A 109,095-nucleotide genomic window follows, 5' to 3' on the forward strand; every position below is an offset into this window, starting at 1 on the left:
CAAGACCCCGTCGCCACAGCGTCACAATACCAACCGCCCCATACGGCAGCGCAACGCCCCGCGCCCGCAACCCCTCCCATAGAGACCAAGACCATGAAAGCAACCTGGAACGGCGTCACCATCGCCGAGAGCGACGACACCGTGCTCGTCGAAGGCAACCACTATTTCCCGATGAGCGCGCTCAATCGCGACTACGTGACCTTCAGCAACCACAAGACCACCTGCCCCTGGAAGGGCTCGGCGAGTTATTTCTCGCTGCTGGTCAATGGCGAACTGCATGCCGACGCCGCCTGGTACTACGCCGACCCCAAGCCCGAAGCCGAAGAGATCAAGGACCGTGTCGCCTTCTGGAAGGGCGTGAAGGTCGAAGCGTGAGCGCGACCAGCTTCCAACCCCTCGCCACCCCACCCGCCGAACTCGCCACCGCCCTGCGCACGCAAGGCTACGGGGTGCTGAGCCCCGAAGGCGTGGCCGAATGGCTGGGCCTGCCGTTGTCGGCGCTCGATGCACTGCAGGCTGACTGGAATGCGCTGCCGCCCGACGAGTACCTCAAGGACGGCGGCCGCTACCGGCAGCGGCGCCATGCCTGTTTCGAGGTGGAGGGCCCGTCGCTGGCCTCGGTGCCGCACCGTGCCCACTGGCAGCCGGTCGAGTACAACGCGCTGCATGGCGGCATGCAGCGCTGGTTCGCGCCCATGGTGGCCGAGACCGTCGAGAGCCCGACCTGGCAGCGGCTGATGCTGCGCATCGCCGATGCCGCGAGCGACCTGCGCGGCGCGCAGCGCTGGTTCGTCGAGGCGCACCAGTTCCGCATCGACACCGCCGACGGCATCGGCCGGCCCACGCCCGAGGGTGCGCACCGCGACGGCGTCGACCTGGTGGCCGTGATGCTGGTCGGGCGCGAGGGCATCAAAGGCGGCGAGACCCGCGTGTTCGAGGCCGATGGCCGGCGCGGCGAGCGCTTCACCATGACCGAGCCCTGGACCCTGCTGCTGCTCGACGACGCGCGCGTGATCCACGAATCGACGCCGATCCAGCCGCTGGCCGAAGGCGAGGGCGGGCACCGCGACACGCTGGTCGTGACCTGCCGGGCGGGCGCCTTCCAGGGCGACTGAGCGCGACGCGGGCAGAACGCGCGGGGGGCGCGGCCGGTCGCCGCGCCCGTCCTACAAGCCCGAGTGCCGCACTCGGGTTAAATTGCAACCCCGGCTCCGCGCGAGCCAAGAACGCAGCGAGGGCATGCCATGTTCAATCACATCCTGGTTCCGATCGACGGTTCCGAAACATCGATGTACGCGGTCAGCAAGGCCAGCGGACTGGCACTTGCCTTCGGCAGCCGTATCACGCTGATCCATGTGATCGACAACTACCCCTTCATCGGCGTCGGCGCCGACTACGCGCTGGGCCAGAACGAGTACCTGGCCGCGGCCACCTCCAGCGCCAACGCGGCGCTGGCCCGCGGCGTGGCGGCGCTGGCGGCCGAAGGCCTGCACAGCGACCAGCGGGTGATCGACGGCCATGTGGTGCATGAAGGCATCGTCGACACCGCCAACGCCCTGGGCGTCGACCTGATCGTGATGGGCTCGCACGGCCGCACCGGCATCGAGAAGCTGCTGCTGGGCAGCGTGACGCAGCGCGTGCTGCAGGATTCGCGCGTGCCGGTGCTGGTGGTCAAGGGCACCTGAGCCAGGGCCGTCAGAACGGCGCCGGGCTTTCGAAGCGCAGCGCCTGCCCATCGACCGGATGCCGGAACTGCAGCACGCTCGCATGCAGCATCAGCCGTGAGGCGCGGGCCTGCACCGCCGCGTCGGCATACAGCGCATCGCCCAGGATCGGATGGCCGATCGATGCCAGGTGCACGCGCAGCTGGTGCGTGCGGCCGGTGCGGGGTTCGAGCAGCAGCCGGCTCGCGCCCAGCGCGGGCAGGGGCGCCAGCACCCGCCAGCGCGTGAGGCTGGGCTTGCCTTCGGGGTCGATCTTCTGCAGCGGGCGCCGCGGCCAGTCGGCCATCAGCGGGGCATCGATCACCGACCAGTGCGGGTCCTCGGCCAGCACGCCGTCGACGACGGCCTCGTAGCGCTTCCAGACCGCCTGTTCGGCAAAGGCATCGCCCAGCGCGCGCTGCACCGCCGGGCTGCGCGCCATCAGCACCAGGCCGCTGGTCGCCATGTCGAGCCGGTGCACCACCAGCGCCTCGGGCCAGCGGGCCTGGGCGCGCGCGCTCAGGCAGTCCTGCTTGTCCTCGCCCCGGCCGGGCACGCACAGCAGGCCCGAGGGCTTGTCGAGCACCAGCAGGTGCGGGTCCTCGTGGACGAGCGTCGGCTCGGGCGGCAGGTTGAGCGGCAGCGAAGGTTTCATGGGCTGGGCTATTCTCGAACGAATGTCCGCCGCCGCTCCCGCTTCCGATCCCCCGTTCGCCCCGACCTTTTCCGACCTCACGCGCGAGCGCCCCTTCATGCGGCTGTGGGTGGCACGGCTGTTCGGCACAGCCGCGAGCCAGATGCTGCTGGTGGCCATCGGCTGGCACATGTACGACCTGACCGGCAGCGCCTGGGACCTGGGCCTGGTCGGCCTCTACCAGTTCGTGCCCGCGCTGGTGCTCGCGCTCTATGCGGGCCATGTGGTCGACCGCCACCACCGGGGCCGCATCGTGGCGGCCTGCCTGGCGTTGCAGGGGGCGGTCGGCGCCACGCTGCTGGGCGCGCATCTGCTGCAGCACGATTCGCGCGCGCTGCTGCTGGGGCTGTCGGTGGTGCTGGGCGCGGTGCGCGCCTTCCAGATGCCGGCCCAGCAGGCGCTCACGCCGATGCTGGTGCCGCCGCTGATGCTGCCGCGCGCCATGGCCTTCAGCTCGGCCGGCATGCAGGGCGCGGTCATCGGCGGGCCGGCGCTGGGCGGGCTGCTGTTCGCGGCCGGCACCGGCGTGGTCTACGGCGTCAGCGTGCTGCTGTTCGCGATCGGCTGCGTGCTGGTGGCGCGGCTGGGCTATGTGCAGCCGGTGCGGGTGCGCGAGCCGGTCACGCTGGCCACGGTGTTCGCGGGCGTGGACTTCATCTGGCGCCGCAAGCCCGTGCTGGGCGCGATCTCGCTCGACCTGTTCGCGGTGCTGCTGGGCGGCGCGGTGGCGCTGCTGCCGATCTATGCGAAGGACATCCTGCACACCGGGCCCTGGGGCATGGGCCTGCTGCGCAGCGCGCCGGCGGTCGGCGCGCTGCTGACCTCGATCGTGCTCACGCGCCGGCCCATCGAGCGCCACATCGGCCGCACGTTGCTGTTCGCGGTCGGCGCCTTCGGGCTCTGCATGGTGGTGTTCGGCATTTCGCGCAGCTTCACCGTCTCGCTGATCGCGCTGGCGATCTCGGGCGGCGCCGACATGGTCAACGTGGTGATCCGCCAGACGCTGGTGCAGCTCGAGACCCCCGACGACATGCGCGGGCGGGTCGGCGCGGTGAGCTCGATCTTCATCGGCGCGAGCAACCAGCTGGGCGAATTCGAATCGGGCGCCACGGCCGCGCTGCTCGGGCCGGTGGGCTCGGTGGTGCTGGGCGGGGCGGGCACGATGGTGGTGGCGCTGGCCTGGTTCCGGCTGTTCCCCTCGCTGGCGAAGCGGGACCGGATGGTGTCCGCGCCGCCGCGTTGACCTGGAGCGGTGGCCCGAGGGGGCAAATTGATCTGATTGACCTGAAGGCGTAAAATCTCATCAATCAGATCAAAGGAGCCCACACCATGGCCAAAGCCGCATCCGCCACGCTGCAGGGCGATCTGCTCTCCGTGGAACCCTACCGCGACGCCTCGGGCCGGCGCACGCCGGGCCGGACCTTCCTGCTCGAGGTCAAGGACGCGGCCAGCTCCAGCATGTTGCTGGCCTCCCTGTCGATGCTCGACCGGCTGCTGGTCGAGAAGATGACGACCGTGCGCGAGCGGCAGATGGCGGAGGTGGTCGACTTCATGGCCGAGCGCATGCTGGTACCCAGCGCGGTCGAGCTGGACATGGCCCGGCGGCTCGCCACCCGCCACGCGCGGGTGCTCAACGAGTTCGGCCACTTCACGGCCGAGCAGCTGGCGGACGCCAACGGCTCCCAGGCCGGCAACCGCTCGGCGCTGGCCGACAACTGGCGCAAGCGCCGGCAGGTGTTCACGGTGCCGCATCCGGACAAGACGGCGCGCGAGCGCGATGTCTATCCGGCCTTCCAGTTCGAGGCCCACAAGCCCATCAAGGCGGTGCACGAGGTGCTCGAGGCCTTCGGCGCGCACAAGGCGGGCTGGAAGCTGGCGCTGTGGTTCACCTCGAACAACGGCGGCCTGCCCGGCAGCGCGCGGCCGGTCGACCTGCTGGGCACCAACCCGCAGGCCGTGGTCGCCGCCGCGCGGCGCGACGCCGAGGGGAGCGCGGCTTGAGCTGCCGCGCCCCGGCCGCTTCGCTGGACCCCCTGTTCGAAGACTGGCCCGCGGGCGACACGATCCACGTCATCCACGACACCGCCTTCGCGCCCGAGAGCTTCAACCCGGGCGCCGATGCCGCCGGCGTGCCGCGCAAGCCGACGCGCTTCGCGCCGATCCGCGACGCCAGGGGCAAGCTGGTGCCCTACCTGTACGGCGGCGCGACCCTGGATTGCGCCATCTTCGAGACGGTGTTCCACGACGTGCCCTTCGATGCGCCCGACAAGTACGTCGACCTCGACGCCTTCGCCCAGCGCGGCCACGGCCAGCTGCTGCCCCAGCGTGCGCTGCGGCTGGTCGACCTCACGAGCGAGGGGCTGCACCGCATCAAGGTGCCGAAGGAGGAACTGATCGCCAGCCCCTCGCGCGACTACCCGGCGACGGCGGCCTGGGCCCAGGCGCTGCACCATCGGTTCGCGGATGTCGACGGGCTGGTGTGGATGTCGCGCCAGCGCGACCGCGACCGCTCGGTCGTGCTCTTCGGCGACCGCGTCAAGGGCGTGCTGGCGGGCACGCGCATCGGCGGGCCGCTCGCGCGCAACGACGGCCTGCGTCAGGCGATCCTGGCGGCGGCCCTGCGCGCGGGCATCGACGCCTCCTGAACCGCGCAGGCGGTCAGGCGTCGCCGAACACCGAGAAGGCCTGCGGCACCTCGAGCGTCACGTCCGACAGCGGCTGCGCCACGCAGGGCAGGATCCAGCCTTCGGTCTTTTCCTCGGCGCTCAGGCCGGGCCAGTCGATGGTGTGGCGCACCTGGCCTTCGCGCAGCAGGCAGATGCAGGTGCGGCAGGTGCCGTTGCGGCAGGAGCTGGGCAGTTCGATGCCGGCGGCATCGGCGGCGCGCAGCAGGGTCTGCTCGGGCGCGGTCTCGAATTCGAAGCCGCCCGGCGCGATGCGCACTTTCATGGAATTCAGCGCGGCGCCGCGCCTTGCTGCTGCTGCTGCCGGCGCTGGTCGCGCAGCATGAACAGGTACAGGCTCTCGACCTTCTCGCGCGCCCAGGGCGTCTTGCGCAGGAACTTGAGGCTGGACGAGACGCTCGGGTCGCTCTCGAAGCAGCGCAGCGGGATGCGCTCGTTGAGCCCGGGCCAGCCGTACTCCGCCTGCAGCGCCCGCACGATGGCCTCGAGCGTGAGGCCGTGCAGCGGGTTGCGCGGCTGGGCCGGCGCGGGCAGCGGTGCGGCGTCGGAAGACGTCACTTGTTCTTGAGCTTGCCGCGCGGGATCACCGCGGTCGTGATGGTCCGGATCGGCTCGCCGGCGGCCGAGATGGGCTTGGGCGGCGAGGTGTCTTTCTTGGGCTTCTTGGCCTCTTTGTTGGCGCGTTGCTGACCTTTGGCCATGGTGGACTCTCCGCAGAAGAATGGTTGATATGGCGGGGAGTTTAGCGGCGCGGCGACAATAGGCGGTTCCATCGAAGAACTCTGCATTTCATGTCCCACTACGAAGTCCGCCCCGCCACGATGCGCGATGCCAAAGCCATCGCCGAAGTCCATGCCGCCGCCGCCAGGGCCGCCTACAAGGACATCCTGCCCGAAGAGGAACTGCATGCGCTCGCCCCGGCCACCCGCGAAGCCAAGTGGCGCGAAGCCATCGAGTTCGCCGAGCCCCAGGTGCAGGTCGCGGTGCTGGGCGACGAGGTCGTCGGTTTCGTCGGCTACGACCGCTCGCGCGACCCCAAGACCCCCTCGACCACCGGCGAGATCTGGGCCGTCTACGTGCTGCCCGCCCATTGGGACAAGGGCGTCGGCGTCGCGCTGTGGGACGCCGCCCGCGAAGGCCTGGAGGAAGAAGGCTGCACGGTCGTCACCATCTGGGTGCCGCTGCGCAACGAGCGCGCGATGCGCTTCCACGAACTGGCCGGCTTCAAGCGCGAGATGAAGACCGCCAAGACCACCGCGATCGGCACGGTGAAGATCGAAGAGATCCGCCTCAAGCGCGCGGTCTGACGATCCGGTCGCCGGGCCGGCGCGAGCGCGCGTAGGCCGGCGGCCTTTTCTCGCGGCCCTGTCCTGGCGGCAGGCTAAGCTCCGGCGCTTCATCCGCTCCGACCTTCCTCCATGGCCGCCAGTCTCTTTCTCCTGCTCGACGACATCGCCACGGTGCTCGACGACGTGTCCATCCTGACCAAGGTGGCGGCCAAGAAGACGGCCGGCGTGCTGGGCGACGACCTGGCGCTCAACGCGCAGCAGGTGGCCGGCGTCAAGGCCGACCGCGAACTGCCCGTGGTGTGGGCGGTGTGCAAGGGCTCCTTCGTCAACAAGGCGATCCTGGTGCCGGCCGCGCTGCTCATCGGCAGCTTCCTGCCCTGGGCCATCACGCCGCTGCTGATGGTCGGCGGCGCCTTCCTGTGTTTCGAGGGCGTCGAGAAGCTGGCCCACAAGTTCCTGCACAAGGACGACCATGCCGACGAGGCCGCAAGCCCCGCGCAGGGCACGGCCGATCCCGCGGTCGACGTGGCGGCGGCCGAGAAGGCCAAGGTCAAGGGGGCGATCCGCACCGACTTCATCCTGTCGGCCGAGATCATCGTGATCACGCTGGGCACGGTGGCGGGCCAGCCCTTCGGCACCCAGCTCAGCGTGCTGGTCGGCATCGCGCTGCTGATGACCGTCGGCGTCTACGGCCTGGTGGCGGGCATCGTCAAGCTCGACGACGCCGGCCTCTACCTGAGCCGGCGCGCGGGCGCGGCCTCGCAGGCGCTGGGCCGCGGCATCCTGGCCTTCGCGCCCTGGCTCATGCGCGCGCTGTCGGTGGCCGGCACGGCCGCCATGTTCCTGGTCGGCGGCGGCATCCTGGTGCACGGCGTGCCGGCGCTGGGCCATGCGGTCGAGGCCTGGGCCGCCGCCAACGGCACGCTGGGCACGGTCGGCAGCATGCTCGCCAACGCGGGCGTCGGCATCGTCGTTGGTGCGCTGGTGCTGGCGGTGGTCGAGGGGGCGAAGAAGGTCTTGAAGCGCGGCTAGCCGCCGCGGCCCTTGGCGCGCTGCACCAGGGCCACCACGGTGAGCGCCGCGCCCAGCACGACGGCGAACCAGCCGACCACGACGGCCCCGGCGATCATGTCGCGCGTGCCGGAGGGCGGAAGAAAATAGGGAGCGACGATCACGGCCACGCCGATCAGCAGGCAGAGGATGCCGCGCTCGACCATGCGCGGTTGACGGGAGGGTTTGGAAGCCATGGGGCGAGTGTAGGCGGCCGCGCCGCCGCGCCCATCACCGGGCCTGCTTCGGCAGTTCGAGCAGGTCCTCGAGCACCAGGCCCTTTTCCTTCAGGATGGCCTCGAGCAGCGGCTGCAGCTTGCCCAGGCTTTCCTGCACCGCTTCGCGCACCGTGTCGACCACCACCTGCGTGCCGCGCTCGATCTCGATGTTGAGGCGGTCGCCGGCCTGCTTCTGCTCGAACACTGTCATGCGGCGCGTCTCGGGGATCAGCCAGACCTCGAACCAGCCCTCGGCGCGGTTCACCTCGGCCACCGTCAGGCTGGCGCCGTTGATCGCGATGTAGCCCTTGGCGAAGACGTACTTGCGGAAGTCGCTCGGGATCGCGACACGCATCACGCGGTTGGTGTCGGAGCTCCGCACCGCTTCGATGGCCGCGGAAAAGTCGATGTGGCCCGACAGCGGATGGCCGCCGATCTCGGCGCCGTCCTTGGCGGCCCGCTCGACGTTGACGACGGCACCGACCGCGTAGGCGCTCAGCGTGGTCACGTTGAGGCTCTGGAGGATCACGTCGAAGGAGGCGCTGTCGGCCGACAGCAGCTCGGTCACCGTGAGGCAGACCCCGTCGACCGAGACGCTGGCGCCGATCGCCAGGTCGGTGCAGAAGCCCGGCGGGAACGCGAGCGTGAAGGTGCGCATGCCCTCGTGGTCGAGGATGCGCGTGAGGGTGGCGGTGCCTTGGATGATGCCGGTGAACATGGGTCTGGGAATGCGGGGGTCAAAGACCACAGCGTAGCCGTGCGCGCGGCATGGGCCTGGACGGCGCCGATTTCCCCTTGCGCGGCAGGCGAGAATCACCGGCATGACACGTGCCGACCCGACCCCGATCCCACGCCTGCGGCGGCTGCTGCCGGTCCTCGCGCTGACGCTGGCCTGGGCCGGCGCCGCGGCCCAGTCGGATCCCGCGCAGTACCCGGTGGCCGCGACGGCTTTCCTCGACGAGGAACTGCCCAAGATGGCGACCGCAGTGGCCGAACGCGACCGCGATTACTTCGAGGCCGCCATGGGCCGCATCGTCGCGTTCTCCGAGGACTGGGGCTTCAAGTCGCACGCCAATCCGGCGCTGGCCGGCTACCGGATGTGCACCGATGCGGTGTCCGACTTCGTGATCGTCGGGCTTTGCAAGCTGATGCCCAACGGCAGCGAATGCGAGCCCGGGCTGGCGCCGCGCTTCGAGGCCAACCGGCAGCAGTGCCGGCAGGCCGCGCGCCGCTGAGTCTCAGGCCTTCTGCAGGCCCTGCAGGCTCTGCAGCATGACCGCGCGGGCCTGGCCCAGCACCATGCCCTTCCACTCGTCGTTGTCGCAGTAGAAGGCGTCGCGCACCTCGCGCCGGATCGCGCGCTGCTGCGCTTCGGGCGCCTCGGGATGGCGGCGCAGCCAGGTGTCGGCGCGCAGCCGGTCCAGCACCTCCAGGTCGGGCAGGGTGCCGAATTCCAGGCCCATCAGCGCGGTGTCGGCCTGCGGGCATTCGTCGTAGACGATCGAGACCACCGGGCCGGTCACGTCGGCCGAGGCCGAGGTGCCGTCGAAGGGCGCGAACACGTCGGCGCCCCACCAGGCCAGCGCCCGCGGCAGGCCGGCCGGACGGCCCGGGTAGATCTTCTCGCCGTGGCCGTAGGGGCCCAGGCCGGTGTGCACGTCGATCCAGGCGATGTGCTTGGCCGCGGCGCCGTGCTTGCGCAGGATCGCGCGCATGGTGCGGTTGCTCCACGAGGGGCCGGTGCCGCCGTAGAACACGCCGTCGGGCGAGGTGTACTGGCCGGTGGTCACCGCGGCGCGGTAGGCGCGCATGCCGTGCTTCTCGATGTAGGCGGCGACGGCGGCCTCGTCGGCCGCGGTCGGCGGCCATTGGGCCGGCAGGATCAGCGGCTCGACCTCGGCATAGGCCGCGTTCACCGGCAGCGGCTGCGTGAAGTCGATGTGGTTGCGGTTGAGGTCGATGTTGTCCTCGTTGGTGCGGTGCAGGTGCGAGAAGCCGTGCGGGTTGACCGCATGCACCAGCAGCAGCGCCACGCCGGCGCGTTCGAGCCGGCCCAGCAGGTCGGTGTCGTGCAGCATCGCGACCTGGCAGCCCGAGCCGCAGAAGCCCTCGGGGCCGTGCGTGCCGGAGCTCACCAGCAGCAGCTTCTCGGCGTTGGGCGCGCCGATGTAGGCGGTGTCGGTGGACAGCGTCTCGCCCAGGGCGCCGGTGTGGCCCTCGAGCGGGAAGGATTCGACCGCCGCCTGGCGTTCGGCCGCGGCCTCGAGAAACTTGCGGCGCGCCTCGACATAGGTGCCGGAGAAATGACGGGTGGCTTGGGTGCTGTGCATGGGGTGTGTCCTTGTTCTGAAGAGGCGATCAGGCGGCCGCGGGGCGCGTCGCCTTGTCGATGTCCTGGCCGGTGTGGTCCTTGAGGCTGTACAGGCCGATCAGCGAGACCAGCGTCATGGCGAGCAGGTACCAGGCCGGCGCCAGCTTGTTGCCGGTGGCGTTGAGCAGCCAGGTGCTGATGAAGGGGGAGAAGCCGCCGAACAGCGCCACGCCCACGCTGTAGACCAGCGACATGCCGCTGGCGCGCACATGCTTGGGGAACATCTCGGGCAGCATCGTGATGCCGGGCACGCTCTGGATCACCAGCGTGATGCTCAGCAGCCCGACCACGGTGAACAGCACGGCCGGCGTGGGCGAGGCGTTGAGCCAGTAGAAGCCGGGGTAGATCATCACGGCCAGCGCGATGCGGCTCCAGAGGATCAGCGGCTTGCGCCCGACCTTGTCGGCCCACAGGCCCACGAAGGGCGCGCAGGCGAAGGACAGCAGCCCGGTGATCGCCGCGCCGAACAGCGCGACCGGCGGCGCCATGCCGAGCTCGCGGATCGCATAGGTCGGCATGTAGAAGCTCACGACGTAGGCCGCCGCGGTGCCGCCGACCATGGTCAGCACGGCGTTGAGCACGGTGCGGCCGTGCAGGCGGCAGACTTCGCTGAGGCTGCTCTCGCGCTTCGTGCCGGCGGGCGGCGGCGGCGCGACCTCCAGCGATTCCTCGAGGTGGCGGCGGATGTACATGCCGACCGGCGCGATCGCCAGGCCGATCACGAAGGGCACGCGCCAGCCCCAGCTCTCCATCGCCTGCGGCGTGAGCGTGAAGGACAGCAGGCCCACCACCACCGCGCCCAGCAGGATGCCCAGGCCCTGGCTCGCGAACTGCCAGCTCGCCATGTAGCCGCGGTTCTGCGGCGTGGCGTGCTCGACCAGCAGCGTGGTGGAGGCGCCGACTTCACCGCCGGCCGAGAAGCCCTGGATCAGCCGGGCCAGCACGATCAGCAGCGGCGCGGCCACGCCGATCTGGGCGTAGGTGGGCGCGGCCGCGATCAGCAGGCAACCCAGCGCCATCAGGAAGATGGTCAGCGTCATGGCCTTCTTTCGCCCGGCGCGGTCCGCATAGGCGCCGATCACGATGCCGCCCAGCGGCCGCATGATGAAGCCGACGCCGAAGCTGGCCACCGTCAGCAGCAGCTGGCCATAGGCGTTGAAGGTCGGGAAGAAGAGCTTGCCGATGGTCAGGGCCAGGAAGCCGTAGACCGTGAAGTCGAAGAATTCGAGCGCGTTGCCGATGGTGGTCGCAACGATCGTCTTGCGACGGCCGGGCCGTGTGTGTGCGGGCGAGGAAGGCATTGGACTCCGAGTGTTGTTTGGCGCGGATGCTAGAGAGCACGGGCGCTCATGAAAAGACAATAATCGGGGCAAGACGATAACTTTTCGTTGTCATTGCCGGACATCCTCCCCTTGAAACCCAACCAGCTTCATGCCTTCGTGGCCGTGGTCGAGCAGATGAGCATCCGCGGCGCGGCCCGCGTGCTGGGCCTGTCGCAGCCGGCCGTGACCAAGATCGTGCGCGAGCTCGAGCGCGAGGTCGGCGCGCCGCTGGTCGAGCGCAGCGTGAAGGGCGTGCGGCTCACGCAGTTCGGCGAGGCCTTCGCCCCGCGCGCGCGGCTGCTGCTGGCCGACATGCGCCGCGCGCGCGACGAGATCGCGCAGATCCGCGACGGCGCGACCGGCACGGTGGCGGTGGCGGTCAGCACCTCCTTCGCGCTGACCGTGCTGCCGGCGGCCTTCAAGACCTTCCACGAACAGCTGCCGGCGGTCGAGGTGCGCTTCAGCGAGGCGGTGCTGCCCTCGATGCTCGACGGCCTGCGCGACGGCCGCCTCGACTTCGCGGTGGCCCACGTGGTGCCGGGCACGCTCGATCCGCAGTTCGAGAGCTTCGAGCTGTTCGCGGTGCGGCTGTTCGTGGGCGCGCGCAAGCGCCATCCGCTGCGCCATGCGCGCACGCTCAAGGAACTGCACGACGCCGAATGGGTGCTGCCGGGCGATGGCGATGTGGGCCGCAATTCGGTGCTGCCCCTGTTCACCCCGCATGGGCTGGAGGCGCCGAGGCGGGTGATCCAGGGCCAGTCGGTGACCGTCGCGCTGGCGCTGGTCGGCCACATGGACCTGGTGGGCCTGTTCGTCGAGCCGCTGGCGCAACTGGCCTTCTCGCAGCACGGCATCCGCCGGATCGAGGTCGAGGACACCTTGCCCACGCTGCGCGTGTGCGTGCTGCAGCGCCGGGGGCGGGCGCAGACCCCCGCGGCCCAGTGCTTCGTGGAATGCATCGCGCAGGCGGCGGCGGCGCTCGACCTCCGGCCTACCGAAGCGCCTTGAACCGGGCGGTGCGGCCTCAGGGCGCCGCGAGCTGGTAGCTGAGCTGCACGCTCAGGCGCAGCTTGCGTTCGGGGTTGTCCACGGCCGGGTCGCCGGTGGGCTTGGCGACCGCGAGGTCGAGGTTGTAGTGCTTCGCATCGGTGAGCCGCACGCCGAGCGCCACCGAGCGCAGGCTCCGGGGCACGGGCTGGCCGAGCTTCGTCGACACGTGCGCGGCCTCGAGCAGCAGGTAGGGCTCGACCTGCCGCAGCCAGACCATGTCGAGCGGGAAGGCGCGGTTGAGTTCGGCCGACAGGCCCCAGCCCGAATCGCCCGCGCCGTCGCCCGCCGCATAGCCGCGGCCGAAGCGCGCGCCGCCGAAGGCGATGCGTTCCGAGGCGGCCAGCGAATCCGGGCTGTACTGGGCGCCCAGGCCGAAGGCCGTGCCCCAGCGGTTGGCGAAGCGGTCGCGCTGGCTGGCGTCGAGCGTGAGCCGGGTGAAGTCGAGCTTGCTGCTGCCCGGGCCCGACAGGCCCGGCGTGTTGCTGCGCAGTTCGCTCGAGGCGCCCAGGCCGTCGATGCCGCGGGCCAGCAGCAGGCTGGCGCTGCGGCTGCGCTCGGGTTGCGCGTCGGCGTAGGCCAGCTGGGCGAACAGGGCGCGCACGCGGCTCTGGTCGATGAGCCGCAGGCCGGTGGCGGGCACGCGGTAGTCGTCGGTGTTGTCGACGCCGTAGAAGCCGCCGTTGAGGGTGAGGCTGCTGCGCGCGCTGAGCAGCAGCGGGTAGCTGGCCGACAGCTCGACGCGGCGGTTGGTGTTGTAGCGCTCGAGCGGCGCGCCCTCCTGGGCCCGCTTGTCGGGGTAGCCGTTGTAGGCGGTGACCTGGGCCTTGAGCGCCAGGCCGTCGGTGCCCACCAGCTGGGTGTAGCCCAGCGAGAGCAGCTTCTCGCGCCGCAGGTCGCCCAGCAGGGTCGAGGCGCTGATCTGGCTGCCGGGCAGCAGCGGGTCGTTCCACACGCCGCTCAACACGGCGCGCGAGGTCGGCTGGCGCAGGTCGGCGCCCACCGAGACGTTGTAGGGTTCGCGCCGGACCTTGAGCACCAGCGCGGTGGCGCCATCGGTGCTGCCGGGCATCGAGGCCTCGGCGCTCACCTGCAGCCCCGGCAGCCTGGCCAGCAGCTGCGTGACGCGCTCGAAGGTCGCGATGCGCAGCGGCCGTTCGCGGGTCAGGTGCTCGGCCATGGCGCGCAGCTTGGGCGTGGCCGGGCCGGCATCGCCCTCGATGCGCACGCTGGCGATGTAGCCCTCGACCGCCACGATGCGGACCACGCCGCCCTCGAAACGCTGGTCGGGCACGTAGACGAAGGACAGCGGCAGGCCGCTGTCCTTGTAGAGGGTGCTGAGTTCGCCCGCGATGGCGACCAGCTGGCCCACCGTCGTCGGGCGACCCACCAGCGGCGTGAAGCGGCGCGCCACGTCGGCGAAGGCCAGCGCGTCGACACCCTCGATGTCGAAGCGCGTGGGCGTCAGCGCCCGGTCGAGCGCGCTGCCGCTGGGCCCGGCCGGCGCGCGCAACTCCACCTGCGGCGCGATGGCGGCCGGCTGCGGGATGGGCGCCGGCGCGGGCAGCTGGCTCAGCGGGTTGCCGGCCGAGGGCGTCTGCGCATGGAGCAAAGGCGCCGCACCGGCCAGCGCGAGGGCCAGGCCGGCCAGGCCGGTCCTGGCGACGGGGGGAGGGCGCATCCGCATCCGCATCCGCCTCAGTTCTTCTTCAGGCCCAGGCCGCCGACGACGCCGGCCACGCCGCCCGTCACGTTCTGCACCACGCCGCCCACGCCGCCGCCGGCGGAAGCCGTCGTGCTGCCGCCGGTCAGCGGTGCCGTGACCGCGCCGGTCAGGGGCGCGACCGCCGCCAGCACGGGCGCGGTGAGCGGTGCCGTGGTCTGCAGCACCGGCGCCGTCAGCGGGGCGGCCGCCTGCAGCACCGGGGTGGTGAGCGGAGCGACGGCATTGAGGGGGGCGCTCACGCCCAGCCCGGCGCCCGCGCCCACACCCGCGGAAACCCCGCCGCCGTTGCTGGCCAGCGCCACACCGCCGCCCAGGCCCACGCCTGCGGTCAGGCCGCCCAGGCCGCCCAGGCCGGTGCCCGCGCCGTTGCCCGCGGTCACCAGGCCGCCGGCCGAGCCCACCGTGCCGCCCAGCGGCTGCGTGACCGCCGCCAGCGGGGTGCCCGCGCCGGCCTGCTGCACGCCGGTGCCCACCTGGTTCGCCAGGCCGGCCACGGGCTGGCCCAGGCCGGTGCCGTCGCCGACCTTCTGGGTCAGCGTGACCAGCTTGTCGTCGATGCGGTCCACCGCCTGCGTGGCGCCGCCGGTGACCTTGCGCACCGCGCCATTGTTGGTCACGCCGGCCAGCGGGGTCGCCAGGCCGCTGACGCCGTCGCCGACCTTGTCGACCAGGCCGCCGGCCGCGTTGGTGACGGGCTGCAGCGGGGTGGTCTTGCCGATGCTGCTGACCAGCTCGCCGGCGCTCGACACCGTCTTGCCGGTGTTGTCGACCACCAGCGGCAGGCCGCCCAGCGTGTTGCCCAGCGCATCCTTGCCGGTGCCCAGCTGGCCCAGGCCGCCGCTGACCGCGGTGCCGGCGCTGCCGACCGTGTTGCCGGCATTGGCCAGCACGCCGGCCGCCGGCGTGGTCTGGCCCAGGCCCGAGACCACGGTGCCCGCGCCGGTCACGGTCTGGCCGACGCCGCCGATCACCTGGCCGGTGGGCGAGGACGCGACGCCGCCGCCGCCATTGCCGCCGCCCCCGCCGCCGTTGTTGTTGCCGCCGCCGCCGTTGCCGCCGCCCGCACCGCCGCCGCCGGCGTTGGCGCTGTCACCGCCGCCGCTGCCGGCACCACCGGCACCGCCGGGCTGAGCGGAGCCGGACGTGCCGCCGGCATCGAAACCCGCGCGGCCGCTGGAAGAGCAGCCACCGAGCAGGGCCAGCGCCGCGGCCACCGCCGCAACGCCCACGAGCGATTGGAATCGCGGTTGGAAAGAAACAGTCATGTGTGACTCCTGAAGTGGACGTGAAACCGGCCTGCCGCGGACTGCGCGGCGAAGGCGCCTGGACGTGTGCCAGGGCCCCTCCGGGAGCAGCTCGGCACACAGGCTTCACTGTGCGCCGGTGCGTCTGCCGTGTGACATTCAAGAGCAACTTGTGACTGTTTGTAGACAGTTTTTTCCGTGAAGGAAAGCACAGAGCGCGGGACAGTTGCCGAGGGTTAGAACCAAGGATTTACAGGCCTGTCCGGGCCGCCGCATCGGGGGCTCAGCGCGTGCCGGTGCCGTCGCGCAACCGCTGCGCCACGGCCTCCACATCGCGTCGCTTGCGCACCGCGGCCAGCAGCGGCGGCGCGCCGTCGGCGCAGGCCGCCACGGCGGTCGCCTTCTTCGGGCACAGGCCCAGGCAGCCGCACTCGACCACGCGCCAGCGCAGCGGCGCATGGCCCACGGCCTTGCGCAGTTCACCCCGCAGTTCCTTGGCCGTGTAGCGGGTCGGGCCGCTGCTGCGCCGCTGGCAATCGCCGCAGACCGTCAGCAGGCCGCCGAACTTGGGCTTGACGAAGGGCTCGGCGTCGGCGACGGGAGGCTGGATGGAGGGTGCATCGGACATGGCGGCTTTCGGGGTTCATCGGGTGTGCGAACAGGGTAGGCCGCCGGCGTGCGCTATCGTGTCGGCCTGTCACTCATTCCGTCACCGTCATGTCGCTCGCGCCCATCGAAATCGAAACCGCCCCCGAACCCACCGCCACCGTCATCGTGATGCACGGGCTGGGCGCCGACGGCAACGACTTCGTGCCGATCGCGCGCGAGCTCGACCTGTCGGCCCTGGGCCCGGTGCGCTTCGTGTTCCCCAATGCGCCGGTGATGCCGGTGACCATCAACGGCGGCTATCCGATGCCCGCCTGGTACGACATCTTCCAGCCCGACCTGGTGCGCCGCGAGGACGAGCCCGGCCTGCGCCGCTCGCGCGACAGCATCGAGGCGCTGATCGCCCAGGAGAAGGCGCGCGGCATCCCCGCCAGCCGGATCGTGCTGGCTGGCTTCTCCCAGGGCTGCGCGATGGCGCTCATGACCGGCCTGCGCCACGGCGAGCGCCTGGCCGGCATCGTCGGCCTCTCGGGCTACCTGCCGCTGGCCTCGACGCTGGCCGCCGAACGCGCGCCGGCCAACCAGCACACGCCGGTGTTCCTGGCGCACGGCACGCAGGACGGCGTGGTGGTGCTGCCGCGGGCGGCCGAGACGCGCGAGGCGCTCAAGGACCTGGGTTACACGGTGGAATGGCATGACTATCCGATGGCGCACTCGGTCTGCATGGAAGAGATCGCCGATCTCAACGCTTTCCTGCTGCGCGTGCTGGCCTAGCAAAAAAAGCGGGATCGCGGGTTGCCACGGCCGAATGCCCGGCGGATTCCCCGCGCGAGCAGCCTGTACCGAGAAGTGCTACCTTCCAGCCCCACCAAAGACGGACGAGTGATAAGAACATGAGCAAATTGCAGGAGCGACTGGACGCGCTCTCGCCCGCGCGGCTCAAGGGCATGCGGCGCGGCATCGAGAAGGAGAGCCTGCGTGCGCGGGCGGATGGCCAGCTGGCGCTCACGCCGCATCCGTCGGCGCTGGGCTCGGCGCTCACGCATCCGCACATCACCACCGACTTCAGCGAATCGCAGCTGGAGCTGATCACCGGCGTGCACGCCGGCGTCGAGGCGGCGCTGGAGGAACTCACGCAGGTGCACCAGTTCACCTACCGCGTGCTCAACGAGCTGGGCGACGAGCGCATGTGGGTGTCGAGCATGCCCTGCGGCCTGCCGACCGACGAGACCATCCCGATCGGCCGCTACGGCAGCTCGAACGTGGGCCGCGCCAAGAGCGTCTACCGCATGGGCCTGGGCCACCGCTACGGCCGGCGCATGCAGACCATCTCCGGCATCCACTACAACTGGTCGCTGCCCGAGGTGTCGAGCGAGCAGTACTTCGGCCTGATCCGCAACTTCCGCCGCCACGCCTTCCTGCTGCTGTACCTGTTCGGCGCCTCGCCGGCGCTGTGTTCGACCTTCGTCGCCAACCGGCCGCACGAGCTCAAGCCGCTGGGCGAGGGCAGCATGCACATGCCCTTCGGCACCTCGCTGCGCATGGGCCGGCTGGGCTACCAGAGCGAGGCGCAGGCCTCGCTGAAGGTCAGCTACAACAGCCTCGAGGGCTACGGCGCCTCGCTGCAGGACGCGCTCACGCGGCCCTGGCCGGCCTACGAGGCCATCGGCATCCAGAACCCCGGCGGCGACTACAACCAGCTGGGCACCACGCTGCTGCAGATCGAGAACGAGTTCTACGGCACGATCCGGCCCAAGCGCGTGATCTACCCGGGCGAGCGCCCGCTGCATGCGCTGCGCGAGCGCGGCGTCGAGTACGTCGAGGTGCGGCTGATGGACCTCGACCCCTTCGTGCCGGTCGGCATCACGGCCCAGACCATCCGCTTCCTCGATGTGTTCCTGCTGCACTGCCTGCTGTCGGACAGCCCCGACGACACGCCGCAGGAAATCACCGAGCTCGCCCACAACCAGCACCTGACGGCGGCCCGCGGCCGCGAGCCCGGCCTGCAGCTGCTGCGTGGCGGCCAGGAGGTGGCGCTGACCGAATGGGGCGCGGAGCTGGTGGCGCAGTGCGCGCCCATCGCCGCGGCGCTCGACGCGGCGCACGGCGGTTCGGCCTATGCCGAGGCGGTGCACGCGGCCCTCAACGGCCTGCGCGATCCGCACAGCCTGCCCTCGGCGCGGGTGCTCGCGGCCATGGCGGCCGAGCACGGCAACTCCTTCACCTCCTTCGTGCGGGCGCAGTCCGAAGCCACGCGCCAGACGCTGCTCACGCAGCCCTTCTCGCCGGAGGACCAGGCACGCTTCGCGCAGGAGAGCGCCGACTCGATCGGCGCGCAGAAGGACATCGAGGCGGCCGACACCATGCCCTTCGAGGTCTACCGGCAGCAGTATGTGTCGCCGGCGCGACTGGGCCTGGGCGAACGCGCGCGCAGCACGGCCACGGCCTGAAAGCCGACCCGGCCCGGGCCGGGGGCGCACGGCCTCCGTAGGCATCGGACTACCCGCATTGGCCGGCATGGCTCACCGCCCGGAGCCGATGCGGCGCGATCATGGGTCTCAGAGATTCTTCTGAGCCGCAGCCTTCCAGTGACCTACCCCCTCATGCCCTTCAAGACCTACCTGGTCGAAGACAACCCAGTGATCCGCGAGAATCTCGTGGGTTTTCTGGAGGACATCGCCGATACCACGGTGGTGGCGCACGCCAGCACCGAGCGGGAAGCGGTGAGCTGGCTGCGCAGCCACCGCGACGGGTGGGATGTCGCGATCGTCGACCTGTTCCTGGAAGAGGGCAACGGCTTCGGCGTGGTCGATGCCTGCCGCGGCCGTGCGTCGCACCAGAAGGTGGTGGTGCTGAGCAACTATGCCACCGCCGACATGCGCGAGCGATCGCGCCGGCTCGGCGCCGACGCCTTCTTCGACAAGTCCGCCGAGATCGACCAGCTGGTGGCCTACTGCGCCGCCGTGCGCTGAGCCCCTGCCTGTCCCGTCCGTGCTGCCCATGGCTTCGGGCTTGAGGTACAACCTCGGCTCCGAAGAATTCATGAAGCAGGCAAAGAGATGAACAGTTCGATCGACTTCAAGGGCCGCGTCGCCATCGTCACCGGCGCGGGTGGCGGCCTGGGGCGCCAGCACGCACTGGCCCTGGCGGCGCGCGGCGCCAAGGTGCTGGTCAATGACCTGGGCGGTGCGCGCGACGGCTCGGGCGGCTCGGTGAGCGCGGCGCAGGCCGTGGTCGACGAGATCGTGGCCGCGGGCGGCGAGGCCCTCGCCAACGGCGCCTCCGTCACCGACTACGAAGCGGTGCAGGCCATGGTGCAACAGGCCATCGACGCCTGGGGCCGGGTCGACGTGCTGGTCAACAACGCCGGCATCCTGCGCGACAAGAGCTTCGCCAAGATGGAACTGGCCGACTTCAAGCTGGTGGTCGACGTGCACCTGATGGGCGCGGTCCACTGCACCAAGGCGGTCTGGCCGCACATGACGGCGCAGAAGTACGGCCGCATCGTGATGACGACCTCGTCGTCCGGCCTCTACGGCAACTTCGGCCAGAGCAACTACGGCGCGGCCAAGATGGCGCTGGTCGGCCTGATGCAGACCCTGAGCATCGAAGGCGCGAAGAGCGACATCCGCGTCAACTGCCTGGCCCCCACCGCGGCCACCCGCATGACCGAGGACCTGATGCCGCAGGCCGTGCTCGACGCGCTGCAGCCCGAGGCGGTGGTGCCCGCGATGCTGGTGCTGGCCGCGCAGGACGCGCCCAACCGCACGGTGCTGTGCGCGGGCGCCGGCGGCTTCGAGGCGGCCCACATCACGCTCACGCAGGGCGTGTTCGTCGCGCCGGGCGCCGATGCGCCCGAGCAGCTCGCGGCGCGGCTGGCCGAAGTGACGGCACGCGAAGGCGAGCAGGTGCCGCAGAGCGGTGCCGCCCAGGGCACGCTGGAGATCGAGAAGGCGACGCGGGCCGCGGCCCGCTGATCGCGCTGCGTCAGGCGCCCGGCGCCGCGGGCGCCGACACCGCGCTCGGATTGCGCTGCAGGGCCGGCGGCAGTTCGCCGTCGAGCCAGTCCATGCGCCAGGCCAGCACCAGCAGCGCGCAGACCGCGACCACCGTCGCCACCGCACCGGTCATCCGGTGCCGTTCGGCATAGGGGTCGCGCAGCACGCGGTTGGCATGGGGCGGCAGGTGCGCGGTCTGCGACAGCGAGCCGCCCAGCCGCACATTCACATGCATGCGGCCGTTGATGGCCCAGCCGCTGGCGTCCAGGATCGGGCCCAGGCTGCGCTGGCGCAGCTTGAGCCAGGCGATCAGCATGCTCGGTCCCGAGATCGCGAGCACCAGGCCCAGCACCGCGATCGGGATCCACTGGCCCAGGTCGACGAACTTGCTGAACACCGCGACCAGCACCGCGCTGATGCTGCCCAAGGCCACGCCGATGGCGGCCACCGTGCCCACGTCGACGCGGCCCGGCAGTTTGATCGGATCGGCCGGCTTGGCGCCCGCGGCCAGGCTCTTGTCGGCGGTGGTGAGCGTCGAGGCCAGCGAGCCGAGCGAGCCCTGCGCCACCGTGTCGCTGGCCGCCGCGCGCTTGGCCACCTGCTCCTCGATCATGCGCAGGAACTTCTTGTAGGGCGAGAAGAAGGCCTGCGCCACGCTGGTCGGGTTCTCGATCACCTTGGTGATGGTGGCGTCCCAGTCGCGGCCCTGGCGGTCGTAGAACACGCCGTTGCGGCCGACGAACAGGAAGTCGGTGTCGCCGGCCGTGAAGGCCGAGACCACGGTCATCTTCTCGCCCTTGCGCGTGCACACGCAGTAGGCCAGGCAGGCCTTGGCCAGGCCGGCCAGCGGCGCATGCTTGGCCGCGTCGGCCACGGCCACGCTGAGGTCGCAGCTGCGGCCGTCGAGGTAGAGCCGCCCGGCCTGGAAGATCGCGCCTTCGCGGCGGTAGAAGTCCTTGAAGGCGACGAAGTTGTTGACCAACGTGAGCAGGTCGCGCTGGAAGCGCAGCAGCTTCTCGAGCTCGGCGATGCGCGCGTTGTGCGGCTCGACACGCTCGTCGTCCTCGATCAGCTGCATCAGCGGGGCCTGCAGCGCCAGGCTGTCGGCCAGTTCGACGGCACTCAAGGCACCGAGCTGCGTGGCGGGACGCGCCGCGAGCCAGCGCTGGCAGGATGCGAGCCTTTGCTGCAGCGCGCGCCAGTCCGCTTCGGCGAGTTCCTGCGGATCGGCGGCCTCCGCGCCCGGCAGCAGGGGCAGCGCGTCGCGCCGCAGCGTGCGCAGGGCTTCGGCCCAGGCCGGGTTCACGCCGCGCAGCAGCGGCAGCGTGCGGCCCGGCGCGATGGGCGCGAGCGGCAGGCGCGCGATGCTGTCCGACTGCATGTGCAGGTCGGCCTGCGCGGCCAGCGCCTCGTAGTCCTCGACCGAGGGGTTGAGGGCCTTCAACGCGCGCGGATCGAAGGCCGCGACGCGGCAGCGCGCGAAGAAGTCGTCGACCTTCTCGCGCACCGCGCCCACGGCCTGCGCCGCGGCCAGCATCGCGGCCCCGTCGGCGCCGCCCTCGCTGCCCTGGCCGGCCTGCCAGTCGTGCAGCGCCTTGGCTTCGGCGAAGAAGGTCTCGGCCTTCTTGCGGTCCACGCCGTCCAGGCCCTTGCGGTCGCGCGCGGCGCCGTGGGTCTTCATGATGCGGCGCAGAAGGGTCTGCAGCGCCTCGTCGTCGGTGCTCTCGGGCGGCACCACGCCATCGCCGTTGAAGCGCATCGCGGCCAGCAGCTCGCTGCGGTCGGTCACGTCGGCCAGCGAGAGCCGGTCGGCGCCTTCCTTGCCGCGCAGCTGCAGGATGCGCCGGGCTTCCTCGGCCAGCGGCACCGCATCGCCCTCGGCATCGGCGATGGCGTCGAGCGCGAGCGTGTCGCCGCCCTGCATCAGCACGTCCGGGTCCTTCAGATGCCTGCAGGCCCATTCGCAGGCGGCGATCAGTTCGGGCGGGCGGATGCGGCCGTCGCCGTCGGTGTCGATCAGCGCCAGCGTGCGCGGATCGATCTCGATGCCGCTGGCGGGGCAGGCCAGCGCGACCCAGAGCTTCTGGTCGAGCTGGCCGATGCGCGCGATGTCGGTGCCGTTGCGTATCAGGACCTGGTCCACGCCGCCGGCGCGGAAGAACTGCCAAGTGTGTGCTTCGTCAGGAACCATCGATCGGGACGCTTTCTTTCTTCGGTGCAGGGGAGGCTGCAAGTGTCGCTGCGTGCCGCGAGGGTTCGCGTAGGCGAGAGGGCCGCCTCGGGGTGCGCGCTGCTCTGGCAGGCCGCCGGCACTGCGGCGACAATGGCCGCGACCCCTTCACTCTCCGCCTTCCGTCTCGCATGTCCGCTCTTCCCGACACCCTGTGCTATCTCAACGGCGCGTACGCGCCCGTCGCCGAGGCGAAGGTTTCCGTGCTCGACCGCGGCTTCATCTTCGGCGACGGCATCTACGAGGTGGTGCCGGTCTACGGCCGCAAGCTGTTCCGTTTCGCGCAGCACATGGCGCGCCTCGAACGCAGCCTGGCGAGCGTGCGCATTCCGCAGCCGCTCACCGCCGACGAATGGCTGGCGCGCTGCCGCCACCTGATCGCGGCCCATGCGGCCGACGACCAGATGGTCTACATCCAGGTCACGCGCGGCGTGGCGCCGCGCGACCACGCGATGCCGGCCGGGATCGTGCCCACGGTCTTCATGATGTCCAACGCGATGAAGGCGCCGAGCGCCGCGACGCTCAAGGCCGGCGTGGCCTGCGTCACGGCGCGCGACTTCCGCTGGGAGCGGGCCGACATCAAGAGCACCTCGCTGCTGGGCAACGTGCTGGCGCGGCAGATCTCGGTCGATGCGGACGCGGCCGAGACCGTGCTGCTGCGCGACGGCCTGCTGACCGAAGCCTCGTCGTCCAACGTCTGGGTGGTGAAGGGCGGCGTGGTGCACGGCGCGCCCAAGAGCGTGCATGTGCTCGAGGGCATCCGCTACGAGCTGATCCGCGAACTCTGCGAGGCCGAGGGCATCGTGTTCGACCTGCGGCCGATCTCCGAGGCCGAGGTGCGCGAGGCCGACGAGCTGCTGCTGAGTTCGGCCAGCAAGGAGGTGCTGCCGGTCACGTCCCTGGACGGTCGACCGATCGGCCACGGTGCACCGGGCCCGGTGTTCGCGCGGCTGCATGCGGCTTACCAGCAGGCGAAAGCGGCGCAATCGATCTAGGACCCGCCTGGACCTGGCACGGGCGCGGCTCCTCTTGCGCTATCGCGCGGCACCGCCTTCGTCGCGCCGCCAGAAGCGCCACTGCAGTTGGCGCTTCTGCCGGCTTTCGAGCGAGCGCATGTCGAGGGTGTCGAAGACGGGAAAGCGCGCGCCTTTGCGCCGGCGCAATTCGCTCTCGAGTTCGTGCGCGATGCCGCGCGCGCCGAGATCGCCATGCAGCGCTCGGCTGCGCCACTCCGTCGCGAGTCGGTTGAGTTCCGGGTCGGGCAGGTGGGCGGGCTCGATCATGGGAGGATTCTGCAATTGCGCCGGCAGCTCGCGGCGCACAGTCGCTGCCGTCCTACGAGCGAATGGGGAAAAACTGCCGGGCCTCGCCATGTTCCGCGGGCCCGCCAGACGCGGAACACCGCGGCGGGCCACAAGCGCATTCGCGCCCGACCGTTGCCGCCCTTCAGTCGCGCAGGCGGCTGGCCTGAACCGCCTCTTCCAGGAAGTCGAGCCGGTCCTGGCCCCAGAAGAGCTCGCCCTGCCACACGTACGTGGGCGAGCCGAACACGCCGGCGCGCACCGCGTCGTCGGTGTGGCGCTGGTAGGTCGCCGCCATCTCCGCGCTCTCGGCCCGGTGCAGCAGGTCGTCCGCGGGCAGGCCCTGCGCGAGCAGGATGCGCCGCAATGTCGCGGGATCGGAGATGTCTTCGTCGTCGCACCACTCGGCCTGCAGGATCGCCTTGCAGAGCCGGGCCACCGGCGTTCCGCCCTGGTCGGCCGCGATCACGAGGCGCGAGGCCAGCCCCGCATCGGGGCACATGAAGCGGGGCGTGGGGTTCACGTGGATGCCGAGCCGCCGGCACCAGCGCCGCAGCTCCGCCACCCGGTAGGCCTGGCGCTCGGGCGCGCGCTGGCCCAGCAGCACGCCGCCGGTGCGCGCATAGACCGCCGGCAGGTCGACCGGCAGGTAGCGCACCGCGACGCCCTGGCGCGCGGCCAGCGCTTCGAGCCGGTCGGCGCCGAGGTAGGCCCAGTCCGAGTTCAGCCAGAGGTAGCAGTCGATGGCCGGGCTCATGGATGGCTCGCTTTCGGGTTGTGCGGCCGCAGGGGCAGGGTGTCGAACCTGGTGTCGCCATGCATCTTCCAGGCGCTGAAGCAGGCGATCGCGCCCAGCAGGCTCAGGTACCAGACCACGTACTGCGGGTCGCCGTTGCCCTTGCCCAGCAGCCAGATCGCGACGATGGGCGCCAGGCCGCCGCCGATCGCGCCCGAGACCTGCACCGCCAGCGAGATGCCGGTGTAGCGCACCTCGGCCGGGAACTGGCCCGAGAACAGGCTGCCTTCGGGCCCGTAGAGCAGGGCGTAGACCAGGCCGATGGACACCACCAATGCGGCGTTGACCCAGAAGGTCTCGCGCGTATGCAGGAAGTGGAAGAACAGCGGCGCGCAGGCCACGATGCCGAGGGTGCCGAGCATGAAGACCCACTTGTGGCCGATCTTGTCGCCCAGCCAGCCCGCGAGCGGCATCGACACCAGGGCCGCGGTGGCGCCCCAGATGGTGGCGTCGAGCATCACGCTGCGCGCGATGCCCAGCGTGCCGGTCGCATAGGCCAGCGCGAAGGTGACGGTGGTGTAGAACCAGGTCACTTCGGCCAGGCGCGCGCCGACCACGGTCAGGGTCTCGCGCGGGTAGTTCTTCAGCACCTCGACCACCGGCAGCTTGACCTTGCGGCCCTTGTCCTCCATGCCCTTGAAGTCGGGCGACTCGGCCACCTTCACGCGGATGAACCAGCCGACGGCCAGCAGCAGCACGCTGGCCAGGAAGGGAATGCGCCAGCCCCAGGACAGCATGTCGGCCTCGGGCAGCTTGGCGACCGCGCCCATCGCGAGCGAGGACAGGATCAGGCCCGGCGCCACGCCGACCTGCGGCAGGCTGCCGAAGAAGCCCTTCTTGCCGGCGGGCGCGTGCTCGACGGCCATCAGCACCGCGCCGCCCCATTCGCCGCCCACCGCGATGCCCTGCAGGAAGCGCATCGCCACCAGCAGCACGGCGGCCCAGTAGCCGATCTGCTCGTAGGAGGGGATCAGCCCGATCAGGATGGTGGGCACGCCCATCAGCAGCAGCGTGATGAGCAGCATCGACTTGCGGCCCACCTTGTCGCCGAAGTGGCCGAAGACGATGCCGCCCAGCGGCCGCGCGAAGAAGCCCACCGAGTAGGTGGCGAATGCGGCCATGGTGCCGACGACGGGGTCGAAGGCGGGGAAGAAGATCTTGTTGAAGATCAGCGCGGCGGCGGTGCCGTAGAGGAAGAAGTCGTACCACTCGATGGTGGTGCCCATCATGCTGGCCAGGCCGGCGGTGACGTGGCTGCGGCCGGTGGCCGGGGGTTGCGTGTTCATGGCGTCGGCCTCTGTATCAGCGTGGCTGCTGCGCATCGAGCCGGTGCGCCTGGCGGCACCAGTAGTCGAAGGTGCCGTTCACGATCGAGGGCTTGAGCAGGTAGTCGTGCGCCTCGCGCGCCAGGGCGTCGTCGACCGGCGTCAGCGGGCCGAACGCGGCCTGCGCGCGCAGCTGCATGCGCGCGGCGCGCTCGAGGTAGACCGACAGGTAGGTGGCTTCCTCGATCGAGCATCCCGCGGTCAGGTAGCCGTGGTGGGCGAGCACGATGGCGCGCTTGCGGCCCAGCGCCTCGGAGATGATCACGCCCTCCTGGTCGGCGATCGGCACGCCGGGCCAGTCGGCGAGGAAGGCGCAGTCGTCGTGCAGCGGCGTCATGTCCATCTGCGCGATCACCAGCGGCTGGCGCGCGGCGGCCAGCGCCGAGGCCCAGGGCGAGTGGGTGTGGACGATGGCGTTCACGTCCTGCCGGGCGCGGTAGACCCAGAGGTGGAAGCGGGTCGCGGGGTTGGGCATGCCCTGGCCCGTGAGGGTGTTCAGGTCCTGGTCGACCTCGATGAAATCGTCGGGCGTGGCCTCGTCGAAGCCCAGGCCGAAGCGCAGGGTCCAGTAGGCGCCGGGTCGCTCGGAGCGCGCGCTGATCTGGCCCGCGAGGCCGGCCTCCTGGCCTGTCATGGCCAGGATGCGGCAGGCCGCGGCCAGCGTCTCCTTCATGTCGCGCGGCGCCTGCGGCATGTGCAGCGCCATCTCGCGCGTGGCGCGCTCGTCGAAATATTCCTTGCTTCGCAGCGTGTCTCTCATGGGGTTCACCAGGTTCTTCTGCTGGCGACCGCAGGGGCCGATCACCCCTGCCGTCCAGCGTCGGAAAGTATCTGGATCGGCCCCGATTCGAGCCATGAAGCAGCCTGCATAGCTCCTATGCGGGCGCGCCGGCTCAGAGCGTGGCGGCGATGTCCATGGCGGTGTCGATCAGGCGCTCGACGATGGGCGGCAGGGCCTTGTCGGCCTTGACGATCACCACCACCCGCCGGCGCAGCACCGGCCGCGCGATCGCCACCTTGCGCAGCCGGTAGTCGACCAGCAGCTTGTCCGGGATCCGGCCGGGCAGGATGCAGGCGCCCACGCCCGAGGAGACCAGCTTGAGGATCGCGTCGACCGTCTCCGCCTCGGCCGTGAAGTGGGGCGTGATGCCCGCGCTGTGGACCATGCGCCGCAGCATGTAGTGCGAGGGGAAGCCGACCAGCTTCGGGCTCTGCGCCGTGAGGTCGACCGGCCCCTCGATCGGGCTGCCTTCCTGCACGATCAGGCACATGTCGTCGTCGAACAGCGGCCGGCAGACCAGGCTGGCGGAGGCGACGGCCGCGTCGTAGACGAAGCCCGCATCGGCCTTGCCGCTCTCGACCAGGTCCACCACGTCGGGCGAGCTGCGGCCCATCAGCGAGAGGTTGACGCTCTCGTGCTGGCTCACGAAGCGCGACACCACGTCGCTCATGAAGTAGTAGCTCAGCGTGTGCACCACCGCGAGCCGCACCGTGCCCTGCGTGATGCCCTCGCGCACGCGCAGGGTGTCGAGCGAGCGGTCGATGGTGTCGAAGGCGCCCGCGGTCTGCTCCTGCAGCTGGCGCCCCGCGGCCGTGAGCTCCACGCCCCGGCCGGTGCGGGTGAACAGCGGCTTGCCCACATGGGCCTCGAGCGCGGCCAGCTGCCGGCTCAGGCCGGACTGGGTCTGGTCGAGCTCGTCCGCGGCGCGCGACAGCGAGCCCAGCTGCGCGATGCGCAGGAAGTAGCGAAGTTGGCGATCGAAGGTGTCCATGGGCGCGGGTGGCGGCACGGCGGCCGAGCGCGCACTCTAGCGCCTGCGCGCGGTGCCGCGCCAGCAGGACCGCCGGGCGATCGCCCGAGCCGGCCCGTGCCTCAGCTCTGGATGTAGCTCGTGAGCTGTTCGATGGTCTGCTCGTGGTCCGCGATGATGTCGTCCATCAGGTCGCGGATCGACAGCATGCCGATCACCTTGTCGCCGTCGACCACCGGCAAATGGCGGATGCGCTTCTGGCTCATCAGCGCCATGCAGTCGTGGGTGGGCGTCTGCGGCGTCACGGTGAACACGTTGGCCGTCATGATCTCGGCCACGCGCACTTCCTTCGAACTCTTGCCCAGCAGCGCGACCTTGCGCGTGTAGTCGCGCTCGGAGAACACGCCGACCAGCCGGTCGCCCTGCATCACGACCAGCGCGCCGACCTCGTGCCGGGCCAGCACATGGAGGGCGTCGAAGACCGTGGCATCGGGTTCGGTGTGGTAGAGGCCGTCGGCGCGGCGCTGGAGCAAGGAAGAAACAGGTTTCATGGTCACTCCGAAAGACAAGGTGGGACGAAAAACGTCGTGGGCTCGTGCTGCATTCCATCATAGGGGCCCGCCGAGGCAGTTGACCAGCCGGTCGCGCCTTGTCGTGGCCGCTGTCGCGCACGCAACTGTGCGCCGTGTCCGCGTCACCGGTGCGACGCGCGCCGGGCGCCCCTCTTCGTACAGTGCCCGGACACCCCCGAAAGACACCATGCGCGACACCCTCCAGGCCCTGAGTTCCACCGCCAGCTTCAACCGCTGGGCCGGCTTCGAGGTGGTCCGTGCCGAGGCCGGCGAGGCCGAGCTGCGGATGGACTGGCGCGCCGACGACATGGGGCAGTACGCGGGCTTCCTGCACGCGGGGCTGATCGGCGCGCTGCTCGACACCGCCTGCGGCTTCGCCGCCGCCACGGTCGCGGGGCAGGTCACGGCCTCGCATTTCTCGGTCAACTGCATCGCGCCCGGCGTGGGGCGCCGCTTCGTGGCCCGGGCCCGGGTGGTCAAGGCCGGGCGGCGCCAGGTCTTCACCACGGCCGAACTCTTCGGGGAGGCGGAGGGCGGCGAACAGAAGCTGGTCGCCACCGGCAACGCGATCCTGGTGCCGCTGGAAGCCCCCGCGCGCTGAGGCCCGAAAAGGCGGCCGGGGAGGGCGGTCGCGTCTTCGCGGACAATGCGGGCCCTCCCGCACATCAGCAGACACAAGGAAAAGCGCGCCATGGCCATTCAGTGGTTTCCCGGCCACATGCACCTGACCCGCAAGGCCATCGGCGAACGCATCAAGGACATCGACGTGGTGATCGAGCTGCTCGACGCCCGCCTGCCGGCCTCGAGTGCCAACCCCATGCTGGCCGAGCTCACCGGCCACAAGCCCGGGCTCAAGGTGCTCAACAAGCAGGATCTGGCCGACCCGGAGCGCACCGCGCTCTGGCTGGCGCACTACAACGCGCTGCCCGAGACCCGCGCCATCGGCCTGGACGCGAGCCAGGCCACGCCGGCGCGCGCGCTGGTCGAGGCCTGCCATGCGCTGTCGCCCAACCGCGGCGGCATGGCCAAGCCGATGCGGGTGCTGATCTGCGGCATCCCGAACGTGGGCAAGTCCACGCTGATCAACACGCTGGCCGGCGGCCGCAAGGCCAAGACCGGCGATGAGGCCGGCATCACCAAGCTCGAGCAGCGCATCACGCTGGCCGACGACTTCTACCTCTGGGACACGCCCGGCATGCTGTGGCCGCGCATCATCGTGGCCAAGAGCGGCTACAACCTCGCGGCCAGCGGCGCGGTGGGCCGCAATGCCTTCGACGAGGAGGAGGTGGCGCTGGAGCTGCTCGACTACGTCAAGCGCCGCTATGCGGGCGCTGTGGCGGCGCGCTTCAAGCTCGATCTCGATGCCGCCGCGGTGGCGGCCCTGTCCGACGAGGACCTGCTCGAGGCCATCGGCCGCAAGCGCGGCGCGCTGCTGGGCAAGGGCCGGGTCAACCTGCAGAAGGCGGCCGAGATCGTGATGCACGCCTTCCGCGACGGCAGCCTGGGCCGGATCACGCTGGAAACGCCCGAGGAATTCGCGGTCTGGCTGGCCGAGGGCCAGCAGCTCGACGCCGACCGCCAGGCCAAGAAGGCCGCGCGCGGGGCCGGCAAGGGCGGGCGCCCGCCCGCACCCCCGAGCGCCGACTGAGCCGCCGGGGAGGGCGGGTCGCACCAGCGCGGTGCGGCTCGTCGCTAGGGTTGTCACTCTCTGCAACAGGTGACGTTCTGGCTATGTTTGTCGAAGTCCTGTCCGATCCTCCGGGCATGGCGCGAGACCTGAGTCCCGAGTACTTCGACAACATTGGAGACACACATGCAGTTCCGCTTCAAGCACCTGGCCCTGGCCGGTGCCATTGCCCTCTCGACCGGCGCCTTTGCCGCCGACCCGATCAAGATCGGTGTCGACGGGCCCTTCACCGGCGGCTCGTCGTCGATGGGCGTCAGCATGCGCGACGGGGTGCGCCTGGCGACCGAGGAGATCAACAAGGCCGGCGGCGTGCTGGGCCGGCAGCTGCAACTGGTCGAGCGCGACGACGAGGCCAAGAACGAACGCGGCGTGCAGATCGCCCAGGAGTTCATCAACAAGGAGAAGGTGGTGGCCGCGGTCGGCTACATCAACACCGGCGTGGCGCTGGCCTCGCAGCGCTTCTTCCAGGAAGCCAAGATCCCGGTGCTCAACAACGTGGCGACCGGCTCGATCATCACCAAGCAGTTCGAGAAGGAGCCCGAGAACTACGTGTTCCGCAACGCGGCGCACGACAGCATCCAGGCGCCGATGATCGTGGAGGAGGCCATCACGCGCCGCGGCTACAAGAAGGTCGCGATCCTGGCCGACTCCACCAACTACGGCCAGCTGGGCCGCGAGGACCTGGAGAAGGCGCTCAAGAACAAGGGCATCACGGCCGTGGCGGTCGAGAAGTTCAACATCAAGGACGTCGACATGACGGCCCAACTGCTCAAGGCCAAGGAAGCCGGCGCCGAGGCCGTGCTGACCTACGGCATCGGCCCCGAGCTGGCGCAGATCGCCAACGGCATGACCAAGCTGGGCTGGAAGGTGCCGATCGTGGGCAGCTGGACGCTGGCGATGGCCAACTTCATCGACAACGCCGGCCCGGGCGGCGATGGCGCGCGCATGCCGCAGACCTTCATCCAGGAGCCGACCACGCCCAAGCGCAAGGCCTTCATCGACAACTTCATCAAGACCTTCAAGCCCAAGAACAACCGCATGGATTCGCCGGTGTCGGCGGCGCAGGGCTACGACTCGATCTACCTGCTGGCCGCGGCCATCAAGCAGGCGGGCAGCACCGAGGGCCCGAAGATCAAGGCCGCGCTCGAGGACCTGAAGACGCCGGTCGAGGGCGTGGTCACGACCTACGACAAGCCCTTCTCCAAGACCGACCATGACGCGATCACCGCGAACATCCCGGTGTTCGGCGAGGTCAAGGGCGGCCGCGTGGTCTACGCCAATGCCGAAGACCAGAAGAACGCCGCCAAGGTGCAGCTCAAGGACCCGGCCGCCAACGCCGCGCTGATCAAGTAAGTCCCCTGGCGCTCCGGCGCCGTCCGGCGCCGCCCCGGGGTCTTCCCGTGGCGGCGTCTTTCTTGATTGACCGTCGGCGTCCTGCCGCGTCTCGCGAGAGCTTCTTCATGCAAATCCTGACCCAACTGATCTTCAGCGGCATCGCGCTGGGCATGATCTATGCCGTCATCGCCTTCGGCTACCAGCTGACCTTCGCCACCTCCGACACGCTGAACTTCGGCCAGGGCGACGCCCTGATGCTGGGCGCGCTGGTCGGCCTCACGTTGGTGGGGCTGGGCGTGAACTACTGGCTGATGATCCCGATCGTCTGCCTGTTCGGCGCCTTCCAGGGCATCGTGGTCGAGCGCATCGGCGTGCGGCCGGCGATCAAGATCAAGTCGGAGTTCGGCTGGATCATGTCGACCATCGCGCTGGGGATCATCTTCAAGAACGTGGCCGAGAACGTCTGGGGCCGCGACGACCTCAAGTTCCCCTCGCCGCTGCCCGAATCGCCGCTCAAGTTCCTCAACGCCAACGTGCTGCCGATGGAGATCCTGGTGGTGGTGGGCGCGCTGCTGATGATGCTGGCGGTGGAGTTCTTCAACCGCAAGACCATCTACGGCAAGGCCGTGGTCGCGACCTTCAACGACCGCGACGCCGCCAAGCTGATGGGCATCAACACCGGCCTGGTCATCACCTTCTCCTACGCGCTGTCGTCGATGACGGCCGCCTTCGCCGGCGTGCTGATCGCGCCGCTCACGCTCACCGGCGCCACCATGGGCGCGGTGCTGGGGCTCAAGGCCTTCGCGGTCGCGATCATCGGCGGGCTGACCAGCGGCATGGGCATCGTGGTGGGCGGCATCATCCTCGGCGTGGCCGAGACCACCACCGGCTTCTACCTGAGCACCGGCTACAAGGACGTGCCGGGCCTGGTGCTGCTGCTGATCGTGCTGGCCGTGCGCCCGCAGGGCCTGTTCGGCAAGACCGCCATCAAGAAGGTCTGAACGAGATGGCCGTCCACACCGAGAAACTCCAGCCCCGCCACCTGCTGCTGGCCGTCGCGGGCGTCGTCGCGCTGCTGCTGTTCCCCATCGCCTTCGACAACCCGTACTACATCCACCTGCTCGAGACCATCATGATCTACGCGATCGTGCTGTTCGGGCTCGACATCGTGGTCGGCTACACCGGTCAGGTGTCGCTGGGCCACGCCGGCCTGTTCGGGCTGGGGGCCTACACCGCCGGCGTGCTGGTGTTCAAGCTGGCCGCGCCCTTCTGGGTCACGGTGCCGGCCGCGATCCTGCTCACGGCCGGCTTCGGCGCGCTGCTGGCCCTGCCGGCACTGCGCGTGTCGGGGCCCTACCTGGCGATGGTCACGCTGGCCTTCGGCACCATCATCCAGATCCTGATCAACGAGATGAGCTTCCTGACCGAGGGGCCGATGGGCATCAAGCTCGAGAAGCCTTCGCTGTTCGGCCACAAGCTCGACGAGCGCGAGTTCTACTGGGTGGTGGTGGTGCTGATGGTGCTGGCGCTGATCGTGGTGCACCGCATCCTGCGCTCGCACCTGGGCCGGGCCTTCGAGGCGCTGCGCGGCAGCCCGGTGGCCTCGGACTGCATGGGCGTGTCGGTCTACCGCTACAAGGTCTACGCCTTCGTGATCAGCGCCGGTTTCGCCGGGCTGGCAGGCTGCCTCTATGCGTATTCCGAGCAGTACATCTCGCCCAACTCGTACAACTTCGAGCTCACGGTGCTGTTCCTGCTGGCCGTGATCATGGGCGGGCGCAAGAGCCGCATCGGCTCGATGCTGGGCGCGGCCATCATCGTGCTGCTGCCCAAGCTGCTCGACGACGTGGTGCTGTTCCGCTACGTGTCGGTGGCGCTGGCGGTGCTGGTGTTGGTCACGGCGGTGGTCGCTGTGCAGCGCCAGCGCGCCACGCCGGCGCAGATGGCGATTCCGGTGGTGGGCAGCATCGCGCTGGCCGGCCTGGCCTTCTGGCTGCAGACCATGACCGACTGGCGGCTCTCGATCTTCGGCGTGATCATGCTGTTCGTCGTGTATTACCTGCAGGACGGCATCGTCGGCTTCGTGCGCAAGGCCTTCAACATGCGCCGGCCCGCGCCGGTGGTGGAGGTCACGGGCGAGGGCGCCGGCACCGCCGATGCGGTGTCGGTCTCGGCCGCGGGCCAGACCGGCGACGAGGTGCTCAACGCCGCCGGCGTGCTGATGCAGTTCGGCGGCCTCAAGGCGCTGAACAACGTCGACCTGAGCATCCGGCGCGGCAGCATCCACGGCCTGATCGGGCCCAACGGATCGGGCAAGAGCACGATGATGAACGTGCTCACCGGCATCTACGTGCCGACCGCGGGCGCGCTGACCTTCGCCGGCCGCTCGCTGGTCGGGCGCACCTCGGCCGACATCGCGCTGTCGGGCATCGCGCGCACCTTCCAGAACGTGCAGCTGTTCGGCGAGATGACCGCGCTGCAGAACGTGCAGGTGGGCCTGCACCACACCTTCGACAGCAACCTGGCCGACGTGGCGCTGCACACGCCGCGCTACCGGCGCGAGCGCGATGCCGCGGCCGGCCGCGCGCTGTCGCTGCTGAACTTCGTCGGCCTGGCCGAGTTCGCGGTGGAGGAGGCGCGCAACCTGCCCTACGGCAAGCAGCGCCTGCTCGAGATCGCGCGCGCGCTGGCGCTCGACCCGCAGCTGCTGCTGCTCGACGAGCCCGCGGCCGGCCTGACCGCGCCCGACATCAAGGAGCTGATCGCGATCATCCGCAAGATCCGCGACCACGGCATCACCGTGATCCTGATCGAGCACCACATGGACGTGGTGATGAGCATGTGCGACACGGTCTCGGTGCTCGACTTCGGCCAGAAGATCGCCGAGGGCGTGCCGGCCGAGGTGCAGGCCGACGAGAAGGTCATCGAGGCCTATCTCGGCGGCCAGGCCGATGCCGCACCGAACCCCGCCTGAGGAGCCGCCCATGCTGACCATCCACAATCTTTCTGCCGGCTACGGCAAGGTGCAGGTGCTGCACGGCATCTCGATCGAGGTGCCCAAGGGCAAGGTCGTGACCCTGATCGGCTCCAACGGCGCCGGCAAGACCACCACCATGCGCGCGGTGTCGGGAATGATCGCGCCCACCGCGGGCGAGATCACGCTCAACGGCAAGCGCATCGACGGGCTCGAGAGCTACCACATCGCCAAGCTGGGCCTGGCCCATTCGCCCGAGGGCCGGCGCGTGTTCGCGACCATGACCGTGACCGACAACCTCACGCTGGGCGCCTTCCCGCGGCTCACCGGCAGCCGGCCGCGCGGCGACGTGGCGGGCGACCTGGAGCGCGCGCTGGAGCTGTTCCCGCGGCTCAAGGAGCGCCGCATGCAGCTGGCCGGCACGCTCTCGGGCGGCGAGCAGCAGATGCTGGCGATGGCACGCGCCGTGATGCTGAACCCCGAGGTGGTGCTGCTCGACGAGCCCTCGATGGGCCTGGCGCCCATCCTCGTGGCGGAGGTGTTCCGCATCATCGAGCGGCTCAAGAGCGAAGGCGTGACCATGCTGCTGGTCGAGCAGTTCGCGGCCGCCGCGCTGGGCGTGGCCGACTACGGCTATGTGCTGGAGAACGGCCGCATCTCGCTGCACGGGCCGGCCGACAAGCTGCGCAGCGATCCGGCGGTGAAGGCTGCTTATCTGGGTGGTGGACACTGAGAGAACACGGACTTCCGGACGCAGAGGACGCAAAGATCACGCAGAAGGCGCAGAAAAGAGAATCCAAATTCTGGTTTCATTTTTGCGTCCTCTGCGAAACCTCTGCGCCTTCTGCGTCCGGTATTCGTGAGAGAAAGCGGACTTCCGGACGCAGAGGACGCGAAGATCACGCAGAAGACGCAGAAAAGAGAATCCAAAAATTGGTTTTACTTTTGCGTCCTCTGCGAAACCTCTGCGCCTTCTGCGTCCGGTATTCGTGAGGGAAAGCGGACAGCCGAACGCAGAAGACGCAGAGATCACGCAGAAGACGCAAAAAAGAGAATCCAAAAATTGGTTTTACTTCTGCGTCCTCTGCGAAACCTCTGCGCCTTCTGCGTCCGGTATCCGATCCCGATTCAAGCGTCCTTCAACACGATCTTCCCCGCCTCGACGTACTCCTCGTACTGCATCAGCGGAATGGCCGTGAGGCCGAGCACGCCTTTCTCGGCTTCCCAGCTCAGCGTGGCGCTGTCGGGCGCAAGCACCACCTCGACCACCGTGCCTTCGGGGATCACGAGCGGCACGCCGTCGCCGGGCGAGTAGGTGACGTGGCCGCGGATGGTTGCGAATTGGCTCATGGTTCCTCCGAAAAAAGACGAGCCCGCGGGACGCAGGCCACACCCGATTGGAATCGGGGCCGGCCGCGGCGCGTGTCGGAGAAGGGGCCGTGTTGCGCTGCGGCACGCAGGGCGCGGCCGACGCGTTGTTGCGATGTGTAGCAAACTGGCGGTCCCCCGCACGAACCACTTTCTTTCATCTTCATGACCTCCCCTGAACCCGCGCTCGAAGTCCTGCCCCGCGACCTGTCGGCCTACCGCGAAGGCAACACCGGCGTCGACTACGTCCACCGCTTCGAATCGGGCAAGCCCGGCCCGCACGTGCTGATCAACGCGCTCACGCACGGCAACGAGATCTGCGGCATGGTGGCCGCGACCCACCTGCTCGACACCGGCGTGCGGCCCAAGATCGGCACGCTCACGGTGAGCTTCTCGCACGTCGAGGCCTACAACGCCTTCGACGAAGCCAAGCCCTACGACAACCGCCAGATCGTCCACAACCTCAACCGCATCTGGTCGGCCGAGCTGCTCGACGGCAGCGAGGACAGCCCCGAGCTGCGCCGCGCGCGCGAACTGCGCCCGGTGATCGACGCGGCCGACTACATCCTCGACATCCATTCCACCAGCCAGGACGTGGTGCCGTTCTGGGTCTACCCGGCCTACGCGCGCAATGCCGCCGTGGCCCTGTCCGTCGGCCTGCCGCCGGTGCACCTGGTGATGCCCAACGGCCTGGGCTCGGGCACGCCGCTGATCCAGTACGGCCCCCATGGCGAGGCCGAAGGGAAGGGTGCCGCGATGGTGGTCGAGTGCGGCCAGCACTTCAAGCAGTCGGCGGCCGACCTGGCCACGGCCGTGACGCTGGGCTTCCTCGCGCACTTCGGCCTGATCGACAAGGACCCGGCCGCGCCGGCGCCCGGCCCGCAGCGCCGCTTCGAGCTGCTGCAGACCCACATGGTCAAGGACGCCAACTTCGCGTTCACGCGGCCGCTGATCGGCTTCGAGACCTTCGCCGAGGGCGAGCTGATCGCCATCAACGGCAGCGAGGAGATCCGCTCGCCCTGCGACGACTGCACGATCTTCATGCCCACGCGGCTGCCGATCGTGGGCCGCGAAGCGGTCTACCTGACCCGGCCCATCTGAGGCGGCCGTCCCGGGGCGGCGAGCGGGTTATCACGGGGACGCGGCGGCGGCCGCGAACCCTATTCTGGAAGACACGTCCGATGCGACGTGGTGCAGTTCTTGCAAGACCTGCTCCACACGTCATCGACATCCTTTTTCCGAACCCGCTGGAGAACCCCGCCCATGCCTGGAAACCCGTACCGCCGTCCGATCGCCTTCAAGCTGCTTGCCACCGTCGTGGTGGCCGGCGCGGCCTTCTCGGGCACCGTCTTCGCGCGCGACCTGGTGGTCGCGCTCAAGACCGAGCCCACGTCGATGGACCCGCAGTACCACGCGCTCACGCCGAACATCCAGCTCTCGCAGACGCTGTTCGACCCGCTGGTGTGCGTCGACGCCGACCTCGCGCCCGAACCCTGCCTGGCCCAGTCCTGGACCGCCGAGGGCAAGGTCTGGACCTTCAAGCTGCGGCCCAACGTCAAGTTCTCCGACGGCTCGCCCATGACCTCGGCCGACGTGCTGTTCACCATGGACCGCGTGCCCAAGGTGCCCAACAGCCCGTCCTCCTTCAAGGTCTACCTGCAGAAGGTCGAGAAGATCGAGGCGCCCGATCCGCTGACGGTGCGCATCACCACCACCGAGCCGTACCCGCTGCTGGCCATCAACATGGTGGGCCTGCCGATCATGTCGGCCAAGGCCGCGGCCGGCGCCGCGCCCGAGGGCAAGACCACCACCGAGCTCAACGCCGGCAACGGCCTGGTCGGCACCGGCCCCTACAAGTTCGTCTCGTGGAAGCGCGGCTCGGAGATCATCTTCGAGCGCAACCCCAACTACTGGGGCAAGGCGCCGGCCTGGGACAAGGTGATCTACCGCCCGATCAGCAACCCGGCCGCGCGCACCGCGGCGCTGCTCGCGGGTGACGTGGACCTGGTGGAAGACCCGCCGACCGACGACCTCGAGCGCCTCAAGAAGGACGCCAAGCTGCGCGTCGAGACCAAGGCCTCGAACCGCATCATCTACGTGGCGCTCGACCAGAACGGCGAGACCACGCCCGGCATCACCGGCACCAACGGCAAGAACCCGCTGCTCGACAAGCGCGTGCGCGAAGCGCTCTCGCTGGCCATCGACCGCTCGGCGCTGGTGTCGCGCACCATGGGCGGCGTGGCCTCGCCCGCGGCGCAGCTGCTGCCCTACCCGATGTTCGGCGCCAGCAAGAACCTCACGACGGCCGCCAAGCCCAACCCCGAGAAGGCCAAGGCGCTGCTCAAGGAGGCCGGCTACCCCGACGGCTTCACGCTGGTGCTGGGCACGCCCAACGGCCGCTACATCAACGACAGCAAGGTCGCGCAGACGCTGGCCGCGATGTGGACGCGGATCGGCGTCAAGACCTCGATCGACGCCAACGCGCCGGCCGTGTTCTTCAAGAACCGCGACAGCTACGCCTACAGCGCCTACCTGGCCGGCTGGGGCACCGCGACCGGCGAGATGTCGAACACGCTGAACTCGCTGCTGGTCACGCCCGACAAGGACAAGGGCCTGGGCACCACCAACCGCAGCCGCTACTCGAAACCCGAGATGGACAAGCTGGTGGCCGAGTCGGCCAACCAGATGGACGACAAGGCCCGCGCGGCCACGCTGGCCAAGGCCAGCGAGATCGCGATGGCCGATTTCGCGATGCTGCCGATCCACTTCGAGCACTCGGTGTGGGCGATGAAGAAGGACGTGAGCTTCAAGGGCCGCGCCGACCAGCAGACCATGATCCAGTACGCGGTGCCTTCGAAGTAGGCCCGTAGGCATTCGACGCTGCAGCAGGGGCGACGGGCCGCAGAGCCCGCGCCCGATCGATCTTTTTCCACGATGACGGTCGGCCTCTTCTTTTGAAGGAGCCGGCCCCCACGATCCTTTCCTGACCCGATGTCCGCCTTCATCATCCGCCGCCTGCTGCAGGCCGTGCTCGTCATGGCCGTGATGTCGGGCCTGGTCTTCGTCGGCCTCTACGTGGTCGGCGACCCGGTCTCGATGATGGCCAGCGCCGAGGCCACCGAGCTCGAGCGCGACGAGATCCGCACCGCCTTCGGCCTCGACAAGCCGCTGTGGCAGCAGTACGCGCTGTTCATGCAGCATGCGGTGCAGCTCGACTTCGGCAAGAGCTTCCTCACCGGCCAGTCGGCCATGGGCCTGATCCTCGAGCGCATGCCCGCCACGCTGGAGCTGGCGGTGGTGTCGATGGGGCTCGCGATGCTGGTGGGCGTGCCGCTGGGCATCTGGGCCGGGCTGCGGCCGCATGCGCTGAGTACGCGCGGCATCATGACCGGCTCGGTGCTGGGCTTCTCGCTGCCCAACTTCTGGGTCGGCCTGATGCTGATCATGGTGTTCGCGGTCTACCTGGGCTGGCTGCCGGCCAGCGGGCGCGGCGCCACGGTGCACCTGGGGCCGCTGGACCTCAGCGTGCTCACGCTCGACGGCTGGTCGCGGCTGCTGCTGCCGGCCGTGACCATCGCGCTGGCCAAGGGTGCGCTGATCATCCGGGTGACGCGGGCCGCCACGCGCGAGGCGCTGCCCATGGACTACATCAAGTTCGCGCGCGCCAAGGGCCTGGGCTGGAGCCGCATCCTGCGCGTGCACCTGCTCAAGAACATCATGATCCCGATCGTCACCGTGGGCGGCCTCGAGTTCGGCCAGGTGGTGGCCTTCGCGGTGGTCACCGAAACCATCTTCGCCTGGCCCGGCATGGGCAAGCTGCTGCTCGACTCGATCATCACGCTCGACCGCCCGGTGGTCGTGGCCTACCTGATCCTCATCGTGTTCTTCCTCGTGATGCTCAATCTCGCGGTGGACATCCTCTATTCGGTGCTCGACCCGCGCGTGCGGCTGCAGGGAGCCAAGGCATGAACGACACCACCCTCCAGGCCGCGGTGGCCGCCCCCGAGGCACTGCCCGCATTGATTGCCGAAGGCCCGGTGCTGCTGCCGCCGCCCGAGACGCCCTGGCAGCGCTTCCGGCGCGAATTCCTGGCCAACAAGCTGGCGGTGTTCGGCCTGGTGCTGCTGACGCTGGCGGTCGGCGTGGCGCTGCTCGCGCCCTGGATCTCGCCGCAGAACCCCTACGACATCGGCAAGCTCGACATCTTCGATTCCAAGCTGCCGCCCGGCAGCAAGGACGCGGCCGGCACCATGACCTACTGGCTGGGCACCGACGGCCAGGCGCGCGACCTGCTCTCGGCCATCTTCTACGGCCTGCGCACCAGCCTGATGGTGGGCGGCATCTCGGTGGCGGCGGCGCTGGCCATCGGCAGCGTGGTCGGCCTGGCCGCGGCCTACTTCGGCGGCTGGATCGACGCGCTGCTGATGCGCATCGTCGACATCCAGCTGTCCTTCCCCGCGATCCTGGTGGCGCTGATCCTGCTGGCCATCCTGGGCAAGGGCGTGGACAAGGTGATCATCGCGCTGGTCATCGTGCAGTGGGCCTATTTCGCGCGGGCCGCGCGCGGCGCGGCGCTGGTCGAGCGCGCCAAGGAATACATCGAGGCCGCGCAGTGCATGTCGCTGGGCTGGCCGCGGGTGCTGCTGCGCCACATGCTGCCCAACTGCATGCCGCCGCTGATCGTGATCGCGACCATCGACCTGGCGCATGCCATCGCGCTCGAATCGACGCTGTCCTTCCTGGGCGTGGGCGTGCCGGTGACCGAACCCTCGCTGGGCATGCTGATCGCCAACGGCTTCGAGTTCCTGCTCTCGGGCAACTACTGGATCTCCTTCTTCCCCGGCATCGCGCTGGCCTTGTCGATCGTGGGCATCAATTTGGTGGGCGACCACCTGCGCGACATCCTGAACCCGCACAACGCCAAATGAAGCTCACCCCCAGTCTTCGCGCACTGCGTGTCGCTTCGCCCACCCCCTTCGAGGGGGCGGCACCCGCGGCCCGGCAAAGCCGGTTCCGCGGTGCCCCACGACCTCGCTGCGCAGATCGCGTCCTCGGCTCCTCGTTCAACCGCTGCGAGGGTGCTCGCCGATGACCGCACCATCTTCTTCGCAGCCCGTGCTCGAGGTGCAGGGCCTGCAGACCCATTTCTTCACCCACGGCGGCGTGGTCAAGGCGGTCGACGGGGTCGACCTGCGCGTCGACGCCGGCGAGATCCTCGGGCTGGTGGGCGAGTCGGGCTCGGGCAAGAGCATCACCGGCTTCTCGGTGATCGGCCTGATCGATGCGCCCGGGCGCATCGCGGGCGGCCACATCCGCTACCTGGGCGAGGAACTGGTGGGCGCCTCGGAAGCGCGGCTGCAGAAGCTGCGCGGCAAGGAGATCGCGATGATCTTCCAGGACCCGATGATGACGCTCAACCCGGTGCTGCGCGTCGACACGCAGATGGTCGAGGCGATCCATGCGCACGAGAAAGTGAGTGCCAAGGCCGCGCTGGCCCGCGCGCGCGATGCGCTCGCGATGGTCGGCATCCCCTCGCCCGAGGAGCGGCTGCAGACCTATCCGCACCAGCTCTCGGGCGGCATGCGCCAGCGCGTGGCCATCGCCATCGCGCTGCTCAACCGGCCCAAGCTGATCATCGCCGACGAGCCGACCACCGCGCTCGACGTGACCATCCAGGCGCAGATCCTCTACGAAGTGCAGAAGCTGTGCCGCGAGACCGGCACCGCGATGATCTGGATCACCCACGACCTGGCGGTGGTCTCGAGCCTGGCCGACCGCATCGCCGTGATGTATGCGGGGCGCATCGTCGAGAGCGGCGCCACGGCCGACGTGATCCGCGCGCCGTCGCACCCCTACACGCGCGGCCTGATCGATTCGATTCCCACGCGCGCCACGCACGGCACCCTGCTGCGGCAGATCCCGGGCATGACGCCCTCGCTGCTGCACCTGCCGCAGGGCTGCGCCTTCCGGCCGCGCTGCGGCCATGCGAGCGATGCCTGCCTGGCGGTGCCGCAACCCGAGCCCGCGCCCGCGGGCAAGACGGTGCGCTGCTGGCACATGCTGACCCCCGAGATGGCCTGAAGAACCCGCATGGACACCGTTCTCGAACAACCCACCCCCGTGACCACCGGCACGCCGCTGCTGCAGCTGAAGGGCATCTCCAAGCGCTTCACGCAGGACATCGACCTGGCCGCGCGCATCGCCAACCTCATGGGCGCCCAGAACCGCGCCTCGGTGGTGCACGCGGTGGCGGACGTCGACCTGGAGATCCGGCCCGGCGAGGTGATCGGCGTGGTCGGCGAATCCGGCTGCGGCAAGTCGACCCTGGGCCGCGTGATCGCGGGCATCAACCCGCCGACCGAAGGCACGGTCAGCTACCAGGGCAAGCCGATCGCCGACATGAACGCCGCCGAGCGCCGCGCCTGGGGCCTGGGCGTGCAGATGATCTTCCAGAACCCGATGGCCTCGCTCAACCCGCGCATGCGGGTGCTCGACATCGTGGGCGAGGCGCCGGTGGTGCACGGCCTGGTCAAGGCCTCGCAGAAGGCCGAGTACGTGGGCGCGCTGATGCGCCAGGTCGGGCTCGACCCCGACTACGCGCAGCGCTACCCGCACCAGTTCTCGGGCGGGCAGCGCCAGCGCATCGGCATCGCGCGCGCGCTGGCGCTCAAGCCGCGGCTGATCGTCTGCGACGAGGCGGTGGCCGCGCTCGACGTGTCGATCCAGGCCCAGGTGCTCAACCTGTTCCTCGCGCTGCGCCGCGAGTTCGACCTGACCTACCTGTTCATCAGCCACAACCTGGGCGTGGTGGGCCATGTGTCGGACCGCGTGGTCATCATGTACCTGGGGCGCATCGTCGAGGTCGCGCCCACCGAGACCATCTTCAGCGCGCCCAACCACCCCTACACGCAGGCGCTGCTGTCGGAGCTGCCCACGCTCGAGACCACGCGCCGCGCCTACCAGCCCATCAAGGGCGAACTGCCATCCCCCCTGGCGCCGCCGCCCGGCTGCGCCTTCCACCCGCGCTGCCCGCACGCGATGCCGCGCTGCAAGACCGAGGCGCCACTGCTGCGCACGCTGCAGACCGGCCACACCAGCGCCTGCCACCTCAACGACATGCCCTCATGACCATGCCCGTCCTTCCCAGCGTTCCGACGCCGTTCCCTCCCTTCACGCTGCGCCTGCCCGAAGGCGAGCCCGTGCCGCTGGTCTGTGACTCGCCGCACAGCGGCACGCAGTACCCCGACGACTTCGGCTACGCCGTGCCCTTCGACGTCCTGCGCGGCGGCGAGGACACCGACGTGCACGTGCTGTGGCAGGCGCTGCCCTCGGTCGGCGCCACCTTGCTCGCGGCCGAGTTCCCGCGCGCCTACATCGACCCCAACCGCGACATCGAGGACATCGATGCCGAACTGCTGTCCGGCCCCTGGCCCACGCCGCTGCAGCCCAGCGAGAAGACGCGCCTGGGCATCGGCCTGATCTGGCGCGACGCCGAGAAGAACGGCAAGTCGCCGATCTACGCGCGCAAGCTGCCGGTGGCCGAGGTGCAGCAGCGCATCGCGACCTATCACGCGCCCTACCATGCGGCGATGCAGGAACAGATCGAGGCCGCCTATGCGCGCTTCGGCGCGGTGTGGCACCTGAACCTGCACTCGATGCCCGCCGATTCGTACGAGGGCCTGCAGATCCAGAGCGACCATCCGCTGGCCGACTTCGTGCTGGGCGACCGCGACGGCACCACGGCCGCGCCCGAGTTCACCGCGCTGGTGGCGCAGGCGCTGAAGAAGCGCGGCTTCAGCGTGGCCATCAACGATCCGTTCAAGGGCGTGGCGCTGATCGCCCGCCTGGGCCGGCCGGCCGAGCGCCGCCACAGCCTGCAGGTGGAGATCCACCGCGGCCTGTACCTGGACGAAAAGACCCGCGAGCGCAGTGCGGACTTCGATGCGCTGCAAGATGCGCTCACCGCTGTTTCCCGAGAAATTGCCGACTACGTGAAGGACCAAGTCAAATGACCGTGATTGCCGACATCGAAGAACGCCACGCGGAATTCACCGCGCTGCGCCGCGACATCCATGCGCACCCCGAGCTCGCCTTCAAGGAGACGCGCACCTCCGACCTGGTGGCCGAGCGCCTCGCGGCCTGGGGCATCGAGGTGCACCGCGGCCTGGGCCAGACCGGCGTGGTCGGCGTGCTGCACGGCAGCCGCGGCCCGGGCGAGCGCGCCATCGGCCTGCGCGCCGACATGGACGCGTTGCCCATGCCCGAGCACAACCTGTTCAAGCACGCCTCGAAGAATCCGGGCCGCATGCACGGCTGCGGCCACGACGGCCACACCGCGATGCTGCTGGGCGCGGCCCATTACCTGTCGACGCACCGCGATTTCGAGGGCACGGTCAACTTCATCTTCCAGCCGGCGGAGGAGGGCGGCAACGCCGGCGCCAAGGCCATGATGGACGACGGCCTGTTCGACAAATTCCCCTGCGAGGAGATCTACGGCATCCACAACATGCCCGGCTTCGCCACCGGCCATTTCGCCTTCCGCAAGGGCGCGGCCATGGCCTCGAGCAACCGCTTCGACATCATCGTGCGCGGCACCGGCGGCCATGCGGCCCAGCCGCACAAGGCGGTCGACACCATCGTGATCGCGGCCGAGATGGTGGGCGCGCTGCAGACCCTGATCTCGCGCCACAAGAATCCGATCGACGTGGCGGTGGTCAGCGTGACGCAGATCCACGCCGGCGACGCCTACAACGTGCTGCCCGGCGAGGCCGTGATCCGCGGCACGGTGCGCACCTTCAGCACCACGGTGCTCGACGAGATCGAGAGCAACATGCGCCGCATCGCCGAACTGCTGCCGCAGGCGCACGGCGGCACGGGCGAGCTCAAGTTCCACCGCGCCTACCCGCCGCTGGTCAACTGGGACGCGCAGACCGACTTCGCGATGCAGGTGGCCCAGGACACCTTCGGCGCCGACAAGGTCGACCCGAACACGCCCCAGCACGGCGGCGCCGAGGACTTTTCCTTCTACCTGGAGAAGGTGCCGGGCTGCTACCTGTTCGTGGGCAACGGCGGCGGCGGCCACCGCGAGAACACCTACCACGGCATGGGCCCCTGCGAGCTGCACAACCCGAACTACGACTTCAACGACGAACTGCTGCCGGTGGGGTCGACCTACTGGGTGCGGCTGGTCGAAGCCTTCTTCGCGCGGGAGTGATCCCGGGCCCGCGGCGGGCGCCCGGTCAGCCGAGGGTGCCGAAGCCCGAAGGCGCGCCGCGGAGCCTGTCGATCCCCGCCAGCAGCACATGGGGCTGGACCGGCTTGCCCAGGTGCAGGTCGAAGCCGGCCTCGAGCGCGCGTTCGCGGTCCTGCGGCCGGGAGAAGGCGGTCAGGGCCACGGCCAGGATGCGGGGCCGGTCGAATGCATTGGTCAGCTCGCGCAGCGTGCGCATCAGCTCGTAGCCGTCCCGGCCCGGCAGCCCGATGTCGCTCACCAGCACGAAGGGCCAGCGCTGCCTCGCGGCCTCGAGGGCCGAATCGAAATCCACGGCCACGCGCACCTGGGCGCCGGCGTCGGTCAGCATCATTTCCAGCATCTCGCTGGCTTCGGTGTTGTCCTCGACGATCAGCACGTCGACGCCTGCCAGCGGATGATCGCCCGGCAGCGCGGCGGCGGTCGTGGCCACCGGGTGCGCGGGCAGCGCGGGATGCGCGTCGGTGGCACGCAGCGTGACCGTCAAGGTCGCGCCCTGGTCCACGCCCGGGCTCTGCGCCATCGCGTCGCCACCGTGCAGCTGTGCCAGGTGCTTGACGATCGACAGCCCCAGCCCGAGCCCGCCATGGATGCGGTTGTCCGGCGAGTCGCTCTGGCTGAAGCGATCGAACAGGTGGCCGAGGAAATCGGGGCGGATGCCGCGTCCGAAGTCCTGCACCGACAGCGTGAGCACATCGCGCTCGCGCCGCAGCGTCACCCGGATGATGCCACCCTCCTTGGAGAACTTGATGGCGTTGGTCATCAGGTTCCAGACGATCTGCTGCAGGCGGGTCGGGTCCAGCCAGTGGGCCTGGCCGGTGGGCAGCAGGTCGAGTTCGAGGCGAAGCTGCTTGCGCACCAGCGAATCGCGCAGCCCCTCGATGGACTCGCTCACGACCGCCGCGGCGTCGCACCACTGCGGGTCGAGCCGCAGCTTGCCGGAGCTGATCCGCGAGACGTCGAGGATGTCCGAGATGATGCGTGCCTGCGCATGCACGCTGCGATCGATGGCCTGCAGCGCGCGCATCATCTCCGGCGCCGCGCCGCGCTTCTTCAGGATGTGCACCCAGCCCGAGATCGCGTTGAGCGGCGTGCGCAGTTCGTGCGACAGCACGGCGACGAAATCGTCCTTCGTGCGGCTGTGGCGTTCGGCCGTCGTCCGCGCGGCCTGCTCCCGCTCCAGCACTTCCTGCCGGCGGCGGTCGAGCTCCTGCCGTTCCGAGACGTCGACCGCGATGCCGATGCGCAAGCCGGTCTCGACATGCGCCGAGATGCTCCATTGCAGGTAGACCCAGCTGCCGTCGGGCCGGACCAGCGGGAATTCGCCTTGCCATGGCGCGCCGGCCGCCAGGGCGTCGAGGGTGCGTTCCCTGACGAAGTCCACCCATTCGGGCGGCGCCAGGCTGCTGATCGGCCGCTCGAGCAACTCGTCCGATGGCCGGCACAGCATGGCCACCATCGCCGGGTTGACGTCGGCGAAGTGGCCGTTGGCGTGGATCAGCGCGATGCCGCTCATGGCCTGGCTGAAGACCGCGCGGAAGCGCGTGTCGCTGCGGCGCAGGCTGTCCTCCGCCATGCGCGCGCGGATCAGGGCCTGCAGCGTCGCCGTGAGCACCGCCGGCTCGACCGGGTGGACCAGGTAGGCGTCGGCGCCCGCGTTCAGGCCCGCCACCTTGTCGGCGTTCTGGACATAGGTCGCGGACAGGTGGATGACCGGGACCAGGGCGGTCGCGGCGTCGGCGCGCAGCAGGCGGCAGACCTCGAAGCCGTCGATGTCCGGCAGGTGCACGTCGAGGATCACGGCCGAGGCGCCGTGCGGCGCCATCGCCACCGCCTCGGCGCCGGTGGCGGCTTCCTCGGTGCGGAAACCCGCGGCGCGGATGATGCGCGCGGTCGAATAGCGGGTGGCCGGGTTGTCGTCGACCACCAGCACCGTGTGCAGCGACCGGTCGATGGTGGTGTTGATGACCGCGTCGTCCGTCATGGGGCCTCCTGCGCGGGGGCGCCCGCCACGTGCAGCGGCAGGATCACCGAGAAGGACGAGCCCTTGCCCAGTTCGCTCTCGAGCTCGACGTGCCCGCCCAGGATGCCCGCGAGCTGCTTGCACAGCGACAGGCCGAGGCCGGTGCCGCGCAGACGTTTCTGGACCGGGGAGTCGACCTGCGAGTAGTCGTCGAAGACGGCCGCGTGGTATTTCGGCTCGATGCCGATCCCCGTGTCGAGCACCGAGAAGCGGACCGTGTGGTCGTCCTGCCGGCGCGCCGACACGCGGATCTCGCCGCGGCTCGTGAACTTGAGGGCGTTGGCGATGAAGTTGCGCAGGATCTGCGAGAGCTTGCGGTCGTCGGTGTAGAGCTTGGGCAGGCCGACCGGCTCCTCGAACACCAGGTTCACCTCCGGGTTGGTCAGCACCGACTTGAACATGCCACGCAGCGCGGAAAAGATGTCGACCATCTCGAACCAGGCCGGCGAGATCTCCACGCGTCCGGCCTCGATCTTGGCGAGGTCGAGCAGGTCGTCGACCATCTCGGCGAATTCGGTCGCGGTCGACTGGATGAAGTCGACCTGCCTCGACTGCTCGTCGGTGAGGGGCCCGTCCACGCGATCGCTCAGCAGGCGCGCGATGCTGCGGATCGCGTTCACCGGCGTGCGAAACTCATGGCTCATGTAGGCCAGGAAGCGGCTCTTGAGTTCGTTCGCGCGCTTGAGCTCCTCGGCCTGGGCATCGAGTTCCGCATAGAGGGCGACCACGCCGCGGTTGGTTTCTTCCAGCTCGGACCGCAGCGCGTCGATCTCCTCGCGGGCGGCGGCCAGCAGCGCGGCGGCCTCGCCGTGCGCCGACGGCGTGTCCACGGCCGGCGGTGTCTGGTGGACGGTCATGCGGTGGCCGCCTCTCGCAGCACCACCACGGTGGCGTCGTCGCGGCCGCGCGAGAAATCGCGAAACAGGATGGCCGCGGCGAGGGTCGGGTCCCGCTCCAGCACGGGGAGGATCGGCGCGGTGTCCCAGCGGCTCGCGAGGCCGTCGCTGTGCACGATCGTCACCCCATGCAGGGGCAGGGCCAGCGTGCTCTGGTCCGGTTTGCGGATCTGCACGCCGGCGGTGCCGTGCTGCGTGGCCATCGAGCGGTCGAACACGCCCGATACGACCCGCACGGCCACGTTGCCGGCGCCTGCGCACTGGACCGTCTGCGCTTCTGCATCGACCCGCAGCGCGCAGACCGCGGCACCGCGCGTCGACTGCAGGCGGACGTGCGTGCGCTCGACGATGCCGCGCAGGTCGCCCGTGGCATCGTCGGCGAAGGCATCGAGGGCGGCCTGCGACGCCTGCGCCGCCTGCGGACCGTGGCCCAGGCCATCGGCCAGCATCACGGTCGCCCGGCTGCCGTCGAGCGCCACCGACCAGGCATCGCCGCACACCGTCTCGCCGTGGATGGGGATGCAGACCGACCCGAAGGCGAAGGACGGCGCATCGCCCGTCCCACCCGACGCCCGCGCGCCCTCGTGGCGACCGACACGTGCGACACAGACGGTGCCGCGAGGCACCGACGAGTGCATCTCGAACTGCGTGGCCAGGCGCCGCACCGCGCCCAGGCCGGTGCCCGGCGAGCCGCTGCCCGTGGAGACGCCGTCTTCCATGGCACGGGCCAGGTCCGCGATGCCCGGGCCCTCGTCGAGGCACACTACCTCGACATCGTCGAAGGCCGGCCGGGCCGCGATCAGCATCCGGCCCCGCACCGCGTGGCGCAGCAGGTTGGTCCCCAGTTCGGTGACCACCAGCGCCAGGCGGCCGGCCTCCAACGCGCCCCAGTCCAGTTCCGCGCAGAGGCGGGCCGCATGCCGGCGGGCCTCGCCGATGCGGCTCGGGTCGTCGATGGGGAACGCGGTGTGCGTCCAGCCGCGCATCACTTCCATCGGGCGATGCTCACGCGCGTTCCCTGGCCGGGCTCCGACTGGATCTCGAAGTCGTTCACCAGCCGCTTGCTGCCGGGCAGGCCCAGGCCCATGCCGCCGCCGCTGGTCCAGCCGTCGGTCAAGGCCAGCTGCAGGTCGCCGATGCCGGGGCCCTGGTCCTCGAAGTGCAGCTGGAGTCCGCGTTTGCCGTTGCGCTCCAGCAGCTCCCACCGCATCTGGCCGCCACCGCCGTGCACGAGCGTGTTGCGTGACAGCTCGCTGGCGGCCGTGACCATCTTGGTCTGGTCGACCAGCGAGAACTTCAATTGCTGGCACAGCGTGCGCACGAGCTGCCGGCTCGCCACGATGTTGTGCTCCGAGCTCAGGGGCAGGCAGCCGGAAGATTCATCGGCCAAGAGAGGCCTCCCGGCGCGAGCGCTCGAGAAGCTGGACGCCGCGCTCCACGTTCAGCGCGGTGCGCACGCCCTCGAGCGACAGGCCGAGTTCGACCAGGGTGATGGCCACCGCCGGCTGCATGCCGACGACCACCGTGGTCGCCGAGAGGATGCGCGCGATGCCCGAGATGCTGGCCAGCATGCGGCCGACGAAGGAGTCGACGATCTCCAGCGCCGAGATGTCGATCAGCACGCCGCTCGCGCCGGTCTTGGCGATCTTCTCGGCCAGGTCTTCCTGCAGCATCATGGCCGTCTGGTCCTGCATGTCGACCTGGATGGTCACCAGCAGCACGTTGCCCATGCGCAGAATTGGAATGCGTTCCATCCGGGGTCAACCTTCGCGCGTGATGCGCCAGCCGTTCTTCTGCAGCGCCATCGACAGGGCATCCGCCAGCGTCGCCTTGGTCGTGATGCCCTGCAGGTCGATGCCGAGGTGGACGATGGTCTGCGCGATCTGGGGACGGATGCCGCTGATGATGCAGTCGGCGCCCATCAGGCGGATGGCGCTGACGGTCTTCAGCAGATGCTGCGCGACCAGCGTGTCGACGGTCGGCACGCCAGTGATATCGATGATGGCCAGTCCCGATTCGGTCTCGGCGATCTTCTGCAGCAGCGTCTCCATCACGATCTGGGTGCGGTTGCTGTCGAGCACACCGATCATCGGGACCGCGAGCACGCCTTCCCACAGCTTGATCACGGGCGTCGAGAGTTCGAGCAGTTCCTCCTGCTGGCGCTTGATGATGTCTTCGCGCGCCTGCTGGAAGGTGGACACCGTGTACTGCGCGATCTGGTCGACCAGCGTGGTCGTGGCCCAGATCGCCTCGATCAGGCTGGCGGGGTCGGCGCCCAGGTCCTGCTGCAGCGCCGTGAACAGGGGCTTCTTCAGCGCGAGGATGAACAGGCTGGTGTCGGCGGCCGATTGGCCCCGGGCCGCGCGCGAGCCCGAGAGCGACTCCAGCACATGCCGCAGGTCGCTCCATTCGGGGCCGCGGAAGGAGGCCGGGTCGGCCCGCGCGGCCAGCGCCTGGCGCAGGGCCTGCACGATCCCGTTCGCCTCCGCATCCATCGCCCGCCGGGCGCCGGCCTCCTTGACCCCGGTTTCATCGATCCAGCGTTCGATGATCTTTCCCCCGGCCGCGTCGAGTGCCGAAAGGATGGCTGCGTGTTCCCTCTTCATATGTACCTGCGCGTTCTGCTTCTGTGATAGCCAAATTGGCATGGATAGAAAAAGTGTCAACAGATTCTAGGCAGATTGCGGGGGCCGCATCAGCGGCCGGCGAAGAACATTTGAGGCGCCGCCCCGGACGCGGCCCCGGCGCGGGGTAAAGCCTACCTACGTGCGCGGACCGCTTTGACCGACGGCCCGGGTCGCGCGCCTTCACTAGCCTCGCGGCCATGGACCTCCTCGACCTCATCCAATGGCCGGCCTTCGCCGCCTCGCTGGCGGCCGCCTACCTCGTCGGCTCCAGCGTCGAGCGGCGGCGCAATGCCGGCTTCTGGGTCTTTCTAGGCAGCAACCTGCTCTGGGTGGCATGGGGCCTGCACACGCAAGCCTGGGCGCTCATCGCCCTGCAGGTGGGGCTGGCGGCGTTGAATGTGCGTGGGGTGTCCAAGACCGAGGGGCCGCGCTGATGAGCGCGGATTGCCTTCAGGGCCGGACGCCGGCGGGACGCGGCAGCGGGTGTCTTCATTGGACATGGTGCTCGAACACGCGCGCCGCCACCTGGCGGAAATGCCTGGCCGCAGCGCTCTCCATCGCGGGTTGGTAGACCAGCGCAAGGCCGGTCTGTGCCGAGGCCGGCAGGTCGGCGATGCGCCGGTAGGCGATGTTCTTGCTCTGGAAGCGCTGCATGATCGACGGCACCAGTGCCACGCCCAGCCCACTCTCGACCAGCGACAGAACCGTCTGGATCTGCACGGCTTCCTGCGCGATGCGGGGCACGAAGCCGGCGCCCTGGCACACCAGCATCGCGGCCGCACGCAGGCCCAGCGCCTGCCCGCTGGCATACATGACGAAGGGTTCCCGGGCCAGCGACGCCAGGCCCAGTTCGGCCTGCGCGGCCAGGGCGTTGGCGCGCGGCAGCGCGACGATGAACTCGTCGCGTTCCAAGGGCAGCAGGCTCGCGCCGGTCCCCAGCAGCAGCGGCGTGCGGATCAGGCCCACGTCGAGTTCGCCGCCGTCGATGCCCTCGAGGATGCGAGTGGAGGTGAGTTCGCGCAGGCCCAGTTCGACGCCCGGGTACTCAGCGCGAAAGAGGGGCAGCAGGCGCTGCAGCATGCCGTAGCTCGCGGAGCCGACGAAGCCCACCTGCAGGCTGCCGCCCGTGCCCTCGGAGGCGCTCCTGGCCGCGTCCGACAGCTGCGTGCCGTGGAAGAGCATGCGCCTGGCCTCGGGCAGCGCGGCCAGGCCGCTGGGCGTGAGCGTGACGCCGCTGGGCGAGCGCACGAACAGGCGTGCACCCAGTTCGGCTTCGAGTTTCTGGATCGACACCGAGAGCGGGGGTTGCGCCATGTGCAGCTTCTCCGCCGCGCGGCGGAAATTGAGCGTCTCGGCCAGGACGACGAAGTGACGGATGCGGCGAAGGTCCATGGGGTGCGGAAGAGGTCGGCGCAAGGATGCGTGGACGCGCAGTGTTCTCTGACCGGCCAGCGCCCCGAAAGGCGAGACGAAGCCTGACGTCGGCGTCCGCTGCTGCGCGTCGGTTGTACCCGGCGCCAGGCCGGTGAAAGAGATCTCCGTCGCGTGTGGGTCGTGTAGTTGCGATATCGAATCAGATGATATTGATACCTGTATCGGATGTCTTCTTCGGGAAAGTACTTGGTCATCCTCATCGATAGACGCACCCGCGGTCCTCATCGATTTTCGGTATCGGGAAAACGCAAACTTATATTGGACGTGGCGAGGCATCCGCTCCTATTCTCCGCGGCTCCTTCCTACCGCTTGTGCCATCCGATGCCGTCCGTCCACACCGCTCCCTGCCCGATGCAGTCCATCCCATGACGGGGCTGCTCGACAACCTGGCGCCCGCGCTGCTGCCGGCGCATGCCGAGCGCTTCCGCGACGAGGTGCGCGCCTTCCTCGCCAGCGAACTCCCGCCGGCCTCCGCGGACCTTCGTGCACGCTCGTGGATGGGCTACGACGCGGCATTCAGCCGCCGGCTGGCCGCGCGCGGCTGGGTCGGCGTGACCCTGCCGGCCGAGTACGGCGGCGCGGCCATGGATGCCTTCTCGCGCTTCGTGCTGGTGGAGGAACTGCTGGCCTGCGGTGCGCCGGTCTCGGCCCACTGGATCGCCGACCGGCAGAGCGGTCCGCTGATCCTGCGCTACGGTACCGAGGCCCAGCGCCGTTTCTACCTGCCGAAGATCTGCGCGGCGGAGGCCTTCTTCTGCATCGGCATGAGCGAGCCGAATGCCGGCTCGGACCTGGCCAGCGTCGGCACCCGTGCGACGCGCATCGAAGCGGGTGCTGGCAACGGGGGCGGTGGCTGGCGGCTACAGGGCCGCAAGATCTGGACGACCAACGCCGACCAGTGCGACTACATGATCGCGCTGGTGCGCAGCGCGGGTAGCGCCGAGGACCGCCAGCGCGGCCTGTCCCAGTTCATCATCGACCTGAAGCTGCCGGGCGTAACCGTGCGGCCCATCCGCGACCTGTCGGGCGACGCGCATTTCTCCGAGGTGTTCTTCGACGACGTCCGGCTCGCCGACGACGCACTCATAGGCCGCGAAGGCGCGGGTTGGGAGCAGGTCACGGCCGAGCTCGCGTTCGAACGCAGTGGGCCGGAGCGCCTGTATTCCAGCATCGTGCTGCTCGACCGCTGGATCCGTTGGCTCTCGGTGCAGGCGGCCGGGCAGGCGACGAACGCCGCGCAGCTCGCGATCGTCGGCCGGTTCGCGGCGCATCTGGCCACCTTGCGCCAACTTTCGATCGCCGTCACCGCCAAGCTCGCCGCGGGCGAGAGCCCGATCGTCGAGGCGGCACTGGTCAAGGACATCGGGACCGAGTTCGAGCAGCAGATACCCGCGGCCATCGAAGCGGCGCTGGGTGCGGACCCGGCGGCCGACATCGATGCCGACCTGTTGCAGGCGGCCGCCTATCTCAGCCAGATCGCGCCGACCTTCTCGCTGCGTGGCGGCACGCGCGAGATCCTGCGCGGAATGATTGCGCGCGGCCTCGGTCTGCGCTGAAACGACGAAGGACGATCCCACGATGTTTGCCGAAGCCCTGGAAGCCATCCTGCGTGACCACGCGACGCCCGCGGCGGTGCGTGCCATCGAAGCCGGCGGCCCGCACGATGCGCCATGGCGCCTGATCGCCGATGCCGGCTTCCTGCGCCTGCTGGCGCGCGAGGAGGACGGCGGTGCCGCGCTGCCGATGGCCGAACTCTTTCCCGTGCTGGCGCTGCTCGGGCGTCATGCCGTGGCCTTGCCCGTGGGCCAGGCCATGCTGGCGCACGCGCTGCTGCCCGCGGAAGCCGTGCCCGCGGGCCTCCTGACCCTGGCACCCGCGGTGCGGACCACGCCCGACGGCGGGCTGGCCTGCCCGGCGGTGCCGTACGGCCTGATCGCCGACCATGTGCTGGCCGACGATGGCGAGCGCCTGCTGCTGCTGGCATGCGAAGGCGCGGCCAGGACGGCCACGGCCGGCACCTACAGCCAGACGGCCAGCCTGCGGTGGCCGGCGTCCGCCGCACCGCGGCACTTCGCGCGCCGGGGCGATGCGCTGGCCTCGTTCGGCGCAGCGCTGCACGCCGCCTTGCTGGCCGGCGCGATGGGCCGGGTGTTCGACATGACGCTGGCCTTCGGCAACGACCGTGTGCAATTCGGCAAGTCGATCGGCAAGTTCCAGGCCATCCAGCATCAGCTGGGCGTGATGGCCGAGCAGTGCGCGGCCGCCCGCATGGCCGCCGAATGCGCCTGGCGAGGGCCATCGAGACCGACGCTGCTGCAGGCGGCCATCGCCAAGGCCCGCACCAGCGAGGCCGTGGGGCCGGTGGCATCGATCGCACACGCGGTGCATGGCGCCATCGGCGTGACCGCGGAATACGACCTGCAGCTCTACACGCGGCGGCTCCATGAGTGGCGTGTTGCGCACGGCTCCGAAGACCACTGGCATCCGCTGATCGGGCGGGCCGTGCTCGATGCTGGCCGGCCCGTGTCCGAATTCGTGCGCGCCGTCGCGGCCGGGGGCGCCTGAGCCATGGCCGGACCGTTGCAGGGCGTGCGCGTGGTGGACCTCACCAACGTGCTGATGGGCCCCTTCGCCACCCAGATCCTGGGCGACATGGGCGCTGACGTGATCAAGATCGAATCGCCCGAGGGCGACACCGTGCGGCATCTGGGGCCGATGAAGAACCCGGGAATGAGCGCGGGCTTCCTGCATACCAACCGCAACAAGCGCAGCGTGGTGCTGGACCTCAAGCAGGCCGAAGGGCGCGGCGCGCTGCTCGACCTGATCAAGACCGCGGACGTCTTCGTGAGCAACGTGCGGCCGGCGGCGCTGGCGCGGCTGCAGCTCGATGCCGACCTGCTGCGCGCCGCCAAGCCAGACCTGGTCCACCTGTCGCTCGTCGGCTACGGCAGCGACGGCCCCTATGCCGATCGCGCGGCCTACGACGACATGATCCAGGCCGTGTGCGCCATCCCCAGCCTGATCGCGCAGGTGGGCGACGGCGTGCCGCGCTATGTGCCACTGGCCATCGTCGACAGGGTGGTGGGCCAGGCGGCCGCCACCGCGATCCTGGGGGCGCTGGTCCATCGCCTGCGCACGGGTCAGGGGCAGTCGGTGGAGGTCCCGATGTTCGAGACCATGGTGCCCTACGTGCTGAGCGAGCACATGTCCGGCCTGACCTACCAGCCACCGATCGCGCCGCCCGGCTATCCGCGGCTGCTCGCACCATCGCGCCAGGCCTACCCGACGAGCGACGGCTTCGTGTGCGCGCTGCTCTACACCGACCGCCACTGGCGCGCCTTCTTCACGCTGATCGGCGAGCCCGGTCGATTCGACGCCGATGCGCGACTGACCTCGATCGCCGCGCGCACGCGCCACATCGGCGAGCTCTACGCCGAGGTCAGCGCCGCGCTGCGCCTGCGCGGCACGGCCTACTGGCTCGAGGCGCTCGCGAAGGCGGACATTCCGGTGATGCCGCTGCATACGCTGGCGTCGCTGATGGACGACCCGCACCTGCGCGCCGTCGGCTTCTTCCGCACGCTCGAGCACCCGAGCGAGGGACCGATCCACGACATGGCCCCGCTGGGGCGATGGTCGGCGACGCCCGCCGATCCCGTGCGCCCCGCGCCGACGCTGGGCCAGCACACCCAGGAGGTCCTGGCGGAACTCGCGACCCCACCCCATCATCAGGAGACAAAACCATGCGCATGATCCGATCCTTGACCGGCGCCGCGGCGCTCTGCATGGCGAGCGCCATGCTGCCGCTGCTGCCCGCGGCCCACGCGGCCGACGCCTATCCGTCCCGACCCATCCGCATGGTGATCGGCTTCCCGGCGGGCGGTCCCACCGACGTGAATGCACGCATGTTCGCGCAGGGCATGGCCGAGCAGCTCGGCCAGCCCATCGTGGTGGACAACAAGCCGGGTGCCGGCAGCAACCTGGCCTCCACCACGGTGCTGTCGGCCCCGGCGGACGGCTACACCATCCTCTACAACACCTCGTCGCTGGTGCTCGGCGCGATGCTCTACAGCTCGGCGAAGTTCGACCCGCTCAAGGACTTCGTCCCGGTGGTGCGCACCGCGGGCGTGCCGCTGGTCGTGGCCGTTAGCACCACGGTGCCAGCCAAGACCTTCGCCGAGTTCGTGGTGCTGGCGAAGGCCAGCCCGGGCAAGTTGAACTATGCGTCGTCGGGCGCCGGTACCATCGACCACCTGGCGGCCGCGCTGCTGGCCACGCAACTCGACATCAGGATGGAACACGTGCCCTACAAGGGCACGGCGCCGGCGCTGGTCGACCTGGTGTCGGGCAACACGCAGATGTTCACCACCACGCAGAACACGCTGCTGCCCTTCATCCACGACAAGCGCCTCGTGCCGCTGGCCATCGCGTCCCTGCAGCGCTCGCCGCTGATGCCCGAGGTGCCGACGGTGAGCGAGGCGGCCGGATTGCCCGGCTTCGAGATCACGGCCTGGAACGGCATCGTGGTGGCGGCCGGGACGCCGCCCGCGGTGGTGAGCCGGCTCAACGCGGCGGTCAATGCGGTGCTGAAGCAGAAGGACTTCGTCGCCCGGCTTCGCGCCACCGGCGCCGAACCCTACGGCGGCAGCGCGGAGGCCTATGGCGCCTACCTGAAGTCGGAGACGGCGCGCTGGAAGACGGTGGTGCAGCAGGCCGGCGTGACGCCGCAGTGAGGCCGCGGCCGCCGCGTGGTGGCTGACGGTGGTCGCCGCCGTCGAAGAACACCACGCGGCGTCCACCGTGCTGCGCTGCACCGCGACGCCCATGCGCACCCCGAGCGCGCCCCCAGGCCAACGCATGCCCCCGACCTGGTGGCGGGCTCACGCCGCCTGTCTGTGCACCGGTGCCGGCAGCGGCAACGCGGTCTTGTAGCGCACCTGCTTGAGCGCAAAGCTCGAGCGGATCTTCTCGATGCCGGGAATCGGCGTGAGCTGTTCCATGATGAACTTCTCCAGCGCCGCCATGTCGGCCACCGCGACCCGGATCAGGTAGTCGCGGTCGCCGGTCATGAGGTAGCACTCCATCACCTCGTCGTGCTCGGCGATGCGCCGCTCGAAGTCGGCCAGCGACTCCTTGCCTTGGGTGCGCAGGCTGATCGAGATGAACACATTGAGCCCCAGGCCCAGCGCCTGGGCGCTCGCCAGCGCCACGTAGCGGTCGATCACGCCGGCCGCCTCCAGCGCCTTCACGCGCGCCAGGCAGGGCGAGGGCGAGAGGTGCACGCGCCGCGCCAGCTCCACGTTGGACAACGCGCCGTCGCGCTGCAGCGCATCGAGGATGCGCAGATCCATCGAGTCCAGTTTCATGGACTGCTTCAGGCGGACGGGCACCGGACGAGCCTGCTCAGTCGGCCATGTCGATCACGCCATCGGTCACCATCTTTTTCCAGAATGCGGCTTCCGCCACGGTCTCGTCCAGGTAGGACCGCGGTGTGGACCCGGTGATCACCATGGCACCGAGCGGGCGCAACTGTTCCGCGAACGCCGGGTCCGCCGCGATCTGCCGTGCGGCCTGCGTCAGTCTCTCGACGACCGCCGCGGGGGTGCCCTTCGGCGCCACGATGCCGGCCCAGGCCGAGGCATCCATCGGCGCCGCACCGGCCTCCTTGAGCGTCGGCAGATCCGGAAAGAGCGCTGACCTGTCTTCCGCGATCGCGGCCAGCGCCCTGACCTTTCCGGCCTTGACGAAGGATGCGACCGTCGATTCGGCATAGAAGCCGACCTGCACCACGCCCGCCAGAAGATCGGAGACCAGCTGGCCGCCGCCCTTGTAGCTCACAGGCACGAGCGAGACGCCGTTCAGCTTGCAGAAAAGAGCACCGGCTATGTGCGAAGACGAGCCGTAGGTGGTGCCGTAGTTCAACGCGCCGGGATGCGCGCTGGCGTAGGCAAGGAGCTCCTTCACGCTGCCGATGGGAAGCGCCTTGTTCACCACCAGCACGCTGCGCTGCTTGGCGAGCTTCGCGATGCGCGAGAACTCGGTGAGCGGGTTGTAGGGCAGTTTCCGGTAGACGGCGGGTGCGCGCGAACTGACCGATTCCGTGTCGATCATCAGCGTGTAGCCGTCGGGCTTCTGCGCCACGAGGTTGGCGGCCGCGATGGCGCCGGCGGCGCCGGCCCTGTTCTCGACCACCACTGACTGGTGGAGCTGCTTCGACAGATGCTCGGCGATGATGCGGCCGAGGTTGTCGGAGGGGCCGCCCGGCGGGTAGCCGATCAGCATGCGTATCGGCCTCGCGGCGGGAAAATCGGCGGCCGAGGCCCTGGCTGTCATGCCCGCACAGAGGGTCGCTGCGAAGGCGGCTTGGAAGTGTCGACGGTTCACGGGGAAGTCCTTCTGGAAGAGGGGGAGGGCGCCTGTTGCACGGGTGGCTGCTGCGATGCGAACCAGTGCCGTGTCAGCCGGTCCCAGAACCGGGCGCCGAGACCGAGGATGTCGTCGTTGAAGTCGTAGCCCGGGTGGTGCAGGCCGACCGCCGGTGCGCTACCTCTCGCATTGCCGATGAAACCGTAGGCGCCGGGCACCTGTTCGAGCATGAAGCCGAAGTCCTCTGCCGTCAGGGCCGGCGCGACGTCGTCCGTCACGTTCGCATCTCCCGCGACCTGCTTCATCACCTCGGCCATGAAGCGCGCCTCGTGCGCATGGTTCACCGTGGCCGGGTAGCCGCTCGACATCAGGACCTCGGCGCTGGCGCCATGGGCTTCGCAGAGCAGCGTGGCGATGCGCTCGATGCCTGCGACCAATCGTTCCTGGGTCGCGGGCCGCAGGGCGCGGCAGGTGCCATGGATCGACGCCGTGTCCGGAATGATGTTGGCGACCGTTCCGGCATCGATTCGGCCGACGGTGATCACCGCGCTGTCGAGCGGGTCCACCGTCCGGGATACGAGCCGCTGCAGCTCGCCCACGATCGCGCAGGCGATCGGCACCGGATCGACCGTGCTGTGCGGCTGCGCCGCATGGCCGCCGATGCCGAAGACTTTGATCTCGAAGCGGTTCGCCGACGCCATGATAGGACCGACCCGGACGCCCATCCGGCCGGCGGCCATGGCGGGCCAGTTGTGAAGCGCGAAGGCGGCCTGGACCGGGAAACGCCGGAACAGGCCGTCTTCGATCATCTTGCGTGCGCCCGCCCCGCCTTCTTCCGCGGGCTGAAAGACGAAGTGGACCGTGCCGTCGAAGTCGGGCTGCCGGCTCAGCAGCGTGGCGCCGCCCAGCAGCATCGCGATGTGGCCATCGTGTCCACAGGCGTGCATGCGGTTCGCGGCGGTGCTCGCATGGTCGAAGTCGTTCAGCTCCTGCATGGGCAGCGCATCCATGTCGGCACGCAGTGCAATCGCGCGGCCGGGATCCGAGGCCCGCCGGCCCGTCCCGTGCAGGGTGGCGACGACACCGGTTCGGCCCAGGCCGCGATCGACCGACAGGCCCAGCGCCTCAAGCCACGCCGCAATCCTGTCGGCGGTGCGCCGCTCCTCGTACATGAGTTCCGGATGGGCGTGGATGTCGCGCCGGAATCCGGTCAGCGCACCCAGGTAGGAAGCGTCGTCGGGAGGCGATGACAGGAGGGTTGGGTGCATGGTCGATGAAACGAGGTCTCTGGGTGCCCTCTGTCGGGAAGGCGCCGCGGCGGGAGGATGTCCGGTTGAAAGTATCGAGCGGAAGCAGACCGGCATGCCTGCCCTTCAGGGCATAGCAGCTATGTGGCGCGTCCAGCGATAGGCCGACCGTCCGGCCTCAGGGCCGCGCCTGTTGCATCGCGCCGGAGAGTTCGACCGCACCGCGTTCGCCGAGCGAGCGGATGGCTCCGTCCAGGTCCCTCGCGTCCCGGTTCTGGCTGAGTTTCCGCTTGCACGCCAGGTGGGTGATCTCGATCTCGATCCCCACGATGGCGGCGAGCAGCTGGTCGATGAAATCCGCGGGAGCATCGCCCATCTTCCACGGCCTGGCCTCGCCGGCTTCGTGGTGCCGGGTCAGGCGCGCGACGATGCCGCGCACGAAGCGCTGGTCGTCGATCACGCGCAGCCGGCCGTGCGCATGCACGACCTCGTAGTTCCAGGTCGGCACGAGCCGATGCGTTTCATGCTTGCTCGGATACCAGCTTGGCGAGATGTAGCCCTGGGCCGCGCGGAACACCACCATGACCTCCTGCCCGGCAGCGGCCTGCCACAAGGGGTTGGCGCGTGCCACATGCCCCAGCAAGGTCCCGTGCGGGCCCCGGGCACCGTCCAGTTCGAAGGGCAGGTGGTCGGCATCCAGCCCCTGCGCGCCGTGGGTCACCAGCATGCCGAGCGGGTGCTCGACCATGATCCGGCGTTGTGCCTCGGTGTCGTGTTCGATGAAATGCTGCGGTTGGTACATGGTCCCGGTGTCTCATTCGTTGGCGGAGGGCTTCCCCGAGTATGGCGATGGGTGGCATGATTGTTCGGGCCACTTTCCACCTATTCAGCAAGACCAGTGAGGCGTCCGATCATGCTTGTTCGCCAGGGCGGCCGCGGCCGCTCCCTCTACGACGAGATCAAGTCCAGCGTGCTGGACGGGACCTACCTCGCCGGCACCGCGCTCCCGTCCTCGCGGGCATGCGCCGCGGAACGCGGACTGTCGCGCTCCACGGTGTCGAGCGTCTACGAGCAACTGGCCGCCGAGGGCTTCGTCGAGATGCGGCAGGGGGCCGGCACCCGCGTGGCCGCCGGCGCCGCGGTAGCCGGCGCTGCGCGCCCGAAGGGCGCGAAGGGCGCCCGGCGCCCGCGCGTCGATCCGGCGCTGTCGTCCATCGGCCGCCGTCTGGAATCACTGGCCTTACCGGTGCGGTCCGCGTCGGCGCCCGAGGTCGTGGACTTCGTCTATGGCCCCCTGGCCGGGCGCGACTTCCCGACACTGGCCTGGACCAAGGCCGCACGGCAGGTCGAGCGGCAGCGGGCACCGGTGCTGGCGTATGAGGATCCGCAAGGCAACGAGGAGCTGCGGGCCGCATTGCGGGTCCATCTGGCCCATGCCCGTGGGGTGTTCTGCGACACCAGCCAGCTGCTGGTGGTCAACGGGTCGCAACAGGCGCTGGACCTTTGCGCGCGCCTGCTGGTCGAGCCGGGTGACACCGTGGCTGTCGAGAACCCGGGCTACCGCATGGCGCACCATGTGTTCGAGTGCGCCGGGGCGACCCTGCGCGGTGTCGCGGTCGACCCGCAGGGCCTGGTGCCGGCCGACCTGGCGCATGTCCCGGACGCGCGCCTGATCTATGTCACGCCCACCCATCAGTTCCCGATGGGCGGGCTCATGACCATCCGCAGGCGCAACGCCTTGCTCGAATGGGCCGCCGAGAAAGGGGCCTGGATCGTCGAGGACGACTACGACAGCGAGTACCGGCACGCGGCACGGCCCGAGGCCGCGTTGCAGGCCCTCGACGACCGAGGCCTGGTGATCTACGTCGGGACCTTCTCCAAGACCCTGTCGCCCCAGCTTCGCCTGGGCTACATGGTGCTGCCCCATCGGCTGGTCGCGGCCTTCGCGACGGCCAAGCGCGTGGCCGACCGTCATGCCCCGAGCGCGCCGCAGCGCACGCTGGCCAGGCTGCTGAAAAGCGGGGCCTACGACCGCCACGTCAGGCGATTGCGTCGCTCCCAGAAGGCCAGAAGGGAGGCGCTGCTGGCGGCCCTCGGCCACTACTTGCAGGGACAGGTGAGCGTGCACGGCGCGTCGAGCGGCCTGCATCTGGTGGTGGCATTCGATGACCTGCCGTCCGCGCTCGAGGAGGAGCTCGCCAGGCTGGCGCTGCTGGAGGGTGTCCAGGCCTACCCCCTGGGGCGCTTCTACCTGCCGGCGCCCAGCGCGAGCGCGGCCGGCCGGCCGGCCGCGCTCGTGCTGGGCTACGCCTCGCTGGAGCCGGAACGGATGGACCCCGGCGTGCAGCGCATCGCGCGGGCCTTGCACCGACTGCGCGATCGCCGAACGAAGGGCGCATGAGCGCGCCGGGCGGCCGGCCCCGCTAGCTGGAACCGTCCGAGGTGGTCTTCGCGGTCTCCAGCGCCGTTTCCAGGAATCTCCTCACCAGCGCGGAATGGCTCCGGTCTTCTCTCGCGATCATCACGACCACCCGCGACATCGCCGGCTTCCCGATGCGGACCTTGCGCAGTCCGTGCTGGCTGAGCTGTCGTTGCGGTATGCGCTGCGGCAGGATGCAGGCCCCGATGCCTGCCGCCACCAGCTCGATCATGGCGTCGACCGTCTCCGCTTCGGCCACGAAGTCGGGCTTGAGGCCGCTGCTGTGGATCATGCGCGTGAGCGCGTAGTGGGCCGGAAAGCCCACCAGCCGCGGCATATCCTGCGTCAGGTCTACGCCGTCGGCGGCCGTGCAGCCGGGCCCGCAGATCAAGCACATCAGGTTGTCGAACAGGCGGGTGGACGCGAGCTTCTGCGACGCCACGGCGGTGTCGTAGACGATGCCGAGGTCCGCCTTTCCGCTTTCCACCAGCTCCACGACGTCCGGCGAACTGCGCCCCATCATGGACAGGCTGACCCCCGGATGGCGATCGGTGAAGGCGCGCACCACCTCGCCGACGAAGTAGTAGTTGAGGGTGTGGACGGTCGCCACCCTGAGCATCCCCTTGAGCTCCTGATGTCGGGTCGCGCTGACGGCAGTGTCGATGCTGGCTAGGGCCGGAGCGACCTGCTCCAGCAGGGCCTTGCCGCGCTCCGTCAGCTGCATGCCGCGGCCGTTGCGGCTGAACAGCGCGCACTGCACGAAGGCCTCGAGCACCGCGAGCTGCCGGCTCAGCACCGGCTGGGTCACCTGCAGCTCGGCCGCCGCGCGCGACAGCGAGCCGTGCTTCGCGATCGTGACGAAGTACCTCAGTTGACGGTCGACAGTCTCCATGGACGCTGCACTCCGGATCCATCCTTTATGAAGCGTCAAATGTAATCCTGTGGAAACGGGCGAATCTGCCGTACGGGGCGGCGGTGTGTCCCCTGGCCGCACGATATGCCGCCCGGGGTGCGACGCATGGCGTTTCCTGCGGCGAGGGCGCCCGGTGACCCCGACGGCAACCGTTCAGCCGGTGCATTCCGCGTGCTGCGGATTCCTCAGGCTGCGGCGGGCGTAGTACTCGAAGGCGACGCTGTTGCGCCGCGGCCGAAGCAGCCAGTCGTGCGCTTCCTTTCCCAGCACCGGGTCGATGGGCTGGATCTCGCCGGCGTTCATGGCCAGCAGCTGCATCCTTGCGGTCCGCTCGAAGGCCAGGGAGAGCACGCAGGCCTCCTCGATCGTGCTCGCCGCCACCAGCAGCCCGTGATGCGAAAGCAGCAGGGCCCGCTTGCTTCCCAGCGCGGCGGTGATGAACTCGCCTTCCTCGTTGCCGACCGGAACGCCGGGCCAGCTGCCGACGAAGGCCACGTCGTCGTAGAGCAGGCAGTTGTCCATGTGGGAGACGACCAGCGGCTTCTCCAGCATCCCCAGCGCGGCGACATGCATTGCATGGGAATGGATGATGCAGTTCACGTCGGGGCGCGCGCGGTAGACCCAGGAATGGAACCTGTTCGCGGGGTTGGCCATGCCATCGCCCTCGAGCACGTGGAGGTGCTCGTCGACCCGCAGCAGGTTGGAGGCGGTGATCTCGTCGAAGCCCAGGCCGAGGCGCTGGGTGTAGAACTCGCCCGGCCGTCCGGTCCGGGCGGTGATCTGGCCGGCGAGGCCCGAGTCGTGGCCGTTGTCGAACAGGATGCGGCAGGTCAGCGCCAGCTTCTGGCGTGGATGGCGTTCACTCTCTCCGAAGGTCGCGTCCATCTGCGAGGTGGACTTCTCGATCAACTGCTGCTTGCTCAGCGTGAAGGTGTCGGTGGCGTTCATGGGCGGTGTCCTCCCGTTTCGGTGGTCATGAGGTTGCTGTGCGGAATGTCAGGAAAGAGGTACTGGTAGCCGCGAAGTCCCTCGAGCCGGCCGAGCCAGTGCTCGACATGTTCGAAGGCCGACAGGTCGATGCGGCCCATGGTCGCCATCCGGGTGTAGGGGTAGAGCGCGACGTCGGCGATGCTCGGGACCTCGGGGGTGGCGATCCACCGCGACGGCCCGGACGACAGATGGATGTCCATGACGGCCAGGGCCTCCTGGGCCTCGCGGGTCCATCGCTGCACATCCTGCGCGGCGGCGTCCGGCAGGCGCTTCAGGCCATGGTGCAGGCGGAGGTTCGCCAGCGGCCGCATGTGGCGGTCCTGCTCGAACGAGAGCCAGCTCAGCACCCGGGCCTGGGCGGATGGGTCCGCCGGCCACCAGGGCGAGTTCTGGGCCAGATGGAACAGGATGGCCATGGACTCGCCCAGGTGCGCACCGTCGTCAGTCTGCAGCAGCGGAACCTGGGCCAGGGGCGCGATGCGCAGGAAATCGGGCCGGCGCAGGTCGCCCTTGTCGATCGACAGAGTCACGCGTGTCAGCGGCAGGCCGAGAAAACCTGCGAGCAGCCGGACCTTCCATGCATTGCCGGAGCGCTGGGTGTCGTAGAGCTTCATCGCGGCCGTTCGACCAGCGGATCGAGTGCCTGGTGCAGGTCGGCGATCAGGTCTTCCGGATCCTCCAGTCCCACCGAGAGACGGATCAGGTCCATGTTGACGCTCGCGCGTTGCGTTTCCTCGGGATGCAGCTTCCGGCGGGCCTGGAGCAGGGAGCCCGGGTGCGTGATGAGAGACTCCGTGTCGCCGAGGCTGATGGCGCAGGAGATCAATCGCAGCCGGTTGATGGCTGCGACGGCACCCTCCGCGCCCGCATGCAGCTCGAAGGACAGCATGCCGCTGCCGTGCGCCATCTGTCGCTTCGCTAGCGCGGCATCGGGGCTGCTCTCCAGGAAGGGATAGCGGACCACCCTGACCGCCGGGTGGGCCTCCAGCATGCGGGCGATCCGCAGCGCGGACTCGCCGTGCTGGCGCATGCGCAGCGTCAAGGTCTTCAGGCCGCGCAGCACCAGGAAGCAGAGCATCGGCGACAGCGTGGATCCGGTCATGTACTTCAGCCCGATCGAGCGGATGCGCTGGAGCGTGGCCTGGTCACCCAGCACCGCGCCGCCGAGCAGGTCGCCGTGGCCGTTGATGTATTTGGTGAGCGAGTGCACCACCAGGTCGGCGCCGTGCTCGAGCGGCCGCTGCAGCGCCGGAGAGGCGAAGGTGGAGTCCACGAGCACCCGTACGCCCTCGCGCTGGTGGGCGATGTCGGAGATCGCGCGGATGTCCAGCAGCTCGGAGGTCGGGTTCACGGGCGACTCGAAGTAGACGATCCGGGTCCGGTCCGACAGCGCCTGCGCGAGCGCCTCCGGTTGGCTCAGGTCGACCTCGGTCACCTGGATGCCCAGGCGCGGCAGGCCCTCGCTGACCAGCGCGCGCGCGGTGGAGTACATGGTGTGATGGACGATGAGCTCGTCGCCCGCGGCCAGCAGAGTGAGCAGCGTGCTGCTGATGGCCCCCATGCCCGAGCCGGTGACCAGCCCCGCTTCGGCGTTCTCGAGGTCCGCCAGCCGTTTCTCCAGCAGTTCCTGGGTGGGGTTGTGCTGGCGTCCGTAGACGAAGCGCCCGCTCTCGCCCGAGAACACCGCCGCCGCCTCGCCGACCTCATCGAAGGCGAAAGTGGAGGTCATGAAGATCGGCGGCGAGACGGCCCCGAGGTGCTGTGTTGCGTCGTAGCCCTGGTGCAGGCTGCGGGTCTGGAAACCTGGTCTCTTGTCGTTGGGTGTGTGCTGCATGGCAATGGAGGAATGAAGGGATCGAGGGGCAGTCAGTGGACGATCTGGTCGAGAAAGTGGCGGGCGCGTTCGGTGCGCGGAGAACCGAAGAAGTCGTCGGGCCGTCCCTGCTCGACGATCTCGCCCTGGTCCATGAAGATGACCCGGTCGGCCACCTTGCGGGCGAAGCCCATCTCGTGCGTGACGCAGAGCATGGTCATGCCGCTCTCCTGGGCCAGGGTGATCATGACGTCCAGCACCTCCTTGACCATCTCTGGGTCGAGCGCCGACGTGGGCTCGTCGAACAGCATGATCTTCGGGCTCATGCACAGGGAGCGCGCGATGGCCACGCGCTGCTGCTGCCCGCCCGAGAGCTGGCCCGGATACTTGTGGGCCTGGTCGGCGATGCGCACGCGGTCGAGATACCGGGTGGCGATCGCCTTGGCCTCGGCCTCTGGCATCTTGAGCACCCAGCACGGGCCCAGCGTAAGGTTCTCCAGCACGGTGAGATGGGGGAACAGGTTGAAGTGCTGGAAGACCATGCCGACGTCGCGCCGCACGATCTCGATGCGTTTGAGGTCGTCGATCAGTTCGACGCCGTCGACCCGGATGCTGCCTTCCTGGTGGCTCTCGAGGCGGTTGATGCAGCGGATCATGGTGGATTTGCCCGAGCCGGACGGCCCGCACACCACGATGCGCTCGCCGCGCCCGACCTCGAGGTCGATGTTGCGCAGGACCTGGAAGTCGCCAAACCATTTGTTGACGCCCCGCAGGCTGACGATGGATTCGTTCATGAAGATGCTCCTGGAATCGTTGGGATGGGTGGCTGCTAGCGGCCTGCGCCCGGCGCCCGTTCGCGCGCCAGGTCTGCTTCCAGCGAGCGGCTGTAGCGCGAGATGCAGTAGCAGAAGACGAAGTAGATGGCGCCCACGAAGAGATAGGCTTCGACCGCGAAGCCGCCCCAGAGCGGGTCGGCTAGCGCGGCCTTCGCCGACTGGGTCAGGTCGAAGATGCCGATGATCACGACCAGCGAGGTGTCCTTGAACAGCGCGATGAAGGTGCTCACCAGGGGCGGGATCACGATCTTGAGCGCCTGGGGCAGGATGATCTTGCGCATCTGCTGCCAGTAGCTCAGGCCCAGTGATTCGGCCCCCTCGTACTGGCCCTTGGGCAGCGCCTGCAGCCCGCCTCGGACGATCTCCGCGATGTAGGCGGCCGCGAAGAGGATGATGGCGATCTGCGCCCGCAGCAGCTTGTCAATCGACACACCCTCCGGCAGGAACAGCGGCAGCATCACGGAGGACATAAACAGCAGGCTGATCAGCGGCACGCCGCGAATCAGCTCGATGTAGCCGATGCACAGCGCCTTGATGGCCGGCAGCTGCGAGCGGCGCCCGAGCGCCAGCAGCACGCCCAGCGGAAAGGCGAACACGATGCCGAAGGTCGAGAGCATGAGCGTGAGCGGCAGGCCACCCCAGCGGACGTTCTCGACATGGCTCAGGCCGAACACGCCGCCCCACATCAGCAGCGCGGCGCCGGCCAGCGTCACGCCCCACAGCAGTGCCAGGCCGCGCGGCCTCAGCCGGCGCGCGCAGGTCAGCACGATGGTGGCGATCAGCCCGACCGTGGCCACGAGGGGGCGCCACTGTTCCTCGAAGGGATAGGTGCCGAACAGGATGAGCCGGTGCTTGTCGGCGATGAAGGCCCAGCATGCGCCCACCGCCGCGGTCCGGCATTCCTGGCCGCTCGAGGCGCTGAACATCGCCTTGAACAGCAGCCAGTCGAGCAGGCCGGGCAGCGCGCTCAGCACCAACCAGGCGATCAGCACCGTGCCGATCGCGCTCAGCGGCGAGGCGAAGAGATTGCGCCGCGCCCATCGCCAGGGACCAGGTGACGGGGTCGTGGGAACAGGGGTGGTCATGGTTTTCAACGCTTGGGAAGGTTGCGTCATGCTCATCGCTCCACCAGCACGATGCGGGCGTTGTACCAATTCATGAAGACCGAGATCGCGAGGCTCACCGTCATGTAGGCCGCCATCACGATGAGGAAACCCTCGATGGCCTGGCCGGTCTGGTTGAGGGTGGTGTTGACGACGGAAACCAGGTCCGGGTAGCCGATCGCCACGGCCAGGGAACTGTTCTTCACGACATTGAGGTACTGGCTCGTGAGCGGCGGGACGATGACCCGCAGGGCCTGGGGCAGCACAACCAGCCGCAGCACGCGGGCCTTGCTCAGCCCCATCGATTGCGCCGCCTCCCATTGGCCGCGACCGACCGACTGGATCCCGGACCTGACGATCTCCGCGATGAAGGCCGCGGTGTAGCTCACCAGGCCCGCGAGCAGCGCGAAGAGTTCGGGCGAGAGCGTCAATCCGCCGTCGAAACCGAAGGCCGTCGCGCTGGGCGCGCTGATGTGGATGTCCCGGCCCGTGAGCAGCCAGCCGGCGGTCGGCAGCAGCGCCAGCACCGCGACAGACAGGACGCCCAGGCGGCGTGGCTCACCGGTGAGCCGGAAGATCCGGCGCTGCCGCCTGGCGATGCCCGCGACGACCACGATCGCGGCCAGCGCGGCCATGAGGATGCCGGTCAGCGAGTCGCCCTCCAGCGCCGGGATCATCAGCCCGCGATTCGACAGGAAGACGCCAGGCAATGGATGCAACGCGTTCCGCGGTCCCGGCAGGACCTCGGAGATCAGGGCATACCAGATCAGCAACTGCAACAGCAGCGGAATGTTCCGGACGAACTCCACATAGGCATTGGCACAGCGCGCCAGCAGCCAGTTGGTAGACAGGCGGGCGATCCCGATCACGGTGCCGAGCAGGGTGGCGAGGATCAGGCCGATGGACGCGACGCGCAGCGTGTTCGCCAGGCCGACGAGGATGGCGCGCCCATAGGTGTCCTGTGGCGAATAGTCGATCACCGATTCGCCGATTGCGAAACCCGCTTCGCGGTCGAGGAAGGCGAAGCCGGTTGCGATGTTGCGCGCCGCCAGGTTGTGCAGGGTGTTGGCAACCAAATACCAGGCCACGAGCGCGACCGCGCCCACGACGAGGACCTGGTACGCGATGGCGCGCAGCGCGGGATCGTGCCAGGACAGCCTGATCCCCCTGGACGCAGGCCGGTGGGTTGATGCTTTCTTCATGGGGCGGCCTTCGCGCTTCGCTTCTTATGGAAGACGGCCATCAGCGGATGGGCCAGCCGTACATCAGGCCGCCCTTGGTGTAGAGCGCATTGAGGCCGCGCTCCAGTTTCAGCGGGCTGCCCGCACCCAGGCTGCGATCGTAGACCTCGCCGTAGTTGCCCACCTGCTTGATGATGTTGTAGGCCCATTTGTCGTCCACGCCGAGTCCCTTGCCCATGCCGGGCGTCACGCCCAGGATGCGCTGGACATGGGGTGCCGGGCTCTTGAGCGCCTCGTCGACGTTCTTCGAGCTCAGGTTGTATTCCTCGGCCTCGACCAGGGCGTTCAGCGTCCAGCGCACCACGTTGAACCAGGCCTCGTCGCCCTGGCGCACCATCGGGCCGAGCGGCTCCTTCGACAGCGCTTCCGGCAGGATCAGGTACTTGTCCGGCTCCGCGAACTGCAGCCGGGTCGCGGCCAGCGCCGTCTTGTCCATGCTCAGGCCATCGCAGCGGCCGGCGCTGAAGGCGCGCTTGACCTCGTCGGCCGTGTCCAGCAGTACCGGCTTGAAGGGCATCTTCAGGCCGCGGAACCAGTCGGTGAGGTTCAACTCGTGCGTGGTGCCGGGCAGCACGCAGATTGTCGCGCCCGAGAGGTTCCTGGCGCTGGTCACGTTGAGGTCCTTGCGGACCATGATGCCCTGGCTGTCGTAGAGGTTGACACCCGCACCGATCAGGCCCAGCGTCGTGTCGCGGCTCAGGGTCTGCGTGGTGTTGCGCGTGAGCACGTCGACCTCGCCTGACTGCAATGCCGTGAAGCGGGCCTGCGTCGTCAGCGGAATCACCTTCATCTTGGTGGCGTTGCCGAACATGGCCGCCGCGATGCTGCGGCAGGTGTCGACGTCGATGCCCTGCCATTCGCCCTTGCTGTCGGTGAAGGCAAAGATGGGGATGTTGGTGGAAACGCCGCACTGGACGAATCCACGCTTCTTGACCGCGTCGTAGGTGGGGCCGGCATGGGCGCCCTGCGCGATGCCGATCGCCGCGCATGCGGCCGTCAGCCATTTGAGTGCTTTCATTTTGTCTCCAAGGTTGATGCGGGAGGCCCGCGGAATCGTCGATCGATGTCGATGTGTGGTGGCCGGTGAAAGGAGGGCCGCCGGAAGCCGAAGCCCTCGTCGGCGAGGGCCGGCGCGACTCAGCGCCGTTCGCGGTGGGGCTGCCGCGGTGCCGGGGGCGTGGGGCCGATGGCGTGGCGCTGTCTGGACGCCGTGTGCTTTGCTTTTTTCAAGGTGGAGTGATCCGTCGACCGTGTTCTTTTCAGCGGGTTGATGCACGCGTCATGGCGTGCCTCCGATAGCGAAAAGTATCGTCATGCCCCTTGGGCATGGCGATGGCCCTGAGGGCATACGAGCTATGTCCTGGGCGGGCCCGGGGTACCCGGGCCGGGGCCGGTGGCGCGTGCCATCGTGTCCGGAAGGCCCGGTGGATGTGGAATGCCACGTCCCGCGTCGCGGTCTCAGCCCGTGCTTACATCTCGCCGCACAGATCCTGCCGCAGCCAGTGCGCGCAGTCGGCGCCGGTCAGGCCCGCCGCGAGTAGCGCATGCAGCTTCCCGAGCGCCGCCTCGACGCCCATGCCGCCACCATCGATCACACCAGCATCGCGCAGGCGCCGGCTCGCTTCGTAGCTGTCCATACGCACCCGGCCGTCGGCGCACTGGCTCACGGCCAGCAGCAGCACGCCGGCGCGGTGCGCGCGTGCCAGTGCGGCCATGAAGGCGGCATCGCCGGTGGGCGCGGTGCCGCTGCCATAGCAGGCCAGCACGCAGCCGGCGATGCCTGCCTGCGGCAGCGCGTCAAGCAGTTCGGGCGCGAAGCCGGGGTGCAGCGTGAGCAGAGCGACGCGACGCGGCTGCCAGCGCTGGCGCAGCGGCCAGGGCGCCGGCACGCGATCCGCCACCGGACCGGGGGCGCGCTCCGCGAAGGCATCGAAGCCCTCGCTGCGCCGCTTGCTGCAGCGCACCGCGCTCAGGGTGCGGCCCGCGAAATGCAGCCGCACGCCCGCGGCGCCGGGCTCGCGCAGGGCGGCGATGGCACCGCGCAGGTTGGGCCAGGCATCGCTGTCGGGGTCGATGGCCGGAAGCATGCTGCCGGTGAACACGACCCGGATCGGCAGCCCCTGCAGCAGGAAGGCCATCGCCGCGGCGCTGTGGGCCAGGGTGTCGGTGCCGTGCAGCACCAGCACGCCGTCGCAACCGGCGTCGGCCAGCGCCAGGATCGCGTCGGCCATCGCGTGCCAGGTGGCGGGGGTGGCGTCGGCACTGTCGATGGGCGGGGCGAGCGTGGCGATCTGCCACCGCAGCGCCTCGCCGTGCTGGGCCTCCAGGGTCGCATGCAGGCTGTCGGCCAGATCGGCCGACGGTGCCAGCGTGCCCGCGCGCGGCTGCATGCCGATGGTGCCGCCGGTGTAGAGCACGCCGAGGCGTGGCGCGGTGCTCATGGCGACGATCCGGCCGTCACGCCCGTGCGGTCGAGCAGGGCCTCGGCCACGAGTTGGGTCACGTCGACCAGGCGCCCGTCGCCTGGCAGCTCGGCCACCAGCGGCAGTTCGGTGCAGGCCAGCAGCACCACGGGCGCGTCGATGCCCGCGAGTAGCGCGGCGAAGCGTTCACGCAGGCCCGGGTGCGCGGCCCCGCGCCACTTGATGTCGTAGATGAGTTGGTGCAGCGCTTCGGTGGCCTCGGTGCCCAGCGGCTCGAAGTCGAAGCGCGCGCTCAGCGCGCGGTAGGGCGACCACTCGCCCAGTTCGGCCACCGGCCGCGCGCCCAGCAGGCACACGCGTCGCGCACCGATGCGCGCCAGGTGCGCGCCCACCACCTCGGAGAAGGACAGCAGTTGCGCGCGCAACGCCAGCGCATGCAGCCGGTCGGCGAAAAGGTTGAGCGTGTTGCAGGCGATCGCGTAGACGGCGGCCCGGCCGTCCAGCGCCTGCGCGTCGGCCTTCAGCGCGGCCCAGACCTGCGCCTCGGTGCGCTCCAGTTCCATCGACAGGCCCAGCGCGGGGTCGGAGACGACGTGGACAGTGGGCGCATCGATGTCGCCTCGGAAGGCCGGCCCCAGGCGACGCCGGTTCTCCTGCAGCAGCTTGGTCCAGAGGTCGATGCCGGCCTCGGGGCCCGAGCCCGTGAGGATGCCGATGGCGGGGCGGTGTAGCGGCTCGGCAAGCGAGAGGTCGGTGGGGCTCGCCGCAGCGGTGCCCGGGGTGCGGGAAGAGGTCATGCGCAAATTCTCGAAGCCGGCCCCGGCGCCGGCAATTCCGCAACCCTGGCGCTTTCGCCGCGACCTGCCGCCGTCGCCGTCGCGAACTGATGCGCGCGCCGGTCAGCGCAGCTGGAACAGGCCCTGCTCGAGCTTCACGGCCTGCAGCTGTTCGCGGATGTCGGCGCCGATGGCCGGATCGTCCGGCGCGAACAGGCCCAGCTGCCGGTAGCAGCTCACGCGCCGGATCTCGGTGCCCAGGTAGTCCCACACCACGCGGCTGCAGCAGGGCGCGCGCTGGTCGTTCGAGGCCACGCCCAGCTTGAGCCCGTTGAGCCGCGTCACGCGGTTCTTGAAGCTGGGCGTGAGCACGGTCTGCGAGATCTCGTTGGAGGTCAGCGATTCGTAGTCGACCAGGAACAGCTTGCCCTGCAGGTCGAAGGTGGTGCCGATGTAGCGGCAGCGTACATGGTCGGCGGGCGCGTCGGCCCGCTGCAGGCGCTCGGTGCGTTCGTAGCCGAAATGGCCGGCGTCCGCGCGCAGGTGGACCAGCGAACGCAGGATGTGGCCGGGCGAGGACATCGAGTGGTAGTACTCGAAGTAGTAGCCCACATGGCGCGCCAGCCGCGACTCGGAGGACTGCGCGCGCAGGTGCTCGAGGTGCGCGAGCGGCGGCGACTTCGGTTGGGCCGCGGCGCCTCCGTCGCGGCGCACGCCGATCAGCTGCGCAAAGGCGGGCGCGGGCTGCGCGATCTCGAGCTCGTCGACGCCGAAGAAGTCGCAGATGCGCTTGAGGTTGTGGGCCGTCGGCACCGACTGGCCGCTCAGGTACTTGTTGAACTGCGCGCGGTTGATCTCGAGCCGCCGGCAGACGTCGGCGATCGAGCGGTAGTGGCTGCACAGCAGCTTGAGGTTGCCGGGGAAATACGCGTTCATGCACGGGAGCGTAGCAGGGCCTGGATGGCGCAAGATGGCGCGTGCATCGCGCCGATTCGCGCCATCTTTCGGTGGTCGCGAAATTGCGGCGCCGGGGGCCGGCACCGACAATTTCGCCACCCTCCCGCCGCTTCACCGCACCTCGCATGAACACCACCCACCCGCTCCAGACCCTGTCCCCGCCGCTGCCCGACGCGGCCGACCCCGACGCATCGCGGCGCCTGTTCCGGCGCCTCGACTGGCGCATGCTGCCCTTGCTGATGGTCTGCTACATGGTGGCCTACATCGACCGCGTGAACCTGGGCTATGCGCAGCTGCAGATGAAGCAGACGCTGCCCTTCGGCGACGAGGTCTACGGCCTGGGTGCCGGCATCTTCTTTATCGGCTACTTCCTGTTCGAGGTGCCCAGCAGCATGCTGCTCAAGCGCATCGGCGCGCGCGCCACGCTGCTGCGCATCATGTTCTGCTGGGGGCTGGTCGCGGCCGGCATGATGTTCGTGCAGACGCCCACGCAGTTCTACACCCTGCGTTTCCTGCTGGGCGTGTTCGAGGCCGGCTTCCTGCCCGGCGTCGTCTACTACCTCACGCAGTGGTATCCCTCGGCGCGGCGCGGCCAGGTGGTGGCGATCTTCATGGCGGCCGCCGTGGCCGCTGGCGTGCTCGCCGGCCCGATGTCGGGCTTCATCATGAAGCACTTCGACGGCGTCCACGGCTGGACGGGCTGGCAGTGGCTGTTCCTGCTGCAGGGCCTGCCGGCCTCGGTGCTGGGTGTGGTGGTCTGGCTCTGCCTGCACGACAGCCCCGAGCGGGCGCCCTGGCTGTCGGCCGAAGAGAAGGCGTTGCTGCGCCGGCAGTTCGCGGCCGACCCCGCCGTCGCGTCGGCGGGCCACGGCAGCATGCGCGCGCTGCTGAAAGACCCTCGCGTCTATGCGTTGGCGCTGGTCGATTTCCTGCTCATCGGCGCCAACTACGCGCTGGTGTTCTGGATGCCCACGCTGATCAAGGGCTGGGGCGTGACCGACCTGGTGCAGATCGGCCTCTATGCGGCCGTGCCGCAGGTGCTGGGCGTGGTCGGCATGGTCCTCATCGGCCGCAGCTCCGACCGCCGCGGCGAGCGGCGCTGGCACTATGCGGCCTCGAGCTTCCTCGCGGCCTTCGGGCTCTGGATCACCATCCAGTCGCAGAACCATCTGGCGCTGTCGATGCTGGGCCTGTGCATCGCGGTGATCGGCCTGGCCGCGGCCACGCCGCTGTTTATCACGGTCGTCACCGAGTACCTGGCCCAACCCGTGGCCGCCACCGGCATCGCCTTCATCAACAGCCTCGCGATCCTGGGCGGGGCGGTGAGCCCGCCGGTCATCGGCATGATCAACGCGCGCGCCGGCAACCCGGTGCCGGCCATCTACTTCGTGCTGACGCTCTATGTGCTGTCGGGCCTGCTGATGCTGGCCGTGGTGCGCCGCCGGCGCTGAACACCGGAACCGAGATGAACCCCACCGAGAACGATTCCTTCGACCTGCTGCTGCGCGGCGGCACCGTGATCGACGGCACGCGCGCACCGCGTTTCCTTGCCGACGTCGGCGTGCGCGGCGGCCGCATCGCGGCCATCGGCGCGTTGCCACGGGCTCGGGCCGCGCAGGTGATCGACGCCACCGGCCGCATCGTCGCACCGGGCTTCATCGATGCCCACACGCACGACGACCAGGCGCTGCTGCTGCAGCCGGAGATGCGTTTCAAGGTCTCGCAGGGCGTGACCACGGTGATCACCGGCAACTGCGGCATGAGCGCCGCGCCGCTGCGCACGGGCGATGTGCTGCCGATGCCCATGGGCCTGATGGACGATGCCGACGGCGCGCGTTTCGCACGCTTCGGCGACTACCTGCAGGCGCTGCGCGACCGCCCGGCCGCGCTCAACGTCGCGGCCTTCGTGGGCCACACCAACCTGCGCGTCTGGGCCATGCGCGACCTGCAGCGCGGCGCCGATGTGGGCGAGATCGAGGCCATGCGCGAGCTGCTGCGCGAAGCCCTCGAGGCCGGCGCGCTGGGCCTCTCGGCCGGCACCTTCTATCCGCCCGCGGCCCATGCCTCGGCCGAGGAAATCATCGCGGTCGGCCGCGACCTGGCCGTGCATGGCGCGCGCTTCGCGACCCACATGCGCGACGAATCGGGCCAGGTGATGGACGCGCTCGAGGAAACCTTCGCCATCGGCCAGGCGCTGGGCGTGCCGGTGGTGATCTCGCACCACAAGGTGCAGGGGCGCGCCAACTTCGGGCGCACCGCACAGACGCTGCCGCGCATCCGCGAGGCGATGACACACCAGTGCGTGGCGCTCGACTGCTACCCCTACGATGCCGGCTCCACCATGATCCGCACCGACCGCGGCATGCTCGACGGCCGCGTGCTGATCGCCTCCAGCACGCCGCACCCCGAGTGCGCGGGCCGCGACCTCGACGACATCGCGCGCGACTGGGGCGTGCCGCGTGAAGAGGCCGCGCGCCGCCTGCAGCCCGGCAGCGCGATCACCTTCCTGATGGACGAGCACGACGTGCAGCGCGTGCTGGCCTTCGACGACACCATGATCGGCTCCGACGGCCTGCCCACCGGCCCGAGCCCGCACCCGCGGCTGTGGGGCACCTTCCCGCGGGTGCTGGGCCGCTACAGCCGCGACATCGGCCTGTTCCCGCTCGAGACCGCGGTCTGGAAGATGACCGGGCTCACGGCGCGCAACTTCGGCCTGCAGGGGCGCGGCACGTTGGCCGTGGGGCAGCATGCCGACATCGTGGTCTTCGACGCGGCCACCGTGCGCGACGCCGCCACCTACGCCGAGCCCGAGCAGGCGGCCGAAGGCATCGAGGCGGTGCTCGTCAACGGCGTGCCGACCTGGCGCGCGGGCGCCTCGACGGGTGCCCGGGCCGGGCAGGTGCTGACCCGCGCACCGGCCGCCTGAGGCGCGTTGTGTAGAGTGGGGCGCACCGGATCGATCGATCCGCTCGCGAGAGGAAACCCATGCACCTCGAAGGCTCCTGCCACTGCCGCGCTGTCCGCTTCTCGCTCGAAGCCGAGAGTCCGGTGCCGTTCATGCACTGCCATTGCTCGATCTGCCGCAAGACGGCCGGGGGCGGTGGCTATGCGATCAACCTGGGCGGCGACGCCCGCACGCTGAAGCTCAAGGGCGCGAAGCACCTGGGCACCTACCACGCCGTGATGCGGGAAGAGGGCAAACGCGCCACCCGCTCCAAGGCCGAGCGCCGCTTCTGCCTCAAATGCGGCAGCGCGCTGTGGCTGTGGGACCCGCGCTGGCCCGAGCTGATCCACCCGCAGGCCTCGGCCATCGACACGCCCTTGCCCAAGCCGCCCGAGGTGGTGGAGGCGGCGCTGGACTTTGCCGCCAACTGGGAGGACGTGCCCAAGGGCCGCGGCCACAGGCACTTCGCGCGCTTTCCGTCCGAATCGCTGGCGGAGTGGCACCAGCGGCACGGGCTGGAGGGTTAGCCAGCCAGGTTCAGTGCTGCAGGATCTTCGAGAGGAACTGCTGGGCGCGGTCGGAGCGCGCCTCGACGTTGCCGAAGAACTCCTCCTTGGCACAGTCCTCGACGATGCTGCCGCGGTCCATGAAGATCACGCGGTGTGCGACCTTGCGCGCGAAGCCCATCTCGTGCGTGACGCACATCATCGTCATGCCTTCGCGCGCCAGTTGCACCATCACGTCGAGCACCTCGTTGACCATCTCGGGGTCGAGCGCCGAGGTGGGTTCGTCGAACAGCATCGCGATCGGGTCCATCGCCAGCGCGCGCGCGATGGCCACGCGCTGCTGCTGGCCGCCCGAGAGCTGCGAGGGAAACTTGTGCGAATGGGCCCGCATGCCCACGCGCTCGAGCAGCGCCATGGAGCGCGTGCGCGCCTCGCTCGACGAGCGCTTGAGCACCTTGACCTGCGCGATCGAGAGGTTCTGCTCGATCGAGAGGTGAGGGAAGAGCTCGAAGTGCTGGAACACCATGCCCACGCGCGAGCGCAGCCGGTTGATGTCGATCTTGGGGTCGCCCACCGCCACGCCGTCGACCGTGATTTGGCCCTGCTGGAAGGGTTCGAGCGCGTTCACGCACTTGATCAGCGTGGACTTGCCCGAACCCGAGGGGCCGCAGACTACCACCACCTCGCCCTTGCGGACCTGGGTCGTGCAATCGGTCAGCACCTGGAAGGCGCCGTACCACTTGCTCACTTGCTGGATGTCGATCATGGTTTTTCCTTTGCGGGCGAGGTCAGGAGTTGCAGGAGCGTGTTGGCGACCACCACGGTCGCCTTGCGCAGTTCGTCGAGCGGTACGCGTTCGTCGGCGCGGTGGCCGTTGGCTTCGAGCAGCGATTCGGGGCCGGCGCCGTACATCACGGTCGGGATGCCGGCTTCGCTGTAGAGCCGCGCGTCGGTGTAGAGCGGCACGCCGATGGGCGTCACGGGCTTGCCCATGACCGCGCTGGCTTCGCGGCACATCAATTCGGCGAATTCGGCCGCGCCGGACGCAGGCGCGAAGGGACGGGCCAGCAGGATCTGGCGGATCTCGACCGTGATGCCCGGCAGGGCGGCGCAGGCGTCCTCGATGACCTGGCGCAGCTCGGCCTCGACCGCCTCGGGCACTTCCTCCGGCACGATGCGGCGGTCGATGCGCAGGCTCAGCATGTCGGCCACCACGTTGGTGTTGATGCCGCCTTCGATCAGGCCGACGACCATCGTCGGATGCGTGATGCCCGGCGTCCGGGAAGGCCGGTGCACGAGCTGGTCGCGGTAGCGGTAGAGCGCGGGCAGCAGGGTGGCGGCCGCCTCGATCGCGTCGGCGCCGGTGTCGGGCCGCGCCGCGTGCGCGGAGGTGCCGCGCAGCGTCACTTCGAGGTGCAGGCAGCCGTTGTGCGCCACCACCACATGGTGCGAGAAGGCGGCCGAGATCACGTAGTCGGGCCGGCTCAGGCCCTGCGAAAGAATCCAGCCGGGGCCGGTCATGCCGCCGGTCTCCTCGTCGTAGGTGAAGTGCAGCTCGACCGTGCCGGCCAGCGGCGTGCCGCTGGCGCGCAGTTCCTTCAGGGCGCGCAGCGCGAAGGCATAGGTGGTGAAGTCCGACTTCGAGACCGCGGCGCCGCGACCGTAGAGCCAGCCCTCGCGCACCTCGCCGCTGTAGGGTGAGCGGCTCCAGCCCGAGCCCGGCGGCACCACGTCGCCGTGCGCGTTGAGCGCGATCACCGGGCCCTCGCCGAAGCGCTCGCGCACGATCAGGTTGGTCACGCTGCGCATGCCGTGCTGCTGCGCGAAGCCGGGCGGCACCGCATGGCGCTCGACCACCAGGTCCATGTCCTCGAGCAGGCGGGCCGAGACTTCGGCGTGCGGCGCGCAGTCGCCGGGCGGGTTGTCGGAGGGGCATTGCACCAGCCGCGCCAGGGTTCGGACCTGGTCTTCAAAGTGCGTGTCGATGAACTGGCGCAGCACGGCGCGCGCGGGGGAGGGTTCGGTCATGGGGCTCCGTCAGAGAAAGCGGTCGATGCGGAAAGGCGTGATGTCGATGGCGGTGCGGCCATGCACGATCAGGTCGGTGACCAGGCGCGCGGCAATCGGCGCCAGCGTGTAGCCGTTGGAGGTGACGGCGTTGTAGAAGCCGGGCACGCCGGGCACGTCGCCCAGGATCGGCGCGCCGTCGATGTTGACGTTCATGCCGGCCCAGCAGCGCACCATGTGCAGGCCGCTCACCGCCGGCAGCACCTGGCGCGCGACCCACAGGCCGCCCTCGATGCTGCTGCGTTCGGCGCGGTTGAGCCGCATGCCTTCGTGGAAGGCCGCGGTCCAGCCGCCGCCGATGATCAGGCCGCCGGTGGCCGCCTGCTTGAGGCTCAGGTGCCGGTCGGCGTGGGCGACGAGGTGGTTGACCAGCGGCGGCGCGGGCTCGGTCACGATCATCTGCAGCGGCGCGCCCTTGACCGGGATCGGCACGCCGAGCATGTCGCCCACCTTGCTCGACCAGGCGCCGCTGGCGTTGACCACCCGGCCTGCGTGGATCACGCCACGCGAGGTGTGGACCACGAAGCCGGCGCCGTCGCCGGGTCGGCGCTCGATGTCCTGCACGTCGCAGCCGCGCAGGAAGCGCGCGCCCTGCTGCCGCGCGAGCGCGGCCACGGCGTAGGTCGCGCGCAGCGGATTGATCTTGCCTTCCATCGGGCACAGCTCGGCGCCCAGCAGCTGCGGCGACAGGGCCGGCGACAGCCGGCGCAGCGTGGCGGCGTCGATCACCTGCGCGTCGATGCCGTGGCTGCGTTCCAGCGCGGCCTTGGCCTCGATGAAGCGCATGCCGGCTTCGGAATCGGCCACCATCAGGCCGCCGGTGATCTTGATCTCCAGGTCCTCGCCGCTCTCGGCCTCGATCTCCTGCCACAGCCGCACCGACATCGGGCCCAGCGGCAGCGTGGCCGCGGCCGGACCGCCGCCTTCCTGCGCCTTGGCGCCGAAATCGAAGGACAGCAGCTGCACATGCAGGCTGCCCGCGTTGGCGCCCGAGGCCTGGAGGTTGAGGTCGTCGCGGTCGACCACTGTCACGTCCTGGCCCGCCTTCGACAGGTAGTGGCCCAGGCAGGAGCCCAGCACGCCGGCGCCGATCACCAGCACGTCGGTGCGCAGGATGTCGAAGGGCGCGTGCTCCACCGGGCGCGCGAGGTTGGGCGTGATCGCCGGCTTGTGGCCGCCCCATTCGGGCTTCTCGAAGCCCAGCGCGCCGGCCGGCACCGGCTTGGCGGGCGGGCGCGGCGCGAAGTACTGCTCCACCTCGAGCGGCCGGCCCGTCATCTCGCTGACCAGCCGCGCCGCCGTGACCGCGCAGTAGCGGCCCTGGCAGCGGCCCATGCCCAGCCGCGTGTTGCGCTTGAGCGCGGCCAGCGTGTCGCGGCCCGCGCGGATCTGCGCGCGCACCGAGCCGAAAGTGATCTCCTCGCAACGGCACAGCAGCGTGTCGTCGCTGACCGCGGCCAGCGCCACGGGAGGCGCTTCGTAGAGCGACCAGAGCGCCTGCTGGAAGCATTCGGCCTGGCGCAGCCGCGCGCGGGTCTTCGCGGGCGCGACCGCGGGCGGCGCCGACAGGCCGAGCTTGCGCGCCGCGGCCCGGCCGGCCAGCGTGCCGCGGGCCAGCGCCACGCGCGAGCCGCCCATGTCGGCACCGTCGCCGACCACGAACACGTCGGGCAGGCTGGTGGCGCCGTTCTCGGCGGTCACGGTCGCGAGGTAGCCCAGGTGGCGATCGACCACGCGGTGCGCGCAGCCCAGCATGCGCGCCAGTTCGGTCGAGGGGATGAAGCCGTAGCCCAGGCACAGCGTGTCGGCCTCGAAGCGGATCGGCGGCGCGTCGGTGGCCTTGCCCTGCGCGTCCAGCGCCACGGCCTGCACAGCCTGCAGTTCGCCGTCGCCTTCGGCCGCCACCACCGCATGGCGCCACAGCACCGGCACCTTGTGCGCGCGCAGCTGCCGCAGGTAGGCCCAGCCCTGGCGCACCAGGTCGGGCGCCGTGCGCGCGGTGGTCAGCAGCTGCCGCCAGTCGCGCGAAAGCGAGGGGCGGGCCGCCGATTCGAGCACCGCGAGCACCTGCGCGCCGCCGGCCAGCAGCTCGGCCGCGAGCTGCAGGTTGAGCGGGCCATTGCCCGCGATCACCACGCGCCGGCCCGGCGCCACGCGGTAGGCGCGCGCCAGCGTCTGGGCCGCGCCGGTGGTCATCACGCCGGGCAGGGTCCAGCCGGGGAAGGGCACCGGCCGCTCGTAGGCGCCGGGCGCGATCACCAGCTGGCGGCAGCGGATGTTGGTGGCCCGGCCGTCGATCAGGGCGCTCACTTCATGCGCGGAGAACGCGGCCCAGACCTGCGCGCCCTGCGCCACCGTCACGCCGGCGGCCCGCACTTCACGTTCGAGCGCCAAGCCGTCGGCGAACTGGCGGTCGGCGGGGCGGGGCGCCTGCTGCGAGGGCGCGAGCGGCTTGTAGAACTGGCCGCCCGACTGCAGCCGTTCGTCGAGCACCAGCACCTCGGCGCCGGCCTGGCGCGCGGCCAGCGCGGCCGACAGGCCGGCCGGCCCGGCGCCCACCACCAGCACGTCGACCTCGCGTTCGGCCGGCCGCTCGGCGGCGGCCGGGGTCAGCGGCTGCAGTGGGTCGGCCGGCGTGCCGGCGGGCATGGCCGAGCGGATCTGCTGGCCGTCCGCCACCTTGGTCAGGCAGGCGCGCTGGCTGGCCACGCCGTCGACCGTCACCAGGCAGTCGAAGCAGGCGCCCATGCCGCAGTAGAGGCCGCGGCGCTGGCCGTCGCGCGTGTGCCGCAACTGGCGCAGGTGGCTGGCGGCGAGTGCGGCCGCCACGGTCTCGCCCTCGAGGCCATCGACGGGCTGGCCGTCGTACCAGAAGCGGATCGGCCGGCCGGCGGCGGCGATGGAGGAATGGGTGAGGCGTGCGCTCATGAACAGGTTCGAAGCAAAAAACCGCTTGATGCGATTGAACGTATACGTATACTAGACGTATACAAGCACTTCGTCACCCGATTTTTTACCGAGGACCGACCCATGACAGCCTTCCGTGGCACCTATACGGTGCTGATCACCCCGATGACCGCCGACGGAAAGCACGTGGACGTGCCGGCGCTCAAGAAGCTGGTGAACTGGCAGATCGAGGAGGGCATCCACGGGCTGATCCCCCTGGGCAGCACCGGTGAGTTCCTCTCGCTGACGCCGGAAGAGCGGCAGCTGGTGATCGAGACCTGTGTGCAGACCGCAGCAAAACGCGTGCCCGTCCTGATCGGCACCGGCGCGGAGTGGACCGACGAGTGCGTGCGGCTGAGCCGCGAGGCCGAAAGCATGGGCGCCGACGGCGTGATGATCATTCCGCCCTTCTACAGCTCGCCCACCGACGACGAGCTGTTCGCCCACTACCGCAAGGTGGGCGAGGCGATCAACGTGCCGATCATGGTCTACAACAACCCGGCCACGGCCAACGTCGACCTCAGGCCCGAGCTGGTCGCGCGCCTCTCGCACATCGACAACTGCCTCTACATCAAGGAGTCGACGCTCGAGGTCACGCGGGTGCGCGACATCATCGAGCTCTGCGGCGACCGCATGACGGTGTTCGCCGGCATCCTGGGCTACGAGTCCTTCTGGCTCGGCGCGCAGGGATGGGTCGCGGTCTGCTCCAACCTGATCCCGAAGATGTCGGCCCGCCTGTTCGAACTGGTGGCCGACGAGCAGGACATGCCCGCCGCGCTGGCGCTCTACAAGAAGATGCTGCCGATCGTGCGCTGGGTCGGCGGCCACCGCTATGTCGCGGCCTCGAAGGACGGCCTGTCGATGATGGGCCTGCCCGTGGGCCAGCCGCGCGCGCCGCGGCTGCCGCTGCCCGCCGCCGATGCCGCCGACCTGCGCCTGGCGCTCGACCGGCTCGGCCTGCTCGATTCCATCGCGCGCTGAGCGCCGCCTTTCCCCACCCCTCGCCTCGTTCCACCTTCACCAGGACATCACCATGAAACTGCTCTCCGCTTTCGCCACGGCCGCTGCTCTTTCCATTCTCGGGACGGGGATCGCCAATGCCCAGGCCTGCACCTCGCCGGTGTCCGACGCCGCGCTGGTGAAGAAGGGCACGCTGATCATGTCGGTCAACCCGACGCTGCCGCCGATGCAGTTCGTCGACCAGACCGGCGCGCTCAAGGGCATGCGGGTCGAGCTGGGCGAGGCGATCGCCAAGCGCCTGTGCCTCACGCCCGAGTACGTGCGCATCGAGTTCTCGGCCATGATCCCGGGCCTGCAGGCCGGCCGCTGGGACGTGATCAACACCGGCATCTTCTACACCGACGAGCGCGCCAAGCTGATGCAGATGCTGCCCTACGAAGACCAGGCCATCAGCATCAGCACCGCCAAGGGCAACCCGCTGAAGATCAGCAAGCCCGAGGACCTCTCGGGCAAGAGCATCGGCGTGGAGATCGGCGGCTTCGAGGAGCGCAAGGCGCGCGAGCTCGACAAGCAGCTGACCGACAAGGGCATGAAGGGCATGACCATCCGCACCTTCGAGAACTTCGCGATGGCCTTCCAGTCGCTGCGCGCGGGCCAGGTCGAGGTCGCGCTGTCGATCGACTCCACCGGCGCCGAATACCAGAAGCGCGGCGACTTCGAGCGCGTGCTGCACGGCCTGTTCCCCACGCCGGTCGCGCTGGCGGCGAAGAACAAGGAGCTGTCGCTGGCGGTGGCCAAGGTGCTCAACGACATGAAGGCCGACGGCTCTTTCGGCAAGCTGTTCGACCAGTACGGCGTCAAGGCGATCGACGGTGCCGTGGTCGTCAAGGGCCCGGCAAGCTGAGCGCGCGCCGCGCTCGTCACTGACTTCGCAATCAAGGAAATTCCATGGGACAAGGCTGGAACTGGTCGGGCTTCATCGACTATCTGTTCAACCCGTACATCCTCCAGGGTGCGCTCACGACGCTGTGGCTGACGCTGGCGTCCATCGCGGGTGGACTGGTCGTGGGCTGCGCGCTGGCCCTGGCCCGGCTGTCCCGCCACCGCTGGCTCGCGGCGCCGGCGCACTTCTACATCTGGGTCTTCCGCGGCACGCCGCTGCTGGTCCAGCTGATCATCATCTACACCGGGCTGCCGCAGCTGGGCGTGAAGCTGTCGGTGCTCGAGTCGGCGCTGCTGGGCCTGATCCTCAACGAGGCCGCCTACCTGGCCGAGGTGGTGCGCGGCGGCATCCAGGGGGTGTCGGCGGGGCAGACCAACGCCGCGCGCGCCGTCGGTTTCAGCAGCGCCCAGAGCATGCGCTACATCGTGATGCCGCAGGCCCTGCGGCTGATCATCCCGACGCTGGGCAACAGCATCAACGGCCTGCTCAAGACCACCTCGATCACCTCGGTGATCTCGATGGAGGAGCTGCTGCGCCGCACCCAGGTTCTGATCCAGGAGAAGTTCATGGTGCTCGAGCTGTTCGTGGTGGCCGCCATCTACTACCTGCTCATGACCACGGTGTGGGACTTCATCCAGCGCCGCATCGAGCGCCACTACGGCCGTGCCTACGGCAACGCGAGCGAACCCGTGGCGACTCCCGCAGACGTGGTGCTCGAGCAGCGCTGACCGGAGACCGCCCATGCCGCACTACGACCTGATCCTGCGCAACGCCGACATCGCCACGGTCGGCGACCGCTACACCGCCGACATCGGCGTGCGCGACGGGCGCATCAGCGCGATCGCGCAGCAGCTCGAAGGCAGCGCCGCACGCGAGATCGACGCGGCCGGCCGGCTGGTCACGCCCGGCGGCGTCGACGGCCACTGCCACTTCGACCAGCCCACCAGCGACGGCTCGCGCTTCTCCGACGACTTCTTCACCGGCACCCGCTCGGCGGCCTGCGGCGGCACCACCACCGTGCTGCCCTTCGCCGCGCAGCAGAAGGGCGGCAGCATCCAGGACGCGGTCGACGACTACCACCGCCGCGCCGACGACAAGGCGGTGATCGACTACGCCTTCCACCTGATCGTGTCCGACCCCACCAAGGACGTCACGCAGCGCGAGCTGCCGGCGATGATCGAGAAGGGCTACACCTCGTTCAAGATCTACATGACCTACGAGGACCTGAAGCTGGACGACCGCCAGATCATCGAGGTGCTCGCGGTCGCGCGCCGGCAGGGCGCGATGACCATGGTTCATGCCGAGAACAGCGACTGCATCGCCTGGCTCACCGAGCAGCTGCTCGAGGCCGGGCTGACCGCGCCGCGCTACCACGCGAGCTCGCGGCCGATGGCGGTGGAGCGCGAGGCCACGCACCGCGCGATCGCGCTGGCCGAACTGATCGACACGCCGATCCTGATCGTGCATGTCTCGGGCCGCGAGGCCGTCGAGCAGATCCACTGGGCGCGCGGGCGCGGCCTGCCGATCTTTGCCGAGACCTGCCCGCAGTACCTGTTCCTGAGCGCGGAAGACCTGGGCATCGACCCCGACGATCCGATGCACGGCGCGCGCTGCATCTGCAGCCCGCCGCCGCGCGACAAGGCCAACCAGCAGTTCATCTGGAACGCGCTGTCGAGCGGGCTGTTCACGATCTTCTCGTCGGACCATTCGCCTTTCAACATCCACGGCCCCGACGGCAAGCGCGTGGCCGGCGACGACGCCTCCTTCGACCGCATTCCGAACGGCATCCCGGGCGTCGAGACGCGCATGCCGCTGCTGATGAGCGAGGGCGTGCTGGCCGGTCGCATCGACGTGCACCGCTTCGTCGAGCTCACGGCCACCAACCCGGCCCGCATGTACGGCCTGTACCCGAAGAAGGGCACCATCGCGGTGGGCGGCGATGCCGACTTCGTGGTGTGGGACCAGTTCGAGGCCGGGCAGGAGAAGGTGATCGCCAACGCCATGCTGCATCACGCGGCCGACTACACGCCCTACGAGGGCATGCGGCTGCGCGCCTGGCCCGGCATCACGGTGTCGCGCGGGCGCGTGGTGTGGGAAGACGGCGTCTTCTCGGCCGAGCCCGGCTCGGGCCGCTTCCAGCCCTGCCTGCGGCCACGCGCGCCCAACGCCGGCAGCCCGCTCGACAAGTGGCTGTGAGACCATTCCCGCCGCAGCGGCCGGCCTGCTAAGCTTTTCGCCCCGTCTGTGGAAACTCTCTTCCCTCGCATGCCAAGTCTTCCCAGCCCGGCCCAGCCCGCCACCATCACCATCGCGCCGCTCGAGGTGCGCTCCGCCAGCCTGGCCGAGCAGGCCTACATGAGCCTGCGCACGCTGATCCTGGACCGCAAGATCTCGGCCGGCAGCCCGCTGCAGGAGGCCCGGCTGGCGGAAGACCTGCGCATCTCGCGCACGCCCATGCGCGAGGCGCTGGTGCGGCTGGCCGGCGAGGGCCTGCTGGTGCGCCGCGACGCACGCTCCTATGCGGTGCGCGCGCTGGGCACCAAGGAGTACTTCGACTGCATGCGCGCGCGCGAGATCATCGAGGGCGAGGCCATCGTGCTGGCGGTCGACAAGATCAGCGACGCGCAGATCGACGCGCTCGAGGCCGACCTCAAGTCTTTCGATGCCGGCGAGCACGACGAGACCGAGCACTGGCATTTCGACGACCGCTTCCACCAGCTCATCTCGTCCGCCAGCGGCAACGTGGTGCTGCCGCGGCTGGTCGAGGAACTGCGCGTGAACGCGCGCCTGTTCAGGCTGCACAGCCCGCTGCACCGCCAGCGCGAGAACCACGACGAGCACGGCGAGATCATCCTCGCGCTGCGCGCCCGCGACCCGGAGCGCGCGCGTGCCGCGATGTGCGCTCACCTGCGCAGCCTGCAGGAAGACGTCAAGCGCGCGATCGTCGGCTGAGGCCGGTTGCGCCCGCTCGGCCGCTAGTCCACATACTGCGCCGCGCCGTCCAGCGCCATCGGCACCGCCACCCGCATCGCATCGATGAAGCGCCGCAGCCGGGCCGGCTGGAAGCGCGACTGCGGATAGATCAGGTGCACGGCCAGCGGGTCAGCCCGCCACTGCGGCGCGAGGTGCACCAGCCGGCCCTGCGCGATGTCGTCGGTCACGGTCCAGGCCGAGACGATGCTCGCGCCCAGCCCCATCAGCGTGGCGTTGCGCAGCGCGAACAGGCTGTCGGTGCCCAGGCGCGGGTGGATCGGCACGCGCACCCGCTCGCCGCTGCGCACATGCGTGAGCGAGAGCTCGTTGCGGTAGAAGGTGCGCAGCGCGAGCCAGGGCAGGGCGGCCAGCTCGCTCGCGTGCGTGGGCGCCGCCAGGCCTGCGAGCAGAGACGGCGCGGCGACCGCGATGCGCGGCACCTCGGTCAGGCGCAACGCGACCAGCAGCGCGTCTTCCACCTCGCCCAGCTGGATCGCGCAGTCGATGCCCTGGGCGATGAAGTCGGGCGGGCGGTCGTGCAGCAGCCAGTCGACCGACACGCGCGGGTAGCGTCGCAGGTAGTCGACCAGCGGCCCCATCAGCAGGCGCTGGCCGAAGGCGTGCGGCGCCACCACGCGCAGCGTGCCTTCGGGCTCGTCGCCCGCGCCGCGCAGGTCGGCCTCGAAGCTCTCCCAGCTGCCCAGCATTTCCTTGGCGCGCTCGTAGCAGCGCTCGCCGTCCTCGGTCAGCTTCATCGCATGGGTCGAGCGGTTGAGCAGGCGCAGGCCCAGCGCGCGTTCCAGCGCCTGCAGCCGGCGGCTCACGGTCGGCTGGGTCGCGCCGAGCTGCACCGCGGCGGCCGACAGGCTGCCGGCCTCCACGATGCGAACGAAGGTCTGCAGCAGCTCGATGCGCCCGGCGGCGTTGGAGACGGAGGAGGGGTCGGCGGTGGCCATGCGAGGGTGGAAGAGCGGTGAGCGATTGCTATACGTCAGGCGTATATGCATTGTGCATGCCCTGTGGCTACCAACGCTCGGCTTTCCTGGGCACACTCGCGGCTCGCTTCAGAATCTAAGGGTTAACACCATGTCTTCCATTCAATGCGTGCATGCACCGGCCGCGCCGCTTCCGGTCGAGGACACGCTGCCTCCCGCGCTGGTGTTGCTGCTCGCGGGCTCGGCCGGTTTTTCGGTGGCCTCGCTCTATTACAGCCAGCCGATGCTGGGCGTGCTGGGCAACGACATCGGCGCCACGGCGCGCAGCGTGGGCTTCGTGCCCACGCTCACCCAGCTGGGCTATGCGCTGGGCCTGCTGCTGCTGGCGCCGCTGGGCGACCGCTACGACCGGCGCACCATCATCCTGATCAAGGCGGCCGTGCTCTGCGTCGCATTGCTCGCGGCCGGTGCCGCGCCTTCGGTCGGCCTGCTGCTCGCGGCCAGCCTGGCGATCGGCCTGTCGGCCACGCTGGCGCAGGACATCGTGCCGGCCGCCGCGGTGCTGGCGCCCGAGGCCCGGCGCGGCAAGGCCGTGGGCACGGTGATGACCGGGCTGCTGCTGGGCATCCTGCTGTCGCGTGTGGTCAGCGGCTTCGTGGCCGAGCACTTCGGCTGGCGCAGCATGTTCGTGGCCGCGGCCGCGAGCATCGCGCTGGTCGGCGTGGCGGTCTGGCGCGGCCTGCCGCGCTTCGCGCCCACCACCCGGATGTCCTATGGCGCGCTGATGGGTTCGCTGGTCGACCTCTGGCGCCGCCACGGCACGCTGCGCCGCGCGACGCTGGCGCAGGGGCTGGTGGTGATCGGCTTCAGCGCCTTCTGGTCGACGCTGGCGGTGATGCTGCACGGCGCGCCCTTCCACCTGGGCAGCGCGGCGGCCGGCGCCTTCGGCCTGGCGGGCGCGGCCGGTGCGCTGGCCGCGCCGCTGGCCGGCCGGCTGGCCGACACCCACGGCCCGGCCTGGGTGGCGCGCGGCAGCGTGACGCTGACGGTGCTGTCCTTCGCCGCCATGGCGGCCGCCCCCTGGCTGTCGCCGCATGCGCAGCTGTGGCTGCTGGCGCTGTGCGCCGTGGGCTTCGACCTCGGCGTGCAGGCCACGCTGATCGCCCACCAGACCATGGTCTACGGCATCGAGCCCGGCGCGCGCAGCCGGCTCAACGCGATCCTGTTCGTGGGCATGTTCATCGGCATGGCCATCGGCTCGGCGCTGGGCGCGCTGGTGCTCGCGCAATGGGGCTGGATGGCGGTCACGGGGCTGGCCACGGGCTCGGCCGCGGCGGCACTGGTCGTGCGGCTGTGGCCGGCGGCTCAGTCGACCGCCGTCGCCACGCCCAGGTAGTTCAACAGCTGCGCCCGGACGTCGGCGAAGCGCTGGGTCCGCGCCCGGGCCTCGGTGGGCAGGTCGACCGTCAGGTCGGCGGCGATCCGTCCCTCGTCGAGCATGACGATGCGGTCGGCCAGCTCGATCGCCTCGTCCACGTCGTGCGTCACCAACAGCACGGCCGGGTGGTGCAGCGCCGACAGCCGCTTGAGCAGCGCATGCATGCGCAGGCGGGTGAGGGCGTCGAGCGCGCCGAAGGGTTCGTCGGCCAGCAGCAGCTCGGGCTCGCTCACGAGCGAGCGCGCGAGCGCCACGCGCTGCTGCTCACCGCCCGACAATTCGTAGGGCCAGGACCGCGCCCGCGCGCCCAGCTCGACCTCTTCCAGCGCGCGCTGGCCACGGGCCCGTGCATCGGCGCTGCCGAGGCCCAGCACCACGTTGTCGAGCACGCGCCTCCAGGGCAGCAGCCGCGCATCCTGGAACACCACCGACAGCCGCTGCGGCACTTCCAGCAGTCCGCTGCCGATGGCCTCGTGGTCGAGCCCGGCCACGGCGCGCAGCAGGGTGCTCTTGCCCGAGCCGCTGCGCCCCAGCAGCGCCACGAACTCGCCCTGCGCGATGTCGAGGTCGATGCCCTGCAGCACGCCCTTGCGCGTGAAGCGGCGCTCGAGCGCGCGGATGCGGACGACCGCGCTCATTTCGCCAGCGTCCTGCGCCAGACCAGGGCCTTGCGCTCGAGGTAGCGCACGCCGTAGTCGGAGGCCAAGCCCAGCAGCGCATACAGCACCAGGCCCACCAGCATCACGTCGGCCTGCGCGTAGTTGCGCGCCAGGTTGATCATGTAGCCGATGCCGTCGGTGGCATTGAACTGCTCCACCACCACCAGCCCGAGCCAGGCGCCCATGACGGCGAAGCGCAGGCCCAGGAAGAAGCCCGGCATGGCGCCCGGCAGCACCACGTGGCGGATGAACTCGCCCCGGCTCAAGCGCACCGTCTCGGCCAGTTCCACATAGCGCAGGTCGATGCTGCGCAGCGCGTTGTGCGTGTGGATGTAGATCGGCGTGAACACGCCCAGCGTGATCACCGTGACCTTCATGAACTCGCCGATGCCGAACCACAGGATGAAGAAGGGAATCAGCGCGAGCGAGGGCACGGCGCGCTTGATCTGCACCAGGCCATCGAACACATAGCCGCCGGTCAGGCTCAGGCCCGACAGCAGCGCCACCACCACGCCGATCAGGATGCCGAAGAACAGCCCCTGGCCCGCGCGGCCGGCCGACACCAGCAGGTGCGTCTGCAGCCGGCCCTGCTCGATCAGGTCGTAGCCCGTGGTGACCGCGACCCAGGGCGCGGGCAGGATGCGGCTGTCGATGAAGCCGGTGGCCGAGCCGATCGACCAGTAGACCAGCAGCAGGATCGGCCCCAGCAGCCAGCCGTAGCGCAGCGGCGCGCCCAGGCCGAGCCGCCGCGGGCGCGGGCCCTGCGTGGGCGGGCGCGCGACGCTGAAGCGCTCGGCTTCGCGGCGGTGCAGGGGGAGTGCGGCGGGCACGGCGATGCCGGCGCGTGGGGGAGGATGTGCGCTCATGGGGTAGGGGCCTTGGGGTTTTCTTGGAGGGGGACCGCATCGGCTGCCGCGACAGCGTTGCGGGAGGCGTGGATGGTGTCGAAGGCGATCTTCTCGAAGCGCCGGTCGAACAGGGTGGCGGCGTCGAAACTCTCTCGGCCGATCTGCCGGGCCATGAAGTCGACGGTCTCCTGCTGCAGCGCGATCACGTTGTTCCAGTCGGCGGGCACTTCGGTCGGGCCGGTGTGGGTCAGGATGTACTGGGCATCGGCGGCGCTGACGCCCTGGTCCTCGATGTAGTAGATGCGGGTCCATTCGGCGCGGTTCTGCTCGGCCCACTCGGTGGCGCGGGCCCAGAGCTGCACGTAGGCGCGCAGGGCCGCGGCCTTGGCCGGGTCGGCAAGTGTCTCGTCGCGCACGTAGAGGTTGCCGGCATCGTCGCGGAAGCGGCCGTGGCCGAGGATGCGCGCGCCTTCCTTGCCGTAGGCATCGAGGTAGCGCTTGGTGCCCAGCGTGGCGCGGCCCAGCGGCGCCGCGTCGACCAGGCCGCTGGCCAGCGCGCCGGTGTACACGTCGGAGGTCGAGGGCAGGTCGACCAATGTCACGTCCTTGGGCGTCAGGCCGGCTTCGGCCAGCGTGCGCAGCACCACCGCGCCCTGCGCCTGGCCCGGGCTGAAGGCCAGCTTCTTGCCCTTGAGGTCGGCCAGCGAGGCGATCTTCGACTTGGGCGACAGGCCGATCACGTAGGTCGGGTAGGTGAAGGGATCGGACTTGTGGCGCCAAGCGATGATCTTGACCGGGATGCCGACCCAGACCGCGTGGATCGGCGGGATGTTGGCCGCCGAGCCCACGTCGAGCGCACGCGCCTGGAAGGCCTCGGTCACGCCGGGGCCGCCCGAGATGTTGGCCCATTCGATGTCGAAGGGCAGGTTCTTGTCCCAGCCCTTGTGCTGGAGCACGCGCTGCGTGGTCGGGTCGCCGATCACCAGCCGCGTGCGCGGCGGCACCTCGGTGGGCAGCGGCGCGTCGAGTGCCAGCTTCGCGGGGGCGATCGGGTTGGCCGCGCCGCGGTCGAAGGCGCCACGGCCGAAGGCCAGGAAGGCGGTCACGGCCACCAGCACGATGCCCACGAAGGCGAGCGATGTCCTGGTGCGGGAAGAAGAGGTGCTCACAGGAACTGCTCCGAGCCCACAAGGCCGATCTTGGTCAGGCCGTGGCGCTGCACGGCGGCCATCACGGCCGCCACCACGCGGTAGTCCACCGCACGGTCGGGCCGCACATGCAGCTCGGGCTGCACCGGCTGTGCGGCGATGCCCGCGAGCCGCGACTCGAGCAGCGGCAGGCCGGCGAGCTTCTCGTCGTTCCAGTTCAGCGCGCCGTCGGCGTCGATGTGGATGCGCACCACCTCGGGCTCCTGCGCGACCGTGCGCGGCTGGGGCGCCGGCATGTTGAGGTTCACCGAATGCAGCTGGATCGGGATGGTGACGATCAGCATGATGAGCAGCACCAGCATCACGTCGATCAGCGGCGTGGTGTTGATGTCCACCATCACCTGGGGCTCAGCCGATGCGCTGGCGCCTAAGTTCATGGCCATGGAAGGGTCTCCGGGGGAAGGGATGGGCCGCGGCGGTGTTCAGCCGCGCGGCGGTGGCTCGGTGATGAAGCCGATCTTCAGGATGCCGGCGCGTTGGCAGGCCAGCACCACGCGGCCGACGTGCTCGTAGGGTGCGCCGCCATCGCCGCGGATCTGGATCGCGGGCTGCGGCGTCTGTTGGGCGACCTGCTTGAGCCGCTCGACCAGCGCCTCGTAGTTGCCGATCGCGCCCTGGTTCCAGAACACCTGGCCGCTGCGCGTGACCGCGAGCTGGATGTCCTCGGCCCTGGCCTCGCGCGGGCGGTTGACCTCCTTGGGCAGGTCCACCGGCACCGTGCGGGTCACGACCGGGATGGTGATCAGGAAGATGATCAGCAGCACCAGCATCACGTCCACCAGGGGCGTGGTGTTGATGGTGGCGATGATCTCGTCGTCACCACCCGACTGTCCGACGACCATGGCCATGTTCAGGCCCGGGCCGCGACCAGCTTGGCGGGCGCGCTGTGGTTGGCGGCTTCGGTCTGCGGGTTCACCGAGGCCGTGGCGTTGACGTTCGCCCCGCCCAGCAGCACCGCATGCAGGTCGACGGCGAAGGCCCGCACCTCGTCGAGCGCGGCCTTGTTGCGGCGCACCAGCCAGTTGTAGCCCAGCACCGCGGGCACGGCCACGGCCAGGCCGATGGCGGTCATGATCAGTGCCTCGCCCACCGGGCCGGCCACCTTGTCGATCGAGGCCTGTCCGGCGATGCCGATGGCGGTCAGCGCGTGGTAGATGCCCCAGACGGTGCCGAACAAGCCGACGAAGGGCGAGGTCGAGCCGACCGTGCCCAGCAGCGTGAGCCCGTCCTGCAGCCGCGACTGCACGTTGTCGATGGCGCGCTGGATCGACTGGCCGACCCAGGTGTTGAGGTCGATGTGCTCGCGCAGGCCCGTGTGGGTCTTGCGTGCATCGAGCCCGGCCTGCGCGATGAAGCGGAAGGCGCCGTGGGGGGTGAGCGCCTGCGTGGCCTGCTCGACGCCGCCCGCGTTCCAGAAATTCTTGCGCGCCTGCTTGGCATGCGAGCGCAGCTTCTGCTGCTCATAGAGCTTGGTCGCGATCACGTACCAGCTGGCGGCCGACAGGATCACCAGGATGACCAGCGTGGCCTTGGACACCAGGTCGCCCTGGGCCCACAGCGCATCGAGGCCGTAGGGGTTGGAGACGCTGGCCTGGGCCGCGGCGTTGCCGTCCTGTGCAAGGGCCGCCGGGCCGAAGCTCAGCGCTAGGGCGATCGAGGCGAAGGCGGCCGGCAGGGCGGCACGCGCCTTGCGCAGTGCGCGGGAAGTGGGGGTCATGGTTTCTCCAGCAAGAGGGGTGAGGAAGAGCGAGGGGTACGGAGGGCGGGGCATCGACAGCGCCCGCGCGGCGAGGAAGGGAAATGCATGGCGCGGATCAGTTGTCCAGCTTGAACTGGAAGGGCACGGACACGCGCACCGGTTGTCCCTGGCCTACGCACTGGAAACGCGCCACCGCCGCGGCCACGACGTCGTTGAACACCGAGTTCGTGCTCTTCACGATGCGCACGTTGTCGATGGCGCCGGTCTCGCGCACGATGAACTCCACCAGCACGTCGCCGCTGAGGTTCATCTGCAGCGCACGCGGCGGATAGGCGACGCTGCTGCGGATGCTCAGGTGGTTGGGGCAGGTGACGCCCACGCTGGCCATGACGGGTGCGGGCGGTGGCGCGGCCGGTGGCGCCGCCGGTGGGGCGGGAGGCGAAGGGGGCGCGGGCGGCGCAGGCTGCGACTGCGTGGCCTCGATGCGGGGCGCGGACGGTGCGCTCACCACCACTTCGGGCGGCGGCACATAGGCCGGCGGCGGCGTGACCTTCGGCCGCGGTACCACGACCTTGCGCTCGGGCGGAGGCGGTGGCGGTGGTGGCGGTGGCTGCACCGGCTGGGGCGCCTCGACGATCCTCACCTCGAGCGGATTCGCCAGCACGTCCACGACCTTGCGCGCCAGCCCGTTCACGAGGGCATAGACCAGCGCGATGTGGAAGAGGATCACAAAGCCGATGCCCGTCAGGTGGCGACGGGGATCTCTTTGCTGGCTGGCATAGCTCATCGATGAAGGTCCGGCGCCGGGCGCCCAAGGAAGGAATGAAATGCGGGCGCCGCATACTGCGCGGCCTCTCGCTCTCGTGGCGAGGGCAATTGCAGGGAGCGTGCCATTGCGCGTGCATGGCGCAGGGCACGACGGCATCGAACCCAAGGTGGGAGTTCAAGAAGCGGGTTCGGCACAAGAGAACCGTTGCGCTTGCGGGTCTTCATGCACCTTCGCGTGCATGCGGCTGCTGCGCAGGCAACACCCTCGGCACGCACGAAGCAGATTGGCCGTGCCGAAGGCGCGCGGCCGTGGCGCCAAATTCGGGTGTCGCATGACGATATGAAGTCATCGCGCTTGCGTCGTGCCGCGGCCACGCGCCCCGTCGGTGCGGCACGTGATGCCGTGCGTGCAGCGCGCCCTGCGTGCGGTTGTGAACGCAGCAGCCCGACCGCGTGGCTGCTCGATGCACAGCAATCCGGAGTGCTTGCACATGGCACAGGATTCGCAACGAGCTGCAACGCATTCCTGCGTTCTCAACTCTCTCTCTCTCTCTCTCTCTCTCTCTCTCTTTTTCTGTTCTTCCCTCCATGCAATATCGACGACTCGGCCGTTCCGGCCTCCAGGTCAGCGCACTGTCCTTTGGCTCCTGGGTGAACTTCGGCAGCCAGACCGACACCCGGGGCGCCATCGAGATCCTCGCGGCGGCGCGCGACGGCGGCATCAACTTCCTCGACAACGCCGAGGGCTACGCCAAGGGCGAGTCGGAGCGCATCATGGGCGAGGCCCTGAAGAAGCTCGGCTGGCAGCGCAACCGCTTCGTGATCACGACCAAGTTCTTCAGCGGCCTGGGCAGCGGCCCCAACGAAGCCCGCACGCTCAACCGAAAGTACCTGCTCAACGCCATCGACGGTTCGCTGGGCCGGCTGGAGCTGGACCATGTCGACGTGGCCTACGCCCATCGGCCCGACCCGCACACGCCGATCGAGGAAACCGTCTGGGCCTTCCACGACATCATCGCGCGCGGCAAGGCGCTGTACTGGGGCACCTCCGAGTGGAGCGCCGACGAGATCCGCGCGGCCTGGGACATCGCCGAGCGCCATCACCTGCACAAGCCCGTGACCGAGCAGCCGCAGTACAGCCTGCTGCATCGGTCCAGGGTCGAGACCGAGTACGCGCGGCTCTACGAGGACATCGGCCTGGGCCTGACGACCTGGAGCCCGCTGGCCTCGGGGCTGTTGAGCGGCAAGTACCTCGACGGCGTGCCGGCCGGCAGCCGCGCCGCGGTCAACGGCGGCGAGCGCTTGCAGCAGCGCATCGCCAACCCCGCGCTGACGCAGGGCCTGCGCGCACTCGCCGCCATCGCCGCCGATCTGCAGACCACCTTGCCGCAGCTCTCGCTCGCGTGGATCCTGCGCAACCCGCGCGTATCGACCGTGATCACCGGCGCCACCGCGGTGGCGCAGCTGCAGGAAAACCTGGGGGCGCTGGCGGTGGTGCCTAAGCTCGATGCGGACACAGTGCAGCGCATCGACGAGGCGCTCGCCGGCCTGATCGCCTGAGCACGAAGCGCGCGCGGACACGGTGTCGCGCGAGCTTCAAGGGCGGGCCCCTGCGCGGGGCCTCTCATCGCGTCAGCGCGCCGAGTCGCCGCGCCGGTAGTCCAGCGTGAGCGCATCGAGCTTCTGCTTGAGTTCGGGCGCGAGCTGGTAGTTGGCTGCGGCGAGCGTCGCATCGAGCTGGCCCGGGCTGCTGGCGCCCAGCAGCGGCGCCGTGATGGCTGGGTTGGCCAGCACCCAGGCGATCGACAGGGTGGCCAGCGGCACGCCGGCCTGCTCGGCCACCTCGGTGAGCCGGGCCACGGTGTCGAAGGCGCGGTCGTTCCAGTAGCGTGCCTGGTAGCGCTCGGCCGCGGTGCCCAGCGTGAAGCGGGTGCCGTCGGCGGGCACCGCGCCCTTGCGGTGCTTGCCGGTCAGCAGGCCGCCGGCCAGCGGGTTGTACGGGATCACGCCCAGGCCTTCTTCCTCGGCCAGCGGCAGCAGCTCGCGCTCGATCTCGCGGAACAGCAGGCTGTAGCGCGGCTGCACCGACACGAACTTCGTCAGGCGCAGCAACTCGGCACGCCCCAGCGCCTTGGCCAGGCGGTAGGCCAGGAAGTTGGAGACGCCGACATAGCGTGCGCGGCCCGACTTCACGATCGTGTCGAGCGCCTCGACGGTCTCGTCGATCGGCGTGTGGACATCGTCCGAGTGCAGCTGGTAGAGGTCGACATGGTCGGTCTGCAGCCGCGCCAGGGACGCATCGATCGCGTCCAGCAGGTGCTTGCGCGAGGCGCCCTGGTCCCAGGCCTGCGGGCCGACCTTGCCGACCGCCTTGGTGGCGATCACGAAGCGCTGGCGGCGCGAGCTGTCGGTGGCCAGCCAGCGGCCGATGATCTCCTCGGTGCGGCCGGCGGTCTGGAGCCCGCCGCCCAGCGGGTAGACGTCGGCCGTGTCTAGGAAGTTGATGCCGCCTTCGGCCGCCTTGTCGAGGATGTGGTGCGACACGGCTTCCTCGGTCTGCAGGCCGAAGGTCATGGTGCCCAGCGCGAGGCGCGAGACGGTCAGGCCGGTGCGGCCGAGGCGGGTGGTGGGAATGCTCATGGAGAGGAAGGTCCGGTTGGAGAAGAAAGAAGGAAGGAGGAAAACGCTCGGTGACGGACGGCGTGTAAGGGCGCGCCGCCGATGGGAAAGGGCAGGCCCGCGGCCGCCAGGATGGCGCTGCGCGCACGGGCCTGAGCGATCAGCCGCGCCACTTCGGCGCCCTTGGCGGCGGTGTAGGCGCGCCGGTCCTGCGGGTGGGCCAGTGCGAGCGTGCGCTTGACCACCTGGTACTCGGCCCGCGCCGCGAGGTTGCTGCGCAGGTGGTCGCGCACCAGCAGGTAGTCGTGGAAGTGCGGGCTCGCGCGCGGCAGCAGGTGGATGCAGTGGGTGCGGCCACCCGGCCCGAGCTTCTCGAGCAGATGGCCGACCTGCGCGCTGCGCCAGCCCAAGTCGTGGTAGCCGATCACGGCCAGCCGCGCGACCGCCTGCGCCGAAGCATGGGGTGTGGCGACGGCGATTGCGATGTCGAGGATCGGCTTGGCCAGCAGCCCCGGCACCGAGGTGCTGCCCACGTGCTGCACGTCGGCGGCCAGCGTGCCCAGCGCCGAGACGATGCGCCGGCGCTCGACGTCGAACAGCGCCGCCCAGGCCGGCAGGTGCGTCACGAGCCGGACCTGGCCGCTCGGCACGCCGAGTGCCAGCTCGGCATCCGCCACGTTCGCCATCGGGTTCAACCCAGCACGTTGAAGAGTTCGCCTTCCAGCGTTTGCGAGCGGAAGCCGTCGGGCCCCTGCGGCAACTCGCCGGCCACCGTGATACGGCGCACCACGCGCGGCAGGTCGAAGTGTGCGTAGTCGATCGGGCCCGCATGCGCCACGGCCTGGTTGTCCCACAGCACCAGCGAATGCGCGGACCAGTGGAAGCGCACCTGGTACTCGGGCCGCGTGATCTCGTTGACCAGCAACTCGAGAATGCCCCGACTTTCGGGTTCCTTGAGGCCGACGATGTGGCTGGTGGTACCCGGGTTCACGAACAGCACTTTCTCGCCGGTCTCGGGGTGGATGCGCACCAGCGGATGCAGCGAGACGAAGGGCCCGGTCGAGCGTCCGTCGCGCCGGACCTTGCCACTGCCCGCGGTATCGTAGCCGCTGGTGCGGTGCACGGCCTTGAGCGGATCGATCAGGCGCTTGATCGGCTCCGACAGGCCGTCGTAGGCCCGCACGAGGTTCGCGAACAGCGTGTCGCCGCCGCAGGCCGGGATGTCAACGCCGCGCAGGATCGTGTAGCGGTTGGGGTTGGCGACGAAGGTGATGTCGATGTGCCAGCCCTTGTTGTCGCGCGGCGGAGGCGCGCTGGGCACGGTCACGTCGGGCCGGAGCGACTTGTACTCGGCGGCCTTGCGCTCCCAGATCTCCGGATGCTCGACCAGGCCCTCCGCGATCGGGTGCGCGGGCGTGAGCGGACCGAAGGCGCGGCCGAACGCGAGCTGCTGCGCATCGGTGATCGGCTGGTTGCGGAAGAACAGCACGCGCCACCGGTGGATCGCGGCCTGGAGGGCGGCGAGCGTGGCGGTGTCCAGCGGCTGGCGAAGGTCGATGCCGGAGATCTCGGCGCCGATCACCGGCGTGAGAGGGCGGACTTGGATCGTGGTGCGTTCGGCAACTACGGACATGCGGGTCTCCTGGCGTGGAAATGGATCGGGAAGACCCTTCTCAGCGCAAGGGCCATGCCATTGGAAAAGGCGCTGGATCACGGCCGGGCTGCTCTGTGCGCAACATCGTCGGCGCACGACTGCTGGCTTTACAGCAGCGCGCCTGGCCGGTGGCATCCAGCCGCTCGAAGACCGGCCCGTGCGTGCGGAGGACGAATCCGGCGTGCACGCGTCCGCCATCCACGAAGGGGGGCACAATCGCGCGATTTCACAAGGAACCGTGATGCAGGTTCGCGGCATGACTGCTTCCGACCTCGAGGCCGTCCATCGACTGCTCCTGGCCAATGGATGGGCCCATCGGGTCGGCGAGGTCGGGGAACTCGGCCGACTGGTTGCCGCGTCGCAGCGAGCGGTGGTCGCGGTGGTCGGCGACGACATCGTCGGCTTCGCTCGCGCGATCACCGACGGTATCTCGAACGGCTACCTGTCGATGGTCGTCGTTGCGGCACCGCAGCGGGGCCAGGGCATCGGCCAGGCGCTGGTCGAACACCTCGTCGGATCGGACCCCGGCATCACCTGGGTGCTGCGCGCCGGGAGAGAGGGCGCAGCCGGTTTCTTCGCGAAGCTGGGTTTCGACGCCTCGACGACCGCGATGGAGCGTCGGAGGCGTTGAGGGACTTCGCGGTGCTCACCCTGCGCCTTCGCCGGTTGCGCAGCTGCAGCGCGGCATCGAGGGTGGCGGGTCGAACGCGATCCCCGCAACATGCAGTCGCTCGAACACGCAGCCGTTCTCGAAGCGCCATTGGCTCGGCATGCGGGTCTTTAGGCCATGCCCGAGCGAATCGATGCGCCGATCCAGCTGCTTGGCTTCCTCCTGGAGGATCTCGACAACGATGGTGTTCGCACGGCAGATCGCTGCGACCTCATGCAAGGTGCGTCCGTCCTTGAACATCTGCTTGCAGTGCTCGATCAGAAACTTGCGCGGAACGACATGTTCTGCGTGCCCAGCTCCTCTGTGACCCCTGCCTCGCGGAATGAAAGCGCTGGAGATGAAGAGGAATGCCCGGGTGTCGCCACTTCGGCCGTGCCGCCACTCCCTGTGAAGGTATCTGGCCAATCGGTGGAACTCGCTCTCCACCGGGTCCAATGGCCATGGTTGATCCGCGTACAAGGCTTCGTGCTCGAAGCGAAGCTCATCCAGCCGCCGCTTCACCGCGGCGGGGTCGAAGGTGTTCGGCGGGCGTTGGGGATGCGGCCACTCCGCCAGTCGGCAGGCTGCTTCCAGCAGCGTCAGCTTCTCGTGTCGATAGAGGCCGAGCATGAAGTTTCGAAGTGCCACCGGGCGAACCTCGGCGGGATAGGGGCTCAGCAGATGGATTGCCCTCGTATCGCCGTTGCGCCCCTGCCTGTGGTATTCCTGGAACGAAAGGGCCGTCTCGAACACACTGTCGGCGAACTCTCTGACATCGGGGGAATCGAGGAGCACCCGGCTGCCGTCCGGCCGCTTCTCGCTCAGGGCGCCTGTGGCGAACAGTGCCTGCATCAACCCGGACGCCCTGTTCGGATCGATGTTCAGCGATCGCTGCAGGAGCGGGGCAGAGGCGATCTGGTGCGCTCGGAACAGGGCAAGAGCGTCGCTTTCGAGGGGGGTCATGGTTTGCGGCGCGAGAAGTGCGATGTTAGGCGCGCAGGGGTGTCCTGAGGTTTCACCGTCAGGGTCGAAGGCCGTTTCCACGGCGAGACTGCCCGGCGTCGAAGTGAAAAAATCAGACGCCCGTGCCGCGGGCGACGGCCACGCACTTGATCTCCACCAGCAGTCCGGGGTGGGCCAGCTCGGTGACGCCGACGCAGGTCCACGCGCACCTGCCGCGCGGGAAGATCCGGTCCTTGACCGTTCTGAAGACGGCCATGTGGCTGCGCATGTCGACGTGGTAGGTGGTCATGTCCACCACGTCCTCAAAAGTGCAGCCGGCCTCGGCCAGCACCCGCCGGAGGTTGTCCCAGGCCGCGACGAATTGCTTCTCGGGGTCCACGATGACCTCCAGGTCGGCCGTGCGGCCGACCTGGCCCGCGCAGTAGACCGTCGTGCCCACCTTGACCGCGGGCGCGTAGCCCGCCTTTTCGGCAAGGATCGTCATGGACTCGGGAAGGACGAGGGTTCGGTCGGTCATGGCTGAAAGTCGAGAGAGAAGAAGGGAGGACAAGGATGGGCGCGCGTCCCGGCACTGGGGCACGCCATCGTGGTGCCGTGCCGGCGGCGAAGACGCCGACTGTAGCCCGTCGCGGCTCGGCTGCCGAGCCGTGGTCGCATGCCTCGACCCGGCGGCCATCAGGTCCCAGTCGGAGCGGTCAGGATCCGGGTCAGCGCGGCGGCCAGGTCGGATCGGTACTGGGTCGTCACGTCGCACGGCACGAAATCGAAACCGTGGATGGCGCCGGGATAGACGTGGGCTTCCACCCGCACGCCGCCGACGAGGCGCTGATCAATGCGCGTCAGACACGGCCGATCCTGGAGCACATCGCCAACAAGTGGTCGGTGTTGATCCTGACCGTGCTGTGCTCGAAGCCTTCGCGCTTCAACGAGATCCTGCGCCGGCTCGACGTGATCACGCACAAGGCGCTCGCCGATGCGCTGAAACGGCTGGAGCGCAACGGACTGGTGCGGCGCGAGGTGCTGCCCACCAAGCCGGTGGGGGTCGAGTACACCATCCCCCCGCTCGGCCGCTCGCTCCAGCAGCCTTTCGCCGCGCTCTACGAGTGGGCGCTGAAGCACGGTCCCGAACTGGAACACGCCCAGGCCGCCTTCGACCACGCGCAGGATGGGAGGTCCGCAAGTCCCCCGGCGCGATAGAACGCAACCGGGCCCGGCGATCATGCGGCGGGCTGTCTGCACTGGCGGATGCACCGGGTGGCCAATGTGTCGTGCGTCGTCTACAGTGAGCAGGCACGGAGGCCGAGATGGCGTCCGGATACCTCATCTTCGGTCGCGCCGAGCCGTGCCGGCGCGCCAATCCCTTGATCGGACAGCGTGTGCAAAAGACGATCGGCGCAGCCCTTCTGTGCCTGCTGGCCGGCTGCGCAGGCGGCCCGCCGCCCGCTCAGGGCTATTCGGTCTGCGCGACCCAGCCGGGCACCTACGCGTGCCAGGTCGAGCAGTACCACAACGTCGACAACTGAAGGTCCGCCAAGGGACCGCAGGGGGTCGGCTCAGTCCTCGGACGACGCCAGCGGATGCCAGTCGCGGGTCGCGGCCCAGGCGCGGAACAGGGGCGCGGCCGTCGTCGGGTCGGTCTCGTAGAGGTTGAAGGCGCTGCCCGGCGAGAAGCCCTGGAAGATCTGCCGGGTGCGCGGTGTCCATTCCAGCAGCGCCATCGACCAGTCGCTGAACATCCGCCTCGGCACGGCCCGGCGTTCCAGCACCTTCACGCCCGAATGGCGGCCGTCCGTGAGGATGCGGGCGAACAGGGCTTCCACGGCCTCTTCGCCGCCTTCGAGGTACTGCAGGTAGACGCCTTCGAGCACGGCCAGCCCGCCCGTGATGCCCCGTGCGGGATTGTTCTTCTGTGCCTGGCGCAGCAGCACGCCGGTCTCGAGGGGCAGCTTGGCCTGGCTGGTGTAGATCAGGCGGTGGAAGGGGAGGGCAGGGTCTTGCATACCCGCGCATGCTGGGGCGATGCCGCATGCCGAGCTGTCGGTCTGAACCGGCGATGCATGAGGGCGCAGTCCTTACAAAACCTGGCGGATCTCGCGGCTTCGGCTGCGCGCAGCGATGCAGCGGATGCGGGCCATCGGCCCTCAGCACATTTTCCGGATAAGCAAGCGCCGAATGCTTCTAAGCGCCGGGCCGCATCTGCGGCAAGGTGGTGCATGCGATGCCACGGCCCCGACCGCCATCGCGAACGAACCAAGGAACCGACATGAGCTTTCGCCTTCGCCTCGTCTCCCCGCAGCGCCCGCCCGAAGCCACGGCCGAGCGCCCGCACGTGCGCCTGCGCGCCGGTGGTGAGCGCGTGCCATCCGAGCGCTGGACGGACAGCACCGACGCGCACGACATCGACGGCTCCTGGCGCGGCGTGATCCAGGCGCATGGCGGCCTGCAGGGCGGCACGCTGCGTGCGCCCTGGTGGGCCCGCTCCTGATGCTGCGCTAGCAACGCGCGTCGGCGCGCGGCTGTCGGCGCGACAGCAGAACGGGCGGACCGTTGCGCCGCGCCCAGCACCCGGCGGCCCTCGGGCAGGCATTTGCGCTGGCACGCGCTCTGCAATGGAAGCGCAGGCATCGCCCGCCCCGGGCGGTGGCCTCGAACCTTCCACGATCCAACCCCAGGAGCCACGCGCCATGAACGACCGCCTCAGCCGCATCCATGCATCGCCTTCCGTCGCGGTGAAAGAGAAACTCGACTACCCGGTGATCGACACCGACGTCCACACCAACGACTATGCGCCCGCGGTCGAGGACTATGTCGCCACCTACGCCGGCGCGCAGCTGGTCGATGCGCTGCGCAAGGCCGGCGAGGAGCGCGCCGGGCGCGGTGGCATCGGCAACGGCAAGAGCTGGTACGAGCAGACGCCCGCCGAACGCCAGCACTTCCGCACCATCCGTTCGCCCTGGTGGGCGCGGGTGACCAAGAACACGCTCGACGTCGCGACTTACCACCTGCCCGAGCTGCTCTACGAGCGGCAGGAAGAGCAGGGTTCGGACTACTCGGTGCTGTTCCCGAACAACGTGCTCGCGCCGCTGGGCGTGCGCGACCCCGAGGCGCGCGGCGCGCTGCAGAAGGCGCTCAACCACTACCACGCCGATCTCTACCGCAAGTACAGCGACCGCCTCACGCCCGTGGCCGGCATCGCGCTGAACACGCCGCAGGAGGGCATCGAGCAGCTCGAGTACGCGGTCAACGTGCTGGGCCTGAAGGCGATCAACATCGCGGGCAGCGTGAAGCGGCCGATCAAGGCGCTGGCCCAGCGCTTCCCACTGGCCGAGTACCCGGAGCTGCGCAAGTACATCTCCTACGAAGACTTCTACGGCATCGACAGCGAGCACGACTACGACCCCTTCTGGGCCAAGGTGGTCGAGCTCGGCGTGCCGGTGCTCACGCACTATGGCAGCCAGGGCTGGACCGGCCGCAGCTCGATCTCGAACTACATGTTCAACCACATCGGCCACTTCGCCGACGGCTCCGAGGCCTTCGCCAAGGCGCTGTTCTTCGGCGGCGTGACGAAGCGCTTCCCGCAGCTGCGCGTGGGCCTGCTCGAGGGCGGCGCCGACTGGGGTGCGCGCGTCTACATCCACCTGGTCGACCGCTTCGAGAAGCGCAGCCTCGAGGGCCTGGCGCACTACGACCCGGCCGCGACCGACCGCGTGCTGCTGACCTCGCTGTTCGAGCGCTACGGCAGCGAGCTCACGCAGGGCCGCTCGATCGAGGGTGAGGACCTGATCCGCGACACGCTGGGCCGGCGCTATACCCGCGACGCGCGCCAGCCCTCGGCCGACGAGCTCGAGGACTTCGGGAAGGCCGGTATCCGCAGCGCCGAAGACATCAAGCGCCAGTGGGTTGACAGCTTCTTCTTCGGTTCCGAGTCCGACGACCGCACGGTGGCCCATGCCTTCAACGACAAGGCCAACCCGCTGGGCGTGAAGGTCAACGCGATCTACTCGTCCGACGTCGGCCATTGGGACGTGCCGGACCTGACCGACGCGCTGGCCCAGGCGCATAGCCTGGTCGACGAAGGCGTGATCAGCGAGGCCGACTTCAAGGCCTATGTGTTCGAGAGCCCCTACCGCCTCTACACCGAAGCGAATGCGGACTTCTTCAAGGGCACGGCGGTGGAGGCCAGGCTCAAGACAGCGGCCCTGCGCTGATCGGTGGCCAGGGTGGCGCGGGGGGGGCGCCCGGCTTCAGGCTGCCAGCGGCAGCGTGTTTTCCGGCTCGTCCGCGAGGAAACCGCCCGACTGGTGGCGCCACAGCCCCGCGTAGTGCCCGCCCAGCGCCAGCAGTTCGGCGTGCGTGCCCTGCTCGACGATGCGGCCCTCGTCGAGCACCACCAGCCGGTCCATGCGCGCGATGGTCGAGAGCCGGTGCGCGATCGCGATCACGGTCTTGCCCTCCATCAGGCCGATCAACTGTTCCTGAATCGCGGCCTCGATCTCGCTGTCGAGCGCCGAGGTGGCCTCGTCGAGCACCAAGATCGGCGCGTTCTTCAGGATCACCCGCGCAATCGCGATGCGCTGGCGCTGGCCGCCCGAGAGCTTCACGCCGCGCTCGCCGACCTGCGCGTCGTAGCCCGTGCGGCCGCGCCAGTCGCTGAGCTGCGAGATGAAGTCGTGCGCCTGCGCGGTGCGCGCGGCCTGCTCGATCTCGGCAGGCGTGGACTGCGGCCGACCGTAACCCACGTTCTCCGCGATCGAGCGGTGCAGCAGCGAGGTGTCCTGCGTGACCAGCCCGATGGCCGCGCGCAGGCTCTCCTGCGTCACGTCTCGCACGTCCGGCCCGTCGATGACGATGCGGCCGCGCTCGGCATCGTAGAAGCGCAGCAACAGGTTCACCAGCGTCGACTTGCCCGAACCCGAGCGGCCGACCAGGCCCACGCGCTCGCCCGGCTTGACCACCAGATCGAGCCCGTCGATCACCGGTCGCGTGCCGCCATAGGCGAACTCGAGCTGTTCGAAGCGGATTTCGCCGCGCGTGACCTCGAGCGCCTGGGCATCGGGGGCATCCAGCAGTGCATGCGGCACGCCGATGGTCTCCATGCCGTCCTGCACCGTGCCAATGTTCTCGAAGATGCCGGCGATCTCGAACGAGACCCAGCCCGAGGCGTTGGCGATCTGCCAGGCCAGCGGCAGGGCGGTCGCCACCTGCGCGGCGCTCACCACACCCTGGCTCCAGAGGTAGAGGCCGACGGCCGTGGTGCTGGTCAGCAGCAGCGCGTTCATCACGTTGAGCGTGAGCAGGAAGCGCGCGGTCATGCGCATGTGGCCGGCGATGGTGCGCTGGTGGTCATCGATCACCTGGCGCACGTACTGGTCCTCGTCGGCCACGCGCGCGAAGAGCTTGACCGTGAGGATGTTGGTGTAGCTGTCGACCACGCGCGCCACCACGCCCGAACGCAGTTCCGAGCGGGCGCGCGCCAGCTCGCGCAGCCGCGGCACGAAGAAGCGCAGGAAGCCCGCGTAGCAGGCGATCCAGACCAGCGTGGGCAGGCCCAGGCGCCAGTCGGCCAGCGCGGTCAGCACCAGCGTGAACACGCCGTAGGTGGTGATGAAGGTGAGCGCCCGGATCGACGACAGCACGCTGTCGCGCACCGCTTCGGCGGTCTGCATCACGCGGTTGGCGATGCGGCCCGCGAAATCCTTCTGGAAGAAGGGCCAGCTCTGGCGCACCACGTGCCAGTGGCTCTGCCAGCGCACCAGCGTCGTGACGCCGGGGATCAGCAGGTTGTGGCGCACCGCGATGTCCACCGCCTGCAGCATCGGCCGCAGCAGCAGGATCAGGCCCAGCATCGCGGCCAGCTTCGTGCCGTGCGCGGCCAGCGCCGCCGCGCGGTCGGGCGCCTCGAGCAGCTTGACGATCTGGCCGAGCACGACCGGGATGCCCATGTCGGCCAGCGCGACCAGGAAGCAGGTCGCGAGCACTCGTGAGATAGGGCCCCTTGGTCTGGCGGATGAAGTGCCAGTAGAAGGCGCCGAGCTGCGGCGGTGGCGCCTGCGGGCCCGGCGTGCGGGTGCCATGGATGAAGGACTCGAAGGCTTTGAACATGGACAGGGGGAAGGGTCGAGGCGACGGCCGTGCGGCACATCGCCATGGTGCATGAGATGCGGGCCGGTGGCTGGTACCGGTCGGCTCGCTCGGCGGCGCGAATGGGGCCGTCGGATGCCGCAGGGTGGTGGCGGTGGCGCGCTTCCGGATCGATGCACCCCGCGCGCCGGCAGGGCCCGGCTCTGCTATTTCAGACCGAAGCCCAGCCCCCGCAGCACCGCGTGCAGCACGTCGCGGCCGGCCAGCGCCTCGGGGCCGCGCACGCGCTGGGTGGCCTGCTCGGTCCAGTCGCGTTCGGGCAGGCCCTGCTCGCGCTGGAAGCTGCGCAGGCGCTGGTCGTAGGCGGCCAGCGCGGCGGCGCCGCCATCGGGCGCGCCGTACCGTTCGCGGAACAGCACCGCCTCTTGCGGCAGGCGCGGCTTGACCGAGGCCGGTGCCGCCGGGTCCGGGTGGCCGATCGCGAGCCCGAACAGCGCGAAGACGTTCGGCGGCAGGCCGAGCTCTGCCGCGACCTCGGCCGGCTTGTTGCGGATGCCGCCGGTGTAGACCGCCCCCAGTCCCAGCGACTCGAGCGCGACCACCGCGTTCTGCGCGGCCAGCGCGGTGTCGATGGCGCCCAGCAGGAAGGTTTCGAGGTAGTCCAGCGCGGCCGAGGGCACCGAAAGGGCCCGGCCCACTTCTTCCAGCCGGTGCAGGTCGACCAGCCACAGCAGGAACACCGGCGCCTGGACGATGTGCTTCTGGTGGCCCGCGAGCGCCGCGAGCCGGGCCTTGCGTTCGGAGTCTTCGACCACCACCACGCTCCAGGGCTGGAGGTTGGACGAGGACGGGGCCGATTGGGCGGCCGCGACCAGCAGTTCCAGCGTGCCCTCGGGCAGCGGGTCGGGCCGGTAGGCCCGCACCGAGCGGTGGCCAATCAGCGTGTCGAGCGTCTCGTTCCAGGCGGTGGCGGGGTTCAGTGCCGCTTCGCGGTAGCGCTCGCTCAGGCGGGTCGCGGAGACGGTGGGAGTGGCTTCGGATGTGGTGATGGAGGTGGTCATGTCGGTGTTTCGAGCTGAGGGGATGCAGGGGTCACGCGGCGCGGTCCGGCGGCGTCGTGGCCGTGCGCCTGCGCGCCAGCAGCCAGCCTTCCAGCGCCGGATCGCCGAAGGCCCGGTCGGCGATGAAGTGGTCGCCGTCCGGATAGAGGGTGTAGGCCACGGGGTTGCCCTGCAGGCGCAGCGCCTCGACGTGGGCCTCGATCGCCGTGGCCGGCAGCTTGTCGTCGCTGCCGCCATGGAAGATGCGCACGGGCAGGCCGCGCAGGTCCTGTGGTCGAGCGGTTTCCGGCACCCGGCCCGACACCGCGACCAGGCCGGCGAAGCGGCCGGGATGGCGTGCCGCGATCTCCCACGCACCCGCTGCGCCCAGGCTGAAGCCCGCGATCAGCAAGCGCGCCGGGTCGATCGTGCCCGAGGCGGCCAGCGTGTCGACCAGCGACAGCAGGTCGTCGGCGCGCTCGGGCCAGGTCGCGCCTTCGGGCAGCTGCGGCGCGATGAAGTGATAGGGCAGGCCGGCCGATTCGGCGACGAGGCGTGGTGGCGCCCAGCGCAGCAGCAGGTCGAGGTCATGGCCGCGGTCGCGAGCGCCGTGCAGGAACAGCAGCGCGGGCGCGGGCTTGGGTGCGGCGGTGCGCGCCAGCAGGTAGGGCAGGGGGCCGCGCGAGGTCAGCCAGGTATTGCGTTCGAGGGTGCTCAAGGGAGTCTCTGGAAGGGTTGGACGAGGGGGGGCAGGGTGCGTGAGAAGGCCGGGGTTGCAGGTTCCGGGCCAGCGCCACACCCTTTGCGACGGGCCTGTCTGCTGTGCCGCGAGCAGCGGACGCGGTGGCGCTGCTGCCTAGCCAGCATGCACTGCTGCCACATGTCGCGGCGGCATAAGCTCAAGCGAAAAGCTTCGTTGGCCCGGCGCGGCACCGGCGCCACACTCGCGCGATGAATTCCGGGCACGACATGCGGCAGGCGCCTGCAGGCGACAGCGACCACCAGGCACAGACCGACCGCGTGGTGGACTGGCTGCTCGACGGCCTCGAATGGCAGGCCAGCGTGTTCCATGTCGGCCAGTACTGCGGCCGCTGGCGCGCCTCGACCGCGGGCCGGGCCCGCGCGAGCTTCCACCTGATCCTCGACGGCCGCTGCTGGCTGCACCGGCCCGGGCATGCCTCGGTGGCGCTGGCGCCGCGCGACGGCGTGTTCCTGATGCGCGACGTGCCGCATTTCCTTTCGCCCTACAGCGACCCGTCCATCGACTGCGCGCCGCGCGCGATGCAGCCGCTGTCGGCCGCTGTGGCCCTTGGCGAAACCGGCCTGGCCTGCGGCTTCTTCGCCTTCGATGGCCCCTTCCGCGCGCTGGTCACCGACGCTTTTCCCGACTGCCTGCTGCTGCGTGCCGACGACCGCACCAACACTTCCGCGGCAACCCTGTTCGACCTGATGCGCAGCGAGGCGCACCGCACCGGCCCGGAACCGTCGGCGCTGATGGACCGGCTGGCCGGCCTGCTGTTCTTCTACGGCCTGCGCCATGTCTCGCACGGCGAGGCGCAGGCACGCGGGCTCTGGGCGCTGCTGCGGCGGCCGGGCTTCGCGCCGCTGGTGTCGCAGCTGCTGCAGTCGCCCGAGCAGGCCTGGACCGTCGAGGCGATGGCGGCGCGCGTGCACCTGTCGCGCGCGGCCTTCTTCCGCCAGTTCGCCGAAGCCTGCGGCCAGTCGCCGCTGCAGTTCCTGCTGCTGTTGCGCATGCAGCTCGCGGCACGCCGGCTGGCGCAGGGCGAGTCGATCGCGCAGGTGGCGCAGGCCGTGGGCTACGAGTCCTATGCGGCCTTCTCGCGCGCCTTCAAGCGCGTGATCGGCGCGCAGCCGGGCGCCTGGCAGCGCGCGCGAACGAACGGGCACAATTCAGAGACGCGCGGTCATTGAGCGTGCGGCGGCCACGGCCAAGAATCGTGGCTTCGCCGGCCCTTTCGGAACCCAGCCCTGAGGAGACAACGTTCATGACCCGCCTGACCCTGCACACCGAGGCCTCGGCACCCGAAGGCAGCCAAGCCTTCGTGGCGCGCGCCGTCGCCAACAACGGCTTCCTGCCCAACCTCATCGGCATCCTGGCGAACGCGCCCTCGGCCCTCGAGACCTACCTCACGGTGGCGCAGATCAACGCGCGCGGCTCGCTCACGCTGGCCGAGCGCGAGGTGGTGCAGATCACCGCGGCCCGGCTGCACGGCTGCGACTTCTGCGTGGCCGGCCACACGGCCGCGGCGCTCAAGCAGGCCAAGCTCGGCACCGGCGCCGTGATCGCGCTGCAGAACGGCGAGGCCACGGGCGATGCGCGCCTCGACGCGCTGCGCGTCTTCACCGAGGCGGTGATCGCCACGCGCGGCAACGTCGACGACGATGCGCTCACCGCCTTCCGCGCCGCCGGCTACTCCGAGGCGCAGGCGCTCGACACCGTGCTGGGCGTGAGCCTGGCCACGTTGTGCAACTTCGCCAACAGCCTGGCGCGCAGCCCGGTCAACCCGCAGCTGCAGCCCTACCTGCCCGAGAAGCTGCAAGCCGAGACGGGGCGCGCCCGTGCAGCTTGAGT

General features: G+C 69.8%; 114 protein-coding genes (1 of these 114 only partly in view). 53 read left to right on the top strand and 61 right to left on the bottom strand.

The window, feature by feature from the left end; genetic code table 11:
• The first annotated feature begins 93 nt into the window (after window positions 1-93).
• The 3 genes from QTI20_RS03300 (at window position 94) to QTI20_RS03310 (ending at window position 1,685) form a co-directional block, all read left to right on the top strand.
• On the top strand, window positions 94-375 hold the full coding sequence (locus QTI20_RS03300; protein ID WP_183023267.1) for a DUF427 domain-containing protein: 282 nt from the start codon (window positions 94-96) through the stop codon (window positions 373-375).
• The gene (locus QTI20_RS03305; RefSeq protein WP_286550287.1) at window positions 372-1,115 is read left to right on the top strand and encodes a 2OG-Fe dioxygenase family protein; all 744 of its coding nucleotides are present in this window, start codon (window positions 372-374) and stop codon (window positions 1,113-1,115) included. The genes QTI20_RS03300 and QTI20_RS03305 overlap by 4 nt, the downstream gene beginning before the upstream one ends.
• A 129-nt stretch (window positions 1,116-1,244) precedes the next feature.
• A complete protein-coding gene (locus tag QTI20_RS03310) occupies window positions 1,245-1,685 on the top strand; it encodes a universal stress protein (RefSeq protein WP_183023269.1) in 441 nt (146 codons plus the stop codon).
• A gap of 10 nt (window positions 1,686-1,695) precedes the next feature.
• Here the strand turns inward: QTI20_RS03310 and QTI20_RS03315 are convergent, their stop codons facing one another.
• Complete coding sequence (locus tag QTI20_RS03315; RefSeq protein ID WP_286550284.1) at window positions 1,696-2,358, bottom strand: RluA family pseudouridine synthase; 663 nt, start codon at window positions 2,356-2,358, stop codon at window positions 1,696-1,698.
• 97 nt (window positions 2,359-2,455) lie between these two features.
• Here QTI20_RS03315 and QTI20_RS03320 point away from each other — a divergent pair, with 97 nt between their 5' ends.
• The 3 genes from QTI20_RS03320 to QTI20_RS03330 all read left to right on the top strand — a co-directional run bounded on the left by QTI20_RS03320 (window position 2,456) and on the right by QTI20_RS03330 (window position 5,042).
• Window positions 2,456-3,640: an MFS transporter gene (locus QTI20_RS03320; RefSeq protein ID WP_503011387.1), complete on the top strand. Its 1,185-nt coding sequence runs from the start codon at window positions 2,456-2,458 to the stop codon at window positions 3,638-3,640.
• An 86-nt stretch (window positions 3,641-3,726) separates the two neighbouring features.
• Window positions 3,727-4,398, top strand: coding sequence for a hypothetical protein (locus QTI20_RS03325; RefSeq protein WP_286550279.1), 672 nt, complete (start codon window positions 3,727-3,729; stop codon window positions 4,396-4,398).
• A complete protein-coding gene (locus tag QTI20_RS03330) occupies window positions 4,395-5,042 on the top strand; it encodes an RES family NAD+ phosphorylase (RefSeq protein WP_286550278.1) in 648 nt (215 codons plus the stop codon). Before QTI20_RS03325 ends, QTI20_RS03330 begins: the two co-directional genes overlap by 4 nt.
• Before the next feature lie 13 nt (window positions 5,043-5,055).
• On the opposite strand, the gene QTI20_RS03335 is transcribed toward QTI20_RS03330, so the two are convergent.
• The 3 genes from QTI20_RS03335 to QTI20_RS03345 are packed head-to-tail and all read right to left on the bottom strand — an operon-like array spanning window position 5,056 to window position 5,782.
• On the bottom strand, window positions 5,056-5,346 hold the full coding sequence (locus tag QTI20_RS03335; protein WP_286550276.1) for a 2Fe-2S iron-sulfur cluster-binding protein: 291 nt from the start codon (window positions 5,344-5,346) through the stop codon (window positions 5,056-5,058).
• 5 nt (window positions 5,347-5,351) lie between these two features.
• Complete coding sequence (locus QTI20_RS03340; protein ID WP_286550274.1) at window positions 5,352-5,639, bottom strand: VF530 family protein; 288 nt, start codon at window positions 5,637-5,639, stop codon at window positions 5,352-5,354.
• Window positions 5,636-5,782, bottom strand: coding sequence for a hypothetical protein (locus QTI20_RS03345; RefSeq protein WP_183023275.1), 147 nt, complete (start codon window positions 5,780-5,782; stop codon window positions 5,636-5,638). The genes QTI20_RS03340 and QTI20_RS03345 overlap by 4 nt, the downstream gene beginning before the upstream one ends.
• Before the next feature lie 90 nt (window positions 5,783-5,872).
• On the opposite strand from QTI20_RS03345, the gene QTI20_RS03350 reads away from it, so the two are divergent.
• Complete coding sequence (locus QTI20_RS03350) at window positions 5,873-6,388, top strand: GNAT family N-acetyltransferase (protein ID WP_286550271.1); 516 nt, start codon at window positions 5,873-5,875, stop codon at window positions 6,386-6,388.
• 111 nt (window positions 6,389-6,499) lie between these two features.
• The gene (locus tag QTI20_RS03355) at window positions 6,500-7,402 is read left to right on the top strand and encodes a DUF808 domain-containing protein (protein ID WP_286550269.1); all 903 of its coding nucleotides are present in this window, start codon (window positions 6,500-6,502) and stop codon (window positions 7,400-7,402) included.
• Here QTI20_RS03355 and QTI20_RS03360 read toward each other — a convergent pair.
• Together QTI20_RS03360 and QTI20_RS03365 are read right to left on the bottom strand one after the other, a co-directional pair.
• Complete coding sequence (locus tag QTI20_RS03360; RefSeq protein WP_183023278.1) at window positions 7,399-7,617, bottom strand: hypothetical protein; 219 nt, start codon at window positions 7,615-7,617, stop codon at window positions 7,399-7,401. The two genes, QTI20_RS03355 and QTI20_RS03360, sit on opposite strands and share 4 nt — an antisense overlap.
• A gap of 34 nt (window positions 7,618-7,651) precedes the next feature.
• Complete coding sequence (locus QTI20_RS03365) at window positions 7,652-8,356, bottom strand: riboflavin synthase subunit alpha (RefSeq protein WP_286550268.1); 705 nt, start codon at window positions 8,354-8,356, stop codon at window positions 7,652-7,654.
• Window positions 8,357-8,459: 103 nt separating this feature from the next.
• Here QTI20_RS03365 and QTI20_RS03370 point away from each other — a divergent pair, with 103 nt between their 5' ends.
• Window positions 8,460-8,873: a hypothetical protein gene (locus tag QTI20_RS03370; protein ID WP_286550266.1), complete on the top strand. Its 414-nt coding sequence runs from the start codon at window positions 8,460-8,462 to the stop codon at window positions 8,871-8,873.
• Window positions 8,874-8,876: 3 nt separating this feature from the next.
• On the opposite strand, the gene QTI20_RS03375 is transcribed toward QTI20_RS03370, so the two are convergent.
• Both QTI20_RS03375 and QTI20_RS03380 read right to left on the bottom strand, forming a co-directional pair.
• Complete coding sequence (locus tag QTI20_RS03375; protein WP_286550264.1) at window positions 8,877-9,968, bottom strand: M14 family metallopeptidase; 1,092 nt, start codon at window positions 9,966-9,968, stop codon at window positions 8,877-8,879.
• A 28-nt stretch (window positions 9,969-9,996) separates the two neighbouring features.
• On the bottom strand, window positions 9,997-11,310 hold the full coding sequence (locus QTI20_RS03380; protein ID WP_286550263.1) for an MFS transporter: 1,314 nt from the start codon (window positions 11,308-11,310) through the stop codon (window positions 9,997-9,999).
• Window positions 11,311-11,421: 111 nt separating this feature from the next.
• On the opposite strand from QTI20_RS03380, the gene QTI20_RS03385 reads away from it, so the two are divergent.
• Window positions 11,422-12,339 carry a LysR substrate-binding domain-containing protein gene (locus QTI20_RS03385; protein WP_286550262.1) on the top strand — a complete coding sequence of 306 codons (918 nt, stop codon included), beginning with the start codon at window positions 11,422-11,424 and terminating at the stop codon, window positions 12,337-12,339.
• A 16-nt stretch (window positions 12,340-12,355) separates the two neighbouring features.
• On the opposite strand, the gene QTI20_RS03390 is transcribed toward QTI20_RS03385, so the two are convergent.
• The 3 genes from QTI20_RS03390 to QTI20_RS03400 form a co-directional block, all read right to left on the bottom strand.
• Complete coding sequence (locus QTI20_RS03390) at window positions 12,356-14,059, bottom strand: ShlB/FhaC/HecB family hemolysin secretion/activation protein (protein ID WP_286550260.1); 1,704 nt, start codon at window positions 14,057-14,059, stop codon at window positions 12,356-12,358.
• Window positions 14,060-14,076: 17 nt separating this feature from the next.
• A complete protein-coding gene (locus QTI20_RS03395) occupies window positions 14,077-15,369 on the bottom strand; it encodes a collagen-like triple helix repeat-containing protein (RefSeq protein ID WP_286550258.1) in 1,293 nt (430 codons plus the stop codon).
• A gap of 262 nt (window positions 15,370-15,631) precedes the next feature.
• The gene (locus tag QTI20_RS03400) at window positions 15,632-15,976 is read right to left on the bottom strand and encodes a hypothetical protein (RefSeq protein WP_286550257.1); all 345 of its coding nucleotides are present in this window, start codon (window positions 15,974-15,976) and stop codon (window positions 15,632-15,634) included.
• Window positions 15,977-16,065: 89 nt separating this feature from the next.
• Here QTI20_RS03400 and QTI20_RS03405 point away from each other — a divergent pair, with 89 nt between their 5' ends.
• From QTI20_RS03405 to QTI20_RS03420, 4 genes are all read left to right on the top strand, one after another.
• Window positions 16,066-16,728: an alpha/beta hydrolase gene (locus QTI20_RS03405; RefSeq protein WP_286550256.1), complete on the top strand. Its 663-nt coding sequence runs from the start codon at window positions 16,066-16,068 to the stop codon at window positions 16,726-16,728.
• Between the two features lie 119 nt (window positions 16,729-16,847).
• A complete protein-coding gene (gene gshA, locus QTI20_RS03410) occupies window positions 16,848-18,404 on the top strand; it encodes a glutamate--cysteine ligase (protein ID WP_286550255.1) in 1,557 nt (518 codons plus the stop codon).
• Window positions 18,405-18,557: 153 nt separating this feature from the next.
• Complete coding sequence (locus QTI20_RS03415) at window positions 18,558-18,926, top strand: response regulator (protein ID WP_286551001.1); 369 nt, start codon at window positions 18,558-18,560, stop codon at window positions 18,924-18,926.
• Window positions 18,927-19,013: 87 nt separating this feature from the next.
• Window positions 19,014-19,931 carry an SDR family NAD(P)-dependent oxidoreductase gene (locus QTI20_RS03420; RefSeq protein ID WP_219211779.1) on the top strand — a complete coding sequence of 306 codons (918 nt, stop codon included), beginning with the start codon at window positions 19,014-19,016 and terminating at the stop codon, window positions 19,929-19,931.
• Between the two features lie 10 nt (window positions 19,932-19,941).
• Here the strand turns inward: QTI20_RS03420 and QTI20_RS03425 are convergent, their stop codons facing one another.
• Window positions 19,942-22,143: a hypothetical protein gene (locus QTI20_RS03425; protein WP_286550253.1), complete on the bottom strand. Its 2,202-nt coding sequence runs from the start codon at window positions 22,141-22,143 to the stop codon at window positions 19,942-19,944.
• A gap of 170 nt (window positions 22,144-22,313) precedes the next feature.
• Here QTI20_RS03425 and QTI20_RS03430 point away from each other — a divergent pair, with 170 nt between their 5' ends.
• Window positions 22,314-23,177, top strand: coding sequence for a D-amino acid aminotransferase (locus tag QTI20_RS03430; protein WP_286550250.1), 864 nt, complete (start codon window positions 22,314-22,316; stop codon window positions 23,175-23,177).
• A 39-nt stretch (window positions 23,178-23,216) separates the two neighbouring features.
• Here the strand turns inward: QTI20_RS03430 and QTI20_RS03435 are convergent, their stop codons facing one another.
• The 6 genes from QTI20_RS03435 to QTI20_RS03460 form a co-directional block, all read right to left on the bottom strand.
• Window positions 23,217-23,465 (bottom strand): hypothetical protein, encoded by a 249-nt coding sequence (locus QTI20_RS03435; RefSeq protein ID WP_286550248.1) that lies wholly within the window; start codon window positions 23,463-23,465, stop codon window positions 23,217-23,219.
• 163 nt (window positions 23,466-23,628) lie between these two features.
• On the bottom strand, window positions 23,629-24,240 hold the full coding sequence (locus QTI20_RS03440; protein WP_286550245.1) for a 2-hydroxychromene-2-carboxylate isomerase: 612 nt from the start codon (window positions 24,238-24,240) through the stop codon (window positions 23,629-23,631).
• A complete protein-coding gene (locus QTI20_RS03445) occupies window positions 24,237-25,565 on the bottom strand; it encodes an MFS transporter (protein WP_286550243.1) in 1,329 nt (442 codons plus the stop codon). The genes QTI20_RS03440 and QTI20_RS03445 overlap by 4 nt, the downstream gene beginning before the upstream one ends.
• Before the next feature lie 16 nt (window positions 25,566-25,581).
• Complete coding sequence (locus QTI20_RS03450; protein ID WP_286550999.1) at window positions 25,582-26,364, bottom strand: aldolase; 783 nt, start codon at window positions 26,362-26,364, stop codon at window positions 25,582-25,584.
• A gap of 133 nt (window positions 26,365-26,497) precedes the next feature.
• Window positions 26,498-27,376, bottom strand: coding sequence for a LysR family transcriptional regulator (locus tag QTI20_RS03455; protein WP_286550241.1), 879 nt, complete (start codon window positions 27,374-27,376; stop codon window positions 26,498-26,500).
• Between the two features lie 101 nt (window positions 27,377-27,477).
• Window positions 27,478-27,906 carry a CBS domain-containing protein gene (locus QTI20_RS03460; protein ID WP_286550239.1) on the bottom strand — a complete coding sequence of 143 codons (429 nt, stop codon included), beginning with the start codon at window positions 27,904-27,906 and terminating at the stop codon, window positions 27,478-27,480.
• Window positions 27,907-28,114: 208 nt separating this feature from the next.
• Here QTI20_RS03460 and QTI20_RS03465 point away from each other — a divergent pair, with 208 nt between their 5' ends.
• From QTI20_RS03465 to QTI20_RS03490, 6 genes are all read left to right on the top strand, one after another.
• Window positions 28,115-28,528 carry a PaaI family thioesterase gene (locus tag QTI20_RS03465; protein ID WP_286550237.1) on the top strand — a complete coding sequence of 138 codons (414 nt, stop codon included), beginning with the start codon at window positions 28,115-28,117 and terminating at the stop codon, window positions 28,526-28,528.
• 90 nt (window positions 28,529-28,618) lie between these two features.
• Window positions 28,619-29,575 (top strand): ribosome biogenesis GTPase YlqF, encoded by a 957-nt coding sequence (gene ylqF, locus QTI20_RS03470; protein ID WP_286550236.1) that lies wholly within the window; start codon window positions 28,619-28,621, stop codon window positions 29,573-29,575.
• Between the two features lie 165 nt (window positions 29,576-29,740).
• Entirely contained in the window at window positions 29,741-30,967 is a 1,227-nt protein-coding gene (locus QTI20_RS03475; RefSeq protein ID WP_286550234.1) for an ABC transporter substrate-binding protein, read from the top strand.
• A gap of 107 nt (window positions 30,968-31,074) precedes the next feature.
• Window positions 31,075-31,950, top strand: coding sequence for a branched-chain amino acid ABC transporter permease (locus QTI20_RS03480; protein WP_183023303.1), 876 nt, complete (start codon window positions 31,075-31,077; stop codon window positions 31,948-31,950).
• 5 nt (window positions 31,951-31,955) lie between these two features.
• Window positions 31,956-33,923 carry a branched-chain amino acid ABC transporter ATP-binding protein/permease gene (locus QTI20_RS03485; protein ID WP_286550230.1) on the top strand — a complete coding sequence of 656 codons (1,968 nt, stop codon included), beginning with the start codon at window positions 31,956-31,958 and terminating at the stop codon, window positions 33,921-33,923.
• A 10-nt stretch (window positions 33,924-33,933) separates the two neighbouring features.
• A complete protein-coding gene (locus QTI20_RS03490; protein WP_219211789.1) occupies window positions 33,934-34,656 on the top strand; it encodes an ABC transporter ATP-binding protein in 723 nt (240 codons plus the stop codon).
• A 395-nt stretch (window positions 34,657-35,051) separates the two neighbouring features.
• Here the strand turns inward: QTI20_RS03490 and QTI20_RS03495 are convergent, their stop codons facing one another.
• Entirely contained in the window at window positions 35,052-35,273 is a 222-nt protein-coding gene (locus QTI20_RS03495; protein ID WP_219211791.1) for a hypothetical protein, read from the bottom strand.
• Window positions 35,274-35,456: 183 nt separating this feature from the next.
• Between QTI20_RS03495 and QTI20_RS03500 the strand changes: the two genes are divergently transcribed.
• From QTI20_RS03500 to QTI20_RS03535, 8 genes are all read left to right on the top strand, one after another.
• Entirely contained in the window at window positions 35,457-36,392 is a 936-nt protein-coding gene (locus QTI20_RS03500; RefSeq protein ID WP_286550228.1) for a M14 family metallopeptidase, read from the top strand.
• Window positions 36,393-36,554: 162 nt separating this feature from the next.
• Window positions 36,555-38,153, top strand: coding sequence for an ABC transporter substrate-binding protein (locus QTI20_RS03505; protein WP_353507269.1), 1,599 nt, complete (start codon window positions 36,555-36,557; stop codon window positions 38,151-38,153).
• A 129-nt stretch (window positions 38,154-38,282) separates the two neighbouring features.
• A complete protein-coding gene (locus QTI20_RS03510; RefSeq protein ID WP_286550226.1) occupies window positions 38,283-39,260 on the top strand; it encodes an ABC transporter permease in 978 nt (325 codons plus the stop codon).
• A complete protein-coding gene (locus QTI20_RS03515) occupies window positions 39,257-40,219 on the top strand; it encodes an ABC transporter permease (protein ID WP_183023309.1) in 963 nt (320 codons plus the stop codon). Before QTI20_RS03510 ends, QTI20_RS03515 begins: the two co-directional genes overlap by 4 nt.
• Before the next feature lie 160 nt (window positions 40,220-40,379).
• On the top strand, window positions 40,380-41,372 hold the full coding sequence (locus QTI20_RS03520) for an ABC transporter ATP-binding protein (protein WP_286550224.1): 993 nt from the start codon (window positions 40,380-40,382) through the stop codon (window positions 41,370-41,372).
• Window positions 41,373-41,381: 9 nt separating this feature from the next.
• Window positions 41,382-42,419 carry an ABC transporter ATP-binding protein gene (locus tag QTI20_RS03525; RefSeq protein WP_286550222.1) on the top strand — a complete coding sequence of 346 codons (1,038 nt, stop codon included), beginning with the start codon at window positions 41,382-41,384 and terminating at the stop codon, window positions 42,417-42,419.
• 2 nt (window positions 42,420-42,421) lie between these two features.
• Complete coding sequence (locus tag QTI20_RS03530) at window positions 42,422-43,303, top strand: N-formylglutamate amidohydrolase (protein ID WP_286574143.1); 882 nt, start codon at window positions 42,422-42,424, stop codon at window positions 43,301-43,303.
• A complete protein-coding gene (locus tag QTI20_RS03535; protein ID WP_286550218.1) occupies window positions 43,300-44,505 on the top strand; it encodes a M20 aminoacylase family protein in 1,206 nt (401 codons plus the stop codon). Before QTI20_RS03530 ends, QTI20_RS03535 begins: the two co-directional genes overlap by 4 nt.
• 25 nt (window positions 44,506-44,530) lie before the next feature.
• Here the strand turns inward: QTI20_RS03535 and QTI20_RS03540 are convergent, their stop codons facing one another.
• Genes QTI20_RS03540 through QTI20_RS03565 form a run of 6 tightly spaced genes read right to left on the bottom strand, consistent with a single transcriptional unit; the run spans window position 44,531 to window position 50,066 of the window.
• Window positions 44,531-46,525 (bottom strand): hybrid sensor histidine kinase/response regulator, encoded by a 1,995-nt coding sequence (locus QTI20_RS03540; RefSeq protein WP_286550216.1) that lies wholly within the window; start codon window positions 46,523-46,525, stop codon window positions 44,531-44,533.
• Complete coding sequence (locus tag QTI20_RS03545) at window positions 46,522-47,421, bottom strand: sensor histidine kinase (protein WP_286550213.1); 900 nt, start codon at window positions 47,419-47,421, stop codon at window positions 46,522-46,524. Before QTI20_RS03545 ends, QTI20_RS03540 begins: the two co-directional genes overlap by 4 nt.
• Window positions 47,418-48,455, bottom strand: a complete 1,038-nt coding sequence (locus tag QTI20_RS03550) for an ATP-binding protein (RefSeq protein WP_286550212.1) — start codon at window positions 48,453-48,455, stop codon at window positions 47,418-47,420. The genes QTI20_RS03545 and QTI20_RS03550 overlap by 4 nt, the downstream gene beginning before the upstream one ends.
• A complete protein-coding gene (locus QTI20_RS03555) occupies window positions 48,446-48,850 on the bottom strand; it encodes an anti-sigma regulatory factor (protein ID WP_286550211.1) in 405 nt (134 codons plus the stop codon). Before QTI20_RS03555 ends, QTI20_RS03550 begins: the two co-directional genes overlap by 10 nt.
• On the bottom strand, window positions 48,840-49,214 hold the full coding sequence (locus QTI20_RS03560; protein ID WP_286550208.1) for an STAS domain-containing protein: 375 nt from the start codon (window positions 49,212-49,214) through the stop codon (window positions 48,840-48,842). Before QTI20_RS03560 ends, QTI20_RS03555 begins: the two co-directional genes overlap by 11 nt.
• Before the next feature lie 6 nt (window positions 49,215-49,220).
• Window positions 49,221-50,066 carry an STAS domain-containing protein gene (locus tag QTI20_RS03565; protein WP_286550206.1) on the bottom strand — a complete coding sequence of 282 codons (846 nt, stop codon included), beginning with the start codon at window positions 50,064-50,066 and terminating at the stop codon, window positions 49,221-49,223.
• A gap of 218 nt (window positions 50,067-50,284) precedes the next feature.
• On the opposite strand from QTI20_RS03565, the gene QTI20_RS03570 reads away from it, so the two are divergent.
• Window positions 50,285-50,521, top strand: coding sequence for a hypothetical protein (locus QTI20_RS03570; protein WP_286550203.1), 237 nt, complete (start codon window positions 50,285-50,287; stop codon window positions 50,519-50,521).
• Window positions 50,522-50,576: 55 nt separating this feature from the next.
• On the opposite strand, the gene QTI20_RS03575 is transcribed toward QTI20_RS03570, so the two are convergent.
• Window positions 50,577-51,479, bottom strand: a complete 903-nt coding sequence (locus tag QTI20_RS03575) for a LysR family transcriptional regulator (RefSeq protein ID WP_286550201.1) — start codon at window positions 51,477-51,479, stop codon at window positions 50,577-50,579.
• Between the two features lie 407 nt (window positions 51,480-51,886).
• Between QTI20_RS03575 and QTI20_RS03580 the strand changes: the two genes are divergently transcribed.
• From QTI20_RS03580 to QTI20_RS03595, 4 genes are read left to right on the top strand one after another with little or no spacing between them, the layout of a single operon-like run.
• The gene (locus tag QTI20_RS03580; RefSeq protein WP_286550199.1) at window positions 51,887-53,077 is read left to right on the top strand and encodes an acyl-CoA dehydrogenase family protein; all 1,191 of its coding nucleotides are present in this window, start codon (window positions 51,887-51,889) and stop codon (window positions 53,075-53,077) included.
• A gap of 22 nt (window positions 53,078-53,099) precedes the next feature.
• On the top strand, window positions 53,100-54,086 hold the full coding sequence (locus QTI20_RS03585) for an acyl-CoA dehydrogenase family protein (RefSeq protein ID WP_286550197.1): 987 nt from the start codon (window positions 53,100-53,102) through the stop codon (window positions 54,084-54,086).
• A gap of 3 nt (window positions 54,087-54,089) precedes the next feature.
• On the top strand, window positions 54,090-55,271 hold the full coding sequence (locus tag QTI20_RS03590; RefSeq protein ID WP_286550195.1) for a CaiB/BaiF CoA transferase family protein: 1,182 nt from the start codon (window positions 54,090-54,092) through the stop codon (window positions 55,269-55,271).
• Complete coding sequence (locus QTI20_RS03595; protein WP_286574144.1) at window positions 55,262-56,251, top strand: Bug family tripartite tricarboxylate transporter substrate binding protein; 990 nt, start codon at window positions 55,262-55,264, stop codon at window positions 56,249-56,251. Before QTI20_RS03590 ends, QTI20_RS03595 begins: the two co-directional genes overlap by 10 nt.
• Before the next feature lie 147 nt (window positions 56,252-56,398).
• Here the strand turns inward: QTI20_RS03595 and QTI20_RS03600 are convergent, their stop codons facing one another.
• The 4 genes from QTI20_RS03600 to QTI20_RS03615 all read right to left on the bottom strand — a co-directional run bounded on the left by QTI20_RS03600 (window position 56,399) and on the right by QTI20_RS03615 (window position 59,933).
• Window positions 56,399-56,884, bottom strand: coding sequence for an Lrp/AsnC family transcriptional regulator (locus QTI20_RS03600; protein ID WP_286550191.1), 486 nt, complete (start codon window positions 56,882-56,884; stop codon window positions 56,399-56,401).
• 37 nt (window positions 56,885-56,921) lie between these two features.
• Window positions 56,922-57,902 carry a Bug family tripartite tricarboxylate transporter substrate binding protein gene (locus QTI20_RS03605; RefSeq protein ID WP_286574146.1) on the bottom strand — a complete coding sequence of 327 codons (981 nt, stop codon included), beginning with the start codon at window positions 57,900-57,902 and terminating at the stop codon, window positions 56,922-56,924.
• A complete protein-coding gene (locus tag QTI20_RS03610) occupies window positions 57,899-59,137 on the bottom strand; it encodes a M20 aminoacylase family protein (RefSeq protein ID WP_503011386.1) in 1,239 nt (412 codons plus the stop codon). Before QTI20_RS03610 ends, QTI20_RS03605 begins: the two co-directional genes overlap by 4 nt.
• A gap of 172 nt (window positions 59,138-59,309) precedes the next feature.
• Window positions 59,310-59,933 (bottom strand): FMN-binding negative transcriptional regulator, encoded by a 624-nt coding sequence (locus QTI20_RS03615; protein WP_286550186.1) that lies wholly within the window; start codon window positions 59,931-59,933, stop codon window positions 59,310-59,312.
• Window positions 59,934-60,044: 111 nt separating this feature from the next.
• Here QTI20_RS03615 and pdxR point away from each other — a divergent pair, with 111 nt between their 5' ends.
• Window positions 60,045-61,532 carry a MocR-like pyridoxine biosynthesis transcription factor PdxR gene (pdxR, locus tag QTI20_RS03620; RefSeq protein ID WP_286550185.1) on the top strand — a complete coding sequence of 496 codons (1,488 nt, stop codon included), beginning with the start codon at window positions 60,045-60,047 and terminating at the stop codon, window positions 61,530-61,532.
• Window positions 61,533-61,554: 22 nt separating this feature from the next.
• Here the strand turns inward: pdxR and QTI20_RS03625 are convergent, their stop codons facing one another.
• From QTI20_RS03625 to QTI20_RS03675, 11 genes are all read right to left on the bottom strand, one after another.
• Entirely contained in the window at window positions 61,555-62,442 is an 888-nt protein-coding gene (locus tag QTI20_RS03625; protein WP_286550183.1) for a LysR family transcriptional regulator, read from the bottom strand.
• Window positions 62,443-62,616: 174 nt separating this feature from the next.
• Window positions 62,617-63,411, bottom strand: coding sequence for an aldolase (locus QTI20_RS03630; protein WP_286550181.1), 795 nt, complete (start codon window positions 63,409-63,411; stop codon window positions 62,617-62,619).
• Window positions 63,408-64,067: a glutathione S-transferase family protein gene (locus tag QTI20_RS03635; RefSeq protein ID WP_286550179.1), complete on the bottom strand. Its 660-nt coding sequence runs from the start codon at window positions 64,065-64,067 to the stop codon at window positions 63,408-63,410. The genes QTI20_RS03630 and QTI20_RS03635 overlap by 4 nt, the downstream gene beginning before the upstream one ends.
• Window positions 64,064-65,287 carry a trans-sulfuration enzyme family protein gene (locus tag QTI20_RS03640; RefSeq protein WP_286550177.1) on the bottom strand — a complete coding sequence of 408 codons (1,224 nt, stop codon included), beginning with the start codon at window positions 65,285-65,287 and terminating at the stop codon, window positions 64,064-64,066. The genes QTI20_RS03635 and QTI20_RS03640 overlap by 4 nt, the downstream gene beginning before the upstream one ends.
• Before the next feature lie 32 nt (window positions 65,288-65,319).
• Window positions 65,320-66,060 (bottom strand): amino acid ABC transporter ATP-binding protein, encoded by a 741-nt coding sequence (locus QTI20_RS03645; RefSeq protein ID WP_286550175.1) that lies wholly within the window; start codon window positions 66,058-66,060, stop codon window positions 65,320-65,322.
• Between the two features lie 35 nt (window positions 66,061-66,095).
• Complete coding sequence (locus QTI20_RS03650) at window positions 66,096-67,187, bottom strand: amino acid ABC transporter permease (protein ID WP_286550173.1); 1,092 nt, start codon at window positions 67,185-67,187, stop codon at window positions 66,096-66,098.
• A 32-nt stretch (window positions 67,188-67,219) separates the two neighbouring features.
• Window positions 67,220-68,407 carry an amino acid ABC transporter permease gene (locus QTI20_RS03655; RefSeq protein ID WP_286550171.1) on the bottom strand — a complete coding sequence of 396 codons (1,188 nt, stop codon included), beginning with the start codon at window positions 68,405-68,407 and terminating at the stop codon, window positions 67,220-67,222.
• Between the two features lie 40 nt (window positions 68,408-68,447).
• Window positions 68,448-69,464, bottom strand: coding sequence for an amino acid ABC transporter substrate-binding protein (locus QTI20_RS03660; protein WP_286550168.1), 1,017 nt, complete (start codon window positions 69,462-69,464; stop codon window positions 68,448-68,450).
• 451 nt (window positions 69,465-69,915) lie between these two features.
• Entirely contained in the window at window positions 69,916-70,887 is a 972-nt protein-coding gene (locus QTI20_RS03665; RefSeq protein ID WP_286550167.1) for an asparaginase, read from the bottom strand.
• On the bottom strand, window positions 70,884-71,666 hold the full coding sequence (locus tag QTI20_RS03670) for an aspartate/glutamate racemase family protein (protein WP_286550165.1): 783 nt from the start codon (window positions 71,664-71,666) through the stop codon (window positions 70,884-70,886). The genes QTI20_RS03665 and QTI20_RS03670 overlap by 4 nt, the downstream gene beginning before the upstream one ends.
• Window positions 71,667-71,768: 102 nt before the next feature.
• Complete coding sequence (locus QTI20_RS03675) at window positions 71,769-72,581, bottom strand: helix-turn-helix domain-containing protein (RefSeq protein ID WP_286550163.1); 813 nt, start codon at window positions 72,579-72,581, stop codon at window positions 71,769-71,771.
• A gap of 146 nt (window positions 72,582-72,727) precedes the next feature.
• Here QTI20_RS03675 and QTI20_RS03680 point away from each other — a divergent pair, with 146 nt between their 5' ends.
• Genes QTI20_RS03680 through QTI20_RS03690 form a run of 3 tightly spaced genes read left to right on the top strand, consistent with a single transcriptional unit; the run spans window position 72,728 to window position 76,073 of the window.
• Window positions 72,728-74,053, top strand: coding sequence for an MFS transporter (locus QTI20_RS03680; RefSeq protein ID WP_286550161.1), 1,326 nt, complete (start codon window positions 72,728-72,730; stop codon window positions 74,051-74,053).
• A 14-nt stretch (window positions 74,054-74,067) separates the two neighbouring features.
• Complete coding sequence (locus tag QTI20_RS03685; protein ID WP_286550159.1) at window positions 74,068-75,528, top strand: N-acyl-D-amino-acid deacylase family protein; 1,461 nt, start codon at window positions 74,068-74,070, stop codon at window positions 75,526-75,528.
• Window positions 75,529-75,587: 59 nt separating this feature from the next.
• Complete coding sequence (locus QTI20_RS03690) at window positions 75,588-76,073, top strand: GFA family protein (protein WP_286550158.1); 486 nt, start codon at window positions 75,588-75,590, stop codon at window positions 76,071-76,073.
• Window positions 76,074-76,083: 10 nt separating this feature from the next.
• Here the strand turns inward: QTI20_RS03690 and QTI20_RS03695 are convergent, their stop codons facing one another.
• Genes QTI20_RS03695 through QTI20_RS03705 form a run of 3 tightly spaced genes read right to left on the bottom strand, consistent with a single transcriptional unit; the run spans window position 76,084 to window position 81,047 of the window.
• The gene (locus tag QTI20_RS03695) at window positions 76,084-76,818 is read right to left on the bottom strand and encodes an amino acid ABC transporter ATP-binding protein (RefSeq protein ID WP_286550156.1); all 735 of its coding nucleotides are present in this window, start codon (window positions 76,816-76,818) and stop codon (window positions 76,084-76,086) included.
• Window positions 76,815-78,080, bottom strand: coding sequence for a M20/M25/M40 family metallo-hydrolase (locus QTI20_RS03700; RefSeq protein WP_286550153.1), 1,266 nt, complete (start codon window positions 78,078-78,080; stop codon window positions 76,815-76,817). Before QTI20_RS03700 ends, QTI20_RS03695 begins: the two co-directional genes overlap by 4 nt.
• A 9-nt stretch (window positions 78,081-78,089) precedes the next feature.
• Complete coding sequence (locus tag QTI20_RS03705) at window positions 78,090-81,047, bottom strand: FAD-dependent oxidoreductase (protein WP_286550151.1); 2,958 nt, start codon at window positions 81,045-81,047, stop codon at window positions 78,090-78,092.
• A 102-nt stretch (window positions 81,048-81,149) separates the two neighbouring features.
• Here QTI20_RS03705 and QTI20_RS03710 point away from each other — a divergent pair, with 102 nt between their 5' ends.
• From QTI20_RS03710 to QTI20_RS03730, 5 genes are all read left to right on the top strand, one after another.
• The gene (locus QTI20_RS03710) at window positions 81,150-82,046 is read left to right on the top strand and encodes a dihydrodipicolinate synthase family protein (RefSeq protein ID WP_286550149.1); all 897 of its coding nucleotides are present in this window, start codon (window positions 81,150-81,152) and stop codon (window positions 82,044-82,046) included.
• 52 nt (window positions 82,047-82,098) lie between these two features.
• On the top strand, window positions 82,099-82,929 hold the full coding sequence (locus QTI20_RS03715; RefSeq protein ID WP_286550148.1) for an ABC transporter substrate-binding protein: 831 nt from the start codon (window positions 82,099-82,101) through the stop codon (window positions 82,927-82,929).
• Window positions 82,930-82,973: 44 nt separating this feature from the next.
• The gene (locus tag QTI20_RS03720; protein WP_286550146.1) at window positions 82,974-83,696 is read left to right on the top strand and encodes an amino acid ABC transporter permease; all 723 of its coding nucleotides are present in this window, start codon (window positions 82,974-82,976) and stop codon (window positions 83,694-83,696) included.
• A gap of 13 nt (window positions 83,697-83,709) precedes the next feature.
• Window positions 83,710-85,164 (top strand): dihydropyrimidinase, encoded by a 1,455-nt coding sequence (hydA, locus tag QTI20_RS03725; RefSeq protein ID WP_286550145.1) that lies wholly within the window; start codon window positions 83,710-83,712, stop codon window positions 85,162-85,164.
• A 69-nt stretch (window positions 85,165-85,233) separates the two neighbouring features.
• Window positions 85,234-85,920, top strand: a complete 687-nt coding sequence (locus tag QTI20_RS03730) for a GntR family transcriptional regulator (RefSeq protein ID WP_286550143.1) — start codon at window positions 85,234-85,236, stop codon at window positions 85,918-85,920.
• A gap of 23 nt (window positions 85,921-85,943) precedes the next feature.
• Here the strand turns inward: QTI20_RS03730 and QTI20_RS03735 are convergent, their stop codons facing one another.
• Entirely contained in the window at window positions 85,944-86,897 is a 954-nt protein-coding gene (locus tag QTI20_RS03735) for a LysR family transcriptional regulator (RefSeq protein ID WP_286550141.1), read from the bottom strand.
• A gap of 130 nt (window positions 86,898-87,027) precedes the next feature.
• Between QTI20_RS03735 and QTI20_RS03740 the strand changes: the two genes are divergently transcribed.
• Window positions 87,028-88,272, top strand: a complete 1,245-nt coding sequence (locus tag QTI20_RS03740; protein WP_286550139.1) for an MFS transporter — start codon at window positions 87,028-87,030, stop codon at window positions 88,270-88,272.
• On the opposite strand, the gene QTI20_RS03745 is transcribed toward QTI20_RS03740, so the two are convergent.
• The 7 genes from QTI20_RS03745 to QTI20_RS03775 all read right to left on the bottom strand — a co-directional run bounded on the left by QTI20_RS03745 (window position 88,242) and on the right by QTI20_RS03775 (window position 93,515).
• On the bottom strand, window positions 88,242-88,952 hold the full coding sequence (locus QTI20_RS03745) for an ABC transporter ATP-binding protein (protein WP_286550137.1): 711 nt from the start codon (window positions 88,950-88,952) through the stop codon (window positions 88,242-88,244). The two genes, QTI20_RS03740 and QTI20_RS03745, sit on opposite strands and share 31 nt — an antisense overlap.
• Window positions 88,949-89,839, bottom strand: coding sequence for an ABC transporter permease (locus tag QTI20_RS03750; protein ID WP_286550136.1), 891 nt, complete (start codon window positions 89,837-89,839; stop codon window positions 88,949-88,951). Before QTI20_RS03750 ends, QTI20_RS03745 begins: the two co-directional genes overlap by 4 nt.
• On the bottom strand, window positions 89,836-90,990 hold the full coding sequence (locus tag QTI20_RS03755; RefSeq protein ID WP_286550133.1) for an ABC transporter substrate-binding protein: 1,155 nt from the start codon (window positions 90,988-90,990) through the stop codon (window positions 89,836-89,838). The genes QTI20_RS03750 and QTI20_RS03755 overlap by 4 nt, the downstream gene beginning before the upstream one ends.
• Window positions 90,987-91,412 carry an ExbD/TolR family protein gene (locus QTI20_RS03760; RefSeq protein ID WP_286550131.1) on the bottom strand — a complete coding sequence of 142 codons (426 nt, stop codon included), beginning with the start codon at window positions 91,410-91,412 and terminating at the stop codon, window positions 90,987-90,989. The genes QTI20_RS03755 and QTI20_RS03760 overlap by 4 nt, the downstream gene beginning before the upstream one ends.
• Window positions 91,413-91,451: 39 nt before the next feature.
• Complete coding sequence (locus QTI20_RS03765; RefSeq protein WP_286550129.1) at window positions 91,452-91,877, bottom strand: ExbD/TolR family protein; 426 nt, start codon at window positions 91,875-91,877, stop codon at window positions 91,452-91,454.
• A 2-nt stretch (window positions 91,878-91,879) separates the two neighbouring features.
• Entirely contained in the window at window positions 91,880-92,746 is an 867-nt protein-coding gene (locus QTI20_RS03770; protein ID WP_286550127.1) for a MotA/TolQ/ExbB proton channel family protein, read from the bottom strand.
• Window positions 92,747-92,843: 97 nt separating this feature from the next.
• Window positions 92,844-93,515 carry an energy transducer TonB gene (locus QTI20_RS03775; protein ID WP_286550126.1) on the bottom strand — a complete coding sequence of 224 codons (672 nt, stop codon included), beginning with the start codon at window positions 93,513-93,515 and terminating at the stop codon, window positions 92,844-92,846.
• Between the two features lie 569 nt (window positions 93,516-94,084).
• Between QTI20_RS03775 and QTI20_RS03780 the strand changes: the two genes are divergently transcribed.
• Entirely contained in the window at window positions 94,085-95,056 is a 972-nt protein-coding gene (locus tag QTI20_RS03780; protein WP_286550125.1) for an aldo/keto reductase, read from the top strand.
• A gap of 72 nt (window positions 95,057-95,128) precedes the next feature.
• Here the strand turns inward: QTI20_RS03780 and QTI20_RS03785 are convergent, their stop codons facing one another.
• The 3 genes from QTI20_RS03785 to QTI20_RS03795 are packed head-to-tail and all read right to left on the bottom strand — an operon-like array spanning window position 95,129 to window position 97,748.
• The gene (locus tag QTI20_RS03785) at window positions 95,129-96,136 is read right to left on the bottom strand and encodes an aldo/keto reductase (protein ID WP_286550124.1); all 1,008 of its coding nucleotides are present in this window, start codon (window positions 96,134-96,136) and stop codon (window positions 95,129-95,131) included.
• Window positions 96,133-96,801, bottom strand: a complete 669-nt coding sequence (locus QTI20_RS03790) for a GrpB family protein (RefSeq protein WP_286550121.1) — start codon at window positions 96,799-96,801, stop codon at window positions 96,133-96,135. The genes QTI20_RS03785 and QTI20_RS03790 overlap by 4 nt, the downstream gene beginning before the upstream one ends.
• 5 nt (window positions 96,802-96,806) lie before the next feature.
• Window positions 96,807-97,748, bottom strand: a complete 942-nt coding sequence (locus QTI20_RS03795; protein WP_286550118.1) for a TauD/TfdA dioxygenase family protein — start codon at window positions 97,746-97,748, stop codon at window positions 96,807-96,809.
• A 262-nt stretch (window positions 97,749-98,010) separates the two neighbouring features.
• On the opposite strand from QTI20_RS03795, the gene QTI20_RS03800 reads away from it, so the two are divergent.
• Window positions 98,011-98,400 (top strand): GNAT family N-acetyltransferase, encoded by a 390-nt coding sequence (locus QTI20_RS03800; protein ID WP_286550115.1) that lies wholly within the window; start codon window positions 98,011-98,013, stop codon window positions 98,398-98,400.
• A 15-nt stretch (window positions 98,401-98,415) separates the two neighbouring features.
• On the opposite strand, the gene QTI20_RS03805 is transcribed toward QTI20_RS03800, so the two are convergent.
• Together QTI20_RS03805 and QTI20_RS03810 are read right to left on the bottom strand one after the other, a co-directional pair.
• Complete coding sequence (locus QTI20_RS03805; RefSeq protein ID WP_286550112.1) at window positions 98,416-99,381, bottom strand: hypothetical protein; 966 nt, start codon at window positions 99,379-99,381, stop codon at window positions 98,416-98,418.
• A 112-nt stretch (window positions 99,382-99,493) separates the two neighbouring features.
• The gene (locus QTI20_RS03810) at window positions 99,494-99,865 is read right to left on the bottom strand and encodes a RidA family protein (RefSeq protein WP_353507268.1); all 372 of its coding nucleotides are present in this window, start codon (window positions 99,863-99,865) and stop codon (window positions 99,494-99,496) included.
• 68 nt (window positions 99,866-99,933) lie between these two features.
• On the opposite strand from QTI20_RS03810, the gene QTI20_RS03815 reads away from it, so the two are divergent.
• Together QTI20_RS03815 and QTI20_RS03820 are read left to right on the top strand one after the other, a co-directional pair.
• Window positions 99,934-100,578, top strand: coding sequence for a winged helix-turn-helix transcriptional regulator (locus tag QTI20_RS03815; RefSeq protein ID WP_286550107.1), 645 nt, complete (start codon window positions 99,934-99,936; stop codon window positions 100,576-100,578).
• 107 nt (window positions 100,579-100,685) lie between these two features.
• The gene (locus tag QTI20_RS03820; RefSeq protein WP_286550105.1) at window positions 100,686-100,904 is read left to right on the top strand and encodes a hypothetical protein; all 219 of its coding nucleotides are present in this window, start codon (window positions 100,686-100,688) and stop codon (window positions 100,902-100,904) included.
• Window positions 100,905-100,934: 30 nt separating this feature from the next.
• On the opposite strand, the gene QTI20_RS03825 is transcribed toward QTI20_RS03820, so the two are convergent.
• Window positions 100,935-101,381: a BLUF domain-containing protein gene (locus tag QTI20_RS03825; protein ID WP_286550103.1), complete on the bottom strand. Its 447-nt coding sequence runs from the start codon at window positions 101,379-101,381 to the stop codon at window positions 100,935-100,937.
• Between the two features lie 263 nt (window positions 101,382-101,644).
• Here QTI20_RS03825 and QTI20_RS03830 point away from each other — a divergent pair, with 263 nt between their 5' ends.
• Together QTI20_RS03830 and QTI20_RS03835 are read left to right on the top strand one after the other, a co-directional pair.
• Window positions 101,645-101,866, top strand: a complete 222-nt coding sequence (locus QTI20_RS03830; protein WP_286550102.1) for a hypothetical protein — start codon at window positions 101,645-101,647, stop codon at window positions 101,864-101,866.
• Between the two features lie 199 nt (window positions 101,867-102,065).
• Window positions 102,066-103,589 carry an amidohydrolase family protein gene (locus QTI20_RS03835; protein ID WP_286550100.1) on the top strand — a complete coding sequence of 508 codons (1,524 nt, stop codon included), beginning with the start codon at window positions 102,066-102,068 and terminating at the stop codon, window positions 103,587-103,589.
• A gap of 36 nt (window positions 103,590-103,625) precedes the next feature.
• On the opposite strand, the gene QTI20_RS03840 is transcribed toward QTI20_RS03835, so the two are convergent.
• The 3 genes from QTI20_RS03840 to QTI20_RS03850 form a co-directional block, all read right to left on the bottom strand.
• Window positions 103,626-105,359 (bottom strand): ABC transporter ATP-binding protein, encoded by a 1,734-nt coding sequence (locus QTI20_RS03840; RefSeq protein ID WP_286550097.1) that lies wholly within the window; start codon window positions 105,357-105,359, stop codon window positions 103,626-103,628.
• Window positions 105,360-105,668: 309 nt separating this feature from the next.
• Window positions 105,669-106,523: an NADPH-dependent oxidoreductase gene (locus QTI20_RS03845; protein ID WP_286550093.1), complete on the bottom strand. Its 855-nt coding sequence runs from the start codon at window positions 106,521-106,523 to the stop codon at window positions 105,669-105,671.
• A gap of 31 nt (window positions 106,524-106,554) precedes the next feature.
• Window positions 106,555-107,220 carry a carboxylesterase family protein gene (locus QTI20_RS03850; protein ID WP_286574149.1) on the bottom strand — a complete coding sequence of 222 codons (666 nt, stop codon included), beginning with the start codon at window positions 107,218-107,220 and terminating at the stop codon, window positions 106,555-106,557.
• Window positions 107,221-107,453: 233 nt separating this feature from the next.
• Between QTI20_RS03850 and QTI20_RS03855 the strand changes: the two genes are divergently transcribed.
• The 3 genes from QTI20_RS03855 to QTI20_RS03865 all read left to right on the top strand — a co-directional run.
• Window positions 107,454-108,434 (top strand): AraC family transcriptional regulator, encoded by a 981-nt coding sequence (locus QTI20_RS03855; RefSeq protein WP_286550088.1) that lies wholly within the window; start codon window positions 107,454-107,456, stop codon window positions 108,432-108,434.
• Between the two features lie 74 nt (window positions 108,435-108,508).
• A complete protein-coding gene (locus QTI20_RS03860) occupies window positions 108,509-109,093 on the top strand; it encodes a carboxymuconolactone decarboxylase family protein (RefSeq protein ID WP_286550087.1) in 585 nt (194 codons plus the stop codon).
• Window positions 109,083-109,095, top strand: the 5' portion of a protein-coding gene (locus QTI20_RS03865; RefSeq protein WP_286550086.1) for an acyl-CoA dehydrogenase family protein. 1,073 nt of this gene lie beyond the right edge of the window; 13 of the gene's 1,086 nt are visible here — the first part of the coding sequence; it begins with the start codon at window positions 109,083-109,085; its stop codon lies beyond the right edge, outside the window. Before QTI20_RS03860 ends, QTI20_RS03865 begins: the two co-directional genes overlap by 11 nt.

Source organism: Variovorax sp. J2P1-31, assembly GCF_030317215.1.
Taxonomy (GTDB): Bacteria; Pseudomonadota; Gammaproteobacteria; order Burkholderiales; family Burkholderiaceae_C; genus Variovorax.

Coding starts and splice junctions, on each gene's coding strand:
- QTI20_RS03355 (WP_286550269.1), top strand. CDS start 6,500: ATGGCCGCCAGTCTCTTTCTCCTGCTCGACGACATCGCCACGGTGCTC.
- QTI20_RS03510 (WP_286550226.1), top strand. CDS start 38,283: ATGTCCGCCTTCATCATCCGCCGCCTGCTGCAGGCCGTGCTCGTCATG.
- QTI20_RS03820 (WP_286550105.1), top strand. CDS start 100,686: ATGGCGTCCGGATACCTCATCTTCGGTCGCGCCGAGCCGTGCCGGCGC.
- QTI20_RS03675 (WP_286550163.1), bottom strand. CDS start 72,581: ATGAACGCGTATTTCCCCGGCAACCTCAAGCTGCTGTGCAGCCACTAC.
- QTI20_RS03735 (WP_286550141.1), bottom strand. CDS start 86,897: ATGGCCACCGCCGACCCCTCCTCCGTCTCCAACGCCGCCGGGCGCATC.
- QTI20_RS03835 (WP_286550100.1), top strand. CDS start 102,066: ATGAACGACCGCCTCAGCCGCATCCATGCATCGCCTTCCGTCGCGGTG.
- QTI20_RS03790 (WP_286550121.1), bottom strand. CDS start 96,801: ATGGCGAACGTGGCGGATGCCGAGCTGGCACTCGGCGTGCCGAGCGGC.
- QTI20_RS03640 (WP_286550177.1), bottom strand. CDS start 65,287: ATGCAGCACACACCCAACGACAAGAGACCAGGTTTCCAGACCCGCAGC.
- QTI20_RS03435 (WP_286550248.1), bottom strand. CDS start 23,465: ATGATCGAGCCCGCCCACCTGCCCGACCCGGAACTCAACCGACTCGCG.
- QTI20_RS03565 (WP_286550206.1), bottom strand. CDS start 50,066: ATGAAGAGGGAACACGCAGCCATCCTTTCGGCACTCGACGCGGCCGGG.
- QTI20_RS03815 (WP_286550107.1), top strand. CDS start 99,934: ATGGGCGCGCGTCCCGGCACTGGGGCACGCCATCGTGGTGCCGTGCCG.
- QTI20_RS03830 (WP_286550102.1), top strand. CDS start 101,645: ATGAGCTTTCGCCTTCGCCTCGTCTCCCCGCAGCGCCCGCCCGAAGCC.
- QTI20_RS03860 (WP_286550087.1), top strand. CDS start 108,509: ATGACCCGCCTGACCCTGCACACCGAGGCCTCGGCACCCGAAGGCAGC.
- QTI20_RS03825 (WP_286550103.1), bottom strand. CDS start 101,381: ATGCAAGACCCTGCCCTCCCCTTCCACCGCCTGATCTACACCAGCCAG.
- QTI20_RS03665 (WP_286550167.1), bottom strand. CDS start 70,887: ATGAGCACCGCGCCACGCCTCGGCGTGCTCTACACCGGCGGCACCATC.
- QTI20_RS03320 (WP_503011387.1), top strand. CDS start 2,456: ATGCGGCTGTGGGTGGCACGGCTGTTCGGCACAGCCGCGAGCCAGATG.
- QTI20_RS03505 (WP_353507269.1), top strand. CDS start 36,555: ATGCCTGGAAACCCGTACCGCCGTCCGATCGCCTTCAAGCTGCTTGCC.
- QTI20_RS03680 (WP_286550161.1), top strand. CDS start 72,728: ATGAACACCACCCACCCGCTCCAGACCCTGTCCCCGCCGCTGCCCGAC.
- QTI20_RS03445 (WP_286550243.1), bottom strand. CDS start 25,565: ATGAACACGCAACCCCCGGCCACCGGCCGCAGCCACGTCACCGCCGGC.
- QTI20_RS03395 (WP_286550258.1), bottom strand. CDS start 15,369: ATGACTGTTTCTTTCCAACCGCGATTCCAATCGCTCGTGGGCGTTGCG.
- QTI20_RS03685 (WP_286550159.1), top strand. CDS start 74,068: ATGAACCCCACCGAGAACGATTCCTTCGACCTGCTGCTGCGCGGCGGC.
- QTI20_RS03720 (WP_286550146.1), top strand. CDS start 82,974: ATGGGACAAGGCTGGAACTGGTCGGGCTTCATCGACTATCTGTTCAAC.
- QTI20_RS03645 (WP_286550175.1), bottom strand. CDS start 66,060: ATGAACGAATCCATCGTCAGCCTGCGGGGCGTCAACAAATGGTTTGGC.
- QTI20_RS03695 (WP_286550156.1), bottom strand. CDS start 76,818: ATGATCGACATCCAGCAAGTGAGCAAGTGGTACGGCGCCTTCCAGGTG.
- QTI20_RS03595 (WP_286574144.1), top strand. CDS start 55,262: ATGCGCATGATCCGATCCTTGACCGGCGCCGCGGCGCTCTGCATGGCG.
- QTI20_RS03650 (WP_286550173.1), bottom strand. CDS start 67,187: ATGACCACCCCTGTTCCCACGACCCCGTCACCTGGTCCCTGGCGATGG.
- QTI20_RS03380 (WP_286550263.1), bottom strand. CDS start 11,310: ATGCCTTCCTCGCCCGCACACACACGGCCCGGCCGTCGCAAGACGATC.
- QTI20_RS03480 (WP_183023303.1), top strand. CDS start 31,075: ATGCAAATCCTGACCCAACTGATCTTCAGCGGCATCGCGCTGGGCATG.
- pdxR (WP_286550185.1), top strand. CDS start 60,045: ATGCTTGTTCGCCAGGGCGGCCGCGGCCGCTCCCTCTACGACGAGATC.
- QTI20_RS03335 (WP_286550276.1), bottom strand. CDS start 5,346: ATGAAAGTGCGCATCGCGCCGGGCGGCTTCGAATTCGAGACCGCGCCC.
- QTI20_RS03440 (WP_286550245.1), bottom strand. CDS start 24,240: ATGAGCCCGGCCATCGACTGCTACCTCTGGCTGAACTCGGACTGGGCC.
- QTI20_RS03615 (WP_286550186.1), bottom strand. CDS start 59,933: ATGTACCAACCGCAGCATTTCATCGAACACGACACCGAGGCACAACGC.
- QTI20_RS03655 (WP_286550171.1), bottom strand. CDS start 68,407: ATGAAGAAAGCATCAACCCACCGGCCTGCGTCCAGGGGGATCAGGCTG.
- QTI20_RS03415 (WP_286551001.1), top strand. CDS start 18,558: ATGCCCTTCAAGACCTACCTGGTCGAAGACAACCCAGTGATCCGCGAG.
- QTI20_RS03765 (WP_286550129.1), bottom strand. CDS start 91,877: ATGGCCATGGTCGTCGGACAGTCGGGTGGTGACGACGAGATCATCGCC.
- QTI20_RS03540 (WP_286550216.1), bottom strand. CDS start 46,525: ATGACGGACGACGCGGTCATCAACACCACCATCGACCGGTCGCTGCAC.
- QTI20_RS03460 (WP_286550239.1), bottom strand. CDS start 27,906: ATGAAACCTGTTTCTTCCTTGCTCCAGCGCCGCGCCGACGGCCTCTAC.
- QTI20_RS03530 (WP_286574143.1), top strand. CDS start 42,422: ATGCCCGTCCTTCCCAGCGTTCCGACGCCGTTCCCTCCCTTCACGCTG.
- QTI20_RS03770 (WP_286550127.1), bottom strand. CDS start 92,746: ATGACCCCCACTTCCCGCGCACTGCGCAAGGCGCGTGCCGCCCTGCCG.
- QTI20_RS03635 (WP_286550179.1), bottom strand. CDS start 64,067: ATGAAGCTCTACGACACCCAGCGCTCCGGCAATGCATGGAAGGTCCGG.
- QTI20_RS03730 (WP_286550143.1), top strand. CDS start 85,234: ATGCCAAGTCTTCCCAGCCCGGCCCAGCCCGCCACCATCACCATCGCG.
- QTI20_RS03560 (WP_286550208.1), bottom strand. CDS start 49,214: ATGGAACGCATTCCAATTCTGCGCATGGGCAACGTGCTGCTGGTGACC.
- QTI20_RS03375 (WP_286550264.1), bottom strand. CDS start 9,968: ATGCACAGCACCCAAGCCACCCGTCATTTCTCCGGCACCTATGTCGAG.
- QTI20_RS03670 (WP_286550165.1), bottom strand. CDS start 71,666: ATGACCTCTTCCCGCACCCCGGGCACCGCTGCGGCGAGCCCCACCGAC.
- QTI20_RS03575 (WP_286550201.1), bottom strand. CDS start 51,479: ATGGACCTTCGCCGCATCCGTCACTTCGTCGTCCTGGCCGAGACGCTC.
- QTI20_RS03490 (WP_219211789.1), top strand. CDS start 33,934: ATGCTGACCATCCACAATCTTTCTGCCGGCTACGGCAAGGTGCAGGTG.
- QTI20_RS03360 (WP_183023278.1), bottom strand. CDS start 7,617: ATGGCTTCCAAACCCTCCCGTCAACCGCGCATGGTCGAGCGCGGCATC.
- QTI20_RS03775 (WP_286550126.1), bottom strand. CDS start 93,515: ATGAGCTATGCCAGCCAGCAAAGAGATCCCCGTCGCCACCTGACGGGC.
- QTI20_RS03420 (WP_219211779.1), top strand. CDS start 19,014: ATGAACAGTTCGATCGACTTCAAGGGCCGCGTCGCCATCGTCACCGGC.
- QTI20_RS03425 (WP_286550253.1), bottom strand. CDS start 22,143: ATGGTTCCTGACGAAGCACACACTTGGCAGTTCTTCCGCGCCGGCGGC.
- QTI20_RS03365 (WP_286550268.1), bottom strand. CDS start 8,356: ATGTTCACCGGCATCATCCAAGGCACCGCCACCCTCACGCGCATCCTC.
- QTI20_RS03800 (WP_286550115.1), top strand. CDS start 98,011: ATGCAGGTTCGCGGCATGACTGCTTCCGACCTCGAGGCCGTCCATCGA.
- QTI20_RS03740 (WP_286550139.1), top strand. CDS start 87,028: ATGTCTTCCATTCAATGCGTGCATGCACCGGCCGCGCCGCTTCCGGTC.
- QTI20_RS03855 (WP_286550088.1), top strand. CDS start 107,454: ATGAATTCCGGGCACGACATGCGGCAGGCGCCTGCAGGCGACAGCGAC.
- QTI20_RS03625 (WP_286550183.1), bottom strand. CDS start 62,442: ATGGAGACTGTCGACCGTCAACTGAGGTACTTCGTCACGATCGCGAAG.
- QTI20_RS03795 (WP_286550118.1), bottom strand. CDS start 97,748: ATGTCCGTAGTTGCCGAACGCACCACGATCCAAGTCCGCCCTCTCACG.
- QTI20_RS03310 (WP_183023269.1), top strand. CDS start 1,245: ATGTTCAATCACATCCTGGTTCCGATCGACGGTTCCGAAACATCGATG.
- QTI20_RS03450 (WP_286550999.1), bottom strand. CDS start 26,364: ATGAGAGACACGCTGCGAAGCAAGGAATATTTCGACGAGCGCGCCACG.
- QTI20_RS03495 (WP_219211791.1), bottom strand. CDS start 35,273: ATGAGCCAATTCGCAACCATCCGCGGCCACGTCACCTACTCGCCCGGC.
- QTI20_RS03405 (WP_286550256.1), top strand. CDS start 16,066: ATGTCGCTCGCGCCCATCGAAATCGAAACCGCCCCCGAACCCACCGCC.
- QTI20_RS03400 (WP_286550257.1), bottom strand. CDS start 15,976: ATGTCCGATGCACCCTCCATCCAGCCTCCCGTCGCCGACGCCGAGCCC.
- QTI20_RS03520 (WP_286550224.1), top strand. CDS start 40,380: ATGACCGCACCATCTTCTTCGCAGCCCGTGCTCGAGGTGCAGGGCCTG.
- QTI20_RS03810 (WP_353507268.1), bottom strand. CDS start 99,865: ATGACGATCCTTGCCGAAAAGGCGGGCTACGCGCCCGCGGTCAAGGTG.
- QTI20_RS03805 (WP_286550112.1), bottom strand. CDS start 99,381: ATGACCCCCCTCGAAAGCGACGCTCTTGCCCTGTTCCGAGCGCACCAG.
- QTI20_RS03660 (WP_286550168.1), bottom strand. CDS start 69,464: ATGAAAGCACTCAAATGGCTGACGGCCGCATGCGCGGCGATCGGCATC.
- QTI20_RS03700 (WP_286550153.1), bottom strand. CDS start 78,080: ATGACCGAACCCTCCCCCGCGCGCGCCGTGCTGCGCCAGTTCATCGAC.
- QTI20_RS03570 (WP_286550203.1), top strand. CDS start 50,285: ATGGACCTCCTCGACCTCATCCAATGGCCGGCCTTCGCCGCCTCGCTG.
- QTI20_RS03390 (WP_286550260.1), bottom strand. CDS start 14,059: ATGCGCCCTCCCCCCGTCGCCAGGACCGGCCTGGCCGGCCTGGCCCTC.
- QTI20_RS03785 (WP_286550124.1), bottom strand. CDS start 96,136: ATGAGCATTCCCACCACCCGCCTCGGCCGCACCGGCCTGACCGTCTCG.
- QTI20_RS03690 (WP_286550158.1), top strand. CDS start 75,588: ATGCACCTCGAAGGCTCCTGCCACTGCCGCGCTGTCCGCTTCTCGCTC.
- QTI20_RS03325 (WP_286550279.1), top strand. CDS start 3,727: ATGGCCAAAGCCGCATCCGCCACGCTGCAGGGCGATCTGCTCTCCGTG.
- QTI20_RS03590 (WP_286550195.1), top strand. CDS start 54,090: ATGGCCGGACCGTTGCAGGGCGTGCGCGTGGTGGACCTCACCAACGTG.
- QTI20_RS03345 (WP_183023275.1), bottom strand. CDS start 5,782: ATGGCCAAAGGTCAGCAACGCGCCAACAAAGAGGCCAAGAAGCCCAAG.
- QTI20_RS03745 (WP_286550137.1), bottom strand. CDS start 88,952: ATGAGCGCGGTCGTCCGCATCCGCGCGCTCGAGCGCCGCTTCACGCGC.
- QTI20_RS03475 (WP_286550234.1), top strand. CDS start 29,741: ATGCAGTTCCGCTTCAAGCACCTGGCCCTGGCCGGTGCCATTGCCCTC.
- QTI20_RS03545 (WP_286550213.1), bottom strand. CDS start 47,421: ATGACCGTCCACCAGACACCGCCGGCCGTGGACACGCCGTCGGCGCAC.
- hydA (WP_286550145.1), top strand. CDS start 83,710: ATGCCGCACTACGACCTGATCCTGCGCAACGCCGACATCGCCACGGTC.
- QTI20_RS03500 (WP_286550228.1), top strand. CDS start 35,457: ATGACCTCCCCTGAACCCGCGCTCGAAGTCCTGCCCCGCGACCTGTCG.
- QTI20_RS03455 (WP_286550241.1), bottom strand. CDS start 27,376: ATGGACACCTTCGATCGCCAACTTCGCTACTTCCTGCGCATCGCGCAG.
- QTI20_RS03300 (WP_183023267.1), top strand. CDS start 94: ATGAAAGCAACCTGGAACGGCGTCACCATCGCCGAGAGCGACGACACC.
- QTI20_RS03705 (WP_286550151.1), bottom strand. CDS start 81,047: ATGAGCGCACGCCTCACCCATTCCTCCATCGCCGCCGCCGGCCGGCCG.
- QTI20_RS03370 (WP_286550266.1), top strand. CDS start 8,460: ATGACACGTGCCGACCCGACCCCGATCCCACGCCTGCGGCGGCTGCTG.
- QTI20_RS03550 (WP_286550212.1), bottom strand. CDS start 48,455: ATGGAAGTGATGCGCGGCTGGACGCACACCGCGTTCCCCATCGACGAC.
- QTI20_RS03585 (WP_286550197.1), top strand. CDS start 53,100: ATGTTTGCCGAAGCCCTGGAAGCCATCCTGCGTGACCACGCGACGCCC.
- QTI20_RS03515 (WP_183023309.1), top strand. CDS start 39,257: ATGAACGACACCACCCTCCAGGCCGCGGTGGCCGCCCCCGAGGCACTG.
- QTI20_RS03710 (WP_286550149.1), top strand. CDS start 81,150: ATGACAGCCTTCCGTGGCACCTATACGGTGCTGATCACCCCGATGACC.
- QTI20_RS03430 (WP_286550250.1), top strand. CDS start 22,314: ATGTCCGCTCTTCCCGACACCCTGTGCTATCTCAACGGCGCGTACGCG.
- QTI20_RS03630 (WP_286550181.1), bottom strand. CDS start 63,411: ATGAACGCCACCGACACCTTCACGCTGAGCAAGCAGCAGTTGATCGAG.
- QTI20_RS03465 (WP_286550237.1), top strand. CDS start 28,115: ATGCGCGACACCCTCCAGGCCCTGAGTTCCACCGCCAGCTTCAACCGC.
- QTI20_RS03715 (WP_286550148.1), top strand. CDS start 82,099: ATGAAACTGCTCTCCGCTTTCGCCACGGCCGCTGCTCTTTCCATTCTC.
- gshA (WP_286550255.1), top strand. CDS start 16,848: ATGAGCAAATTGCAGGAGCGACTGGACGCGCTCTCGCCCGCGCGGCTC.
- QTI20_RS03580 (WP_286550199.1), top strand. CDS start 51,887: ATGACGGGGCTGCTCGACAACCTGGCGCCCGCGCTGCTGCCGGCGCAT.
- QTI20_RS03845 (WP_286550093.1), bottom strand. CDS start 106,523: ATGACCACCTCCATCACCACATCCGAAGCCACTCCCACCGTCTCCGCG.
- QTI20_RS03600 (WP_286550191.1), bottom strand. CDS start 56,884: ATGAAACTGGACTCGATGGATCTGCGCATCCTCGATGCGCTGCAGCGC.
- QTI20_RS03350 (WP_286550271.1), top strand. CDS start 5,873: ATGTCCCACTACGAAGTCCGCCCCGCCACGATGCGCGATGCCAAAGCC.
- QTI20_RS03760 (WP_286550131.1), bottom strand. CDS start 91,412: ATGGCCATGAACTTAGGCGCCAGCGCATCGGCTGAGCCCCAGGTGATG.
- QTI20_RS03315 (WP_286550284.1), bottom strand. CDS start 2,358: ATGAAACCTTCGCTGCCGCTCAACCTGCCGCCCGAGCCGACGCTCGTC.
- QTI20_RS03535 (WP_286550218.1), top strand. CDS start 43,300: ATGACCGTGATTGCCGACATCGAAGAACGCCACGCGGAATTCACCGCG.
- QTI20_RS03750 (WP_286550136.1), bottom strand. CDS start 89,839: ATGAGCGCACATCCTCCCCCACGCGCCGGCATCGCCGTGCCCGCCGCA.
- QTI20_RS03525 (WP_286550222.1), top strand. CDS start 41,382: ATGGACACCGTTCTCGAACAACCCACCCCCGTGACCACCGGCACGCCG.
- QTI20_RS03485 (WP_286550230.1), top strand. CDS start 31,956: ATGGCCGTCCACACCGAGAAACTCCAGCCCCGCCACCTGCTGCTGGCC.
- ylqF (WP_286550236.1), top strand. CDS start 28,619: ATGGCCATTCAGTGGTTTCCCGGCCACATGCACCTGACCCGCAAGGCC.
- QTI20_RS03780 (WP_286550125.1), top strand. CDS start 94,085: ATGCAATATCGACGACTCGGCCGTTCCGGCCTCCAGGTCAGCGCACTG.